Origin of the sequence: Mycobacterium sp., assembly GCF_046330795.1 — a bacterium.
Taxonomy (GTDB): domain Bacteria; phylum Actinomycetota; class Actinomycetes; order Mycobacteriales; family Mycobacteriaceae; genus Mycobacterium.
The window spans coordinates 226783-342125 of record NZ_JAXLSA010000002.1; the positions used below are offsets into that span (position 1 = coordinate 226783).

The 115343-nt window shown below is 66.4% G+C and carries 103 protein-coding genes, 1 tRNA gene and 1 pseudogene (2 of these 105 only partly in view); 45 read left to right on the plus strand and 60 right to left on the minus strand.

All coding sequences use genetic code 11. The features are described 5' to 3' along the window. The 14 genes from U0R18_RS08335 to U0R18_RS08400 form a co-directional block, all read right to left on the minus strand. Positions 1-2091, minus strand: partial view of an aminotransferase class I/II-fold pyridoxal phosphate-dependent enzyme gene (locus U0R18_RS08335; protein WP_526367742.1) — the 5' portion only. Its footprint begins 648 nt before the window's first position; 2091 of the gene's 2739 nt are visible here — the first part of the coding sequence; it begins with the start codon at positions 2089-2091; the stop codon falls past the left edge of the window. A gap of 114 nt (positions 2092-2205) precedes the next feature. After that, positions 2206-2892, minus strand: a complete 687-nt coding sequence (locus tag U0R18_RS08340) for a response regulator transcription factor (protein ID WP_526367743.1) — start codon at positions 2890-2892, stop codon at positions 2206-2208. Next, the gene (locus U0R18_RS08345) at positions 2889-5423 is read right to left on the minus strand and encodes a DUF4118 domain-containing protein (protein WP_526368258.1); all 2535 of its coding nucleotides are present in this window, start codon (positions 5421-5423) and stop codon (positions 2889-2891) included. Before U0R18_RS08345 ends, U0R18_RS08340 begins: the two co-directional genes overlap by 4 nt. A 73-nt stretch (positions 5424-5496) precedes the next feature. Continuing rightward, the gene (locus U0R18_RS08350) at positions 5497-6366 is read right to left on the minus strand and encodes a potassium-transporting ATPase subunit C (protein ID WP_526367744.1); all 870 of its coding nucleotides are present in this window, start codon (positions 6364-6366) and stop codon (positions 5497-5499) included. A 3-nt stretch (positions 6367-6369) separates the two neighbouring features. Further along, positions 6370-8505 carry a potassium-transporting ATPase subunit KdpB gene (gene kdpB / locus U0R18_RS08355; protein WP_526367745.1) on the minus strand — a complete coding sequence of 712 codons (2136 nt, stop codon included), beginning with the start codon at positions 8503-8505 and terminating at the stop codon, positions 6370-6372. Positions 8506-8507: 2 nt separating this feature from the next. Beyond that, entirely contained in the window at positions 8508-10178 is a 1671-nt protein-coding gene (gene kdpA / locus U0R18_RS08360) for a potassium-transporting ATPase subunit KdpA (protein WP_526367746.1), read from the minus strand. After that, positions 10179-10268 carry a potassium-transporting ATPase subunit F gene (locus tag U0R18_RS08365; RefSeq protein ID WP_526367747.1) on the minus strand — a complete coding sequence of 30 codons (90 nt, stop codon included), beginning with the start codon at positions 10266-10268 and terminating at the stop codon, positions 10179-10181. A gap of 265 nt (positions 10269-10533) precedes the next feature. Further along, a complete protein-coding gene (locus U0R18_RS08370; RefSeq protein WP_526367748.1) occupies positions 10534-11232 on the minus strand; it encodes a peptidoglycan endopeptidase in 699 nt (232 codons plus the stop codon). A 581-nt stretch (positions 11233-11813) separates the two neighbouring features. Further along, on the minus strand, positions 11814-13790 hold the full coding sequence (locus U0R18_RS08375) for an ATP-binding protein (protein ID WP_526367749.1): 1977 nt from the start codon (positions 13788-13790) through the stop codon (positions 11814-11816). Positions 13791-14043: 253 nt separating this feature from the next. Further along, positions 14044-16818 (minus strand): class I SAM-dependent DNA methyltransferase, encoded by a 2775-nt coding sequence (locus tag U0R18_RS08380; protein WP_526367750.1) that lies wholly within the window; start codon positions 16816-16818, stop codon positions 14044-14046. Next, positions 16815-20075: a helicase-related protein gene (locus U0R18_RS08385; protein WP_526367751.1), complete on the minus strand. Its 3261-nt coding sequence runs from the start codon at positions 20073-20075 to the stop codon at positions 16815-16817. The genes U0R18_RS08380 and U0R18_RS08385 overlap by 4 nt, the downstream gene beginning before the upstream one ends. 202 nt (positions 20076-20277) lie before the next feature. Next, positions 20278-20892: a hypothetical protein gene (locus U0R18_RS08390; protein WP_526367752.1), complete on the minus strand. Its 615-nt coding sequence runs from the start codon at positions 20890-20892 to the stop codon at positions 20278-20280. Between the two features lie 302 nt (positions 20893-21194). Further along, positions 21195-24317, minus strand: coding sequence for an MMPL/RND family transporter (locus tag U0R18_RS08395; protein ID WP_011856887.1), 3123 nt, complete (start codon positions 24315-24317; stop codon positions 21195-21197). A 330-nt stretch (positions 24318-24647) separates the two neighbouring features. Continuing rightward, positions 24648-25283, minus strand: coding sequence for a TetR/AcrR family transcriptional regulator (locus U0R18_RS08400; protein ID WP_011856886.1), 636 nt, complete (start codon positions 25281-25283; stop codon positions 24648-24650). A 104-nt stretch (positions 25284-25387) separates the two neighbouring features. Here U0R18_RS08400 and U0R18_RS08405 point away from each other — a divergent pair, with 104 nt between their 5' ends. Next, on the plus strand, positions 25388-26257 hold the full coding sequence (locus U0R18_RS08405) for a metal-dependent hydrolase (protein WP_011856885.1): 870 nt from the start codon (positions 25388-25390) through the stop codon (positions 26255-26257). A 133-nt stretch (positions 26258-26390) separates the two neighbouring features. Here the strand turns inward: U0R18_RS08405 and U0R18_RS08410 are convergent, their stop codons facing one another. From U0R18_RS08410 to U0R18_RS08425, 4 genes are read right to left on the minus strand one after another with little or no spacing between them, the layout of a single operon-like run. Further along, a complete protein-coding gene (locus U0R18_RS08410) occupies positions 26391-27281 on the minus strand; it encodes an alpha/beta fold hydrolase (protein WP_011856884.1) in 891 nt (296 codons plus the stop codon). 58 nt (positions 27282-27339) lie between these two features. Further along, the gene (locus tag U0R18_RS08415) at positions 27340-27792 is read right to left on the minus strand and encodes a PaaI family thioesterase (RefSeq protein WP_011856883.1); all 453 of its coding nucleotides are present in this window, start codon (positions 27790-27792) and stop codon (positions 27340-27342) included. Continuing rightward, complete coding sequence (locus U0R18_RS08420) at positions 27777-27938, minus strand: hypothetical protein (RefSeq protein WP_156442342.1); 162 nt, start codon at positions 27936-27938, stop codon at positions 27777-27779. Before U0R18_RS08420 ends, U0R18_RS08415 begins: the two co-directional genes overlap by 16 nt. A 28-nt stretch (positions 27939-27966) precedes the next feature. After that, positions 27967-29163: a cytochrome P450 gene (locus tag U0R18_RS08425; RefSeq protein WP_011856882.1), complete on the minus strand. Its 1197-nt coding sequence runs from the start codon at positions 29161-29163 to the stop codon at positions 27967-27969. Positions 29164-29236: 73 nt separating this feature from the next. Here U0R18_RS08425 and U0R18_RS08430 point away from each other — a divergent pair, with 73 nt between their 5' ends. Together U0R18_RS08430 and U0R18_RS08435 are read left to right on the plus strand one after the other, a co-directional pair. After that, the gene (locus U0R18_RS08430) at positions 29237-29833 is read left to right on the plus strand and encodes a TetR/AcrR family transcriptional regulator (protein ID WP_011856881.1); all 597 of its coding nucleotides are present in this window, start codon (positions 29237-29239) and stop codon (positions 29831-29833) included. Beyond that, positions 29830-30879: an LLM class flavin-dependent oxidoreductase gene (locus tag U0R18_RS08435; protein ID WP_011856880.1), complete on the plus strand. Its 1050-nt coding sequence runs from the start codon at positions 29830-29832 to the stop codon at positions 30877-30879. Before U0R18_RS08430 ends, U0R18_RS08435 begins: the two co-directional genes overlap by 4 nt. A 48-nt stretch (positions 30880-30927) precedes the next feature. Here the strand turns inward: U0R18_RS08435 and U0R18_RS08440 are convergent, their stop codons facing one another. From U0R18_RS08440 to U0R18_RS08450, 3 genes are all read right to left on the minus strand, one after another. After that, a complete protein-coding gene (locus U0R18_RS08440; RefSeq protein WP_024449209.1) occupies positions 30928-31392 on the minus strand; it encodes a DUF6188 family protein in 465 nt (154 codons plus the stop codon). A 78-nt stretch (positions 31393-31470) separates the two neighbouring features. After that, a complete protein-coding gene (locus U0R18_RS08445; RefSeq protein WP_011856878.1) occupies positions 31471-32142 on the minus strand; it encodes a TetR family transcriptional regulator in 672 nt (223 codons plus the stop codon). Next, positions 32139-32651: a PaaI family thioesterase gene (locus tag U0R18_RS08450; protein ID WP_011856877.1), complete on the minus strand. Its 513-nt coding sequence runs from the start codon at positions 32649-32651 to the stop codon at positions 32139-32141. The genes U0R18_RS08445 and U0R18_RS08450 overlap by 4 nt, the downstream gene beginning before the upstream one ends. Positions 32652-32753: 102 nt before the next feature. Here U0R18_RS08450 and U0R18_RS08455 point away from each other — a divergent pair, with 102 nt between their 5' ends. Continuing rightward, a complete protein-coding gene (locus tag U0R18_RS08455) occupies positions 32754-33446 on the plus strand; it encodes a TetR/AcrR family transcriptional regulator (protein WP_011856876.1) in 693 nt (230 codons plus the stop codon). 349 nt (positions 33447-33795) lie between these two features. Here U0R18_RS08455 and U0R18_RS08460 read toward each other — a convergent pair whose 3' ends face one another. From U0R18_RS08460 to U0R18_RS08475, 4 genes are all read right to left on the minus strand, one after another. Then, positions 33796-35130 carry a hypothetical protein gene (locus tag U0R18_RS08460; protein ID WP_011856875.1) on the minus strand — a complete coding sequence of 445 codons (1335 nt, stop codon included), beginning with the start codon at positions 35128-35130 and terminating at the stop codon, positions 33796-33798. A 128-nt stretch (positions 35131-35258) separates the two neighbouring features. After that, positions 35259-35591, minus strand: coding sequence for a helix-turn-helix domain-containing protein (locus U0R18_RS08465; RefSeq protein ID WP_024449211.1), 333 nt, complete (start codon positions 35589-35591; stop codon positions 35259-35261). Continuing rightward, a complete protein-coding gene (locus U0R18_RS08470) occupies positions 35581-36708 on the minus strand; it encodes a tyrosine-type recombinase/integrase (RefSeq protein ID WP_046363131.1) in 1128 nt (375 codons plus the stop codon). The genes U0R18_RS08465 and U0R18_RS08470 overlap by 11 nt, the downstream gene beginning before the upstream one ends. 207 nt (positions 36709-36915) lie before the next feature. Next, positions 36916-38081 (minus strand): IS3 family transposase gene (locus U0R18_RS08475; protein WP_526367753.1). Its coding sequence is split into 2 segments (ribosomal slippage): positions 36916-37794 and positions 37797-38081, totalling 1164 coding nucleotides; the frame shifts between segments, so codons are not numbered across the junction. Between the two features lie 279 nt (positions 38082-38360). Here U0R18_RS08475 and U0R18_RS08480 point away from each other — a divergent pair. Next, complete coding sequence (locus U0R18_RS08480) at positions 38361-38675, plus strand: hypothetical protein (protein ID WP_526367754.1); 315 nt, start codon at positions 38361-38363, stop codon at positions 38673-38675. Positions 38676-38811: 136 nt separating this feature from the next. Here U0R18_RS08480 and U0R18_RS08485 read toward each other — a convergent pair whose 3' ends face one another. Next, complete coding sequence (locus tag U0R18_RS08485) at positions 38812-39114, minus strand: hypothetical protein (RefSeq protein WP_526367755.1); 303 nt, start codon at positions 39112-39114, stop codon at positions 38812-38814. Positions 39115-39432: 318 nt separating this feature from the next. On the opposite strand from U0R18_RS08485, the gene U0R18_RS08490 reads away from it, so the two are divergent. Further along, on the plus strand, positions 39433-39666 hold the full coding sequence (locus U0R18_RS08490; RefSeq protein WP_526367756.1) for a hypothetical protein: 234 nt from the start codon (positions 39433-39435) through the stop codon (positions 39664-39666). A 4-nt stretch (positions 39667-39670) separates the two neighbouring features. On the opposite strand, the gene U0R18_RS08495 is transcribed toward U0R18_RS08490, so the two are convergent. Together U0R18_RS08495 and U0R18_RS08500 are read right to left on the minus strand one after the other, a co-directional pair. After that, positions 39671-40141 carry a transposase gene (locus tag U0R18_RS08495; RefSeq protein WP_526367757.1) on the minus strand — a complete coding sequence of 157 codons (471 nt, stop codon included), beginning with the start codon at positions 40139-40141 and terminating at the stop codon, positions 39671-39673. 81 nt (positions 40142-40222) lie between these two features. Beyond that, positions 40223-41311, minus strand: a complete 1089-nt coding sequence (locus U0R18_RS08500) for an AICE element replication initiation protein (protein ID WP_526367758.1) — start codon at positions 41309-41311, stop codon at positions 40223-40225. A 176-nt stretch (positions 41312-41487) separates the two neighbouring features. On the opposite strand from U0R18_RS08500, the gene U0R18_RS08505 reads away from it, so the two are divergent. Next, entirely contained in the window at positions 41488-42849 is a 1362-nt protein-coding gene (locus U0R18_RS08505) for an IS21/IS408/IS1162 family transposase (protein ID WP_526364690.1), read from the plus strand. Next, entirely contained in the window at positions 42846-43703 is an 858-nt protein-coding gene (istB, locus tag U0R18_RS08510) for an IS21-like element helper ATPase IstB (RefSeq protein ID WP_526364692.1), read from the plus strand. Before U0R18_RS08505 ends, istB begins: the two co-directional genes overlap by 4 nt. Here the strand turns inward: istB and U0R18_RS08515 are convergent. Further along, entirely contained in the window at positions 43695-44195 is a 501-nt protein-coding gene (locus U0R18_RS08515; protein ID WP_526367759.1) for a hypothetical protein, read from the minus strand. The two genes, istB and U0R18_RS08515, sit on opposite strands and share 9 nt — an antisense overlap. Before the next feature lie 133 nt (positions 44196-44328). Continuing rightward, positions 44329-44526, minus strand: coding sequence for a helix-turn-helix transcriptional regulator (locus U0R18_RS08520; protein WP_526367760.1), 198 nt, complete (start codon positions 44524-44526; stop codon positions 44329-44331). Positions 44527-44713: 187 nt separating this feature from the next. Here U0R18_RS08520 and U0R18_RS08525 point away from each other — a divergent pair, with 187 nt between their 5' ends. After that, the gene (locus U0R18_RS08525; protein ID WP_526367761.1) at positions 44714-45925 is read left to right on the plus strand and encodes a site-specific integrase; all 1212 of its coding nucleotides are present in this window, start codon (positions 44714-44716) and stop codon (positions 45923-45925) included. A gap of 20 nt (positions 45926-45945) precedes the next feature. Continuing rightward, positions 45946-46019: transfer RNA gene (locus tag U0R18_RS08530), tRNA-Leu, on the plus strand. 112 nt (positions 46020-46131) lie between these two features. On the opposite strand, the gene U0R18_RS08535 is transcribed toward U0R18_RS08530, so the two are convergent. Beyond that, positions 46132-46791 (minus strand): peptidoglycan endopeptidase, encoded by a 660-nt coding sequence (locus U0R18_RS08535; protein WP_526367762.1) that lies wholly within the window; start codon positions 46789-46791, stop codon positions 46132-46134. A 491-nt stretch (positions 46792-47282) separates the two neighbouring features. Here U0R18_RS08535 and U0R18_RS08540 point away from each other — a divergent pair, with 491 nt between their 5' ends. After that, positions 47283-47615: a hypothetical protein gene (locus tag U0R18_RS08540; RefSeq protein WP_526367763.1), complete on the plus strand. Its 333-nt coding sequence runs from the start codon at positions 47283-47285 to the stop codon at positions 47613-47615. Positions 47616-47652: 37 nt separating this feature from the next. Continuing rightward, on the plus strand, positions 47653-48768 hold the full coding sequence (locus U0R18_RS08545) for an alpha/beta hydrolase (RefSeq protein ID WP_526367764.1): 1116 nt from the start codon (positions 47653-47655) through the stop codon (positions 48766-48768). Between the two features lie 25 nt (positions 48769-48793). Here the strand turns inward: U0R18_RS08545 and U0R18_RS08550 are convergent, their stop codons facing one another. The 4 genes from U0R18_RS08550 to U0R18_RS08565 form a co-directional block, all read right to left on the minus strand. Next, positions 48794-51538, minus strand: coding sequence for a TIR domain-containing protein (locus U0R18_RS08550; RefSeq protein WP_526367765.1), 2745 nt, complete (start codon positions 51536-51538; stop codon positions 48794-48796). A gap of 25 nt (positions 51539-51563) precedes the next feature. Next, a complete protein-coding gene (locus tag U0R18_RS08555) occupies positions 51564-52067 on the minus strand; it encodes a hypothetical protein (protein ID WP_526367766.1) in 504 nt (167 codons plus the stop codon). A gap of 181 nt (positions 52068-52248) precedes the next feature. Beyond that, positions 52249-53619, minus strand: coding sequence for a phospholipase D-like domain-containing protein (locus U0R18_RS08560; protein ID WP_526367767.1), 1371 nt, complete (start codon positions 53617-53619; stop codon positions 52249-52251). Further along, complete coding sequence (locus U0R18_RS08565; RefSeq protein ID WP_526367768.1) at positions 53616-56468, minus strand: hypothetical protein; 2853 nt, start codon at positions 56466-56468, stop codon at positions 53616-53618. Before U0R18_RS08565 ends, U0R18_RS08560 begins: the two co-directional genes overlap by 4 nt. A 257-nt stretch (positions 56469-56725) precedes the next feature. Between U0R18_RS08565 and U0R18_RS08570 the strand changes: the two genes are divergently transcribed. Beyond that, on the plus strand, positions 56726-58108 hold the full coding sequence (locus tag U0R18_RS08570; protein ID WP_526367769.1) for a WS/DGAT/MGAT family O-acyltransferase: 1383 nt from the start codon (positions 56726-56728) through the stop codon (positions 58106-58108). A 6-nt stretch (positions 58109-58114) separates the two neighbouring features. Here the strand turns inward: U0R18_RS08570 and U0R18_RS08575 are convergent, their stop codons facing one another. From U0R18_RS08575 to U0R18_RS08590, 4 genes are all read right to left on the minus strand, one after another. After that, entirely contained in the window at positions 58115-59086 is a 972-nt protein-coding gene (locus tag U0R18_RS08575) for an LLM class flavin-dependent oxidoreductase (RefSeq protein ID WP_526367770.1), read from the minus strand. A gap of 106 nt (positions 59087-59192) precedes the next feature. Further along, positions 59193-59765, minus strand: coding sequence for a DUF3060 domain-containing protein (locus U0R18_RS08580; RefSeq protein ID WP_526367771.1), 573 nt, complete (start codon positions 59763-59765; stop codon positions 59193-59195). 5 nt (positions 59766-59770) lie between these two features. Next, positions 59771-60544 (minus strand): amino acid ABC transporter ATP-binding protein, encoded by a 774-nt coding sequence (locus tag U0R18_RS08585; protein ID WP_526367772.1) that lies wholly within the window; start codon positions 60542-60544, stop codon positions 59771-59773. Then, complete coding sequence (locus U0R18_RS08590; protein WP_526367773.1) at positions 60541-62007, minus strand: amino acid ABC transporter substrate-binding protein/permease; 1467 nt, start codon at positions 62005-62007, stop codon at positions 60541-60543. Before U0R18_RS08590 ends, U0R18_RS08585 begins: the two co-directional genes overlap by 4 nt. Positions 62008-62506: 499 nt before the next feature. On the opposite strand from U0R18_RS08590, the gene U0R18_RS08595 reads away from it, so the two are divergent. Beyond that, entirely contained in the window at positions 62507-63697 is a 1191-nt protein-coding gene (locus tag U0R18_RS08595) for a YncE family protein (protein ID WP_526367774.1), read from the plus strand. A gap of 16 nt (positions 63698-63713) precedes the next feature. Here the strand turns inward: U0R18_RS08595 and U0R18_RS08600 are convergent, their stop codons facing one another. Then, on the minus strand, positions 63714-64049 hold the full coding sequence (locus tag U0R18_RS08600) for a YnfA family protein (RefSeq protein WP_526367775.1): 336 nt from the start codon (positions 64047-64049) through the stop codon (positions 63714-63716). A gap of 51 nt (positions 64050-64100) precedes the next feature. Here U0R18_RS08600 and U0R18_RS08605 point away from each other — a divergent pair, with 51 nt between their 5' ends. Then, complete coding sequence (locus tag U0R18_RS08605; protein WP_526367776.1) at positions 64101-65732, plus strand: long-chain fatty acid--CoA ligase; 1632 nt, start codon at positions 64101-64103, stop codon at positions 65730-65732. Positions 65733-65904: 172 nt separating this feature from the next. Then, positions 65905-66255 carry a hypothetical protein gene (locus U0R18_RS08610; RefSeq protein WP_526367777.1) on the plus strand — a complete coding sequence of 117 codons (351 nt, stop codon included), beginning with the start codon at positions 65905-65907 and terminating at the stop codon, positions 66253-66255. Here the strand turns inward: U0R18_RS08610 and U0R18_RS08615 are convergent. The 3 genes and pseudogenes from U0R18_RS08615 to U0R18_RS08625 all read right to left on the minus strand — a co-directional run bounded on the left by U0R18_RS08615 (position 66234) and on the right by U0R18_RS08625 (position 70608). Next, entirely contained in the window at positions 66234-67433 is a 1200-nt protein-coding gene (locus U0R18_RS08615; protein ID WP_526367778.1) for a thiolase family protein, read from the minus strand. The two genes, U0R18_RS08610 and U0R18_RS08615, sit on opposite strands and share 22 nt — an antisense overlap. A 54-nt stretch (positions 67434-67487) precedes the next feature. Continuing rightward, positions 67488-68623 (minus strand): annotated as a pseudogene (locus U0R18_RS08620) (lipase family protein); the annotation flags it as partial. Positions 68624-68895: 272 nt separating this feature from the next. Further along, entirely contained in the window at positions 68896-70608 is a 1713-nt protein-coding gene (locus tag U0R18_RS08625) for a hypothetical protein (protein ID WP_526367779.1), read from the minus strand. A 906-nt stretch (positions 70609-71514) separates the two neighbouring features. On the opposite strand from U0R18_RS08625, the gene U0R18_RS08630 reads away from it, so the two are divergent. The 4 genes from U0R18_RS08630 to U0R18_RS08645 all read left to right on the plus strand — a co-directional run bounded on the left by U0R18_RS08630 (position 71515) and on the right by U0R18_RS08645 (position 74666). Next, positions 71515-72573 carry an NAD(P)H-dependent amine dehydrogenase family protein gene (locus tag U0R18_RS08630; protein ID WP_526367780.1) on the plus strand — a complete coding sequence of 353 codons (1059 nt, stop codon included), beginning with the start codon at positions 71515-71517 and terminating at the stop codon, positions 72571-72573. A 70-nt stretch (positions 72574-72643) separates the two neighbouring features. Then, complete coding sequence (locus tag U0R18_RS08635) at positions 72644-73123, plus strand: SRPBCC family protein (RefSeq protein WP_526367781.1); 480 nt, start codon at positions 72644-72646, stop codon at positions 73121-73123. Positions 73124-73128: 5 nt separating this feature from the next. Further along, positions 73129-73818, plus strand: a complete 690-nt coding sequence (locus tag U0R18_RS08640; RefSeq protein WP_526368259.1) for a dienelactone hydrolase family protein — start codon at positions 73129-73131, stop codon at positions 73816-73818. After that, on the plus strand, positions 73815-74666 hold the full coding sequence (locus tag U0R18_RS08645) for a patatin-like phospholipase family protein (RefSeq protein ID WP_526367782.1): 852 nt from the start codon (positions 73815-73817) through the stop codon (positions 74664-74666). Before U0R18_RS08640 ends, U0R18_RS08645 begins: the two co-directional genes overlap by 4 nt. Here U0R18_RS08645 and U0R18_RS08650 read toward each other — a convergent pair. After that, on the minus strand, positions 74655-75623 hold the full coding sequence (locus U0R18_RS08650; RefSeq protein ID WP_526367783.1) for a patatin-like phospholipase family protein: 969 nt from the start codon (positions 75621-75623) through the stop codon (positions 74655-74657). The two genes, U0R18_RS08645 and U0R18_RS08650, sit on opposite strands and share 12 nt — an antisense overlap. Positions 75624-75728: 105 nt before the next feature. On the opposite strand from U0R18_RS08650, the gene U0R18_RS08655 reads away from it, so the two are divergent. Then, positions 75729-76517: an ArsR/SmtB family transcription factor gene (locus U0R18_RS08655; RefSeq protein WP_526367784.1), complete on the plus strand. Its 789-nt coding sequence runs from the start codon at positions 75729-75731 to the stop codon at positions 76515-76517. 10 nt (positions 76518-76527) lie between these two features. On the opposite strand, the gene lpqV is transcribed toward U0R18_RS08655, so the two are convergent. Further along, the gene (lpqV, locus tag U0R18_RS08660; protein ID WP_526367785.1) at positions 76528-76962 is read right to left on the minus strand and encodes a lipoprotein LpqV; all 435 of its coding nucleotides are present in this window, start codon (positions 76960-76962) and stop codon (positions 76528-76530) included. 184 nt (positions 76963-77146) lie between these two features. Here lpqV and U0R18_RS08665 point away from each other — a divergent pair, with 184 nt between their 5' ends. Together U0R18_RS08665 and U0R18_RS08670 are read left to right on the plus strand one after the other, a co-directional pair. After that, on the plus strand, positions 77147-77671 hold the full coding sequence (locus tag U0R18_RS08665; protein WP_526367786.1) for a cysteine dioxygenase: 525 nt from the start codon (positions 77147-77149) through the stop codon (positions 77669-77671). Further along, entirely contained in the window at positions 77664-78113 is a 450-nt protein-coding gene (locus tag U0R18_RS08670; protein WP_526367787.1) for a rhodanese-like domain-containing protein, read from the plus strand. The genes U0R18_RS08665 and U0R18_RS08670 overlap by 8 nt, the downstream gene beginning before the upstream one ends. Here the strand turns inward: U0R18_RS08670 and U0R18_RS08675 are convergent. From U0R18_RS08675 to U0R18_RS08685, 3 genes are read right to left on the minus strand one after another with little or no spacing between them, the layout of a single operon-like run. Beyond that, positions 78013-79689 carry an alpha/beta hydrolase gene (locus U0R18_RS08675; protein ID WP_526368260.1) on the minus strand — a complete coding sequence of 559 codons (1677 nt, stop codon included), beginning with the start codon at positions 79687-79689 and terminating at the stop codon, positions 78013-78015. The two genes, U0R18_RS08670 and U0R18_RS08675, sit on opposite strands and share 101 nt — an antisense overlap. A 60-nt stretch (positions 79690-79749) precedes the next feature. After that, a complete protein-coding gene (locus U0R18_RS08680; RefSeq protein ID WP_526367788.1) occupies positions 79750-80526 on the minus strand; it encodes an enoyl-CoA hydratase in 777 nt (258 codons plus the stop codon). 7 nt (positions 80527-80533) lie between these two features. Then, a complete protein-coding gene (locus U0R18_RS08685; protein ID WP_526367789.1) occupies positions 80534-81571 on the minus strand; it encodes a 3-hydroxyisobutyryl-CoA hydrolase in 1038 nt (345 codons plus the stop codon). Between the two features lie 191 nt (positions 81572-81762). Between U0R18_RS08685 and U0R18_RS08690 the strand changes: the two genes are divergently transcribed. Then, positions 81763-82611: a Bax inhibitor-1/YccA family protein gene (locus U0R18_RS08690; protein ID WP_526367790.1), complete on the plus strand. Its 849-nt coding sequence runs from the start codon at positions 81763-81765 to the stop codon at positions 82609-82611. Positions 82612-82698: 87 nt separating this feature from the next. On the opposite strand, the gene U0R18_RS08695 is transcribed toward U0R18_RS08690, so the two are convergent. Continuing rightward, entirely contained in the window at positions 82699-83916 is a 1218-nt protein-coding gene (locus U0R18_RS08695; RefSeq protein WP_526367791.1) for an acetyl-CoA C-acetyltransferase, read from the minus strand. Between the two features lie 48 nt (positions 83917-83964). Then, positions 83965-84912, minus strand: coding sequence for an SGNH/GDSL hydrolase family protein (locus U0R18_RS08700; RefSeq protein WP_526367792.1), 948 nt, complete (start codon positions 84910-84912; stop codon positions 83965-83967). A gap of 211 nt (positions 84913-85123) precedes the next feature. On the opposite strand from U0R18_RS08700, the gene U0R18_RS08705 reads away from it, so the two are divergent. The 4 genes from U0R18_RS08705 (at position 85124) to U0R18_RS08720 (ending at position 90036) form a co-directional block, all read left to right on the plus strand. Next, positions 85124-86182 carry an alpha/beta hydrolase gene (locus U0R18_RS08705; RefSeq protein ID WP_526367793.1) on the plus strand — a complete coding sequence of 353 codons (1059 nt, stop codon included), beginning with the start codon at positions 85124-85126 and terminating at the stop codon, positions 86180-86182. A gap of 35 nt (positions 86183-86217) precedes the next feature. After that, positions 86218-87612: a cystathionine beta-synthase gene (locus U0R18_RS08710; protein WP_526367794.1), complete on the plus strand. Its 1395-nt coding sequence runs from the start codon at positions 86218-86220 to the stop codon at positions 87610-87612. Between the two features lie 76 nt (positions 87613-87688). Then, positions 87689-88687: a DUF2189 domain-containing protein gene (locus tag U0R18_RS08715; RefSeq protein ID WP_526367795.1), complete on the plus strand. Its 999-nt coding sequence runs from the start codon at positions 87689-87691 to the stop codon at positions 88685-88687. Between the two features lie 173 nt (positions 88688-88860). After that, positions 88861-90036: a cystathionine gamma-synthase gene (locus U0R18_RS08720; RefSeq protein WP_526367796.1), complete on the plus strand. Its 1176-nt coding sequence runs from the start codon at positions 88861-88863 to the stop codon at positions 90034-90036. A gap of 189 nt (positions 90037-90225) precedes the next feature. On the opposite strand, the gene greA is transcribed toward U0R18_RS08720, so the two are convergent. Then, entirely contained in the window at positions 90226-90720 is a 495-nt protein-coding gene (greA, locus tag U0R18_RS08725) for a transcription elongation factor GreA (protein WP_526367797.1), read from the minus strand. 246 nt (positions 90721-90966) lie between these two features. Continuing rightward, positions 90967-91413 carry a DUF4307 domain-containing protein gene (locus tag U0R18_RS08730; RefSeq protein ID WP_526367798.1) on the minus strand — a complete coding sequence of 149 codons (447 nt, stop codon included), beginning with the start codon at positions 91411-91413 and terminating at the stop codon, positions 90967-90969. A 96-nt stretch (positions 91414-91509) separates the two neighbouring features. Between U0R18_RS08730 and mca the strand changes: the two genes are divergently transcribed. From mca to U0R18_RS08745, 3 genes are read left to right on the plus strand one after another with little or no spacing between them, the layout of a single operon-like run. Then, positions 91510-92376: a mycothiol conjugate amidase Mca gene (gene mca / locus U0R18_RS08735; protein WP_526368261.1), complete on the plus strand. Its 867-nt coding sequence runs from the start codon at positions 91510-91512 to the stop codon at positions 92374-92376. Further along, positions 92373-92633 (plus strand): hypothetical protein, encoded by a 261-nt coding sequence (locus tag U0R18_RS08740; RefSeq protein ID WP_526367799.1) that lies wholly within the window; start codon positions 92373-92375, stop codon positions 92631-92633. Before mca ends, U0R18_RS08740 begins: the two co-directional genes overlap by 4 nt. Positions 92634-92685: 52 nt before the next feature. Beyond that, entirely contained in the window at positions 92686-93045 is a 360-nt protein-coding gene (locus U0R18_RS08745; RefSeq protein ID WP_526367800.1) for a nuclear transport factor 2 family protein, read from the plus strand. Here U0R18_RS08745 and trhA read toward each other — a convergent pair. Further along, positions 93042-93797 (minus strand): PAQR family membrane homeostasis protein TrhA, encoded by a 756-nt coding sequence (gene trhA / locus U0R18_RS08750; RefSeq protein WP_526367801.1) that lies wholly within the window; start codon positions 93795-93797, stop codon positions 93042-93044. The genes U0R18_RS08745 and trhA overlap by 4 nt on opposite strands. A gap of 73 nt (positions 93798-93870) precedes the next feature. On the opposite strand from trhA, the gene U0R18_RS08755 reads away from it, so the two are divergent. The 4 genes from U0R18_RS08755 to U0R18_RS08770 all read left to right on the plus strand — a co-directional run bounded on the left by U0R18_RS08755 (position 93871) and on the right by U0R18_RS08770 (position 98044). Then, positions 93871-94680, plus strand: a complete 810-nt coding sequence (locus tag U0R18_RS08755; RefSeq protein ID WP_526367802.1) for a (2Z,6E)-farnesyl diphosphate synthase — start codon at positions 93871-93873, stop codon at positions 94678-94680. Further along, positions 94681-96159: an AMP-binding protein gene (locus U0R18_RS08760; RefSeq protein WP_526367803.1), complete on the plus strand. Its 1479-nt coding sequence runs from the start codon at positions 94681-94683 to the stop codon at positions 96157-96159. It abuts the gene before it with no gap. A gap of 4 nt (positions 96160-96163) precedes the next feature. Continuing rightward, positions 96164-97522: a hypothetical protein gene (locus tag U0R18_RS08765; protein ID WP_526367804.1), complete on the plus strand. Its 1359-nt coding sequence runs from the start codon at positions 96164-96166 to the stop codon at positions 97520-97522. Between the two features lie 108 nt (positions 97523-97630). Continuing rightward, positions 97631-98044, plus strand: a complete 414-nt coding sequence (locus tag U0R18_RS08770; protein ID WP_526367805.1) for a hypothetical protein — start codon at positions 97631-97633, stop codon at positions 98042-98044. Positions 98045-98211: 167 nt separating this feature from the next. Here the strand turns inward: U0R18_RS08770 and coaA are convergent, their stop codons facing one another. Beyond that, the gene (gene coaA / locus U0R18_RS08775; protein ID WP_526367806.1) at positions 98212-99150 is read right to left on the minus strand and encodes a type I pantothenate kinase; all 939 of its coding nucleotides are present in this window, start codon (positions 99148-99150) and stop codon (positions 98212-98214) included. A gap of 32 nt (positions 99151-99182) precedes the next feature. Between coaA and U0R18_RS08780 the strand changes: the two genes are divergently transcribed. From U0R18_RS08780 to U0R18_RS08800, 5 genes are all read left to right on the plus strand, one after another. After that, the gene (locus U0R18_RS08780) at positions 99183-100385 is read left to right on the plus strand and encodes a DUF885 domain-containing protein (protein ID WP_526367807.1); all 1203 of its coding nucleotides are present in this window, start codon (positions 99183-99185) and stop codon (positions 100383-100385) included. Between the two features lie 64 nt (positions 100386-100449). Then, a complete protein-coding gene (locus U0R18_RS08785; RefSeq protein ID WP_526367808.1) occupies positions 100450-101913 on the plus strand; it encodes a glycine hydroxymethyltransferase in 1464 nt (487 codons plus the stop codon). Between the two features lie 151 nt (positions 101914-102064). Further along, entirely contained in the window at positions 102065-102895 is an 831-nt protein-coding gene (locus U0R18_RS08790; RefSeq protein WP_526367809.1) for an acyl-ACP desaturase, read from the plus strand. 264 nt (positions 102896-103159) lie between these two features. Then, positions 103160-104503 (plus strand): RNA 5'-3' helicase PhoH2, encoded by a 1344-nt coding sequence (phoH2, locus tag U0R18_RS08795; RefSeq protein ID WP_526367810.1) that lies wholly within the window; start codon positions 103160-103162, stop codon positions 104501-104503. A 93-nt stretch (positions 104504-104596) separates the two neighbouring features. Beyond that, on the plus strand, positions 104597-105439 hold the full coding sequence (locus tag U0R18_RS08800; protein ID WP_526367811.1) for a polysaccharide deacetylase family protein: 843 nt from the start codon (positions 104597-104599) through the stop codon (positions 105437-105439). A 12-nt stretch (positions 105440-105451) separates the two neighbouring features. Here U0R18_RS08800 and U0R18_RS08805 read toward each other — a convergent pair whose 3' ends face one another. Further along, positions 105452-105697, minus strand: coding sequence for a hypothetical protein (locus tag U0R18_RS08805; protein ID WP_526367812.1), 246 nt, complete (start codon positions 105695-105697; stop codon positions 105452-105454). A gap of 234 nt (positions 105698-105931) precedes the next feature. Between U0R18_RS08805 and U0R18_RS08810 the strand changes: the two genes are divergently transcribed. Then, entirely contained in the window at positions 105932-106081 is a 150-nt protein-coding gene (locus tag U0R18_RS08810) for a hypothetical protein (RefSeq protein WP_526367813.1), read from the plus strand. 56 nt (positions 106082-106137) lie between these two features. Beyond that, complete coding sequence (locus tag U0R18_RS08815) at positions 106138-106494, plus strand: DUF732 domain-containing protein (protein ID WP_526367814.1); 357 nt, start codon at positions 106138-106140, stop codon at positions 106492-106494. A gap of 5 nt (positions 106495-106499) precedes the next feature. Here U0R18_RS08815 and U0R18_RS08820 read toward each other — a convergent pair whose 3' ends face one another. Continuing rightward, a complete protein-coding gene (locus U0R18_RS08820) occupies positions 106500-107906 on the minus strand; it encodes a class II fumarate hydratase (protein WP_526367815.1) in 1407 nt (468 codons plus the stop codon). A gap of 39 nt (positions 107907-107945) precedes the next feature. Beyond that, positions 107946-108986 (minus strand): class II fructose-bisphosphatase, encoded by a 1041-nt coding sequence (glpX, locus tag U0R18_RS08825; RefSeq protein WP_526367816.1) that lies wholly within the window; start codon positions 108984-108986, stop codon positions 107946-107948. Positions 108987-109039: 53 nt separating this feature from the next. On the opposite strand from glpX, the gene U0R18_RS08830 reads away from it, so the two are divergent. Together U0R18_RS08830 and U0R18_RS08835 are read left to right on the plus strand one after the other, a co-directional pair. Further along, positions 109040-109684 carry a DUF4245 family protein gene (locus U0R18_RS08830; protein ID WP_526367817.1) on the plus strand — a complete coding sequence of 215 codons (645 nt, stop codon included), beginning with the start codon at positions 109040-109042 and terminating at the stop codon, positions 109682-109684. A 9-nt stretch (positions 109685-109693) separates the two neighbouring features. Beyond that, positions 109694-110506, plus strand: coding sequence for a dienelactone hydrolase family protein (locus U0R18_RS08835; RefSeq protein ID WP_526367818.1), 813 nt, complete (start codon positions 109694-109696; stop codon positions 110504-110506). Here U0R18_RS08835 and U0R18_RS08840 read toward each other — a convergent pair. Both U0R18_RS08840 and U0R18_RS08845 read right to left on the minus strand, forming a co-directional pair. Beyond that, a complete protein-coding gene (locus U0R18_RS08840) occupies positions 110484-111683 on the minus strand; it encodes an AI-2E family transporter (RefSeq protein ID WP_526367819.1) in 1200 nt (399 codons plus the stop codon). The two genes, U0R18_RS08835 and U0R18_RS08840, sit on opposite strands and share 23 nt — an antisense overlap. Before the next feature lie 11 nt (positions 111684-111694). Continuing rightward, positions 111695-112768: an NAD-dependent epimerase/dehydratase family protein gene (locus U0R18_RS08845; RefSeq protein WP_526367820.1), complete on the minus strand. Its 1074-nt coding sequence runs from the start codon at positions 112766-112768 to the stop codon at positions 111695-111697. A 288-nt stretch (positions 112769-113056) separates the two neighbouring features. On the opposite strand from U0R18_RS08845, the gene U0R18_RS08850 reads away from it, so the two are divergent. Then, positions 113057-114721, plus strand: a complete 1665-nt coding sequence (locus U0R18_RS08850; RefSeq protein WP_526367821.1) for a SulP family inorganic anion transporter — start codon at positions 113057-113059, stop codon at positions 114719-114721. A gap of 88 nt (positions 114722-114809) precedes the next feature. On the opposite strand, the gene U0R18_RS08855 is transcribed toward U0R18_RS08850, so the two are convergent. After that, positions 114810-115343 carry the 3' end of an arylsulfatase gene (locus U0R18_RS08855; protein ID WP_526367822.1) on the minus strand. It continues 1809 nt past the right edge of the window, so only the last 534 of its 2343 coding nucleotides appear in the window; its start codon lies off the right edge, out of view; the stop codon is at positions 114810-114812.

Consider the following 115343-nt stretch of genomic DNA (forward strand, 5'->3'; position numbering starts at 1 on the left):
CACGAATTCGTCGACGTCCCAGGCGTCCATCATCCGGTGCGACCGCAACGGCTGATCGATGTGGGAGGCCCGGTATTCGCCGGGGATCAGATCGGATGTCCGCAGGCAGCGCACGTAGCGGCTCAGCAGCGGGTTGTTGTCGATCGCATCGCGCAGCTGCATGGCGTTCTCGATCTGGCGCTGCACCAGTTCGGCACCTTCGAGTGCGACCTGCCGGCGGCCCAGATCCAGCGACGCCAGGATCTGATAGTTCGGCGAGGTCGACGTGTGGGCCATGTAGGCCTCGTGGAACGGCTCGGCCACCTTCTGCTCGAAATCCTGGTCGAAGACGTGGATCATCGAGCCCTGGCGCAGCGCGGTCAGGGTCTTGTGGGTGGACTGGGTGGCGTACACGCGCACCCGGGCCCGCGCCGGATCCGGTGACAGCCGCCGCTCCAACAGCTCGTCGTCCGACGGCCGGTCCTCGCCGGTCAGGTCGGCGGCGAGTTGTTGTTCGTAGCCCCGGGCATATTCGGGATCACGGAGTTTGTCGCGCAGCTTGCGGGCGGCGGCCATCGCGGTCCGGGCGCGGTACACCGGATGGAACCGGGCGAACGCGAACCACGCTTCGTCCCAGAGGAACACCAGATCGGGTTTGATCGCCAGGCATTCCTCCATGACCCGCTGCACGTCGTAGACGATCCCGTCGAAGGTGCAGTTGGTCAGCGAGATCATCTTGACGCGGTCCAGATTGCCGTTTCGCTTCAGCGCCAACAGTTTTGACTTGATCTCGTGCAACGGGACCGCGCCGTACATGGAAAATGCGGGTAGCGCATACGCTTCTAGGTAGATGACCTCGGCCCCGGCCAGCATCATGCCGTAGTGGTGGGACTGGTGGCAGTTGCGGTCCAGCAGCACGATATCGCCGGGGGCCACCAGCGATTGGGTGACGATCTTGTTGGCCGTCGAGGTGCCGTTGGTGACGAAGTAGCTGCGCCGGCTGCCGTAGGTTTCCGCGGCCAGCTCCTGTGCATCCCGCAGTGGGCCGGTGGGTTCCAGCAGGGAATCCAGGCCGCCGCAGGTTGCCGAGGTCTCCGCCATGAAGACGTCCAGGCCGTAGAAGCTGAGCATGTCCTTGATCCAGTGCGAGTGCACGATCGACTTGCCCTGCGAGATCGGCAGCGCGTGGAACACTCCGGTGGGGCGGTGGCTGTACTGCTTGAGCGCGCTGAAGAACGGTGTGCGATACCGGGCGGCGACGCCGGCCAGGATCGACAGGTGCAGCTCCAGGAATCCCTCGCGGGCATGGAAGACCCGGCGGAAGTATTGCCCCAGCCGGCCCGCGATGGACTCCACCTGGATCTCGGTCATCAGGTACAGGTCGAGTTCGGGACGCAGCTCGGTGAGCGCCCGGGCCAGCGTCTCGGCCCGCTGGTCGGGTGACTCCTGCTGGTGCAGCAGGTCCGGGATGCTGTGCTCGACGAACCGGTCGAACGGAGCCAGCTCCCGCGCCGCGCGGGGCGAGAACCGGCTGCGCACCACCACGGCCTGCAGATTGACGTTGAACGCGGCGGCGATCAGTGCCTCTTCGCCGCTGGGGACCACCACCAGGTCGTAGACGAACTCGTCGTCGGGCCGCCGCCAGCCGCGCACCTCCTTGCGCAGGGCCCGCTGCTCGTCCTCGGTCATCGACTCCACGACCAGTACCTCGAAGTAGGGTCGGTCGGTGCCCGTGGCGGGTTGACGCGGGGTCAGCGAGTCGGTGGTCGGCAGATCCGACTCATCGGCTGCGGCGTGGTCGACGTCGCCGGTGCGGTAGGACTCGGTGATCAGCGCGCGGTTGACCCGGGTGACCGCGCGGGCGAACTTGTCATAGCTACCGGCGGCGAAAAGCCTTTGTGCCCGGGCGAATTCGTCCGGGCCGGGGAAAGCCCAGTACGGTTCGATGCGCGCCAGGGTGCTGAGCAGATCACGGCACGCGGCGACGATGCCGGATTTGTCCACGGTGTCGGAGCTCGACTGCCGCAGTTGCTCGGCGGCGTCCTCGAGGCGGCACCACGAGTCGCTGCGCAGCTGCCAGACACTGTTGTAGACCTCCGCTGCGGCGGCCATGCGCGGACCCCTTTCACACGGCATCGTTGTCGTGCTCGAGCCTGTCACCACGCGGAGGCCGGCCGGGCGAACGGCGTGCGTCGATCGGATGACATCACGGCGTCGGCGGCAGTGCTACTGCCGAAAACGGTAGCCCATGCCGGACTCGGTCAGCAGGTGTTTCGGATGCGAGGGATCGTCCTCGAGCTTGCGACGCAATTGCGCCAGGTACACCCGCAGATAGTGGGTCTCCTTGGCGTACGCGGGCCCCCAGACCTCGCGCAGCAGTTCTTCCTTGCCGACCAGCTTGCCCCGGTTGCGGACCAGCATCTCCAACATGCCCCACTCGGTGGGCGTCAGGTGTACCTCGGCGCCATTGCGGGTGACCTTCTTGGCGGCCAGATCGACGGTGAACGAGGATGTTTCGACGACGGGCTGGTCGGTCTCGGAGGCGGCGGCATTGCGGCGGACCGCGGCGCGCAGCCGGGCGAGGAACTCGTCCATCCCGAACGGTTTGGTGACGTAGTCGTCGGCGCCGGCGTCCAGGGCCTCGACCTTGTCCGAGGAGTCGGTCCGTGCCGACAGCACGATGACGGGGGCGGTCAGCCAGCCGCGCAGGCCGGCCAGCACTTCGATCCCGGACATATCGGGCAGGCCGAGGTCCAGGATCACCACATCCGGTTTGTGTTCGGCCGCGGCGTGCAGCGCGCCGGCACCGGTGGATGCCGTGGTCACCTCGTAACCGCGGACCGACAAGTTGATCCGCAGGGCGCGCAGGATCTGCGGCTCGTCGTCGATCACCAGCACGCGGGTCTTGGTCATGGTGCGTTCGCCAATTCCACCACCATGGTCAGACCGCCGCCGGGGGTGTCGGTGGCCGTCACGGTTCCACCCATCGCCGCCACGAAGCCGCGGGCCACCGAGAGGCCCAGGCCGACGCCGGTGGTGTTGTCCTGATCGCCGAGGCGCTGGAACGGCTCGAACATGCGCTCCCCGGTGTCGCCGGGCACGCCGGGTCCCGCGTCCACCACATTGATCAGCACCCGATCGGCCACCTGGCCGGCATTCACCCGGACCACCGTGCCGCCCGCATGGCGCAGGGCGTTGTCGATCAGGTTCACCAGCACGCGTTCGAGCAGTCCGGGGTCGGCCAGGGCTACAGCGTCGCCGACGTCCACCCGCACACGCTCGGGCTGGCCATCACCGAGTCCTGTTGCGGCCCGGGGAATCCCGAGCAGGGCCCGCTGCACCACCTCTTCGAGGTACACCCGGCGCAGGTCCGGGTGCACCACGCCGGCGGCCAACCGGGACGAGTCCAGCAGGTTGCCCACCAGCGCGGTCAGTTGATCCACGGACTCCTCGACGGTGGCCAGCAGCTCGGCGGTGTCCTCGGGGGAGAAGCCCACATCGTCGCTGCGCAGACTGGACACCGCGGCCTTGGCGCCGGCCAGCGGGGTGCGCAGATCGTGGCTGACCGCCGACAGCAACGAGCGACGCAGCTCGTCGGCCCGGGCGATCGCCTCGGCCCGGCCGGCTTCCTCCGTCAACTCGCGCTGCCGCACCAGCCCGGCTGCCTGCGCAGCCACTGCGGCCAGGACCCGGCGATCACGGGCCGGCAGTTGTCGTCCGGACAGCAGCAGCCAGAATTCGTCATCGCCGACCTCGATCGCAGTATCTGCCGATTCCGGTTCAGTACAAGGGTTTACACCCACTGTCGCCACTACATCGGCGTTACCGCGCACCAGGCTGACCGCCCGTTGGGAGTAGGTTTCACGGACCCGTTCCAGCAGGCCGGGCAGATCGGCGCCGCGCAGCACCGAACCGGCGAACAGGGTCAGCAGTTCGGCCTCCCGGGAGGCTCGGCGGGCCTCGCGCGCCCGGCTGGCGGCGCCGTCGACCAGGGCGGCCACCGCCACCGCCACCGCCAACAGAACCACGATGGTGATGGCGCTGTCCGGTTCGGCGATGGTGAACGTATGTCGCGGGGTCACCAGGAAGTAGTTGAGCAGCAATCCCGACAGGACGGCCGAGAGGGCGGCCGGTGCCACACCGCCGAGCAGTGCGACCACCAGCACTCCGATGAAGAACAGCGCGCTCTCGCCGCCGATGCCGAGGAACGGGTCGAGCAGCAGCACCGTCAGGGCGCAGATGGCCGAGGGCACCACGGCGGCGGCCACCCAGGACAGCCGGTGGCGCACGGTCGGTGTCACAAGTTCACGGCGCGATCCGGAGCGGGCCTGGTCGTGGGTCACCATGTGGACGTCGATCCGGCCGGACTGCTGGACCACGGCCGCGCCGATGCCTTCGTCGAACACCCTGGCCCAGCGGGAGCGCCGCGATGTGCCGAGTACCAATTGGGTGGCGTTCATCTGGCGCGCGAAATCCAGGAGCGCGCCGGGAATTCCACCGGCACTGTCGCCCACCACGGTGTGCAGGGTGCCGCCCAGGCTGGCGGCCAGTTCGCGGATGCGGCCCATCTGCGGGGCCGCGACACCCGAGAGCCCGTCGCCGCGGACCACGTGCACGATCATCAGTTCGGCACTGGACTTCTGCGCAATGCGGGAGGCGCGGCGTACCAGCGTCTCGGATTCGGCGCCGCCGGTGACCGCCACGACAACACGTTCGCGGGCCTCCCAGGTGGTGGTGATCTTGTTGTCGGCCCGGTACTTCACCAGCGCTGCGTCCACCTGGTCGGCCAGCCAGAGCAGCGCCAGTTCGCGCAGTGCGGTCAGGTTGCCGCGCCGGAAGTAGTTCGACAGCGCGGCGTCCACCTTCTCCGGTGCGTACACATTTCCGTGGGACAGTCGGCGCCGCAACGCTTCCGGTGTGATGTCCACCAGCTCGAGCTGGGCCGCCCGACGGACCACCTCGTCGGGCACGGTCTCACGCTGCTCGACGCCGGTGATCTGGGCGACGACATCGTTGAGGCTCTCCAGATGTTGCACGTTGACCGTGGAGATCACCGAGATGCCGGCGTCGAGCAGCTCTTCGACGTCCTGCCATCGTTTGGGATTGCGGCTGCCCGGCGTGTTGGTGTGCGCCAGTTCGTCGACCAGGACCACCTGCGGCCGGCGTGCGAGTACCGCGGGGACGTCGAGTTCGGCGAACTCGACACCGCGGTAGGGCACCAGCCGGGGCGGCACGATCTCGATGCCGGCGAGCTGTTCGGCCGTCTTGGCCCGGCCGTGCGTCTCCACCACCGCGGCGACCAGATCCGTGCCGCGTTCGAGCCGGCGATGCGCCTCGCCCAGCATGGCGAACGTCTTACCGACGCCGGGCGCGGCACCCAGGTAGATCCGCAGCTCACCGCGTTTGCGCGGATCACCCACCTCGGTGTCGTTCGCCGCGGAGATGTCCGGTGGCGCTTGACCACCGGAGGTCACCCGCGGCGGCTGAACGGAGTCCACCGGTCCATCATTCACCCGCTCACGGCTTCAGTGGATACGTCTGGTCGAGGGCCAGGTTCAGCTCGACCACGTTGACGGTCGGTTCGCCCAGGAATCCCAGTGCGCGGCCGGTGGTGTGCTGGGCCAGCAGGGCACCGATCTGGTCGACGGTGGTCCCGCGAACCCGGGCGATCCGCGCGACCTGCAGGTCGGCGTATGCCGGTGAAATGTGCGGATCCAGACCGCTGCCGCTGGCGGTGACGGCATCCGCGGGTACCGCGGGCTGGGTGTCGGTGGCACCGCGCACCGGCACGATCAACCCGGTCGCGTAGTCCGCACCCGGCTGCGCGCACTCGATGTTCACACCCTGATAGCTGTCGACGAAGGGCCGAGCGGTGGTGGCGCAGGGTTCGTTGACGCTGACGACCCGGCTGGGGTGGGGCACGGTGCCGTCGGCGTTCCGCGGGCCGAACACCGCGAGCACTGCGCCCACCCCGTTGCCCGTGCAGAATGGCCGCGCACCGTTGACGCCGTCGAGCGCCGCGACGGTCGCGCTGCGGCTGCAGACCTGGGTCAACAGGCTGGGCTTCCCGTCGGTGTCGATCATGCTCTCCGGCCCCAGGTTCGACGCACCGCTGCCCAGCGGATCGTAGTCGCCGGCCGAGGGTCGGCTCTGGAAGTACTGCGCGAGGGGCCGGCCGTCGGCATCGGTGAACGATTGGCCGATCAGGCTGCTGCCCATGGCTTTTCCGTCTATCCGCAGGATCGATCCGTCGGCGTTGGTCTTCAGGCCGGGTATCTGGGCGAGCAGCCAGATCGCTAGCGGGTAGGTCAGCCCGAGCAGGACGGTCAGGACGGCGAGCGCCCGCAGGGCGGCCCAGTGCTGGCGGATGATGCTGGACAGGTTCATTTCTCAGGCCATTCCGGGAAGCAGTGCGACCATCAGGTCGATCAGTTTGATGCCGATGAACGGGGCGATGATGCCGCCCAGTCCGTATACGCAGAGGTTGCGGGACAACAGCTTCGACGCGCTGGCCGGTGTATACCGCACACCGCGCAGCGACAGCGGGATCAGCGCCACGATGATGGCGGCGTTGAAGATCACCGCCGACAGGATGGCCGACTGTGGGCTGTGCAGCCGCATCACGTTGAGCACATCCAGGCCGGGGAACAGCGTGACGAACAGTGCCGGGATGATCGCGAAGTACTTGGCGATGTCATTGGCGATGGAGAAGGTGGTCAACGCGCCACGAGTGATCAGTAGCTGCTTGCCGATCCCGACGATCTCGATCAGCTTGGTCGGGTCGGAGTCGAGGTCGACCATATTGCCGGCCTCCTTGGCCGCCGACGTGCCGGTGTTCATCGCGACGCCGACATCGGCCTGTGCCAGCGCCGGGGCGTCGTTGGTGCCGTCGCCGGTCATCGCGACCAGCTTGCCACCGGCCTGCTCCTTGCGGATCAGCGCGAGCTTGTCCTCGGGGGTGGCCTCGGCCAGAAAATCATCGACACCGGCCTCATCGGCAATTGCCTTGGCGGTCAAGGGGTTATCGCCGGTGATCATGACGGTGCGGATGCCCATCCGGCGCATCTCGTCGAACCGTGCCCGCATGCCCTCTTTGACCACATCCTTGAGGTGGATCACGCCCAGCAGTTCGGCGGCGCCGTCGACCGCGCTGGCGACCACCAGTGGTGTCCCGCCGGCGGCGGAGATCCCGTCGACCAGCTGGCCCAGTTCGGCCGGCACTCGCCCGCCCTGCGCACGGACCCATTCGGCGACGCTGCTGGCCGCGCCCTTGCGCAGCTGGTGGCCGTCGGCCAGATCGACACCCGACATCCGGGTGGTGGCGGAGAACTCGACCCAGTGTGCGTTGGCCAGCTCACCGGGTGTGCGGGCGCGCAGCCCGTGATTGTCCTTGGCGAACACCACGATCGAGCGACCCTCGGGTGTCTCATCGGACAGGCTGGACAACTGCGCGGCACCAGCCAATTGCTCGATACTCACCCCGGCCAGCGGGATGAAATCGGATGCCTGCCGGTTGCCCAGCGTGATGGTGCCGGTCTTGTCCAGCAGCAGGGTATTGACGTCACCGGCGGCTTCGACGGCGCGGCCCGACATGGCCAGGACGTTGCGCTGTACCAGTCGGTCCATCCCGGCGATGCCGATGGCGCTGAGCAGCGCACCGATGGTGGTGGGGATCAGGCATACCAGCAGGGCCACCAGGACGATGCCGCTGATTCCGTCGCCGGTCAGCGAAAGCGATTCAGGTACACCGGGATTGTTGGCCTTGGAGTAGATGGCCAGCGGCTGCAGCGTGGCCACGGCGAACACGAAGATGATGCTCAACGCCGCCAGCAGGATGTTCAGCGCGATCTCGTTGGGGGTCTTCTGCCGATTGGCGCCCTCCACCAGTGCGATCATCCGGTCGACGAAACTCTCGCCGGGTTTCTGGGTGATCTGCACGGTGATGCGGTCCGACAGCACGGTGGTGCCGCCGGTGACGGCCGACCGGTCGCCGCCGGATTCCCGGACCACCGGCGCGGACTCGCCGGTGATGGCCGATTCGTCGACGGCGGCAATACCGTCCACCACGTCGCCGTCGCCGGGAATGACCTCGCCGGCCTCGACCACCACGATGTCGCCCTGCGCCAGCAGCGGGGCGGCCACCACATCCTCGGTGCCGGGGCGGCCAGGTGCCCACCCGGTGAGTCGGCGGGCCATGGTGTCGGCCTTGGTCTTTCGCAGCGACTCGGCCTGCGCCTTGCCCCGGCCCTCGGCCACGGCCTCGGCGAGGTTGGCGAACAGCACGGTGAGCCACAGCCACACCACGATCAGCCAGGCGAACCAGCTGGGCCGCAATACCGCGAGCAGGGTGGACCACACCGCGCCGATCTCGACGATGAACATCACCGGATTGCGCCACAGGGTGCGCGGATCGAGTTTGCGCAGCGCGTCGGGGAGCGAGGTCCAGAGGAACGTGGGGTCGAACAGGCCGGCCTTTGTCCGGTGCTGGGTGGGGCTCCGTGTTGGAAGTGCTTCGGTAACAGTCATTGTCAGTGGATTCCCTCGGCGAGTGGGCCCAGCGCGAGCATGGGCAGGAAGGTCAACGCGACCAGGATCAGGGTCACTCCGGCAACCATCCCGACGAACTGCGGTCGATGGGTCGGTAGCGTGCCGATCGATTCCGGGGTACGGCCCTGGGCGGCAAGAGATCCCGCCAGCGCGAGCACCAGGATGATGGGCACGAACCGGCCCAGCACCATCGCGAGGCCCAGTGCGGTGTTGTACCAGGTGGTGTTGACCGACAGCCCGGCGAACGCCGAGCCGTTGTTGTTGGCGGCCGAGGTGAAGGCGTAGAGCACCTCGGACAGCCCGTGCGGCCCGGTGTTGAGCATGCCGGCCCGTTGACCGGGCAGCGCCATGGCCACCGCGGTTCCGGTCAACGCGATCAACGGGGTGGCCAGGAAATAGCCAGCGGCGAACTTGATCTCGCGGGGCGTGATCTTCTTGCCCAGATATTCCGGTGTGCGTCCGACCATCAGCCCGGCCACGAACACGGTGATGACGGCCAGGATCAACATGCCGTACAAACCGGAACCCGCTCCGCCCGGCGCGATCTCACCGAGCTGCATGTTGAACATGGTCATCATGCCGCCCAGGCTGGTGTAGGAATCGTGGAACGAGTCCACCGCGCCCGTGGACGTCAACGTGGTGGCGCCGGCGAAGATGGCCGAATCCGCGACGCCGAAACGCTGTTCGACACCTTCAGTGGCCGCGCCGACGGCCGTCGGGACCGTGCCATGGGCCTGCAACTGGAACCGCAGCACCAACGTGACGCTCAGGATCGCCAGCACGGCCATTACCGCGGCGATGGCCCGGCCCTGTTTCGGGCTGTCGACCATCCGGCCGAACGTGCGCGGCAGCGAGAAGGCGATCAGCAGCAGCAGGAAGATCTCGACCCAGTTGGTCCACGCCGTCGGGTTCTCGAAAGGGTGCGCCGAATTGGCGTTGAAGAAGCCACCGCCGTTGGTGCCCAGTTCCTTGATGGCCTCCTGGCTGGCGACCGGGCCGCCGGTGATGGTCTGCTGCGCACCGGCCAGGGTGCTCACCACCTGGTCGTGCAGGTGGAAGTTCTGGATCACGCCGCCAGTGACCAACACGACGGCCGCCACGGTTGCGATGGGCAGCAGGATGCGGATGCTGCCGCGCACCAGGTCGACCCAGAAGTTCCCGAGGTCGCCGGTATCGCGCCGCGCGAAGCCCCGGACCAAGGCGACCGCCACGGCCATGCCCACTGCGGCCGAGACGAAGTTCTGTACGGCCAACCCGGCCATCTGGACCAGATGACCCTGCGTGGTCTCGCCCGAATAGGCCTGCCAGTTGGTGTTGGTGACGAAGCTGATTGCGGTGTTCCAGGCCAGGTCGGGTGTCATGGCGGTGGCGGGATCGTTGAGGTGCAACGGCAGGCGGCCCTGCACCAGTTGGAAGAAGAACAGACCCAGGACACTGACCGCGGAGAACGCCAGCACGCTGCGGGCGTAGGCGCCCCAGTTCTGCTCGGCGCGCGGATCGGCGCCGATGACGCGGTAGATCGCCCGCTCGACGCGGGAATCGCGGGCGCTGGTGTAGACGCGGAACATGTAGTCACCGAGCGGGACGTGCACCGCGATCAGGGCGACGATCAGCGACGCCAGGAAGCAGATCCCGGCGGTGGTGGAGGTCATCTAGAACCTCTCTGGAAACAGCAGGGCGGCAACGAGAAACAGCGCCACGGCGATAGCGAGTACCAGGCCGATGGAGTTGGTGGGGCTCACCGCTCGACCATGCGCTGCAGGTAGCCCAGCAGCGCGAAGACCGCCAGGGTGAAGAAGACGAACGCCAGAACTGTCATGGCTCGACGCTATGACCGCCGCAGTGGGCCGGCCGCTTCCTTGACGGTTTCTTTACGCCGACGGCGCTGTCCCTTACGGCTTTCCCTCGTGATCTGGACCTCGCTCTGAGCGCAGAACAGATGGCCCGGAAAGCAACGATCCCGCCGGACCGGAGCCGGGCGGGATCATTGCGATCGTATTGGGTTCGTCAGATAGGGGTATTCACCGGTGCATCGCCGGGCGCCGGTGCCGGCGGGGGTACCTGGACATTGTCGGCCGGCACGATGACCGGTCCGTCCGGCGGCGGCGGGAGCTCACCGTCGGCGGGCGGCGGGGGCATGGTGGCCAGATCGGCGGCCACCACGGCGGCCTGATCGCCCATCGGCGGGGCGTCCAGCGGAAGCGGCGGGGCCGGATCGGCCGGCGGCGGGGGTGCAATGTCGGCGACATTGATGATGGCCGGGGCGTTCGGATCCACGGGGGCGTTGGGATCGATGGGTGCCATCGGATCGATCGGGGCGTCGGGCGCCGCGACATCCATCGGCAGATACATATGGTGGGTGAACTGAGGCTGGTAGGCACCGCCACCGCCGACCCGGACGCCACCGCCGCGCTCACCGCTGGAAACCGGGGTGCCGTCGGGCAGCGTGACGGCCGTGTGGCCGCCGTTCCAACCGATCACCAGGGCGTTGGGCGCGGTGCCGTACTTGAAGCCGCGAGCCAGCAGAGCGGCCTCTTCATTGCCCGTGTGGAAGCGATCTCCGAAGGTCGGACGTCCGGTGGCGGTGTTGGCAACCCACGAGGCCAGTCCTGAGCAGTCGGTGCCTGCAGGCGAATCGCCGCCGGGGATGTAGGGGGTTCCTGAGACCTGATTGATGAGTCCCATCAGGGTGACAAGAGCGAACATAATGAAGCACGGTAAACACACATTTCGGGGTTCGCCAATTCTGTGAACTGGGTCACCATGTCCTGAATGGACCCTCGTTGACAGCTCATAATAATGGCTAAAAATCGCCCTGAACAGCCATTTTAAGAAATATCACGCAAACCATAAGAGAAAAGTAAGACCAGTTCAGAATGGCGCGTGCGAATAGATTCCGAAGTTTGTGAGATCTATCCGTGTTGCTTCTGTTGCTGTTGTTACCCGTTCGTGATCGACGAGAGAATGGTCTGTGATCGCGAAGGCAGTGTGGGGCGCTGCTGGGCCCGCCGGGACCGTCGCGGCGAGGGTGAGTCCATGAACCGCGCGGCGTGGCACTGGCACTAACGTCATGGGCGTGTAGCGACTCCCGGGCTCGGGACCTACGCGCCCCTATAGCCCAATTGGCAGAGGCAGCGGACTTAAAATCTTCTGAACTGGGCGTTTGTTGCGTTTGCTGGCCGCGGTCGTGGCCGGAAGAGTCGTCTCCAACTGGGGTTACGGCGTTGGTTGCCTTGGCGGGTGTAGGGGCCGAACGAAAGTGCTGCGGTATCTACTGCGGTATCGCATTAAGCCGATTGAACCGCTCGGCTGGAGGATTCTTCGGACTCCGCGGGCAGGAATTGTGAATACTTTTCCCGGAGGTATGCCAGGCCGGAATCGTGGGACGTCTCGTACTCCAGCGAGTTCTGTACGAACTTGAGCCGGTGTTCGGCGTCGGAGATCAACTCGCTCCACTGTTTCACGACTATCCGGTAAGGGGTTTCCTGCACGACGCCGAACGGCAGATGCATCTGCCGCCTCTGTTCGTCGACTGTGCGGGTTGTCTCGTTGCCCACAAGCCAGAAGTCCCATTTCACGTTCGGCTGCGCGAATGACTCGTCGTTGACGATGGCACTGGCGTAGGAGCGCAGCTGACTTACGTCGTCGTCATCGAGCTTGTGCTTCGGACGCTTTAGCTCGACCACGAGGTGCTCGAAGGAGTCGGCGTTGGTCTGCAACCGGCGCCCGAGCACCAGGTCCGGAATCGCATCGGAGCCGTCCTCCAACCGCACCTCCTTGAGGTCGGCTAGCTCGACCTCCGTCCCCAGCTTCCTAAGGAACTTCTTGAGCACTTTTGTCAGGCGTTCATCGTCACCGGTGAGGCTCCACTCCTCACCGAAGATCCAAGTCTCGTGCGCGAGGATACGGTGGAGCTGCCGGCGCTCTAGAAGCCGTCGCTTGATCTGTCGGTCGAACAGGATGGTGCTCAACCCGCTGAGGAAGTCCATGCGGGTACCGATTGCCCGGCCCGTCTGGATCAGCTGCGTGAGGGTGGTGTGTTTCAGCAGCTGCGCGAGTTCGTCGACCCGTGACTTCGGGAGCCGCGCCAGATCGGACAGTATCGGCAGGAGTGCTTCGGGGTCGGTCTCGAAAGTCTCTTTGAGGAGCCGCAACGCCATTGCCTTCGGCCCGCCGCTCTTGCTCTCGTCGATGGTTCGGGAGGCCGCGAGGGCCACGACCTTGAACGCGTCCCGGGTCGCCTCTTCGACGGGCGTCTTCGGTTCGTCCTTGTAGGGCCATACACCTTCGTCGTTCCACCGCTTGACCGTTGCGGCTTCCCGGAGTCGTTGCCGCTCAGCGAGATGGTCGCGCAACGCGTCACGGCCCGCTGCGATCAGACGCCCCCGCGGTGTGTCGGTGTCGTCTTCCAACCCGACCGGGTCGTCGCTGACGAATCCCTTCCACGTCAGGTAGGCAGTGAATTCCGAGCCGGGTGACTGGATTCTGGCTTCTACCTCGTCAAGGACGCGAGCGTCCGCATCGCAGAGGAAGATGGACCGCCGCACGTTCTGCAGGTTCCACTCGATCACCGTAAGGGTGGCTTCGCCCTTCCAGCGATCTGCGTCGATCAACGGGATGTCTTGACGATGAATCTCGACCGACGCTGGGTCTATATCCTCGCCGAGGAAACGGATGTGAAAGTCCTTGTAGCGCTCAAGGTTCAGTGCAAACTCGGTCAAAATTGCCTGCCGGAGGTCGTCAGGAGCGCCAAAACTAGCCACTGCTGCCGGAGCCAGCTGATGGATGGTGACAATCGTCCCGGAATCGGTGACATCGGCTTCCACGTCGAACGCTTCGATGTCGAAGGTGTCGAGCGACGATCTGTTGCCGGTCACCTGCACAACGCCGAGGCCGCCCCTCACTCGCTCCGAAGTAGAAACCCAGCGAACCACGTTACCCAGCGCGAACGCTGCGTACCGGCCACGGCCATGGCGACCATGTACGACGCGCTCCCCGCTCTTGCTTCGAGTACCTGCCATGAGCTTCCAGCTGTCGCCGACGCGGGAGAACGCGTGCTCGGCCTTCTCCCGGTTCATGCCGTGGCCGTCGTCGGTCACGGCGATCTGCTCAACCCCGCCGAGCTCGTTGTATTCGCACGTCACCGAGACCTTGTGCGCGTCTTCGTCGAAGGCGTTCCAGATGAGTTCAGTCAGCCCGGCGGAGGGTTTTTTGACGTACCCCTCCAGGATGGACTGACCTGCCTGGACTTTGACCGTGGTCATGTACGCATAGTTTCACGCAGGTACGACGGCGACGTGGTGGTTGCAGCAAAGCCCCACGTCATTGGGTCGGCCCACCCTGCCAGTAGTCCACCGCGGCGTCTGACTCGTACAGAGCCGTAGTGTCCGTTCCGGCCCGCGCAAGTACCGATACTGGCCTTGGAGTATGGAGGACGCACTCCGACGAGTGAACGCTGACGAGCCGCAATTGGGAAAGTCGCCGTGACGAAACCGGTCAGGGAACTTCGGTGTCGGTTCACGGACAATCAAGTCGATTCACTGGTCCTGCTGATTGCGGTTGGGCCATCTCCCGATATCGCTGGAATAGAACGCGCTGCCGACGCAGCTCCGAGTGGTCCGCGGGATCAAGCCCAAACAGGCTATCGACGGCGCGATCGAGAGAATCATGCGCTGCGATCACTTCCCCTGGGATTGCAGCCGGGGTATACAGATCCGCCAGCGATAATTCTGGCCGCAATTCGCGTGCGGCGAGCACTTCGGCACCGGCCCGGATGACGCGGTCACGTTCCTTTGCCCCCGTGTCCGGCAACGGGAACGTATTCCACGACAGCAACTTATTGAAGCGCAAGTCTGACTTTATCCGTCCCCCTACGGTTTTCTGCCACGTAATGAACATGGTCGACGAGATGATCGCGAAGACGAACCCATCCGGATCGGGCGACAGAAAGTTCGCGTCGCTGCAAATCACATCTGCGGCGTAGTGGTTGCTGAGGAAGTAGGGCCGCGTCTCGCTCACGTGTCTCGGGATGCACAGATAGGCAACCTTCGGTTGTGCAATTTGACGGAAAAGATGCGGGGTCGAGGCGGCGTCTCTGGTTGATGCAGCTGTACTGCTCGCCCGGAACTCTCGGACGCCTTCCACTCTGGCGTTGAGCACCGGGCTGCGCGATATGTCCCCCGGATGCGCATCGACCAACCACAGGCAGTAGCGAACGCTGTTGTGAAGCAGTTCGCGAGCGCCGACGAACCTGCGGAGGTACTGCTTCGCGACCGGGTCCGCGGCTACGGTCTCGTAGTCTTCTCGTTCAACGATCAGACACCCCCCATCGGTGGGCTTGTTGCCATAGGCGACTTCTCCCAGTTGAGGATTGATCGGCCGCGTCGCGGAATGCACGATCACGGTAGGACCGTCGGTCAGGTAGGGCGTGATGTTGCTGACACCGACAACCTCCGAAGGGGCCGAATCGGGTGTGTCGTAGGCAAATAGGCGCGGCTTGAAGTCACCCTTTCCGAAGCCAACAATCACGCAGTGAACCGCCGCGCCGCCAGTAGCCTCTGTGGTCCAGCGGAACGTTCGATGTGCGAAAGAAACCCGCCATCCCTCTTCGAATATCGGTCCGAACAAGGGCGCTACCACCTCGCCCTGAGTGATGGAATTAGTGGTCACAAACCCCCATCGCCCAGACTTCTCTCGAAAATAGCCGAGTGCTTTCGCGTGCCACCCAGTGACGAAGTCGAGTGTGCCGTGATACCTATCGCCCCACACATGCTGGAGGTCGGCGGTCTGTTCGGCGGATCGCAGTGAGATGCCGAGGAAAGGCGGGTTGCCGAGGATCACAACGTGCTCTGACGGGGGTACAACCGAGGTCCAATCGGTGTGTAACGCGTTGCCATGGACGATAGTCGGTGCGATGGCTATCGGCAGACGGTCCGGAGCCTCGCCAAACTCTTCGGCCATCTGTTGATTGGCTAGGTGATCAACGAGCAGCATCGCGGTCTCGGCGATACGGGCCGGCCACTCCTCGATCTCGATTCCGAAGAAGTGGTCGAGCGTGATTTTGATGTTCGCGGTGACGTCGAGCGAGAGCTGGGCGCGCTCGACCTTCTTACCCGCGGCGATTGCCTCCATGTCGAGGTCGCGGCGACGTTTGAGGAGGTCCAGCTCAAGAGCACGTAGTTCCCGATAGGCGACGATGAGGAAGTTGCCGCACCCGCATGCAGGGTCGAGGAAGCGAAGCTGCCCAAGTTCATTGTGCAACTTACTGAGTTGGCCCTTGTCGTTCCACGCCCGGTCGAGTCGATCGCGGTAATCGTCAAGGAACAGGGGTTGGATCGTTTTGAGGATATTCTCCTCGGTGGTGTAGTGCTCACCACCGTGACGCCTCGCCTCTCTACTTTTTACCGTCTGGAACATGGAGCCGAAGACCGCCGGGGAGATCACCGACCAGTTGAAACTGCACGCCTCCAGCAGCGCACCGCGAAACTCCGCTGGCAACGGCGGTAACCGCAGTGGGTCCTCGAACAGCCCGCCGTTGATGTAGCGGAAGAAGCTGAGCGGGCCGCCCGCCTCCACATTCCGGCGATCGACCGGGGTGTTGAGCACCTCGAACAGTTCGACCAGATCGGTATGGAGAGTCTCCGCGCTGGTGTGGTTGCGGAGGTGATTCTCGAACAGTGCTGGCGGCTTCCACATATCCGCGTCGTCTCCGAAGAGCAGGAACAGCAGTCGCGCGAGTAGCAGGGTGGCGTCGTGTTCGCCGACGCCGGCGGATTCGAGGTGGGTGTACAGCGTGCCCATGAGGCGCGCGGCCGCGACGGACGCCGTCTCGGCTTCTCGATCAAACGCATCACGCATCCGATCCAGCAGCGTGACGAGCGGGAGATCTTCGTCGAAGTCCAGCTCGATCGCTTGCAGACGATCAGAGAGATGAGTGGTTCGGTCACCGTTGTGATATTGATGCACAACGAGTTTCGAGTTGGTAGACCCGAGTTGCTTCCGGCGCGGCCATCGCCATTCCTGCCGGTGCTCATCGGTGAAGATAACGAGCCGCTCCAGGTTGTCCTTGCCTACAAGGACGTCGATCTGCCGCTGCACGGGGCGCGGTGGCAACACCGGGCAGTGCCAGATGCGCAGGCCCTTGTACCCAGCCACCTGATTGAGGGTGTAGTCGGCTCCGTCGACCTCGAGTGTCAGCGCCGGCCGGTCGGGGTTGTCCCAACCGAGTTCGTCGATGAATAGAGTGCGGAACTCATGCGCGTCGACGAGGTCGAGGAGCCGGTTGTCAGTCATTCTGAAATTCCCATGCTGGAGACGATCCGGATCGGGTCCTTGCCACTGCGGGCGGTGACGGTGAGATCCCCGTCTCGATGTAGTGCGGCGACAAGCGTGGCGAGTTCGTCGTTGCTCGCCTGATTGCGGACGGCCCGACGGAGCCGGTTCTCGGCGTCTTTGGTGAGTGGATGCTGATACAGGTCGTCGAGAGCCGCCGAGGTGTCAGCATTGTGGTTGTGCAGCGTGGCGCCCAAGCGGTTCCAGAGGGTTCGACGGACACCCCTGAGCCGGCCAGCGGCGAGGGTCGGCGTGGCCAGTGGGCCGCGAACCAGGGTCTCAATCAGCTTGTCGTGGTCCCCAGCCGGCTCCAGACCGGGTTCTTCAGGAACCGCTTCGAAGGTCTTGAGCACCTCGTGGCCGGTGAGTAGCGATGTGGTGCCGTCCGAGGTGGCGCGTCCGAACCCATCTACACCGGAGTCGGTACGGACGTAGCACACCACCCCAGTGTCGTTGTCGGTCATACGCTTTCGGCGTGTAGCCGAGATCATGTCAGGCAGACCTGCGATCTTCGCTGCGAGGTCCGGGTCGTCATCGGTTGCCTGTGTCCAGTGCTGGTAGGCGAGGCTCGACGCGTCGACGTCGTCTCCGGAATCGTTGTCGTCAAGGTTCCCGTTGTATAGGTCCGTGATGGTTTGGGTCTCGCCGGCGGAGCCGAAGAACAGCTCGTCGGAGCCGAAGGCCTCGGCGTTGGCGTGTAGGCGGGCGCTGATGCGGCGCCGCAGGTCGATCACGTTGTCCACCGACTCGTGGAAGAAGGAATACAGCAGGACTGTGTCAGCTTGTTGCCCGACACGGTCGACACGGCCAGCGCGCTGGATGAGTCGGATGATGGCCCACGGCAAGTCGTAGTTGACGACGATGTGCGCGTCCTGCAGGTTCTGCCCCTCGCTGAGTACGTCGGTGGCGATGAGGACTCGCAGCTCCTCGTCGGGAGTGACGTCGGGTTCGTGGCCGGGCAGGGTGTTCGAGTGCGGGGAGAACCGCTGCGCGAGGCGGGTCGGGTTCTCGCTGTCTCCTGTGGCGACGCCGACCTTGTCGGTTCCCGCAGCTTTCAGCGCAGCCCCAATGTACTCAGCGGTGTCCTTGTACTCGGTGAACACCAGAACCTTCTCGTCCGGGTGGTCGGACTGAAGCAGGTGGATGAGGGCGTCCAGCTTGGAGTCGGTCTCCGGCTTCCAGTCGCCGTAGAGGGTGAGCAGCCCCCGCAGCGCCGTCGTGTCCTCGAGCAGAGCGACCCGCAGCGCGGGGGTGAACAGCTCTGGGCGGATCCAGGTGAGGCCGGCGGGGTTGGTCTCCTGCAGCTGCGTGTAGCGGGCGTCCGCGGTGGCCGCCGTATCTTCGTCGTCCTCATTGTTCGGGTCGGTGTCCTCACCGAACTGGTTCTCGGTGATCGTCCCGGCGGGGATCGCCAACCCGTTGTCGATCGCGTACAAGAACAGCTCGTTGCGGGCGACGTGCCGTTTCAGCGACAAGGTGAACGAGTGTCCGCAGGATGAGAGTCGCTTGTAGAAGGTCGTGCGGACGAACCCGGCGACGTGCCCCCGACCGCGGGCCAGGTTGTCGATGAATTCTTGCTCGGTCTCGGTTGGCGCCGCAGTGTCTGAGAGGTAGTTGCCGAGCTCGTAGCGGGGCAGGCGCAACGCTGTGATGGTGTCCAGGGTGACGTCGCCGGCCATGAGTGCCGCGGGATCGTCTTTGCCGAAGGAATGGTCTACGGGTTTCGGGATGCGTTGCGGGAAGCGGAATCTGCTGCCGTCGGCGAATTCGAGGTACTGGCCTTCGGCGTCGGTCTGCGCGAAGTTGTTCTTGATGAAGGTGCGGGTCCGACGCACCAGGTGCTCGCTCATAAGACGCTTCCAGTCGTCTGGATCCTCGGACCGCCGGAAAGCCGCCATCGTGGTTGTCTTCCCATCAACCTTGTCGACGAGCTGAGGATCGGCAGCGATCGCATTGACCGGGGCAATGCCTAAGTCATCGTCGTCGTCGATGTAGAGGCCGAGCTGGTTAGCCACGTCCTGGAACCGGATGTTGTACGGGGTGGCCGTCAGCAGCAGGGCTTTGCTGTCGTTCGCGTCGATGTAATTCCGGATCGCCTGGTAGTCGCGGCGGGCGTCGTTGCGCAACGTATGGGATTCGTCGACGACCACCAGCTGGTATCGGCGCAGCGTGGGCAGCACCGCGTGGGCCATTGAATACGGAACCACGCAGCCGTGTAGGTCGTAGGCCTCGAAGTGCTCTTTCCACATCTTCACGAGATTCTTCGGGCATACCACCAGTGGCATGTAGCCGTGCTCATCGCGCAACATCAGCGCGACCGCGATCGCCGTCAGCGTCTTGCCGAGCCCGACCACGTCTCCGAGCATGGTCCCGCTGCGTGTCATGATCCGTCGCGCCAGAGTTTGCACCGCGGTGGCCTGATACCCCAGCAGCTGCTCGCGGATACCACTCGGCACCGAGTACTCGGCCAAGCCTTCGCGGACGTCGCGGGACAGGTCGTAGCAGACCTTCAGGAACACCTCGTAGGGCCTGCGCGGGTCCCGTCGCGCCCAGGACTCGTCGAGCAGGTCGAGTAGGTCAGCGGTGATCGGGCGGCTGAACTTGTCGTCCCACCTGTCGGTGAACCACTCCGCGAGATCCTTCGCCGCTGTCGTGTCGAGGACGTCGACGTTCAGCTCGAAGTTCACGGTGAGACCGGGGCGGGTGAGGTTCGAGGAGCCGACGAAACCGGTGATCGGGTTGTTGAGATCCTCGCGGTGGCAGATGTACGTCTTGCCGTGCAGTGGGCGGCGTGTGTGCACCTTGATCTCGATCGCGCCGGACCCCAAGAGGTCGCGCAGCGACTGCAGAACTACCCGGTCCGCGGCGGTGGGCAACCCCCGCATCAGCTGAAGGCGGAGCTGTTCGATCAGGATCGCCTTACGCTCCCGCGCGGTATTCGCGTCCGCGTCGGATTTGTCGGTGCCTTCCAGGTCCGCTTGCAGTGCGTCGAGCGTCTCCTGCTGCACGCCGGCGGTGACCATGCCGATGAGGATCCGGACGATCGGTGGATCGCCCTCGCTCCAGCCCGCGGCCTTCTCTTTGACCAGCTGATCGAAGACGGCCCATCCGCGCAGATTGAAATAGCCGACGGCAACGTCCATCGTGTTCGACACTTGGAGCGTCTTCTCCAGGTGTGAGCCCAGGTCCAGCTTGATGTTGTCGAAGATCCGCGTCACCGCTTGCGCCCGCTTCCTGCCTTGAGGTCGGAGCCCTTATTACAGCACCGCGCCGACTGTCGCCTCGTTAACGACGGTCTGCACCGCAACTGTTCGCCGACAATCAGCCGGAGGGCGGAGCCTCTCGGGCTGAGACCGACGCGATTTCCCGGATGGCCGCCACACAGGGCGGTGCCTGCTCTCCGCTTTGTATCGTCTGCTTTCAGCGGGCTGCTTTGGCGCCGCTGATCCCATGGCGTTTCACCCGGCGGCGCTTCGCCGAGTCCCTGAACTCGAGATTCGCGAACGGGAGCGGAAGGTCAGGGTCGAGCGCGTTCTCCCTCGCCATCGGCGTCAACGCTGACATGAAGGTTTCCAGCATTCTGAGCTCGGCAGCCTTTACCTCGGTGCACTGCCCGAAGTGCACCCAGACCGTACTCAAATCGCTGATGCACTTGAGGGGCCACCCTCCGGCGTGCGGAGACCTCGCGCCGAGGCGTGTCCGGTAGAACTGGCTCACACGATTCCGCAGGGACGTGCCAGCCAGCCCAACGTAGATCACTGGTTCGTCTGATAGCCACATCGACTTGAGCCGGTCGGACAGCGCTTCTGGCGAGGGTCGCTGCCCATCTAGCGTCAACTCCTTGCGGGTCTCCAACAGCTGTTTGATCGCGGATGGGGCGATCTCCGCGTCGCCTGAAACCTGCCCGGCGGGGTCGCGGACTCTGGCCACCACGTAGACGCCTGGGTGCACGTTCGGCACGGCTGTCCGCCATTGAACAGCCCCGAGCCTTTGAACACCGGCGGCGGCGAACAGCGCGTCGACAGTCGATGCCACAATCGCACGGTATCGCGGTCCGCCTTTGCATTGGTCGTGCCCGTCGAACCGCGTTCCGCAGTTCTCTTGGCCCACGCTTTCGAAATGCAATCTGTGGCTGTGTTGCGAGCGTCGCCTGCGGCAGACGTCCGACGTTCTCGAGCCTCGCCATCCTCGCGGCACCGGGGCCCGATCGGCAGCCGTTCCCATTTTCGTCCGTCGACAAGTGGTCCGCTGTACCGGCGCAGGGGTCGTATTCATTCGGGGTGAATACGCCTTCACGCTGGTCGGCATGTAGCGCCGGGTATTGCTCTGTTCGCTTTTCACCTCTCCTGGACCAGCACGTGAGGTGCGTCCTTAATGCCTCCTGGGTTGGTCTGACCGGGTCGCGGGTTTGTTGCTTTGGTGGGCCACCAGCTGGCTTCGCGTAGGAGTGTGGCGATGGCGGGCACGGTGAGGGTGCGCACGAGGAAGGTGTCGAGCAGCAGCCCGAAGCCGATGATGAGGCCGGCTTGGATCATGATGGCGACTGAGCCGACCATGAGGCCGAACATGCTGGCGGCGAATATGAGGCCAGCGGAGGTGATGACGGCTCCGGTGTTTGCCACGGTGCGCAGGACGCCGACGCGGATGTTGGTTCCGGATTCTTCGCGGAGCCGTGAGACGAGCAGCATGTTGTAGTCGGCGCCGACGGCGACGAGGATGATGAACGCCAGCAGCGGTACGGGCCAGGCGATTTCGTGGCCCAGTCCCCATTGGAAGACTACGACGCCGATGCCGAGTGATGCGAGGTAGTTGAGCACGACGGTGCCTAGTAGGTAGAGCGGTGCTAGGAGTGCGCGCAGTAGTAGGACCAGGATGACGCCGACGATGATGATGGTGGCGATGGCTAGTTGTGCGAAGTCGGCCCAGAGGAGTCGTTGGATATCGGAGTTGACGGCGGGGAAGCCGGCTACGGACACGGTGGCGTCGGCGAGTGACGTGTTGGGTCGTGCGGTGTTGGCGGTGTCGGTGATGCGGCTGGCGAGGTCCATGGCTTCAACGCTGTATGGGTCGTGGCTGCTTTCGATCATGAACCGCGCTGTTTTGCCGTCCGGTGAGAGGAATTGTTCGGCGACGTCGGTGAATTGCCGGTTCTCGAATGCGTTGGCGGGCAGGTAGAAACCGCTCGAGGAGTCGGAGTCGGCCGCTGCGCGCGAGGAGTTCTGTAGTTGGGTGGCGATCTGGCTCATGCCGGACAGCATTTCGATGTTGCTGTCGGCGAGGGTGCGGACGCCGGTGGCGAGTGCTTGGGCGCCGGAGGCCAGCTGTCCGATTCCGTCCTGCAATCGGCGGAGATTTGTGGTCAGGTCGGCGGGGTCACCCAGGGCTCCGAATGCCTTGTCCAGTGAGGCGACTGCGTTCTGGACGTTGGCGAGGGTGCCACCAACGGTGGCATTGGTGGCGGGATCGTAGCGGTCCCCGAGGTCGGCGATTTGGTTGAAGAATCCGTTGTCGCGCAGAGTGACCAGGATCTGGACCTGGTTGCGGATTTGGGCGCATTGTGGGGTGGTGGCGCACCAGGGTGAGGTGTTGAGGGCGCCGACGAGTGGGTCGAGTTGAGTGATTGCGTTTTGGGCTTGGTTGGCCAGCGGTCGTAGTCCTGGGCCGGATTGGATGGCTTGGTCGACGGCGGGGGCAGTGGCGGAAAGTTGTTGCAGCAGCGGCCGGAATTGGTTGACCTGAGTTCCTGCGGATTGGGCTTGGGTGAGGATTCCGGCTAGTGGTGTGAAGGCGGTGCGCACGGTGCTGTCGAGTTGGGCGAGGCCGTCGGCGAGCTGGTCGGCGCCGTCGGTGAGTTTGGTGAGGTCGTCCTTGCGGGAGTTGCCCTCGGCGACGGCGCCGGCCATTTTGTCGCCGATCTGGCCGTTCTGCCAGGCCAGTTCTGCTTGGTCGAGGCGCTCTCCGGTGGGGCGGGTGACTCCGGAAACCTTGGTGACGCCGGGGATCTGGGAGACGCGGGAGGCCATCTCGTCAAGATCGGCCAGTCCTTTGCCGGTCCGCATGTCGGTCGGATTTTCCACGACGAGGAATTCGCTGATGACGACGTCTTTGCGGAAGTGGCGGTCCAGCAGGTGGTAGCCCAGGTTGCTGGCCGTGGTGTCTGGTTGGCCCTTGCGGTCGTCGTAGCTGATTTTGATGGTTGCTGCCGCTGCCGACAGGGCGAGCAAGATGACCAGGCTGACGATGAGTAGTGGCACGGGACGGCGGACCACGGCGACGGCGACGCTGTTCCAGTAGCGGCGGGTGCGATCGGGTTTGGGTTCACCGATGCCGCGTTTGGCGGCTAGCGACAGCACCGGTGGCAGCAGGGTTACGGTGGCCAGAAATCCGAACAGTACGGCGATGGCACACGCGGGGCCAAGGGCGGCGAAGACGCTGAGCCGCGCGAAGACCATGGCCAGGAACGCGAGTGCGACGGTGGCGGCGGAGGCGAGGATGACGCGCCCGATGCTGGCGGTGGCGTGGATGACGGCCTGATCGGCGGGTACTTGGGCGCGGCGCTGTTCGTGGTATCGGCTGATCAGAAATACGGTGTAGTCGGTTCCCGCGCCGAGCAGGATCGCAGTCATGAAGGCGACGGTGAACTGGGAGACGGGCATGCCCATCTCGCCGAGGGCGGACAGCACGCCGCGCCCGACTGCCAGGCTCAACCCGATTACTAGCAGCGGTAACAGCGCGGTGAACACCGACCGGTAGACGATCAGCAGGATCAGGGCGATCACGCCCGCGGTAGCGATTGAGATCAGCAGCAGGTCGTGCTCGGCGGATGCGATCATGTCGCTGAAGGTTGCCGGTGGTCCCGTCACTTGCACAGTCGTGGTCGAGCCGGTGAAGACCTCGGCGGCGATGTTGCGCACCGCGTTTACCGATTCGGCGGCCGTGGGGTCTCCGAGGGTGCCGGTGACACCTACGGGCAGGTACCAAGCTTTGCGGTCGGCGCTGACTGCCTGGGCTTCGGTAATCGGATCGGACAGTAGGTCCTGCACCAGCAGGACGTGGTTGCCTTCGCCCTGCAACCGGCGCACGAGTTCGCCGTAGCGCTGCCGTGCAGTCGGAGTCAAGCCATTGGGGTCTTCCATGGCGACGAACACCATGGTTTTTGAGCCTTCTTCGCCGAAAGCGGCGCTCATGCGGTCAACCGTCTGCAAGGACGGCGCATCGCGAGGGATGAGGTCCACCGACTGTTGGCGCACCACGGTTTCTAGCTGGGGGAACAGCAACGCGAGGACGACCGCGGCGCCTAGCCATACCCCGATGACCAGCGCTTTGTGTCGGAGGGTGAATCGGGCTAGCGCTGCCAACCGTTCGCTGTACTCGCGGGTTTCGGCCGGGTTGGGGGATCCGTTGTCCCGCTGGCCACGGCGCGTGGCCTGGCCTGGGGAATCTGCAGTGCCGTCGGTCACTGGGCCTCCACTAGTAGCGAATCGTAGCGATACTATCGGTATCGCTACGCTACCGCATGTAGTGCAAGTGGTGGCGGGGCCGTCGTCGCCAGGCCGCGCAAAGCGCGCGGCTGGCGAAGGGGCCGGCGACCGCTATCGAGTCGGGACCGGGCCGACGGTCGCAGTGGGCAGAGGAATGATCGAACACTCAGTGGGTTTCTGGAAGCCAGGGCTGACGCTGTAAGTCGACGACACTGGCCTTGGATGCCGTTCAGGGTCTTGCTGTTGCTGTTCTCGGACGTTGGTCGTCGGGCGCACGCACGGCCACATCGCGTAGCGGGGCCGCTAGCTCTAGGTTTGCGCTTCGGTTGTGGCCGACTGGCCCGTGTTCTGCAGCAGCACGTAATTGCCTAGGCTGCCCAGGAAACCTGCGCAGTGCTGAACGAGTTCATCTGTGGTGAATTCCAGTTCTCCGTCGAGTCGGCGGCGCAAGACTTCGAATAGCCCTCCCACGCCCAAGGTCGAAGCCAAATGGGCAACCCCCACGGCAGAGTCGGCGATGTCGAGGTGAAGTCTGGCTTCGCGCAAGACAAGGTCGGTGAAACCTGCCATTAGTTCGCTGCGTAGCTCTCGGAGCAGCGGCTCGGTTGCAGATTCCACGAACAGGATCCGACCCAGCCGCGGGTCGTTGTCGATCATGCCGACCAGCCTGCGGATTGGCGCGTACGCCAATACCTCCGGTGGCTCGCCGGCATCGGGGATCGCGTCGACTATCACCTCCTGGAAGGTGGCATAGAGCTGCTGGTAGACAGCCCGCAGGAGTGCGTCTCGGTCGGAGAAGTGCTGGTAGAAGTACCGTGACGTGACACCCGATTCAGCGCAGACGGCAGTCACAGTGGCGGCGGCAACGCCGCGCGTGCCGATCAACTCCGTTGCGGCCTCGATGAGACGGGTGCGCCGGTTCCGGTGACGCTCCTCGGCGGACATTCCGCTATACACCCGCGCCGAAACCACGTGGATAGCTTGCCATCTAATTCTGACAAGGCTTAGAGTCAGATTGACAGCGCGTCCTTGGCGAATGGGAGAACAACATGAGCGACGATTCGTCCACACGGCCCACCGCACGGGTCGTCCCGAAGCCCCGCCGTGTTCGATTCGATATGCCTGCTGGGACCAGTCGGCAGCACTTCGTTGATGGCGACTTGGTGATGAGCCACTTTGTGTCCACCTTGTCGGCCACGTTCCCCGAAGGCGAAGACTTCTTTATCCGGTCAGTCCGCGAGTACCGGGACCACATCAGCGACGCTGACCTCAAGGAGGCGGTCAAGGGGTTTATCGCACAAGAGGCCACCCACCGACACCAGCATCGGCTGCTCAACGATCGGCTTCAAGCAATGGGCTATCCCACCGAGGGGATCGATCGGCATGTCAAGAAGCTGGTTGGCCGACTTGAGAAGCGTTTTTCTCCCAAGATGCGCCTGGCTGTGACGGCCGCCCTCGAGCACTACACGGCGACATTCGCCGAGATCATTCTCACCAGCGACGAAGCTCAAGAACTGATCGGCGACACCGAAGTGCGGCCTATTCTGCTCTGGCACGCACTGGAAGAATGCGAGCATAAGGCCGTTGCTTTCGATGTCTACGAGACGGTCGGTGGAAGCGAACGCACCAGGGTCTGGGGGATGCGGATCGCCAGCCTCCTCTTGTTCAGCGAGTTGGTCATCCAGACCACCCGCTCTCTGGCTGGTGACCGTTCCGCCTACAACCCGGTGCGCTTGCTGCGCAGCCTTCGAGCCTTCCGTCATAACCCGCTATTCAGCCCAGCAGCAATTGCGCGCTTTCGCTCCTACACCCGCGCCGGATTTCATCCCGACGACTGGGACAGCGCAGAAATCCTCGAACGCTGGACCAAGGAACTCTTCGACGCCGATGGTGGCCAGCAAGTGCGTAGTGGCGTCTAGCTCGACCAGAGCCCGGCACAGTTCAAAGTCGGCCTTAACCGAAGAACACTTCATGGGCTCCGCTTCGCGCGCTGTGAAGTCAAGATCGGTTCTGACTACTGGCCGATCGATGGTGCTCGACCAACGTCGCGACCTACAGGAGGTTCCGGCCGAGGAACTCGGTGACGGCGCAGCCGAAGGCGTCGTTGTCGTCGCCGGCGATCATGTGTCCGGTGCCGGATACGTCGACGGTCTCGGCGTGGGGAACCAGTTGCTTGAACTCGTCGACGGTGGCTTGGGAGACCACGTCGGACAAGAGGCCCCTTACGAGAAGTGTTGGGGCATTGACCCGTCGGGCTCCGTCGATCAGCAGGTGGCTGATTGCGTCGAATTGCTCCGTTCCCGTGGTCGATTCGTCGCGGAGAAAGTCGAAGTTGGAGTGAATGAATGCCGGGTCCCACCGCCAGATCCAGCGGCCGTCGTGACGCTGCCGTAGCACCTTGCGCAGGCCGTCGACGTTGGCCGGGCGCGAGCGATGGGGGTTGTACGCGGCGATCACCTCTGCGGCGTCAGAGAGGGTGCTAAAGCCATCGGGATGTGCGGCCATGAACGTCACCACGCGACGGGCGCCCTGGAATTCAAGTCGCGGGGTGACGTCGACCAGGACGACCGCCGCCCACGACGCCCCGGATGTCAACAGATGCGTGCCGAGCACGGTCATGCCCCCAAGGGATGCACCTACGACCGCAGGGGCGGTATAGGCGCTGAAGTGCTCGCGCACGGCGAGAAGATCGGTCGCGAGTCGCTCGATGTCGTACCTGCCGGCTGGGTCCCAGTCGCTGTCGCCGTGACCGCGGGTGTCGTAGGCGACGACTGTGTATCCGCATGCGTGGAGGCGACGCGCTGAAGTGCTCCACGCGTGCCGGTTCTGGCCGCCGCCGTGCAGGAGCAGCACGACGGGACGGGCGTCATCGTGGCCGTAGCAGTCCGCAGCCAGGGCGATCCCGTCCTGGGTTCGGACCCGATGCTGCACGGCGGAGGTCATGACACCTTCCTGGCGAGATCGTCGTCCGCCCGAAGCGTGGGCCCGGCAGCAAGCGCCTTCATAGTGCGTTGCCCGCGGCGTTCACGATCGTGACCGTGCCCTGGGCTACGCAGACGGCTTTGTCGCCGTTGCTAATGTCGATGCGCGCCACTCCACTGCGCTTGCCCAGCGACACGATGTCGGTGACGGCGACACACACACCGGTGGACACGGGTCGCAGCAGGTTTAGCTTGAATTCGGTGGTGGCGACCCATGATCCGGCCGGAATGACGGGGTAGAACACGACTCCGAGACAGTGGTCGACCATCGCCGATAGACATCCGCCGTGCAGGGTGCCGAAGGGTGTGAGCAGTTCGGCACGGGTTTCCATCTCTGCCACCAGCCGACCGGCGGCGAGTTCGGTGTGCCGAAAGCTCAGAAACCTCGACAGTCCACCTGCTGTGTTCGGCGATCTGAGCAGCTGGTCGGCGATCTGCTCATCGAAGTGCGCGAATGTCACTGCCACCACCATGCCCCTTTCTCCTGTCCGGTCATGGGTCGATCACCGTTCGAGCCCGCGAATCGTTTGAGCATGTCGCCGAATGCGCCGAGGTCGCCGTGCGCGGCGGAGTGCTCGATATCGACGGCGATGAAGAACCTGGCCGCGCGGTGATGCACACGACGCGTCGTCGAGGAGGGGCACGGGCTAGACCGGTGTGGTCCAAGTGATGGGCAGCGATGTGTAGCCGCGGATCGGTCCGGACCGCAGCCGCCGCGCCGATTCAAGATCGACCTCCCAGTCGGGCACCTTGTCCAACAGAGCATCCAGAGCGATGCGGGCCTCCATCCGCGCCAGTGCCGCGCCCAGACAGAAGTGGATGCCGCGACCGAAGGCGACCTGGTGCTCACTGGTGCGCTCGATGTCGAACACGTCAGGATCGGGGAAGGCGCGCTCGTCGCGGTTGGCCGACCCGAACAGCAGCAGCACCTTCTCACCTTGACGCATGGTCGTGTCGTGCAGTGTGACGTCGCGGGTCAGGGTTCGTGAAAGTCCCTGTGCCGGTGAGTCGTAGCGCAGCAACTCCTCAACTGCCGGCCCCAATAGTGTTCGATCGGCGGCCAGGCGTCGGCGGGTCTGCCGATGCTGGGCCAGCACGACCGCGGAGTTCCCCAGCAGATTGGTGGTGGTCTCGTAGCCCGCGACGAGCAGCAGCGCGCAGAAGCCGAGGACTTCCTCGTCGGTCAGTCTGATCCCGTCGACTGTGGCGTTCGCCAACGCCGACATCATGTCCTCGCGGGGGGTTTGGCGGCGGTCGGCGAGGAAGTCGGTGAAGTAGGCGTAGATCGAGGTGGCGGCGGTCAGTGCGTCGGTGGTTTGTCCGTGGTTGACGTCGACCTGGACCAGTTGGCTCGACCACAATCGGAACTGATCACGATCGGTGGCGGGAATGCCCAGTAGATCGGCGATCACCGCGGCGGGCAGGATCGCGGCGAAGTCGGTCACGAAGTCCGCCGAACCAGAGCCCTCGTCGAGGCGCTCGAACAACTCCGCGGCCATCTGTGTGATGGCGCCCTGCAGCCCGGCCACCCGCCGGGGAGTGAACGCCCGGCTCACCAGGGCACGCAACTGGTCGTGGCGCGGAGGGTCCATCACGATCATCATCGGCAGGAACGAGCCGATGAAGTCCGATCCCGGTGGGGTGGGGAAGATGCCGTCCACCGAGGAGTACGTGCCGTGATCCAGTGCTGCGGCCTGGACGTCGGCGTGCCGGCTCAACACCCAGGTATGGGATTCCTCGGCGCGGTACACCGGAGCCGTGTCACGCAACGACCGATACGTCGGATAGGGGTCGTTGAGAATCGAGGCGTCGAACGGGTCGTAACGAATTTGCACCGAGACCACCAAGACCTCCGACCACCAAAGTAACGACGGTTTAGACTCGCAGTCTAAACCGGCCGAACGGGACAGGGGGGCAATGCGCAAGATTCCACGTCAGATCTCTGACCGGCTTCCCGCCGCGGCGGACTTGTTCGCCGAGAAGGGGCTCAACGACTCCAAGATCGAAGACGTCGCCGCGGTGACCGGTGTGCCGAAAGCGACGCTGTACTACTACTTCGCCGGTAAAGAGGACATCCTTGCTTTCCTGCTCGAAGACCTCCTCAAGGACATCTTCGATGCTGTGACCGCGATCGTGCACACCGGCGGCACCGGTGCCGAACGCCTCGAACTCGTGATCCGCGCACAACTGCGGGCAATGGCGCAGCGGCCAGCGGTATGCCGTGCACTCATCGGCGAATTGGGACGAGCGGCCCGCATGCCGGCTATCGCCGAGATGATCAATACCGCCTACCAACAACCCGTCGAAACCCTGCTCATCGAAGGGGCCCGCGACGGATCCCTCGTCGCTCAGCCCGATGCGCGATCGACGTCGATTGCGCTGTTCGGCGCGGTCACCATCAATGCACTCATGTACCTGGTCACCGATAACCACCTCGACGAGACGGTGGTCGCCAGCACCCTCAGCGCCGTCATGTTCGACGGGCTGCGCCCGCGCACAGGAGACCAGTCATGAGCACCTACGGCCTGTCGGTTCTCGGCGCGGATCTGAAGTCACTGGCCCAGACCGCCCAGGCCGCTGATGCGGCCGGGTTCGACGCCGTATGGGCCTCGGAGTTCTATTCTCGGTCCGGATCGATCTCCATGGCCGCGATGGCCAACAGCACCCAGAACTGTCGGATCGGTTCCTCCATTCTCTACGGCGTCGGCCGAAGCCCCCTGGTGCTGGCCACCGAGGCGCGCGACCTCGACGAACTCTCCAACGGACGACTGGTACTCGGCATCGGCAACGGCACCAAACGGATGATGGGCGACTGGCACGGCGTGCCCGACACCTCCGCACCCGCCCTGCGGATGGAAGAACTCGTGATGCTGCTGCGCCGGATATGGAACCTGCATGAAGGCCCGATCCATCACGAGGGCCGTTTCTACAGAATGAATCTCACCCCGACCGGCGACGTGGGACCCTCCAGCAGGCCGATCCCGATCGTCACTGCCGGTGTCCGGCCCCGGATGTGCGAGGCGGCCGGGCGGGTGGCCGACGGCCTAGCCGGACATCCGCTGTTCACAACCACCTACGTCGAAGAGGTCGTCCGGCCCGCTATCGCCAGGGGCGCCGCGCACACCGGCCGCGACCCCAATGACGTGGAAATCATTTCCATGGTGATGTGCGCCATCCACGACGACGCCGAGGTCGCCAGGCGCGAACTGGCGCAGCAGATTGCGTTCTACTCCTCGGTCAAATCCTACGAGACGGTACTCGATGTGAACGGCTTCGCCAGCGAAGGCCGAGCCATCCGGCAAGCATTCGCCCAGCGCGATTTCCCGGCGATGTTCGCCGCTGTGTCCGAGGAGATGATCGACGCCATGGGTGTCGCCGGGACGGCGCACGAGGTCCGTGAACAATTGAGACGGTACAACGGCGTCCTCGACCACATCATGCTGTATTCACCATCGGTCGGCATCACTGCCGAACGCGTGCAACAAAACCTCGACAGCATCATCCGGGAATGCTCGCCCGCCTCGATGTCGCCAGGGCGGTCCTGTCCACGTTCAACCTGATCCACGTATTGCCGCCCAAGTCGACCCGTCGCAGTGTCCGCGGCCGGATTAGTGGGTCTGCCGCGCCGACCCCGCCGATGATTGCCTGACGCTGTTGACGATGTTGGCGTCGTCGGTGTCGGGGAGGTCATGGCGGACCACGCGTACCCGTCCTTGAGGTAGACAGGCCATGTAGCCGTGGCGCATGCCATAGAGCTCCCACGCTGTCTGTTCAGCGTCGGGATCGACATCGATGCGATGTCCGCGCGAGAAGCTCAGGTGTAGCCCTCCATCGTCGCTGGACCAGGCCTGGGTGCACAGTGCGCCGGCGAGGTTCAGCAGCGGGCGTTCGTGGGTCGCGATCCTGAGGGGGTCAATACGCACCGCCTCGATGGGGTAGGTGCCGACGGCAGGAAGCGTCAATAGTAGGGGGCAGGAGATGACGATTTCGTTGTAATCATCGAAATCCAGAACCAGGCCGCCGTGCAGCGAGAGGCGTTGTACGACAAGGTTTTCGATCCATTGGGTGTACATGGCAGTCTCTTTTCGACGCATCGTTGAGCCGTATCCCCAAAGAGTACGCCAAGTATCGCTGCGATACCAGCAGTATCGTTACCGGTAGACGGCTGGCCTAGCAGCGCTGGTCACGACGCGCCTGGTGGCTCGGTCAATGCGGTCGCGGGTGTCGGCGGCTGTCGCGCGGTGGCCGCTGAAGGCCACGAGGTTGGCCAGCCAGATGTCGGAGATGATCCCAGCCACGTGCAGATCGGTAGGAGTGGGCTCGCCGCCCCTGAGCGTGCGGGCCAGCAGGATCTGGATCTCATCGGCCGCGCGGTCGAGTTCCGCGGCGGCGCGGGTATCTGCGACTGCGAAGGCCCGTGTCATGGCCGTCGTCAGCCATGGGTCGCGCTGCCAGCGGTCATGCAGATGTGCGGTGAGCCGTTCGAGCCGTTCCAGCGGTGTGCCCTCACCACTCGCCCAGTCCCCGGCCGAGTCGAGTCGACGGAACTCGCGCGTCAGCGCTGCCACCAGCAAGTGGGTTTTCGCCGGGAAATAGCGGTAAAGCGTGCCGACGGCGATGCCGACCCGCTCGGCAACTGTCCGCATCTGAACCGCCTCGTAACCACCCGCCGCGGCCACGACCAAAGCTGCATCAAGAATGGTCTCCCGGCGCCGTGCGGACGCGCGTGAACGCGACGCGTTAGCGGCTCGCTTCTCTGCAGCGACCGAGTTCGCTTCCGAAGGCGGGGTTTTCCCGTGGCTGCGCGCCTGAGGGACAGTCATGACGGCTCCGGGTCGAGGCCGCCGCGGCGCGAGAACTGCTCCAGAAGATCGCCGAAAGCGCTGACATCGCCGTGTGCGGCGAAGTGCTCAGGGCTGACGACAATGAACACTGCACTGGCGGTGAAGCGGGCGATCCCACCCTCACCCGTGCCTGTCGCCGTGACATGCAGCGCCCGCCCTTCACGAGAGACGATGTGGGCAGTAATCCGGTGGGTCTGATGCAGCGGCACCGGCCGCAAATATTCGACCGTCAGGGTGCGGGTCACCGCCGGGGTTCCGGCGATCCACAACGTGAAGCCCAGGACGTCATCACATGCCGCGGCCACTGCCCCGCCATGGGCCAGGCCCGGGGCCCCGATATGGCGCTCATCGAACGTCACATCGGTGTACACCGCGTCGCCGCTACGATGCACCACCAACCGCAGTCCGTGGGGGTTGTCCGGGCCGCAACCCATGCATGTCGTGGTGTGCGAGGGCAGCCGCTCGGGCGGCAACAGGCTTTCGGGCACCGTCACCCTCCAATACGATCGGTTTCGCTGCGCTACCGTTAGTACCACACTGCTAGACTGCCGTGACAGCATCGCGTGAAGATCGACCGCCGAGGTGAACGAGTGAGCGACAGTCAGGCAGTGCCCGTCCCTGACGACGACGTGGACCCTCGGCTCATCCGGTCACGCACCCGGCTGCTGGATGCTGCGGCAACGCTACTGAGCACCGGTGGGGTGGAAGCGGTCACTATCGATGCCGTCACCAAAGCATCCAAAGTGGCCCGAACCACGCTGTACCGCCACTTCCACAGTTCGTCGCATTTACTGGCAGCCACGTTCGAACGCCTACTTCCACAAGTGACCACTCCGGCACCGACCAGCGGACCCCTCCGTGAGCAGCTGATCGAATTGCTCAGCCGCCAAGCCGCCCTTTTCAACGACGCACCGCTGCATGTCACGACACTCGCGTGGCTCTCATTGGGGCCCACCGGCTCCAATGCCCAAGCGGAAGACCGCCACACATCCGGGGCGCTACGGACCCGAGTTGTCGATCAATATCGTCAACCATTTGACGCCGTACTCACCAGCCCAAAAGCTCAAGCCGAACTCAACGACTTCGACCAGGAACTGGCGCTTTGCCAACTCGTCGGACCACTCGCCTTCGCCCGAATGACCGGGCTTCGCACTATCACTCACAATGACTGCGCGAACATCGTCGATGACTTTCTCGCCGCCCACCGCAACACCGACAGCGACGCCATAAAATCGAACATCGCCACCAAGAAGACGGGCCGCCCGGCGCGCTCAGCTCGCTAGGCACAACGAAATCACAATGTCGAGCCGGCTGGTCTTCGGGCCCTTTTCGCCTCTCGCAAATCGCGTCGGTGATGGCATCGAAGGACCATTCGTCGCCATCATCGGCGAGGCCGTACGCTGGTTTCCGTTCCACAGCGAGGTGCGGAGACTCGCAGCAGGGTAGTGAGCTACCCGAAGTGCAGGTCACCCGCGGTTCGGCGTCTCAGACGCTTGAGGGCGCGCAACTGCTTGAACCCGTTTCTCGATTGCTTGACTTGTGGCGAGGAGGATTGACAAAGAACAACTTTGACGAGAGCAGGCGAATCGTGGCCTCGGCGGCATGGAGTGGTTACGACATCGCTGTTGCGAGTTAGCTCCGCCTTCGATGCGGCATTGATCTGCCGCGTTCGGTGACGTAATCGGTCCAGTCGCGGGCGGCGAGTTTGGCCCAGGCGGCTGCGTTCTTGGTGGTGATCGCGAGCAGTTCGGCCAGCACGGGTGCGGGCATGTCGCTGGCGAGCTGGAAGAGGGCGGCTTTGCGATGTTCGTAGGGTTTCACCCCGACCGCGACGAGCTGGGTGCGGATGTTCTCGGTGGACAGGTGGGTGCCGGGAAGTCGGCCGGGGAACAGCCAGCCCGTATGGGATGGGGTGTAGCGGCTTTCGCATTGCTGCTCCAGATGCTCGCGGATGAGGTCGTCGAGTAGGGGAGGCATTTGGATGGGGATGGCGGCGAAGACGACATGCACGGCGTGATCGTCGGAGATCGAGATTTGGCTTGATCGCAGGGCGACGATGCGCGAAAGAGGTTGGGCGAACAACAATGTGAGCAGTCCCGCGATGCGGGTTTTGCGGCGGATTGTGTCGTCGTGCAGCAGCCGCCCGACGGCGGCCCACCGCTGGGAATCCGAGACGGTTACCGAGGGAGGTGACCGTGGCGGATCGGTGACCCTCAGTGTGGTGTTGATGCGGGATTGGCGTAGCCAGACGAGGAAGGCGTACTCGGCAGTGAGCGGCCTCCGGTGGAGCGCCTGGTAGCGCTCCAGCATCTCCTGTGTCGCTGTCGCCGGAGTGGCGTCGTGGGTGTGCAGAAACGCCATGAACTGAATCGCCACGCGGACGCGACGACGGCAGGCATCGGTCATCGATCTCGTCAGCCGGTTCTCGTGGGAGGCCTTGCGCATCTGGCGCAGTACATGCCAATGCGCGAATCGGCGAACGATGGCGGCGTCTTCGGCCGGAAGCTCGGCTACAACGTCCTCGATCCAGGGCAGCATCCGTTCGACGCGGATGTCGATCGGGCCCAGAACGCCGACCGCGACCAGGAGGCTGCGCAAGTAATCGTGGGCTCGGTCCGAGGGAAGATCGCTGAAGGTGTCGTGGCTGATTTCACGCGTTCCGCAGGCCATGTCGCGAAGGAGCTGCGGGCCGGTACCGGGCTTCTTTCGCAGCCACCAGAGCACCGTCTGTGGGCGGTCGGCGTTGATCAGTTCGTCGAACACGGGCCGTAGTCGGTGATGAATCGTGCCGCTGATCGGGTCGGTGAGCAGCTCGGTGAGGCGCTCGCGTAGGAAGCAGCGGGCGCATCGGTAGAACCCGTAGGGGTGTTCTTCGCGGCCGCATTCGCTGCAGGTGAAGATCGATGCGACACCGGCGCAGGAGGCGCACACGATGGCATCGTCGAGCTGCCACGCCAGTGGCCGCACGGTCTCACACCGCGGGCATTTCTCGGGGTGATAGTGCCGTCTGCGACGGCATGCGACACAGATGCGACGCCCGTGCGTCAGTGGGGTTAGCCGGATGGTGCTTGCACACTCCCAGCAGGCCCGCTGAGTCACTGGTTGTCGTGGGGGCGGCGGATGGTGGCGCGGATGGGTCGCAGGTCGCCGATGCCGGGTCCGCTGTCGTTGACCGCGGGCGCCTCACGGACTTGTTCGGCGACGAGCTCGAGCAGGTCGTTGGGCGTGCACGACAAGATGTCGCAGAGGGCGGCGAGCAGGTCGAGATTGATGCGCTGCGGGGGCTTGGTCGCGATCCGGTGCACCATCTGTCGGGAGATCTCCACGCCACGCTCGTGCAGCGGTGCGACAAGGTCGGTGGTGGCGAACATTCCGTTCTGGGCCATCAGCTGACGCAGGTTCCACCGCAGCACGGTCCTAGTGCTCATCTCCGCCTTCACCTGTCGTCGTGGATGATCCGTAGACGCGGCGCAGCGCCGCCTGCAGTGTTTTGGTCTTGAAGTCGTCGGACACCGAGGTATAGATCGCGGTGGTCGAGGCATACGAGTGCCCCACCTGTTCGGTGACGAACCGCTCCGGATAACCGAACTCGATCAGATGGGTGACATAGGAGTGCCGCAGGCAGTGCAAGGTGAGCTCGGCAGGCAGTCCCGCTTGCACCCGTGCGACGGCGAATCGCCTATCCATGGTCTTGGTCGCCACGCGCCGTCGACGCTCGGTCAGCCAGAGCTCTTGACGGTTCCCGGGGCTGAGGAGTGGGCGGCCGTGGTCGACCCATTGGCGCAGTCCGTCGATCACCCAGTCGAACTCCGGAACGGCGAGCACGGTGCGACGCCTGGGAGAGCTGCCGCGACGTGATTTGGCGTAGCGAACGTGGACGGCGCCGAACGTGCCCCAGGCCGGCATCCGCGAGTTCGGACGCAGGTCGGCGAGATCGAGATAGCACAGCTCGCGGCGGCGTAAACCGAAGGCGTAGGCCGTCTTGATCATCTGTGCGTCGCGCAGCGCCGCGAACGCGCCTTTGTTCCTGGACCGAGCGAGAACATCGACGCGATCATCGAGGAAATCGAACAATGTTTCCAGTTCGTCGTAGGTGAACGGGCGACGCGCGGGCTTGCCCTCGTAGTCGACCAGATGCGCGGCGGTGTTGTAGTCGTGACAGACCTGCGATGGGATCCGTCCGAACCTGTTCTCGCATTGCGCGATCCAACCGTAGCGGCTATCGAGTAGGTAGTCGCAGAACATCCGCAACGACATGTGATAGCCGCGAATGGTCGACGGTGCTTTGCGTTCCGGGCCCGACATCAAAGCGGCCGTGAAGTCTTCGACATCGCCGGCAGTCCAGTCCCACGGAGGCGCCCCGGCGAACTCTGCGAACCGCCGCACCAACGCCAGCCGCGGCTCGATCGTGGCCTCAGCAGCGAGTAGCCGAGACGCCTGTTGACGACCCCACCCAGACAGCATCGCTTCGAAGACTGCGCTGGCCTCGTCCAGGTGAACCACGCCCGAGGCAAGAACCAAGTGCGCCGACCCCGGAACGCTCACAAGAGAACCTCCATCTATCGTCAACTTAGAGTTGTCAATGACAACCGCAAGTTACCACACCTGCGAGCGAAATCCGTCTACCAGGAGGAACACGAAAGTGGTTCAATGAAGCGCATCCGGCGCTGGTCCCATGCGCCAGATATACGCGTCAACTTCAGGTTGATTCGCGACCTTCGGGTCTGCTGCACGATCAGGTGACAGTTTCGGTCACGCGGCCTGACTGGCCGGTGTGGTCATGATGGCTTCGAATTCGACCGGGGTCAATCGGCCGAGGCCGGCCTGGCGGCGCCGGCGGTGGTAGGTCCGTTCGATCCAGGTAACGATCGCGATCCGAAGCTGCTCTCGGGTGTCCCAGCGGCGGCGGTCCAAGACGTTCTTCTGCAGCAGGCTGAAGAAGCTCTCCATGGCCGCGTTGTCACCGGCCGCCCCGACCCGGCCCATGGATCCGACCATGTCGTAGCGGCCCAGCGCATGCACGAATTTCCTTGACCTGAACTGAGATCCGCGATCCGAATGCAGTATGCAGCCCGCGACCTCACCACGACGGGCCACCGCGCTGGCCAACGCGGTGGTGGCCAGCCGGGACTTCATCCGGGAGTCGATCGAGTAGCCCACGATGCGGTTGGAGAACACGTCCTTGATGGCGCACAGGTACAGCTTTCCTTCGCCGGTGCGGTGCTCGGTTATATCGCTGAGCCACAGCTGATTTGGTGCATCGGCGGTAAAGTCACGGCCGACCAGATCGTCATGCACCGGTGGACCGGTCTTGCCGTTCTTGCCGCGTTTGCGCTTGCCGAACGCACTCCACCAGCCGTTGCCCGAGCAGATCCGCCACGCAGTGCGCTGCGCCATCGGCTGACCGGCATCGCCGGCCTCATCGACCAGGAAGCGGTAGCCGAACTCCGGATCGTCGCGGTGTGCGTCGAACAGGGCGTTGGCCCGGTACGCCTCGATCAGTTCGGCCTCGGTGATGGGGTTGGCCAGCCAGCGGTAGTAGGGCTGGCGGGCGAGCTTGAGAACCCGGCACGTCACCGCCACGGGGATTCCGTCGGCGGCGAGCTCCTTCACGAGCGGGTAGAGCCTTTTCCCGGCAGGTTGGCCTGCGACAAGTAGGCCGCAGCCCGACGCAGGACCTCGTTCTCCTGCTCCAACAGCCGGATCCGACGCCGCGCCTCCCGCAGCTCCCCGGACTCGCCGGTACTCTTGCCCGGCTTGGCGCCCTCATCGATATCGGCCTGGCGCATCCACTTGTGCAGCGTCATCGGATGAACACCGAAATCAGTGGCGACCTGCTCGATCGTCACACCGTCTTCACGATTGCGAGCGACTCGGACGACATCGTCACGAAACTCACGGGGATAGGGCCTGGGCACACTGACATCCTTCCAGCCTGCCCACACCGGGCAAGCCAACTCAGATGTCACCTATTCGTGCAGCAGACCCTTCCGACCCGTAGTGCAAGAGGTGTGTCGGTGGCTGGTGCTGAAGCTTGTCGGGGCAACGCTGAGAATTCTTGTAGAGCGAAGGGGATCTCGATCGGGATCGAGTACGCGGGAACAGAAATAAGGCCGGCGTGTCGGCGTCTCGTGAGCGAGATTCGAATGTGGCCGTGGTGGTGGCCGCGAACGGGGTCGTAGTCCTATCGTTCGACCATGGATCAAGAGGAGGCCGACAATGCCGCCGCCGAGCGGGAGGTGGACAACATGATCGATAGCGTGATTCTCACGCGTGCACTGGCGAAACTCGCCGAGGTGGAAGTGTGGAGACACGTGTCTCGTTCCGGAGTTGGCGACGACATTCATGAGCGGGAACGCGTTGAGGCTCTGGCGGAACTCACCGTGTCTCTGTGCAGGTACGGAACGCAGGTCGGGCGGATGCTTGATTGTGGCGTTTTGTTACAGGACATCGCCGAGCTGACGGATGTGGATGTCGATGAGCTTCGGCTGGCTGCGTCATATGCACCCTGACCGATGGTTCCAGAGGCTTTCGGGTCGCGCCTACCGGTGAGCGCGCGAGATTCTCGGATGTAGGCGAATGCGGCTGTGTTGGTGGACGATTCCGCCCGGCGATTCGTAGGTTGCAGGCATGGGAGCGAACGAGAAGCTAAAGGCCCGGTACCGCGTGGTTGAACGGCAGCGCAAGAAGAGCGAGGACGTGGCTCGGCGTGATCTCGCCAATGCCGCTGATGCCGAGTCGATCCGAGCAACGCTGCACAGGGTCGGAGCTGTCGATGCATGGGAGCGTAAGCGCCTCGACCAGGCTGCGCAGAACATATGCGCTGATGCCGTAAGACGCCGGGCCGGTCACTTTCGCGGGCTGCACGCGTTGGTCGAGCAAATGCGTGGTCGTGGACTCACGGTCGCGCAGGTCGCTGACCTCGTCGGTGTCGATCGGCGTGAGATCCAAGCTGAGCTACGTCGGGCCCGGGAGGGGGACAAAGGGACGCGGCGAACGAAGTCTCCGTGTGCAGCGCATTCGAGGTCTGCGGATGTCGAACCCGAAGGCACTGCGGTCACCGTTGATCCGATTTCCTACGGTGTTGAACGCGATGCGAGGGACGGCGCGCCTTACGATCCGACTCGGTGTGTGCGCTGCGATGCGGTGATGCTAGATGCGGAAGCTGCGCCTAGGCGTGGCCGGCGCCGACTGTATTGCTCGGATACCTGTCGTCGGGATGCATCGGCGGCCCGCATGGCGGCGGAGCGATTCGGGAAGCCTATTCGCGTGGTCGAGGTCCCGAAAGCCGCTGCACCGCAGAAACAACCCGAAGAAACGCCCGAGCCACACCGGCCCGACGCACCGATGGATACCGCCAGTGGCGTCATGGAAGACGGTGAGGCGCTGCGCAGGGTGCTCGCCCGTTTGGCAGATCAGGCCCGGCTCAAGAAGCTGGATCGTGCCACACTGACAGCCGCGCGAGAACTGTCCAATGCCGTTCATCAGCACCGTGATTGGTGAGAAGTCACCCGATTCTTCGAGACCTGCGAGTCGTCCGTCTATGGGAACGTTGTGGGGCGGGGCTGCATCCGGTCATGCTCGCGGCGCTGCGGCCTGCTGTGTGGATCGCCAGTTGGGCGACTTCATCTTGCAGATACTGGATGCTGGACAGTAACTCGTAGACTGCGCTCGTTCGTGCGGCGGAGATCATCTCTGCTGCATCTTCATGATGCGGCAGGTAGCCGTACTGTCGGCCGAAGCCGTCGATCACGGTGTCGATGGCGTCGTCGAATCGGGTGGCCAGCTGTGTCGTGTCGGTATCCGCGTGTTCCTCGATGAATACTTCGCGCTCGTCGGGGGTCCAAGACACTGGGAACGACAGATGCGTCCGATAGAGGTCGCGGATCGCCGCATTGAATTGGCCGGAGAAGCTAATCTCGGGCCAGTCGTTGACCGCTTCGGTAGCCAGTTTCTCCAGATCATCGTTGAGAGTCATCGCAGCTGCTCCCTCCAGGCATGTCTTGATACTGCCCGTAGGTACCGACAACCCGTCGAAGCCGTGACTTCGAAAGTGCCGTTATGTGGAGATGTCGTCGCGGCACTCATCGTCAGGGCGAACCGATGGACGCTCAAGGGGTGGGCTTGCGGTGGGGCTGGGCCGCAGTAGCGAGGGTTGCGAGGCTCGTTGGGCCGCGACATCTTCGGACGGTGGATAGATCGTCCACAGCAGAACGTTGCGATGGTTGCGGGCCGCGTCGTCTTCGATAGCCCACCCCAATCTGCGTAGTGCTGGTGCGTGCCTACGGAGCAGACTCGTCACTTCGCGGCCGTTGCGGGGCCAATCCTTGGGGCGATGCAAATGATCGCCAGTCGGCGTGACGAGGGTGAGTAAGTCCGTGCCGGACTGACTGCGCAACGGCTCGCGGACGCGGTGGCGCAATTGCTCGACGAACGGATTGCCGGACAGGCTGTCCTCCGACAGCTGGTCGGAACGTGAGGCGTAGCGCCTTAAGCCATCAGACGACAAAACCCCGTCGACGCACGCCAGCACGCGACCGAAGTCCGCCATCCGGGGCGCATAGTCGACCACGGTGGTCTCCAGGCGGTGGTGCACGGTCGCCGCCAAATTCAGTAGCCCGGCCAAGATGCCTGGTAGAGCCGTGCGCCACAGTTGTCGCATTGTGGCCTCCGGCTGTCGCATATGGCGCTCTATGCGTCGCAGGTCGACCATCGCCATTCGTTCGGCGAGGTCGGGTCGCACTGCGCCGACGTCGATACCGTTGATGATGACGCAACGCCGGAACTTGACCACGGCGAGGTCGGCATCGGTGTAAAGAGCGCGTTTGACGTTGCCGTCGCCGGTGGCGGCGCGGCACAGCGAGTCCGACAGCCAGGGCGGGATCGCCGACAGGTTGTCGAGGGCGACCACCCAGGAGCCGGAGGCTGCCGTCACCCAGGAGTCGGCGTCGCGAGGCGGCTGGCGCAGCGCAACGGGGGAGGGGTCGATGAGGTCGACCAGCATCCGCGTTGTTGTGCTCTTGGCGCTGCCTTGCTCGGCGAAGAGCGCCAGGACCGGGTGCGGTACATCGGGTTGGATCAAGGCGGCGATGAGCGCTGCAAGCAGTACCGGACGGTCTTCGACGGTGATGTTGATGAAGTCCCACAACGCGTTCACATCGCCGGTCGGGGGCGGTAGAGGCATCGCTGACCGCGCTCGCTGAAATTCCCCACTGACGCTCATCGAAATTCCCCACCCGTGTGGCTCCGCCGAGAAGGGCGGGCCTCCCTCGAAGCTGCTGGTGTCTGACGCCAGTTGCTCCACCGAAGGAGGCCCGCTTTCTCATGCTCACATGGGAGGACGATGTGGAAGTACATGCCCTACGCAAACGTGGTTGGTCGATCTCGGCGATCGCCCGCCACACCGGTCGCGATCGCAAGACGGTCCGCAAGTATCTGGCCGGTGACGGCAAGCCCGGGGTCCGGGCCCGGCCCGACCCTGATCCGTTCGATCCGTTCGTCGACTACGTCACCGCGCGACTGACCGAGGATCCGCACCTGTGGGCCCGCACCCTGTTCGACGAACTCGAGGACCTGGGGTTTCCGTTGTCGTATCAAAGCCTGACTCGCAACATCCGCACCCGCAATCTACGCCCGGTCTGTGAGGCGTGCCGGACGGCGACCCAGCGTCCGAACGCGGTGATCCCGCACCCGCCGGGTGATGAAACCCAATGGGACTGGCTGGAATTGCCCGATCCACCGGCATCATGGGGGTGGGGCAAGACCGCGCACCTGCTGGTCGGGTCGCTGGCCCATTCCGGAAAGTGGCGCGGCTATTTGGCGGCGTCGGAGGATCAGCCGCACCTGGTCGCCGGCTTGGACCGCGTCACCCGCGGCCTGGGCGGCTGCACACGGGTGTGGCGCTTCGATCGGATGGCCACTGTGTGCGACCCCGGCAGTGGCCGGGTGACCGCATCGTTCGCCGGGGTGGCCAAGCACTACGGCGTCTCGGTGGCGATCTGCCCGCCGCGGCGCGGCAACCGCAAGGGCGTGGTGGAGAAAGTCAACCACACCGCCGCCCAACGCTGGTGGCGCACCCTGGCCGACGACATGACCGTCGAGGCGGCCCAGGCCAACCTGGATCGCTTCGCCCGCGTCCGCGGTGACACTCGTTTGCGGGCCACCACCGACGGCCGCTCCTCGGTCGCAGTGGTGGCCAAGGCCGAACCGCTACAGCCGGTGCCGGCGACCCCGTATCCCGTCATCGTCTCCGAGCGCCGGACCGCGTCACGGCAGGCATTGGTGCCCTACCGCGGCAACCGCTACTCCGTACCCCCGGAACTCGCCGCCGCACAGGTCGTGGTGTCACATCCGGTCGGGGCCGACTTCTGCGATATCGCCACCATGAGCGGGATCGTGATCGCCCGGCACCGGATGGCCGCCGACGGGCTCGGGGTGATGGTGCGCGACAGCGGTCATGTCATCGCCTTGGACACCGCCGCGATGGCCACCGCGGCCACTGGGCGTCCACACCGTCGCAAGGAACGCATCCCACCCGGACCCGCGGCCAAAGCTGCTGCCGCACAACTGATCCAGATCAAACAGGCCGATAGTTCTGCTGATCAATCTTGCACTCCGTCAACCGATTCCACCGTCATCGACCTGTCCGCATATGAGCGGGCCGCCCAGAACAGGACCATCCAATGACCCCCACCCCACGCACCCCGAAAACCACCACTACGACCACCGCCGAGGAATCGCCGTCAGCGGCGGCAAGTCGTTATCAGCAGCTGCGCTCGCACCTGGCCGAACTCAAACTCACCGCGGCCGCCGAAGCGCTCCCCGCGGTGCTCGATCAGGCCGCCGCCGAGGGGTTGTCGCTGACCGTCGCGTTGGAGCGGCTGCTGGCCGTCGAGGTCGATGCCAGCACTGCCCGCCGATTGGCAGGCCGACTGCGGTTCGCCTGCTTGCCCACCCCGGCCACCCTCGATGACTTCGACGTCGACTCCGCCGCCGGGATCGACCGCAAGCTGATCGACGAGCTGGGCACCTGCCGCTACCTGGAGTCGGCGACCAACATCCTGCTCATCGGGCCGCCGGGAACAGGAAAGACGCACTTGTCGGTCGGATTGGCAAGGGCTGCAGCACATGCCGGCTACCGGACCTACTTCACCACCGCCGCCGATCTGGCCGCTCGGTGCCACCGCGCCGCGATCGAGGGACGCTGGGCCACCACTATGCGGTTCTTCGCCGGCCCGACCCTGCTCGTGATCGACGAACTGGGGTACTTGCCGTTGCCCGCCGAAGCCGCTTCGGCGTTGTTTCAGGTTGTCTCCCAACGGTATTTGAAGACCAGCATCGTCATCACCACCAACCGCGGGGTGGGAGCCTGGGGTGAGATCCTCGGCGACACCACCGTGGCCGCCGCCATGCTCGACCGCCTGCTGCACCGCTCCGTGGTCATCAACCTCGACGGCGAGTCCTACCGGTTACGCGACCACCAGGCCGCCGCGGAAACCCTACGCCGAACAACCACCGGCACCCGCCGACAACTACACTGACCGCTGCTCACAGGTGAGGAATTTCGGCGAGCACACCTGAGGATTTTCGATGAGCGCGATCATCGCAGCTGTCAGCTTGGTGCGCAGAAATCTCACCGGAGCTGCATCGGTGACCGACCAGGTGCCTGCTCGGATGCAAATGATCGTTCCGTCGGTTCGTCCGGTGTCGACGTAACTCGTTCCTCGGTGCTCAGCGACGCGCAGATGCAGCCTCTCTGGTGTCCGGGTGGCGGCCAGGCCTTCCAAGACCAGGGTGGCGTCGGTGAGAGCCTGGCCGCCGGCGACGGTGCCTGTCTCGGCGAAATAGCGTGAGGCGAGTTCGGCGCGCAGGCCGGCCTTTCCCGCACGCAGCAGAATCGCCAAATGAGGGCGGGCCCGGTCAGCGCCAAAGGGCTCGCCGTCTTCGGAGACGCCGAGTAGGTACCGCTCTTGAGCCATGGCTACCAGTCGCGCGGCGACTGACTTCTTCTCGCTGTCATTGTTGGTGCTCACGGGTTTTCCTGGCTGCGGTGCTTCTGCAGGCGGGTATGACGGGCTATTCTCATGGGGAACTTCCGGTTGAGCGATCGGTTGGTTCGAACGAAAGGCCTCGGCTAGACCCCGAGGTCTTTCTCATTAGTGGCCATCACGCGGCATCGCCGCCTCCGCGTCGGGTTGCAGTCTCCCGCTGGGAGATCCATCGCAGAACCTCGTCGCGTCGATACACCACCCGGCGGCCCAGTGTGAAGCTCGCCGGACCGATATCGGAATGTCGCCAGTATCGCAGCGTCCCAACTGGCACGCCGGTTAGATCCGAGACTTCCCTAGCTCCGAGCAGTTCCATGAGATTCCTCCTGAATCACGATTGATTTGGCTGAGCCAACAGTGACCGGGAACGAGGTGACGTGTCCACCACCGCAGGCACATTCGTAGAAAAATCGTCCAGACTAGGCGGGCCCCGGTCGAAGGGGACACCTGGCTGCGGTTGCAAAGCGGATCTTCAATACGGATCACTGCGGTACGGTTGATTCGTGATTACCAGGAACGAACGGGCAGGAATCGATGACCGCTGGCACAAGCGTGTCAAAGGCCAGGATGGCGCCATGCGCACGGAGCGGTCTGCGGTGTACGGCAAGGTCTCGCGATGGCGTGTCAGATGGGTCGACAGCACAGGTGCTGAACGCACCAAGAGTTTTCAGCGCAAGCCGGATGCGCAGGCGTACCTCAACGGCCTGACCGCTGATCTTCAGCGCGGTGAGTATGTCGACCCGAGGAAGAGCGCGGAGACATTCGGGTCGGTGGCCGAGCAGTGGTTCGCCACCAAACAGCACCGCAAGCCGAAAACCGTTGCAGGATATCGCTCGTTGCTCGACACCGTGGTGCTGCCGAAGTGGGAAGGTGTTCCGCTGAAAAGGCTTGACTACGAGTCCTATTCGACGTGGCTGGGGTCGCTGTCGGTCGATGGTGGGCAACGTGGAGCCGGCTTATCGGCAAGTCGGATCACCCAAGCGCATCAGCTGGTAGGTGCTGTCCTCAAGTACGCCCAACGGACTGGCAAGGTGGCGAAGAACGTCGCGTTGGAGATCAAGCGGGACGAGGATCTTCCCGAGCAAGCCGAGCGTGAGCGGCGATACCTGAGCCATACCGAGTTGTTGATGCTGGCCAATGCTGCCGATCGGTTCGAGACCCTGACGCTGGTCCTGGGCTACTGCGGGCTGAGATTCGGCGAAGCTGTTGCGTTGAGACGCCGGCATGTGGGGGATCGGGTACTGACGGTGCGTTCGTCTGCAACGGCGGTCACCGGCAAGGGCATCGTGGAGTCGACGACCAAGACGAAGCGGGATCGCCACGTGCCTGTGCCCGAACCTGTCTGGAAGAAACTCAAGGCTGAGCTGCCCGCCGACCCGAATGCGCTGGTGTTTCCCAGTCGGAAGGGCGGGTTCCTGCCGCTCGGTGAGTACCGCTGGGCATTCGACAATGCGTGTGAAGACGTCGGCATCGAAGGGCTGGTACCTCACGGCCTCAGGCACACCACGGCGTCACTGGCGATCAGTGCAGGCGCTAACGTCAAGGTCGTGCAGAGACTCCTGGGGCATGCAACGGCGGCCATGACGCTCGATCGCTACGGGCACCTGCTCAACGACGATTTGAGCGGTGTGGCTGATGCGCTGGGCAAGGCCATCGACAGCACTGCGGTATCACTGCGGTATTCAGGACGCCGGAGAAGGGCTGAAACGGCCTAAAGTATCCTCTGAGCTGCAAAGCCCCCATAGCCCAATTGGCAGAGGCAGCGGACTTAAAATCCGCACAGTGTCGGTTCGAGTCCGACTGGGGGCACAACCGACATGAGGACCGGCCACCATCGTTCTGATCGACGTCGACCGGCACATGCGTCGTGAAAAGGATCGTCCCGCCAGCTGGAGCTGGCGGGACGATGTGGTCGAAGTTGTCAGATCGCAGCCGGGGCCGGGGCGTCCGCCGGTGGCGGTGGCAGCTCGGCAATGGCGGGCTCCACGATCACGGGCTGGCCCACAGGTGGCGGCGGCAGTTCGGCAACCGGGGGCGGGGCGAACGGGTCCGACGGCGGGAGTTCGGCCACCGCGGGTTCCACCGGGGGCGGCGCGACCGGCGCCGGCGGTGGCGGGGGTGCGAACGGGTCCAGCGGGGGCGGCGCGTCGGTGTTGCCGACGGTGACGATCGTGGGATCGCCCGCCGGAGCGGGGCCCGGTGCGGCGAGTTCGGCCGGCAGATACATGTGGTGGGTGAACTGCTTCTGGTAGGCGCCGCCGCCGCCCACCTTCACGCCGCGGCCACCCTCACCACTGGAGACGGGTGTGCCGTCGGGCAGGGTGACGGCGGTGTGGCCACGGTTCCAACCAATGACCAGTGCATTGGGCGCGGTGCCGTACTTGAAGCCACGGGCCAGCAGGGCGGCCTCTTCGTTGCCAGTGTGGAATCGGCCCGAATAGGGGTCCCGACCCACGGCAGCATTGGCGACCCAGGACGCGAGTCCCGAGCAGTCGGTGCCGGCGGACGTGTTGCCGCCCGGGATATACGGAGTTCCAGAAACCTGATTGATTAGCGACATCAAGGTGACAAGAGCAAACATGACGTCGACGCTAAACATGGAACTTGAATTGTCCAAAATCTGTGAAACGGATCACGCTCGGCCTTCGGGATGGTCCATCTAACAATCCTTGCTGGCATCACTATTCAGCAAAAAACCACCCTGAGCTGCTGCTATAACGAATTCTAGACAAATTTAATTGGTCTCAGATTGCCGTATTAATTGGCATGTCGTGCAAGCAGCATCACTTTTGAGACGTTTCTGTATCGGTTCTGTGGGGTGTTCTTTCCGCTTCGCGTTCGATATCAGCAGAATTCGCGGACCACTCGGACGCAATTCCCGGACCTTGACGGCAGTCGTCGCACCTGCCTGGCCGCAGCGCGACGCCTGTCACGTCGAGCCTCAGGTTGTATGCACTTCGATGGCCGTTGAGGGCGTGAAGGACGCCGATGAGCGCGATCGGCCGATGACACCACGACCCGGATGCCAAACCGCTGCCTTCGAGCACGCACTCCTATAGATAGGTAGGTGTGTTGAGGGCGACCCTGGGCGTGCTGTGCGCCGCTGCGGCGTTGTGGCTGGCCATCAGGACGTCCATGGACGTCTCGATGGCCGGCTTTCCCGACGGGTACATCACCGATTACGGGAAGGCCGTGGCCACACCCCTGCGCATCGTCACCTGGGTGGCACTGGGGCTTGCGGCGATAGCGCTGGGCATCGCCGTCGCGCCGATGCGATCACGGCTGCGCATCACTGGACTACTCGTCACCCTGGTGGCGGTGGCCGCATTGGCGTTCATCACATGGGTCGGGGTGCCCTGGTACTTCGGCACCCACCTCGGGCTCGACAACGGCGTGGGTGGCTAGCTGCGCCATGCACGCCTCGGATCATTAGGGTGGCCGCATGGTGATGGCTGACCGCCCCGAGGTCGACACCGCGTCGGCCCCGGTGACGGCGTTGACCGTGGTAGGGCTCGCGGAGTCGATGCTCAATGGGCTGGCCCGGGTTCCGTTCCGGCGTCCGTGGCAGGGCGCCGGCGGCATGCTCGGCAATCTCGGGCAATCGGTCACCCGGCAGGCGGTCCGCTCGTTCATGGGGTATTCGATGGGCCTGCCCATCGAGGAGTTCCGGTCGATGGAGAAGATCCTCGACGATCTGTGCCGCGTCGTGATGCCGCCCTTCGTCGGCTTCGCCGATGGCGTCGAGATCAAGTCCGACACCATCAACGGTGTGCCCGGTATCTGGTGCCGGGCCAAGGCCAGCTCCGATGCCTACCTCGACGAGGACGACCGGCCTCGGGGGATCAGGGCCACCGTGCTCTACCTGCACGGCGGCGGCTACATCGGGACGTCGCCGAGCATGTACTCGGCCTTCGCTTCGTCACTGGTCCGGATCACCGGCTGCGAGGTGTTCATTGCCGATTATCGGATGGCTCCCGAATTTCCTTTCCCCGCAGGGGTTCTCGACGCAGCCGATGTCTACCGCGGGCTTCTCGACCGCGGTGTGGAGGCATCCCATCTGATTGTGGCCGGTGATTCGGGCGGCGGGGGACTGGCCACCTCACTGATCGGATACCTGCACGACCAGGACATCGCAATGCCCGCCGCCCTGGCTTTGTTCTCACCCGAGATCGACCTGGACCTCAATCATCGGTCGGTCACCGAGAATGCCGCGCACGACATCCTGCCGTGGAGCGTGCCGGTGACCCCGTACCTGCATGGCGTGCAACCCGACGACGCCCGGGTGTCGTCGGTCTACGCCGAGCCGGACCCGGCGTGGCACCCGCCGACGTTCGTGTGTTGGGGCGCCGACGAGATGTTCCGCGATGGAATTCGGGAATATGTCGAGGGATTGGAGAAGGCCGGGGTCCGGGTTCGCGCGATGGAGGAGCCGGGAATGTTCCACGTGTTCCCGATCCTGATGCCGTGGGCCGCGGCGTCCAAGCGGGTCTTCAGCGCGCTCGAGGATCTCGCGCGCCGTGAAGCCACCCCTGATCCGACCGCCGAACAGACGCACTGAGGCTGCGCTCGACCAACTGGCATGGTCAGGTCCCGGCGATCGGCAGGCCGGGGCATCCTTCGATGTAGTCGATGTCCGGGCTGACCCATTCGTCCCACTGTTCGTGGCTCATGTTCTCGGTCAGCTTGGCGCACAGATCCGCGGGGCTTGCGACCGCCGGCCACACCCAGACCTCATTGTCTGCGGTGCCGATCGCCATCTGGGTGCCGTCGCCACTGAACACCGAGTTGATGACCGATGCCCGCGGACCGGTGATCGGGCGCCCGATGGCAGTACCGGCTCCGGCGTCCCAGAGTCGAACGTCGTTGTTCCGGCTGCCGGTGGCCACGCGGTTGCCCTGGGGACTGTATACCGCTGTCATCACGGCGTCGGTGTGGCCAACAGCCTTGTGCTGCAGCGGTTCCTGTGCAGTGAAATCCACGAAGGCGACCGTGCCCTCGAGCCCACCCAGCACCATCGTCGTGTCGGAGCCGAAGGCGCCGGTGAAGGCGACGCCCATGTCGTCGGAGTACACGGGCTCGTCGGAGTCGTCGTCCCAGATCGTCAGGTTGGCCCCACGGGTCGGATTGACGGTCAGGGATGCCACCCTCGTTCCGTCGCTGCCCAGGAAGACCGCCATCGCTGTGCCCGCGGTGACCTTCGTGGACCGCAATGGACCGGTGAGCGGTTTTCGCGTCTCGATGTCCCAGATCTGCGCGGTGCCGTCGAGGCTGCCGGTCGCGAAGCGCCTGCCCTGTGGGTCCAGTGCCAGCGAGATGACGCCCGAATCGCTGACGCGGATCGGTTCACCAACGGGCCGGCCCGACCGCGGGTCCCAGAGCCGGACGGTCCCTTCATCTCCCGACGAGATGAGGGCCTGTCCGTTCCGGCTGGCCACCAATCGCGCAATGCCCTTGGCGTGACCGGTAACGGGTGGCCCCAGCGGCTCATGGGTGACCGGATCCCAGCGCCGCACTGCACCGGCACTGTCGCCGGTGACGATCGCACCGTCGGGTCCATAGGCGACCGCAGTACCGGTCACGGTGCGTGCCGCACCGACATCGAAGATTCGCAACGTGCTGTCGGTACTGCCGACGGCAAGCGACCTGCCATCGGGACTGAACGCGAGACCCGTCAACAGTCCGTCGGAGGCTGGTATCGGAGCCCCCACCGGATGGCCGGTGGCGACGTCCCACAACCGAACCGTGTGGTCGAGCGAACCGGACGCGATCAGGGTGCCGTCGGGGCTCACTTCAACCAATGTGACTTCTGCCTGGTGCCCGGTGAGCGGCTCGCCGATCGGCAGGCCGGTGGCTGAATCCCACACCCGCAGTGTCTTGTCGTGACTGCCCGACACCAGACGTGCCCCATCCGGAGTGAACGCCAGGCTGGCGACGATGTCGGTGTGCGCTTCGCTCGGCGGTCCGACCTGCGCGCCGGTCGAGATCTTCGAGATGTGTACGGTCTTGCCCCGGGCCACCGCCAACCGGTCGGCCTTGTTCGAACCGAGTGCCACCTTGTCGACCGGTTCGGGATGGGTGGCCAGTACTTTTCCGGATGCGGCGTCGAGGATGTGCAGCCGGTGCCCGACGACGACCGCCAGCTTCTTGTCCTGGTCCCCGAACGTCACCCAGGTCGCGGGTTCGTCGAGGTTGAACGTCTTTCCGATCTGGTCGCCGCTGGCCACGTCCCAACGGCGTATGGTGTGGTCCGTTGACGCCGAAACCAACTGTGTGCCATCAGAATTGAACGAAACGAACGCGGTGTTGTCCTGATGTCCGGTCAGTGGCTCACCGTGCGGAGTGCCGGTGGCGGCGTCCCACAACCGGATGGCGCCGCCCTCCGTCCCGGTCGCGATCAAGGTGCCGTCGGGACTGTACGCAGGCCGGTAGACGAAACCCGCTGCGTTCGCGATCTTCCTGAGGGCATGCTGCTGCACCGCCGCGTCGTAGACCGCATCCCGATCGGGCTTGCCGGTCAGCGCCGCGGCGATCACCAGTTCCTGCAGGGCCCTGCTATCGCCGCCGGTGCGCGAATCGGCCAGCATGGCCTGCGCTTCGGACACCAGGCGAACGCCGGTCGCCTGATGGAAGTTCGCGATCGCAACGGAGCGTTGCCAGAAGGCAACCCCGGCCAGCACCAATGAAATCACCAGTGCGACAGCCACGGCCGAGAGCATCTTGCGGGTTCGGTTGCGGGACTCGCGTTGGCTGCGCAGGACGAACTCGGCGTGGCTGGCCGTCGGCGCCGGCGTCTTGCCGGCTTGCCCGGACAGCCAGGTCTCGGCGTCGCGGAGCTCCTGGCCGCGCAATAGGGCACCGCGGTCCTGCCCGCCACGTCGCCAACCCTCGGCTCGCTGCCCCCACTTGGTGTGCCCGCGCACCCAGTCGACATCGGTGTCCAGGGCGCGGATGAGCTCGTCGACGCTCGCGTCGAAATCGTCGTCGAACAAACCCTCCTGGGGGATCCAACTGTGCGAGGCAAGGGGTTCCGGTGGCGTCTCGGCCAGCCTGCGGTGGGCGATCGGGATCATGCGCTTGTTGCGCTCCAGGGCATAGTCGAGTTCGCGACGGCAATATTCGGATTCCAGGGCGCGCGGACTCAGGACGAAACAGAAGGCATCACTGCCGCCGATACCGTCCCTGAGGTCTTGCATGAACTCGCTGGCCGGCGGGATGTCCTCCAGGTCAACCCAACAATCGCGACCACGTGCTTCGAGAGCTGCCGCAAGACGAGCGACGAATTCCTTGCTCTCTTGTCGGGAGTAGGAGAGAAACGCGTCGTTGGCCATGACACCCACCGAGTCCGGTTGTTCCTCACACGCCCGCTAGCTTTGCCGCCTGCTGGTTGAAGACCTGCATCGCGACATCGGTGTGTTCAGGATTGAAGTCGGCGCGGAAGAACACACCTCGGTAGGAACCCATGACGTAAATGCTGTCGTTCATGTTGGCCGCTGCCGCCCAGGGCGGTACCCCGGGGACGTCGGTCGGCGTCATGATGAATGGTCGGTTGCCGGGCTTGTCCATGAGGTACCTCTCGGAGACCGAACCGCATTTGGGCACCAGCTCCTTCGCATCCGGTGGATCCGGGGTGACGTAGAGCCAGAAATTGATGACCGGCATCGACAGGACCTCGATCGGCATCATCCGAATCGATACCCGCTGGGTGTGGTCGACATCGCCCACCAGTGGCGCGCACTCGGCCGGGACGTACTTGTCCGCGCGCGGCGGCGAATCTTCGGACCGGATCTTCCCGACCTGCCACTCGCCGCCCTCGACCTTCGGCAGCGACGAGGGCTCGACCAGCATGGCCTTGGTCAATTTGCTGATGGGTGATGCAGGATCGTCGGAGTGAGTCGCGCTGCATGATGCGAGGATCAGCAGGCCGCATGCCGCCCCCGCGCGGATCAACCGCTTCAACGATCGTCGTGGTGCCACTGGTCGCGCCCCCATGTCGCTACCATAACCCGCGATAAGGGCGGCACAGGCCGGATCTCCCGGCCTATTCCACCACTTCGAATGGATTGCCTCCGCCGATCGGCTTGCGCAGCTCCTTGATCTCATCGTCCAGCGTCGCCGACGCATCCCGGGGCCACTTGTAGTTCGGATCGCGGTCCTGCAGCAGCCGCTCCCACAGTTTGATCCGCAGCGCTCGCGCGAAGGAGACCTTCGGGAAGCCGAGTGAGTCACCTTTGACCTTGCTGGTGAACCCGACCCCGAACTCGCCCTCCGCCCAGGCGGCCACACTCGTCAGGGACGGCTGCCAGAAGTTGGCCGAACCGATGATGACGAACGGATCGTCGGAGTTGTCGTCGAAGATCCACGTCTTGGAGTGCACGAACTTCTTGTCGTTCGGGACCTGCAGCAGCACTGCGCCTTTGAGCATCTGGACCAGGGTGTCGCGCCCGGCCGGATCGGGCGGACCGACCGATCTCTTGTTGGTTATCACCACCAATTTCACGCCGCGGCTGATGGCATCCTGCAGCAGGTGTTCCAACGTGTCGGGAAGGTCGGGTACATCCGCGCGCGATCTGGGTGACGAGCCACCGGCCGGATTGGTCCGCTTGGGTGCCGGACCCATGATCTGGAAGAACTGCTCCTCGATGTAGATGGATTCCCTGGCCGTCGCGATCGCCCGGCTCAGCAGGGCGTAATAGGTGTGCTCGCCATCCTTGGCGTAGGTGCGTTTCCAGTTGGTGGTGTCCGTCGGGAACGGTGGATACGTTCGGACGAACTGCACCCGGTGGGCGTCCCCCGACGCCGACGGCAGCGACTTCTGCGTCGCGCTCACCCCGCCCAGCGGCGGCTTGATCGACTCCCACCGCTCCTCGAGCGTCTTGCGGCCCAAATGCGCTCCCAGACCGATGATCTCGGCGTGCACGTCGAACCAACCAGGATCGGTGCGGCGGCCGAGGGTAACGTCCATACCGCCCACGAACAGGTTGGTGCTCGACTCGAGCTTGAGGAACGCGGCCTTCTGGTGCTGCGACGTATCGGGATGCAGCTGATCGTCGATGACGGATTCATCGAGCTTCTTGTCCTTGGCCTCCTGCACCTCGGCGGCGTTGTCGCTCCAGGTGTGCGAGCGCGTCAACATCAATCGCACCCGCGCCCCGCGTCCGCGCGCCGACTGCATGAATGTGATCGGCTGCGAGACATCGCCGAATTTCTGCGTCAGAACCATGAACACGCTGAAAGCCCAACCGGCCAGGAAGATCTCATGGTTGGCTCCAGCCTGCGACATCAGTCCGGCCAGCCGGTCGTAGTAGGACTGATAGTCGGTGTAGACGCGGATCTCGGCGGTCTGGACCGTCTGGAAGCACCATTCGTCGGGTGCGCCGGGAGCCGCGGCCGGAAGGAACCAATCGGTCAAATCTGCCGTCCGGTCTTGGGATCGTAGGTGACCTCCACCGGAACCACCTGATCGGTCGGGAGCACCTCCACCCACTGGTCGAACACCTGGAAGTCCTCGGTGCCCGGTGTGGCGCGGAACCCGCCGTCCAGCGGATAGAACCCGTGCTCGTACACCTTGTCGATGGGCGTGGCCGAGACCCGGTTGTCGTCGTCGATCTCCTCGCTCGGATAGCGACCCACCTTCAGGGATTCGTCATGCTTCTCGGCCACCACATCGCACAGATGGTTGATCGCGTCGCGCACCGTGACGGACGGTCCGGTATGGGGAATCCCGGCCAGCTCATCGGCCGGCGCAACGTACACATCGTCCAGTCCTTCGGTGCCCTCGATGTGCAGGCGCTGCAACCAATTCATCGCCGCGCGTTCCTTTCCGGGGCGGATCGGGATCACCGCCTTGACCCACGGCGCGTTGAGGAACGAGTTGCGCAGATCGTCACCGTCGAGCTGCAGCAGCCAGCCCAGCGATGAGCCCAGCTTCGCCGGATGCGACTCCTCGGTGATGTAGTAGTCATCCACCCGGTTGTCGGCCCCGCCCCACGACACGGTGTCCATGGCGGCGATCTGGCTGTTCTTCACCGCCTTGGCGCTGCCGGCGCTGGTGATGACGTTCTTCACGGCGTCGGCCTGCAGCTCGCCGAACACCGACGTGGCCACCGTGGTCTGTAGCGCCGGTGAGGCGGCAACGTCCGACGGTGTGCGCAGGCCGCCGAGTGACTGATGGCTGTGGTGCAGGCGGGGGCGCCACCATTCCGGAGCCACGAAGTACAACATCTTGTCGACATCGAAGATCGTGTTGAGCAACTCGGACACCACGTGCCGGGTGCGGTCATCCGGCATGGGCAGGTCCTTGGTCAGCATCTCCTGGACCAGGCTGCGGTAGACCACAATTCGCTCTTCCTCGCGCAGATCCTCGAACGGGCGCGGCTCGATATTGCTGGCCTTGTTGATCCGGTCGCGGGCCGCCTCGACGAACGCCTTCTCGAATTCGCGGCGGGTCTGCTCGTTGAACTTGTCCGTGGCCGCGGTGTTCTTGGCGGTGACGTCGTCGCGGGTGGCCTGCGTCGGCTGCCAGGTGACCTTGGCGGTGACGCGCAGCGGTGAGACGTTGCGGAAATTGACGTGCTCGAGGTGGATGCCGAACGAGATGTGGCCGGGTGAACTCTCCACCAGGCCGCGGACCGAGATCTCGATGTCGTTGCCGCCGTGGTCGAAATCGATGATCCCCTTGTCGATCTCGCCGTCCGGACCGAACTCGAAACCGGGTTGATCGCACACCGCGATGAAGCCGTCGAAATCAGCCTTGATGCGCTCGGGGTCGCCCTCGGACGTGTCGAGGTTGACCTCCTTGCCATCCTCGTACGCCTCGTCCATATCGTCCTCGGGGATGGTGTCCTCGGTCATCGGCACGAACGGGATGTCGATCGGATGCTCGGTGATGAACGGTGTGGGCATCGGGATGGCCTCCGGCGGCGGCACGCTGCCCAGCTCCGGATCCTTGGCCAGATGTACCAGTTTGGAGACGCCGAGCTGACGGCCGGGATCGTCGACGTAGGTCTGCCAGCAGAGGTAGGTCCCGATGTCCTGGACCTGGACGCCCACCTGCCGCATCTTGCGGCGCATCTCGTAGTTGATCAGCTTGTCCGTGGTGTTGGCCAGGACGTAGCGGCGGCTCGAGGTGTCGGTGGTCTCGGTGACCGTCCGGAACGTCGTCTTGTAGTTCTTGCGGATCTCGGTCGACAGCTTCTCGGTCTGCTCCCGCATCTTCTTATGGGTGACCTCGCGTGCCGTCGACTGGGTCTTGGCCAGATCGATCTTGGCCGACGCGCTGGCGCTGCCCCCGATCCAGCTCTGGTTCGCGGTGGTGTCGACGCCGAACTTCGTATCGGACTTGTTCTCGTCCTTGACCGCATCGGACAGCTCGTCGCGCTCGGTGCTCGACTTCTCGGACTTGACGACGGTTTCGGTGGAACTCTCTGTGGTCCGTTCCTCGAGCGTCTTGCGCGTACTGATCTCGACCAGTTCGACCGTCGCACCGGGGCTCATCCACACGTGACCCACGGGCGGGCCGAGGAACGTGTCGAACTCGAAGAAGTACTGGCGGAACAGGTGCACGATCCCCAGTGGTGACAGGCTCACTCGATCCAGGTCGCGAAAAGGGTCCATGTAGTCGAGCGGGTCGCGGAACTTCAGCAGCGCCGAGAGTCGGGCCAGGTTCCGGTCCGGCCGGTAGAACAGGTCCCGCAGTTCGTCGAAGTGCTGGTTGTCCTTGAGGTACATGAGGAAGCCGGCGACGGCGGACTCGCGCTGCAACTGCTCGGCGACCATGCCCGTGACCGCCTCGGGCCCCCGAACGGCCCCGTCATCTGTGGTCTTGCGGCCCGTCGCCGCCGTGTGCCACTGCTGCGTTCGCGGAATCACCACGCCGTCCAGGGTCTTCTTGATCGCGGCCGGTTTGATCGCGCGGTCCCACACCGATTCGTCGTACTCGCTCAGTGGCGGCAACGAGCCGGCGATGCTCTCCATCACGAAGCTGCCCCCGAACCGCGTCTCGGCGTCTCGCAACTGTGCCGGTTCGAGTTCGGTGATGCGGGCCAACGACTTTCGTGGATCGAGTTTGATCTCGAATTGGCTCTTGAATTTCTTGTACAGCGCCTCGAAGGCAGCCGCCTTGTCGACCGCGAAGCCGCGGTCCCAGCGGCGGGTCATGCGTTTGGCGCGCCAGCCCAGCATCGGCTGATAGACGCCGAAGATCTCGCTGTCGTAAGGAAGAATGTTCGCGTAGGACGTGAAATCCGTGATCCTCTTCATGAGCGAATCGTAGTGATGGCCGGCCGCTCACAGTAGACTTTCAGGAACCGAAGATGCCGCTGTGGGCGGTCCAGGGCCCCTTCTCCACGTATGGAATCATGTTCTAGAACAACACTTTTCGTGATGACAGCGGCTGGGCACGCGCATGTTTGCCCACCGGGGCGCTGGGTTCCCGCGGAGCCATCCGCGGTGGGGACCCCCGTCGCAATCTCCCGAAGTCCGCCAGAAGCCGCTCGCGGTCTCTATACACTGACCACGTGAACCGGCTCTCCAGCGTCGACGCCGCCTTCTGGTTCGCCGAAACCCCCAGCTGGCACATGCACGGCGGCGGTCTGGCGATCTGCGACCCCTCCAACGCACCCGACTTCTCCTTCGAAGCGGTCCGTGACATCGTCGCGGCGCGACTGCCCGAGATCCCGCAATTGCGCTACCGCGTGACCGGTTCGCGGCTGGGTCTGGATCGGCCGTGGTTCGTCGAGGACTCCGAACTCGACCTCGATCACCACATCCGCCACATCAAGCTGCCCCGCCCGGGCGGCCGGGCTCAACTCGACGAGCTGGTGGAGCGGCTGCTGGCGCGAAAGCTGGACCGCAGCAGGGCGCTGTGGCAGTTGTTCTACATCGACGGCCTCGAGGACGGGCGCGTCGCGATCCTGACCAAACTGCACCACACCGTCGTCGACGGCATGTCCGGGGCGGGGCTCAGCGAGATCCTCTTCGACATCACGCCGCAGCCCCGGCCGCCCGTCGTCGAGGTCGACCGCTCACTCGTGGGCATCACCATCCCGCGGATCGAACGGCGGGCGCTGGGATCGATCGTCAACGTCGCGGTGATGACACCCATCCGCCTGACCCGCATCGCGCAGCAGACGGTCACCCAGCAATTGGCCACTTGGCGGATGCCGAACAAGCCGCCGCGGTATTTCGAGGCCCCGCACACCCGCTTCAACGCGCCGCTGTCGCCGCAGCGACGGATCACGAGCACGGTGGTGGACCTGGGCCGGGTCAAGGCGGTCAAGAACGCCTTTGGGGTGAAGCTGAATGACGTTGTGCTGGCGCTGATCTCGGGAGCCATGCGCTACTACCTGGATGCGCACAACGAGCTTCCGGAGCGCCCGCTGGTGGCCCAGGTGCCGGTGTCGACCCGCGGCGACAGCAATGAGGTCGGCAATCAGGTCAGTTCGATGACGGTCGGGCTGGCCACCGACATCGTCGACCCGGGCAAGCGGATCCGGGCGATCTATGCCAGTTCCCAGGGCGCCAAGGAGATGGCCACTGCGCTGACGGCGCACCAGATCATGGGCCTGACGGAGACCACGCCGCCCGGGCTGCTCGGTCTGGCGGCCCGGGCCTACACCGCGAGCAGCCTCGGCGGCAACATCGCGCCCATCAACGTCGTCGTCTCCAATGTGCCCGGTGCGGACTTCCCGCTCTACCTGGCCGGCGCGGAGGTCGAGTACTTCGTGCCGCTGGGTCCGCTGGTGATGGACGTCGGCCTGAACATCACCTGCCTGAGCTACCGTGGACTGCTCACGTTCGGCTTCGTCACCACACCGCAGATCGCCGACGACATCGACGAATTGGCCGACCGGATGGTACCGGCGCTGGAAGAACTCGAGAAAGCCGCCGCCAAGCTGTAGGACGCCTCACGCGGCCGGGATGAGCGCGCATTGCGCGACCATCTCGCCCAGTGCCGCGTCCTCGGCGCCGTCGGAGGGAACCGACAGCACCATTCCGGCGCACACCCCGGAATACCACTCGGCCAGTACTGCGGGCATGTCGCCGTAGACACCTTGGGGGACAAGCAGATCCACGAGTCCGGGATCATCGGCGGACATCCCGAGCACCTCCAGCTGCCGCTGGTAGGCCGGCGTGCTGTAGAGGAAGGCCAGCTCGGAGCGGCGGTCCTCCCGCCGGATCGCCAGTTCGGTGGCCGAATCAGCCAGCAGTGGTTGCGGATTGGTGATGACAGAGGGTCCGGTGTCGGTGCGTCCGGCGGCCGAGGCGCCCTCGGCGAGGGCGGGCAGGATGTTCGCCGCGAGAATGCGCGGGTGCGAACTGGTCGGATGGCACACGAAGCCATCGGCCTTCGCGCCCGCCATGACGCACATGCGCCGGTTGACGCCGCCGGTCCAGATGTGTGGTGCCGGCAGGCCCAGTGGGCCCGGATTGAAGTACTGCTGCAACCGGGTGAAACGGTAATGCGGTCCTTCATGATTCAACGCTTCGCCGGTCTCGAAGGATCTGAAGATGGCCCGCAGCGAGTCGATGTAGTCGCCCAGCCGGCCGACGGGGTCGGACCATTCGGTGGAGAACCGTCCGACGATGTTCCCGCGGACCTGCGACGCGATGCCCAGTTCGAATCGCCCGCCGGAGAGCCCGGCCAGATCCCATGCCCCGTATGCGGTGACCATCGGGCTGCGCGGAAAGGCGACCACCATGCTGGTTCGCACGACGAGCCGGTCGGTGGCGCCCAGCGCGAGTGCGGCAACCACGAACGGGTCGTGGATGGTCTCCGGGACGTGCAGCACGTCGAAGCCGAGGCGTTCGACCCGGGCGGCCCACCCGGCAACGTCGCGCAGTGCGGTACGTCCCGGCAGCGATGCGATCATCTGCATTCTAGTTGCCCGACAACCAGTCTCGGGCCGGCGAGCGGCCACTTTCGTACACGCGCACCGGCGTGTCCCCGTACAGACCCGGCCGCTCGCGGGAAGGACAATGGGGTCAGCCCTGCGTGACGGTGACGTCCGAGCCGGAGGAGTCGATCCGCGGATCGCCGGAGTGGTACGTCACGCGGTTGCTGATGCCGGAGGCCTCGATGACGTCCGCCGACTCCAGGGTGACGATGTTCTCGATGCCCGACACCCCGACGCGGTCACAGTGCCCGGTGATCTCGACGGTGTTGTTGATGCCCGAGATCTCCACGGCGCCGCCCGTGCAGGTGACGCTTCGATGCTCGGCGATGCCGCTCAGGGAGATGGAGCCGCCGCCGGCCACCGTGGTGGGTCCGGTGGGTTCCACCTGGGGCGGCATCGGGATCACCGGCACGGCGGGGGTGGTGCGGGGTGCGGTGGTGCGCGACGGCGCCGGTGTGCGCGTGTGGGTGGGCCGGTCGGTGGCGGCAACCGGTGTGCCACTGGTGGTTTCGCGACCGAACAACGCGTAGGCGGCGGCGCAGAGGATGACGATCAACAGGCCGAGGCCGAAGAGCAGGCGCGAGATCGCCCGGTTGTCGGTGCCTGCCGGAGACTCCGTGGTGTACGGAGTGGTGGTGCCGAGTTCCTCCGGTTGGGTCATCGGCGTCAGAGCACCTTAGACAGGAAGTCCTGCAGCCGCCGGCTCTGCGGGTTGTCGAACACCTCGGTGGGGGTGCCGTCCTCGACGATGTTCCCGCCGGACATGAAGATCACCCGCGAGGCGACCTCCCGCGCGAAACCCATCTCGTGGGTCACCACCACCATCGTCATGCCGCCCCGCGCCAGGTCGCGCAGCACCTCCAGGACGTCGCCGACCATCTCCGGGTCCAGCGCACTGGTGGCCTCGTCGAACAACATGATGTCGGGGTTCATCGCCAGCGCCCGGGCGATAGCCACGCGTTGCTTCTGGCCGCCCGACAGCGTCGCCGGTTTGACGTTCGCCTTCTCGGCCAGCCCCACCTGGTCCAGCAGTTCGAGCGCGCGCTTCTCGGCGGCCGCCTTGTCCATCTTCTTGGTCAGCAGCGGCGCCAGGGTGACGTTGTCGATCACCGTCATGTGCGGGAACAGGTTGAAGTGCTGGAACACCATGCCGATGTGCTGACGCACCTTGTCCAGGTCGACCTTCGGGTCGGTCATGTCGAATCCGTCGACGACGACCGTGCCCGCCGTGATGTCCTCGAGCTTGTTGAGACAGCGCAAGAAGGTCGACTTGCCGGACCCGGACGGCCCGATCACGCAGACCACCTCACCCTTGCGGATGGTGGTGGTGATGCCGTCGAGCACCACCAGGTCCCCGAACGCCTTCTTCAGCCCCTCGATCCTGACCTTGACGGTGTCGTCGGGTGCGGCGGTTACGGAATCCGTTGCGACCTCGGTCATTTCACGAGCCTCCGTTCCAGTCGGTCCGAGAGTTTGGTCAGCGCCATGATGACGATGAAGTAGATGACGCCGATGATCAGCCACATGGTGAACGACTGGTAGTTGCGGGCGATGATCAGCCGGCCGGTCTGGGTGAGTTCGGCAATGCCGATCACCGACAGGATGGACGTGTCCTTCAGCGTGATGACGAACTGGTTCACATAGGACGGAATCATGGTTCGGATTGCCTGCGGCAGAATCACTTTCCGCATCGTGGGCAGGTACCCGATGCCGAGACTTCGGGCCGCCTCCATCTGGCCCTTGTCGACGGCCTGGATGCCACCGCGGACGATCTCGGTCATGTAGGCGCCCGCGTTGAGCGACAGCGTGATGATGCCGGCGGTCAGCGCGCTCATCTGGAAGTGCAGGGCCGACGGGATGCCGAAGTAGATGAAGAACGCCTGCACCAGCAGCGGTGTGCCGCGAAAAATGTCGACGTAGGCGGTTCCGATTCCGCGCAACCACACCGACCGCGATACGCGCAGCAACCCGAAGACGATGCCGAGCACCAGCGCGATCGCGATCGAGATCACCGTGAGCAGCAGCGTCATCTTCAAGCCGGTCATCAGGACCGGGAAGGTGCTCTTCAGCAGTCCGAGGAACGAATTGTCCGTCTGGGCGGCGCCCTCGCCGAGGTAGCTCTCGACAATCTGGTCGTAGCGGCCCGATGCCTTCAGGTTCTTCAGGCCGGCGTTGAACTTCGCCAGCAGGTCGGCGTTGCGGCCCTTGTTGACGGCGAACCCGTAGCTGGACCCCTTCTCCTTCGGGGTGACGGTCTTGAAACCGTTGCCCTGCTGGATGCCGTAGGCCAGCACCGGGTAGTCCTCGAAGACGGCGACCGAGTTGCCGGTCTTGACCTCTTCGAACATCGAGGCGGAATCGGCGAACGAGACGACCTGGAAGCCGTACTTGTCCTTGATGGAGTCGGCGAACCCGGCGCCCTCGGTGCCGTTCTTGACCGCAACCCGCTTGCCCTTCAGATCCTCGTAGGACTTGACGGTGTCGTTGCCGGCCAGCACCGCCATCTGCACGCCGGACTCGAAGTACGGGTCGGAGAAGTCGAAGACCTTCTTGCGGGCGTCGGTGATCGACATGCCGGCGATGACGCCCGCGGCCTGATTGGCCTGGACCGCCTGCAGCGCCGCGTCGAATCCGAGCGGTTTGATGTCGACGTTGAAGTGCTGATCCTTGGCGATCTCCCGGATCAGGTCCATGTCGATGCCGACGTAATTCCCCTTGTCGTCCTGGAACTCGAACGGGGCGAACGTGGTGTCGGTGGCGATGACATACGTCTCGCCGTCGGCGACCGCGGGCGCGGGGATCGCCAGGGCGAGGCCGAGCAGTCCGGCCAGCATCGCCACCAGCAGGGCGGCCGGCCCGCGCGGTGACCGTCCGTGGAATTGGGGTGGGCGTTCGGCCTGCATGTGGTGCCTTCCGTCCGGGCCTGCTGGGACGGGATCACGCTAACGCGGACGGCTCCGGCATGCGCGGCTTCCCGATGACCCGGGCGCGGCGGCCCGGGGTGTCCCGCGGAGGTAACACGCACGAAAGGTTGCTGTGATTTAGGACTCATCGGGCGGCCAAGCCTCTGAGAATTCCTTATTAAGAGAGTTCGAAGAAACGGTGAACAACGGTTAGCCAAGAGTGCGTACCGGCTGGTGAAAGGCGTGGTGACGGTTGCCCGCAGCAAACAACACGATTGGATAACGTTTCGGCCTGAGTGTCGGCTGAGGCGAATGTTCAACGTGCGCCCAAATCCGTCGTCGGCCATAATTTTCCGCTCGTTCCCGCCGCTAGAATCTGTGCAGGGTCCGCGCCGACGTGGCGCTTTGGACGACGGGAACCGGCCAGCAGGGCAGGCGCCGGACAGCCACCCGGTCGTCCCTCAGGGGGACCGCCCAAGGAAGGTTCGAAGAGGTTCTGATGAGCATGGCAAACAACGTGAAGACTTTGAGCGACATGACCACCGGCGTCGTCGTGGCCAACCGTGCCGGCCGGCACGCCGAACTGGCGCACGACCTCCCGACCCGCTCGCTGCGCGCTCACCTGAGTCGTTTGCCCGAGCCCGCGCCGGCCGTCGTCGAACCGCCGCTGATCGAAACCGACACCGCGCCGGGCTTTTCGGCACTGCGCCAGATTCCGGTACGCCGCGGGCCCATCGCCGGCATCGCCGTCGACCCCCGCGACGGACTCGTCTACACCACCAACCCGACCGACAACAGTGTCTCGGTCCTGGATCCGGTTGCGCTGCACGTACGCACCACCATCCTCGGCTTCGATGAGGCGTCGGCCGTTGCCGCCGCCAACGGCCGGGCCTTCGTCGCCACCGTGAGCCTCTCGCACGATGCGGTCACCACCGTCGATCCCGCCGCGGTCGAGGCGGGCGCCGATCACCCGCTGGCGTCGTCGGTCGCCGGTGTTGCCGTCGACGCCGCCGGGCGCTACGTCTACGTCGCCCGCAGTGGGCGGGACGGCGCCGACGTCGCGATCATCGACACCGCCGACGGCCGGGTGCGCACTCTGGAACTGGGCACCCGCGCGGGTGCGGCCGCGACCGCCCTGACCCTCAGTCCCGACGGCGCGCGTGTCTACGTCGTCACCGTCGACGATCTGGGCGGCGAGCTCGTCGCCATCGACACCGCGACGCGCCGCATCGTCGGTGGCCTGGCCTTCCCCGCGCCGTTGCGTGCCGTGGCCGCCGGCCCCGACGGCGTCGTCTACGTCGCCACCTGCGACCTGTCCTTCGGAGGCGTGATCGACGTCGTCGACGCCCGCACCATGCGGGTGGTGTCGAGCATCGACGTCGGCGGCCTGGTCACCGACCTGGTCGCCGGTGCCGCCGGGGACCGGCTGTACGTCGCCGGTGTCGACCGGGTCTCGGTGGTGTGTGTGGCCACCCAGGAGATCATCGACACCGTGACGATCGTCGACCAGCCGTCCTGCCTGGCCGAGAGCGCCGACGGCAAGAAGCTGTTCATCGCCGACTACGACGGTGCGGTGACGGCCCTGACCATCGCGTCGAGCACCGAGTCGCTCCTGGCCAGGATGATGACGGCCGACAGCGACGCGGTACTGGACATCCCGATGCTCGAACTGGAATCCGCCGGCATCTGAGCCCGGTTCCCTCTGTTCAGCCCCCGCGCGGCGCGTACATCAGCACCGCGACGCCCAGGAGGCAGATCAGCGCGCCCGTGATGTCCCAGCGATCGGGGCGGAAGCCGTCGGCGACCATCGCCCAGACCAACGACCCTGCGACGAACACGCCGCCGTAGGCGGCCAGGATCCGGCCGAAGTTCGCATCCGGTTGCAGGGTGGCCACCAGCCCGTAGGCGCCCAGCGCAAGCATTCCGGCACCCACCCACGGCCAGCCGCGGTGCGCGCGGACACCCTGCCAGACCAGCCAGGCGCCGCCGATCTCGAAAACCGCCGCCAGGACAAAGAGCAAAACGGACTTCAGCACCGTCACCGGCACTAGCGTAGGGCCTGATCACGTACCGATCGGAAGGCACTCACCACCATGCTCAGCACGATGCAGGACTTTCCCCTGACGATCTCGGCGATCCTGCGGTACGCCACTACGGTGCACGGTGACCGTACCGTCCGCACCGCCGCCGGTGACGGCGTATACCGGGAGGCCAGCTATACCGAGATCGGCAAGCGCGCCGCCCGACTGGCAAACGCGTTGCGCCGCTTGGGTGTCGGGGGGGACGAGCGCGTCGCCACATTCATGTGGAACAACCAGGAGCACCTCGAGGCCTACGTCGCCATCCCCGCGATGGGCGCGGTGCTGCACACATTGAACATCCGGCTGTTCCCGGAGCAGATCGAGTTCGTGGCCTACGAGGCCGAGGACCGTGTGGTCATCGTCGACTCCTGTCTGGCCGGGCTGTTGGCTCCGGTGATCCGGGCACTCGAGACGGTGCACACCGTGATCGTCGTCGGCGACGAGGATGCGTCGGCGCTGGACGTGCCGGGCAAGCAATTCCTGCGCTACGAAGAACTGCTGGCCGCCGAGTCCGATGAGTTCGACTGGCCGGTTCTCGACGAGAACTCCGCTGCGGCAATGTGTTACACCAGCGGGACGACGGGACACCCCAAGGGCGTGGTGTACAGCCACCGGTCGAGTTACCTGCATTCGATGGCGGTCTGCAGCGGCAACGGCATGGGTCTCGGGTTCGCCGACCGGGCGCTGCCGATCGTTCCGATGTTCCACGCCAATGCCTGGGGGCTGCCGTACGCGGCACTGATGGCCGGCGCGGACCTGGTGCTGCCGGACCGGTTCATGGACGCGGCCTCGATGGTGAACCTGATCGAGACGCAGCGTCCCACGGTTGCCGGTGCGGTGCCGACCATCTGGAACGATGTGATGAACTACCTGGAAAGCAATGGCGGACATGACATTTCGTCGTTAAGGCTGGTGGCGTGCGGCGGCTCGGCCGTCCCGGTGTCGCTGATGCAGACCTTCGAGGACCGCCACGGCGTGCAGATCCGGCAGTTGTGGGGCATGACCGAGACGTCGCCGATGGCCACCTTGGCCTGGCCGCCGCCGGGAACCCCGGAGGACCGGTATTGGGTGCTGCGCGCGTCGCAGGGCCGACCGATGTGCGGCGTCGAGGCGCGCATCGTCGACGACGAGGGTGCGGCGCTGCCCAACGACGGCGAGTCGGTGGGGGAGCTCGAAGTACGCGGGCCGTGGATCACCGGGTCCTACTACCGCAACACCGACGACTCGAAGTTCGAATCCGGCTGGCTGCGCACCGGCGACGTCGGACACATCGACGCGCAGGGATACGTCACCCTGACCGACCGGGCCAAGGACGTGATCAAGTCCGGCGGCGAGTGGATCTCGTCGGTCGAACTGGAGAACGAGCTCATCGCCCATCCGGCCGTGCTGGAGGCCGCCGTCGTCGGCGTGCCCGACGACCGCTGGCAGGAGCGGCCGCTGGCCGCGGTGGTGCTCAAGTCCGGCGGCCGGGCCACGCCGAACGAACTGCGAGAATTCCTGTCGGACAAGGTGGCTCGCTGGTGGTTGCCCGAACGCTGGGTCTTCATCGACCAGGTTCCACGCACCAGCGTGGGCAAGTACGACAAGAAGACCATCCGGGCCCGCTATGCCGAAGGCCAGTACGAGGTCGTCACCGTCGGCTGAGCGCGCCCCCTTCCGTTGAGGCACCCAGATCGGTTGTCCCCCGATCGGGGGACAGCGGGATCCTCCGGTAGTGGGGCCGATCAGCGGACAGACCGCCGGCCCGAACTCGGGCACCGTGGAGAGCGTCCACAACGACGCGCCGTAGATCCGGTGTCCGACAACGAGGTTGACCGTGTCCGTCTCTGCCTACCTGGTGTTCGTCGAGGCTCTGCTGTTCCTGACCCTGTGGCTGTTCGCGTGCGCGTACGGCACGGTGGTGTCCACCGCGCTGGCATCGGGTTGCGGAACCGACCTGCGCGGAGCCGTTGCCCGCATCGTGCCGCTGGCCGTCGCGACCGTCTCGACATCAGCCGTGTTCGCCGCACCCGCGTTCTCGGTGCTGACACACTCGTCGGACACAGCGTCGGATGTCGTGCGGGGCGTGTTCCTGGCCGCCTGGCTGGCGCAGGTGATCCTGGCCGTGCACCTGACGCACTCGGCGGCGCGGGTGCTGACCGCCTATCAGCGCTCAGCGCGCTGGTAAGCGGTGACGACGGCCGCCCCGCCCAGCCCGATGTTGTGCTGCAGGGCTGCCGTGACGTTGTCGACCTGGCGCTTGTCGGCGGTGCCGCGCAGCTGCCAGGTGAGTTCGCTGCACTGGGCCAGACCGGTTGCCCCCAGCGGATGACCCTTCGAGATCAGCCCGCCCGACGGGTTGACCACCCAGCGGCCGCCGTAGGTGGTGTCGTCCTCGTCGATCAAGGCCGGGGCCTCGCCCGGACCGCACAGCCCCAGCGCCTCGTACAGCAGCAGCTCGTTGGCCGAGAAGCAGTCGTGCAGCTCGATCACCTGGAAGTCCTCCGGGCCCAGGCCGGACTGCTGGTAAACCTGTTGGGCCGCTTTGACATTCATGTCATGGCCGATGATGTTGGCGGCACTGCCGTCGAAGGTGGAGGCGAAGTCGGTGGTCATCGCCTGCCCGACGATCTCGACGGCCTGGCCGGCCAGGTCGTGCTGTGCCACGTAGTCCTCGCTGGCCAGCACCACCGCGGCCGATCCGTCGGAGGTCGGCGAGCACTGCAACTTGGTCAGCGGGTCGGAGATCATCTTGGCGGCCAGGATGTCGTCGAGGGTGTACTCATCCTGGAACTGCGCGTAGGGGTTGTTCACCGAGTGCTTGTGGTTCTTGTAGCCGATCTTGGCGAAATGCTCGGCGGTGGTGCCGTACTTCTTCATGTGCTCGCGTCCGGCTGCGCCGAACATCCACGGCGCCACCGGGAACTGCATGGCGTCGGTCTCGTTGAGCGCCAGGATGTGTCGCTTCAGCGGTGACTCGCGGTCCTCGGCCCCGCCGCCCAGCGATCCGGGCTGCATCTTCTCGAAGCCCAGCGCCAGCACGCAGTCGGCCAGGCCGCCGCGGATCGCCTGCGCACCCAGGTACAGCGCCGTCGACCCGGTGGAACAGTTGTTGTTGACGTTGACGATCGGGATGCCGGTCATCCCCAGTTCGTAGAGTGCACGCTGACCGGAGGTCGAGTCGCCGGCGCAGTAGCCGACGTAACCCTGCTCGATGTCGGTGTAGGCGACGCCGGCGTCCTCGAGTGCCTTGGTGCCCGACTCCTTGGCCATCTGCGGGTAATCCCAGCCCTCGCGGCGACCGGGCTTCTCGAACTTCGTCATCCCGACCCCGATGACGAAGACCTTGTTCGCGACTCTGGCCATGTGTGATCCCCTTCGATCAGTGCATCATCCGATCCTGCGAATGTAGGCGACCGCTCAGAACTGCCCGCAGTTCGGGGTGGTGGGCAGGCCGTTGAACTGATCGGAGATCCACTGCATGCTGCGCTCGCCGTCGACGAACAGCGCGAGCCCGTGGTTGACCGCCAACTTGTTGAGGAACGGCGGCTGTTCGTTGGTCCAGAACTGGACGTCGGCGCCCAGTGCGCACCAGTCCCGGCCCAGCTGATTGGCGCCGGTCCACGGCACCAGCGGGTCGAAGCGGTTCGAATCGATGAACACCGGCGCCTGCGGGCGCAGCCGGCCGATGCGTTGCAGGTCCAGCAGGCCCCGGAACGGTTCCTTCGACATGGCCTGCGTCGGGTCCTCGTTGAAGTACTCGCTGAGATGGTGGAACCCGAAGGTCAGCGCTGTCTCGACGACGCACTGGTCCTTGGCGCGATTCAGCCAGTCCTCGCCGACCGGGGACATCATGGCGTGGATCGCTTCGCCGGCTTCGGGATACGCGGCGATGGCGCCATTGATCATGTACGCAGCGGCGCCCACCAGGATCGAGCCGTCGATAGAGGGCAGCAGCTCGGGAATGTTCGCCGGCGGCGCGCCGACATACGCGCCGACGAGGTCGATGTCGGGCGCATACTGCGGGGCCAGCTCGACCGCGGCGGCGCTGGCGCCCCCGCCCTGTGAATAGCCCCACAGCGCAACCGGACCGTCGGGCGTCAGCGACGTTCCGCCGAGACGCTTGGCCGCCCGTACCGCGTCGAGCAGCGCGTGGGCCGATGAGAGGCGATTGACGTAGGTGTGCACCCCGGGCGTTCCGAGGCCCTCGTAGTCGGTGACCACGACGGCGAACCCGCGGGCCACCAGGGTCGCGGCCATCAGCTCCTCGTAACCCATGGTGATGTCGAGGCCGCTGGAGAAGTGGATGCTCTGGCCGAACACCCGCGACGGCGCGCACTGGTCACCCTGGCCCTGGGTGCCCGGTGCCAGGGCGATCAGCGGTCGCGGTCCACGGCCCGGCCATGGGTTGTCGGGCTCGAAGTAGGTGCCGGTGACCGCGTTCGGATTGCCGCGGGTGTCGGTGCTGCGGTACATCGGGTCGCGGTCGCGACCCAACTGCCCAGCTGGCCGGACGGTTCGTAGACCAGCCGCATCGGTTCGTGGCGGATCACGTCCGACCCCGTCGCGATGAACGTACCGGTCGCACGCGGAGATCACCCACCCATCAGGCACCGGCCGGGTTCGTGTCGAAACCGGCCGGTGCCTGCGAGGGGTGTCTGGTGAGCGCTCCTCCTCCGCCGCGTTCCGCGGCGGTATCGGTCGACTCGACTAGAGGTACTGTCTCGCTCCTCCTCCGCCGCGTTTCGCGGCGGTATCGGTCGACTCGACTAGAGGTACTGTCTCGCTCCTCCTCCGCCGCGTTTCGCGGCGGTATCGGTCGACTCGACTAGGCGACGCCCTGCGGTCCGCCGGCCCCGTTGGAGCCGGCCAGACCACCCTTACCGCCGGCGCCACCGGTGCCGGGGGTACGGGTGGAGCCGGACGTCGCGTCCCCGCCCGCGCCGCCGGCGCCACCCTTCCCCGAAATGGGACCGGCGTTGCCACCGTTGCCACCGTTTCCGCCGGTCGACGAGGACCCGTCGCTGGAGTCGGCACTCACCGCGGCGAGGCCACTGGTGCGGGTGCCGGCACTCGAAGTGCCGCCGCGACCGCCGGTGCCGCCGCTGTCGTCGCCGGTGCCGCCGTCGCCGCCGCGGCCGCCGCGGCTGGTGTACCCGTCGGAGTCGCCACCCGCGCCGCCGTCGCCGCCGCGGGCCTTGATGCCGCCGTTGCCGCCCTTGCCGCCGGCGCCACCGGTTGCGGTATCACCGTCAGCTTCGCCGCCGTCGCCGCCCTTCCCGCCGGCGCCGCCGCCGATGCCGCCGTCACCGCCGGCGCCGCCCGCTCCGCCGGTGCCGGTGACTCCACCGCTGCCGCTGCCGCCCGCGCCGCCGTCGCCGCCCTTGTCGCTGACCATTCCGCCGGCCCCGCCAACGCCGCCCTTGCCGCCCGTTCCGCTGACGGCGCCGACCGCATCGCCACCGTCGCCGCCGTTGGCGGCCGTTCCCGTGGTGGACACGAATCCGCCGGCGCCGCCGTTACCGCCGACCGCATCGCCCGCGGTCGAGTACGCCGATCCGCCGTTGCCACCGTTGCCGGCGGAGCCCTGCCAGCCGCCGCCGCCTTCACCGCCGTTGCCGCCGATGGCGGTACCGCTGGCCTGGGCGTTGCCGCCGTTGCCGCCGGCGAGCGCGCCGTCCCATTTTCCGTGGCCGCCGTAGCCGCCGTTCCCGGCGGTGGCGTTGCCGTTCGCGGCCCAGGCGTCACCTCCGTTGCCGCCGCCGCCCGAGTCGCCGGTGGGGTTGGTGTCGGCGACCCGCCACTGCTCGTTGCCGCTGCTGCCACCGTTGCCGCCGGTGGCGTTACCTGTTGTGGCGTAAGCGTTTCCGCCGTTTCCGCCCTTCCCGAGGTTGCCGCTGAACAGGCCGCCGAACGATCCCGTCCCGCCGTCGGCCGCGGTGGCGTTCGCGCCTACCGCGTTCCCGCCGTTACCACCGTCCCCGCCGTTGCCGTTGAACAGTCCCCCGTGGCCGCCGTCGCCGCCCTTGGTCGCGGCCTGGAGCAGCTTGCCGTCGGCGGAATAGACGGCGTCCAGGCCATCTCCACCCCGGCCACCGTTGCCGTTGATGCTGGCGCTGCCGCCGACGCCCCCGTAGGCGCCGTTGCCGCCGTTGCCGCCCCAGAGTCCGCCGTCCTCGCCGTTGCACATCGATTTGCAGTTCGGGTTGAGTTCCAGGGCGTCGCGACCGTCGCCCAGGAGCCAGCCGCCGCGGCCGAACATCGGCCGGATCGTCACCTTCACCGTGATGGTGCCGGCCTTCGGGTTGTTCGATGCTTTCACCAACCACCATGGCAGGTTGGTGCCCGACCACGGGATGACGGATTCCGTCGAGGCGAGTTGTATGTCGAAGCTTCGCGTCGGCACGTTGTCGGCGGCCGTGGGCAGGACACCCATGCCGACGACGGCCGCGCCCGCGGCGACGCCGGAGGTGAGGAAGGCGGCCACGGACCGCGTGCTCCGACGTCCCTTGCGGGAGTTGGAATTTGAGTTCTTGTTCATCATGAAACCTCTGTCTGCTCGCCCCCGATAGGCAACGGCCCACGAGTGTCACGGACATCTTCGAGTGATGTCCGATGGATTACGGATCAATCAGCGCGCGCTGAGCTGAACGTACGCCCGTTGCCACTGTCGCGCAAAGTTTTCAACGCACTTCAGCAAACTTTGATTTGACCGTCTTCCTGTCGCCTGACCAGCCGAAATACCGGCCATGACCACAGAATCTGTTGCTATTCAGCTTGTCTCAGCCTGTTTCGCGTGGCCTGGACCGTCAGGGCTGGTATGTGACGTTTGCTGAAGCTACGATGGGGTGATGAAAAGACTGTTCCTGCAAGTTATTTCGCGATCCAACCGGTTGCCGAATTGATCGCTGAGCGTCCGCTCAGCTTCCTGATCGCGGCGGCCGAATGGATCCTTTAGCAAACCATCTTGCAAACCGATTTGACCGTCCAGAACCACGCGTGAGTTCTCCGGAACTGTTGCCATCCAGCTGGTCCGGTCCCATTTCGCGTGGTGCAGTGAACATACTTCAAAGTCAGTTATTTGCTGAAAATGCTCCGTTGGGATCAAAATTCCCCGTTAGCAAGACATTTGGCGACGTTCGAGCGCGCAAAATCCGTCGCTGAGGAGCGCCTGTTCAGGCGGGCCCGGGAGCCGCGTACCAAGTTTCGCGCATTGCTGAATACTGTGCCGGTGCGACAAAGTAATGGTGGAACAACACATCTCTCGTGGAAAAGCATTTGCTATCTGGCCGACCGTGAATTGTCTGGTCCTGCAAGATATTTCATGGCAGCAACTTCCAGGTTCGAACCTGAAATAGAAGTGCGTTCCAGAAGCCGCCTCTGATACGCCCGCGGAATCGGCATCCCGCGTGCGACGCGGGGCGAACGCCCGAGGAAGATTGCCGCTATGGCATTGAAAGTCGTGCAGTGGGCCACCGGTGGACTGGGTGTGGCGGCCATCCGGGGCATCGCCGAGCATCCCGACCTCGAGCTCGCCGGATGCTGGGTGCATTCCCCGGCCAAGGCCGGCCGTGACGCCGGCGAGATCGCGGGTATCGGGAAGCTGGGTGTGACCGCCACCAACAGCATCGACGACATCCTGGCCCTCGATGCCGACGCGGTGATCTATGCGCCGCTGGCCGCCGATCCCGACGAGGTCGCCGCCCTGCTGCGGTCCGGGAAGAACGTGGTCACCCCAGTGGGGTGGGTGTACCCCAGCGAGCGCACCGCGGCGCCCGTGCGCGAGGCCGCGCTGGCCGGGAACGTGACGCTGCACGGCACAGGCATCGCCCCGGGCGGTATCAGCGAGAAGTTCCCGTTACTGTTCTCGGTGATGTCCACCGGCGTGACTTTTGTTCGCGCCGAAGAGTTTTCGGATCTTCGCACGTATGGAGCACCCGATGTGCTGCGGCATGTCATGGGCTTCGGGGGCCCTCCGGAGGCGGCCATGAGCGGGCCGATGCAGAAGATCCTCGACAGTGGTTTCATCCAGGCGGTCCGAATGGTGGTGGATCGAATGGGTTTCGCCGCCGATCCGCGTGTCCGGGCCACCCAGGAGGTTGCGGTGGCCACCGCTCCCATCGATTCCCCGATCGGGGTGATCGAGCCGGGCCAGGTCGCGGCACGCAAGTTCCGCTGGGAAGCGATGGTCGGCGATCAACCCGTGGTGCGGGTGACCGTCAACTGGTTCATGGGCCATGAGAACTTCGACCCCGCGTGGAGCTTCGGCCCGGCGGGTGAACGGTACGAGATGGAGGTCAAGGGCAATCCCGACTTCCAGGTCGTGATCAAGGGGTTCCAGCCGGAGACGGTCGAGCAGGGTCTCGAGAGCAACAACGGCATCGTCGCGACCGCCGCGCACTGCGTGAACTCGGTGCCCGCCGTCTGTGCGGCGGCTCCGGGTATCGCGACCTACCTCGACCTGCCCCTGATCTCCGGCAGGGCCGCACCCGCGCTGCACCGCTGACGGGTTCGGCGAGCGGTGCCGTTCCGCGAGCGAGAGGCCCGGCAACAACGGGCTGACTACGATCGGGCTCATGCCGAAACCGCACGGGATGGCGTGCTCGCGGGCGATACCGGTGGATCCGGGCACCGCGATGCGCCGCACGTTGGTGCTGCCCCTGCCCGCCCTGTTCAGCCGGAGGTACGGGCCGATGGGTCCGATCCGGGCGGTGCACGAATACGACTCCGAGCCCTGGGGCCGGCCAGGGCAGGTCCGGTCGATCGTGCAGGCCGGCGGCACCACACTTCGTGAGGAACTCACTCAGGTCGACGACCCCACGATGTTCGCCTACACGCTGACCAGGATCACCGGCCCGCTCGCCCCGCTGGTCGACCACATCGACGGTCAGTGGATGTTCACCCCGGTGGGCACCGGAACGAAGGTGATGTGGTTCTGGACCGTGCACCCCAGGTCCGAGTTGGCCGGTCGGCTGATGCCGGTGTTCGCGCGCATCTGGCAGGGCTTCGCCGGCCGGGCACTCGAGCAACTGTCCGAGGAGCTGCTGCGCCCATGACCGACATCCAGCGCATCTCCATCCCGGTGGCCGACACCGCACTGCCCGCCGAGCTGGCGGTGCCCGACGGCGCGGGATCCTGGCCCGGCGTGGTGGTGGTACACGACGCCTTCGGCCTCACCGACGACAACCGCGCCAACCTGCGCCGGTTCGCCGACAACGGCTATCTGGGGCTCATGCCGGACCTGTTCGCCCGGGGCGGTGTGCGCTGCGTGGTCAGGACCATCATGGCCGTGCAGCGTCGTCGCGGCGTCGCGGTCGACGATCTGCTGGCCGCCCGCGATCTGCTGGCCGCCCGGCCCGACTGCACCGGCGCGGTCGGCATCGCCGGGTTCTGCATGGGCGGCGGCTTCGCACTGGTCATGGCATCCAAGGGATTCGGGGCGTCGGCCCCGTTCTACCCGTCCATGGCACCTTTGTACGATTCGGTGGCCCAGAGCGCCTGTCCCGTCGTCGCCAGTTTCGGTCGCCGCGATCCGGTCAATCCGGGCAATGGGGCGCGGCTGGAGCGGGCGCTGAACCGTCACCACATCCCGAACGACGTGAAAACTTATGCGGGCGTTGGTCATTCGTTCGCCAATGACCTCCCGGGCCAGGCCTTCATGCGCATCGCCGGGTTCGGCTACGACGAGGAGGTCACCGCGGACGCCTACCGGCGGGTGTTCGCGTTCTTCGGCGAACACCTCGGTTCGTGAGACGCGCTCTGGTCCTGGCCGGCGGGGGACTGGCCGGGATCGCTTGGGAGACCGGCGTCCTGCGAGGCGTCGCCGACGAGGATCCGGCGCTGGCCGCCGCCCTGGTCTCGTCGGACGTGCTGCTGGGGACCTCGGCGGGGTCGGCGGTCGCGGCTCAGGTCGGTAGCGGCGTGTCGCTGGACCGGCTGTTCGAGCGTCAGGTGCGGGTCGACTCGGGAGAGCTGCACCCCGGCAACTCGATGGACCGGGTGGTCGAGCTGTTCCTGTCGGCGCTGCTGCTGCCGGACGCCACCAAGAAACAGAAGCTGCAACACATCGGATCGATCGCGACCGGTGTCGAGACGGTGCCCGAGGCGGTGCGCCGCGACGTCATCGCCAACCGGCTGCCCACGCCGGACTGGCCGGACCGGGATCTCCGCATCACGGCCATCGACGTCGCCACCGGTGAACTCGTCGTGTTCACCCGGGACAGCGGCGTCGAACTGGTGGATGCGGTGGCGGCCAGCTGCGCGGTCCCCGGGGCCTGGCCGCCGGTGACGATCGACGACCGGCGCTACATGGACGGCGGTGTCGGCAGCACCGTCAACATGGGCGTCGTCGACGACTGCGGTCTGGCCGTCGTGCTGGTGCCGGCCGCCGAGGACGCACCCAGCCCGTGGGAGGTGGGCGCCGCCGCCGAGATCGCGGCGTTCGCCGGAATCGCGGAGGCGGTGTTCGCGGACGCACCCGCGCGGGCCGCATTCGGTCCCAACCCGCTCGATCCGGACTGCCGGCCGCCATCGGCAGAGGCCGGCCGTGCGCAGGGCCGACGGGAAGCCGGCCGGATCGCCGCGGCGCTAGGACTCTGACGTCCCGAGGGTGTCGAGGGCGGCGGCACCGAGTTCGCGGCCGATCTCGATGACCTCGTTGGCCCGGTGGAACTCCAGGCTCCGGCACACATTCCGGGGGACCTCGATGAACAGGTCGGGCGGATAGGCGGCCAGCGTGTGCCGGGCCAGCGCACTCTGGGCGATGTCGATGGTCCGGTTCATCACCTCGAAGCTGCCCAGCTTGGGTGCCCGGAACTCGGCGTCCGCGGATTCGGCGGACGTGGTCTCGAAGTCCCCGGCCGTACCGAACCGGTCGAGCCACGCCCGCGCCGACGGCGTCTCCAACAGTGAGCGGGCGGCCTTGGTATCCAGGATCGAGGCAGACGTGTTGCGCCACAACTTGTTCCAGCGTTCGGCGGTCGGTCGGCTCTCGATCTCCGCAGGGCCCGTGGGGTCGTCGCCGTTGAGGCTGATGGCGATTGTCAGCTCGGCGTTCACCCCGGCGATCGGGGCCATCGGGATGGGATCGAGAATCCCGCCGTCAGCCAGCAGGCGGCCGTCGAGCACGTGGGGCGTGATGATGCCGGGAATCGCGATGGAGGCGCGGATCGCGTCATCGACGGGGCCGCGCTGCAGCCAGACCGACTTGCCGGTGATCAGGTCGGTGGCCACCGAGGTGAACGGTATCGGCAACTGTTCGATGGTGACGTCGCCGAGGATCTCGCGAACCGCTTCGAGGACCTTCTCGGCGCGCAGCACACCCGCCGACGTCAACGACGGATCCAGCAGGCGCAGGATGGCCCGCTGCGTCAGCGAACTGGCCCAGGCGGTGTATTGGTCGAGCCTGCCGGCCGCCTCCAGGCCGCCGACCAGGGCGCCCATCGAGGATCCAGCGATACCTACGATCTCGTGACCGCGTTCGTGGAGCTCCTCGATGACGCCGATGTGGGCGTAGCCGCGGGCTCCGCCGCTGCCGAGTGCAAGTGCGACCCGCATTCGGCCAATCTAGTCATCGCGCGCTCGAACCTTGACATGCAGCCATATGGCTGCCTAACCTACAAAAGGTAGCCAAGAGGCTGCATATGTGGAAGAACAGAACCCGTGGATGAGGTGTTCAGGGCGCTGGCCGACCCGAGTCGGCGCCAGTTGCTCGACCGTCTCAACGCCCGCAACGGGCAGACGCTGACGGAACTGTGCGGCGGGCTCGACATGGCCCGGCAATCGGTGAGCAAGCACCTGCGAGTGCTCGAGGACGCCAACCTCGTCACCGTCGTCTGGCGCGGACGCGAGAAGCTGCACTACCTCAACGCCGCGCCCATCAACGCCATCGCGGACCGCTGGATCAACCACTACGACCGGGCGCGGGCGCAGACGCTCGCCGATCTGAAGACAGTATTGGAGCGAGACACCATGAGCGACAACGACTTCGTGTACACCACCTACATCCGGACCACCCCGGAGCGGCTGTGGCAGGCCCTCACCGACCCGGCGTTCTCCCAGCGCTATATGGGCCACGGCCTGGCCGGTGACGGAAAGGTCGGTTCCACCTACAGCTGGCGCGACGGCGACCTGGACATCGTCGACCCCGGCCAGGTGATCCTGGAGTCCGATCCGTACCGGCGGTTCGCGTTCACGTTCCACTCCTTCGTCCCCGAACTCGCGACCATCGGTCTGGCCACCGATGTCATCGATCGGGCGGCCGCCGAGCCGCGCTCGACCGTCGCCATGGACATCGAGCCGGTCGACGACGGCAGCGGCCGGGTCAAGCTCACGGTCATCCACTCCGGATTCCCGGTGGGAAGTATTGTGCGCGAGCTGGTTTCAGGCGGTTGGCCGGCCAAGCTGTCGGACCTCAAGTCGAATCTCGAGCAACAGCCCGTATCGGCCTGACGGAACCCGCTCAATCACATTGGCCGTCGGCCGCGGCATTGGCGGCCATGATCACCCCGGCCTGCTGTGGCGGGGTCAGCTGCACCCACGGTGCGTCGAAGGTGGCCGGGCCGACGAAGGCCGGGTCCTGCAACGTCTTCAGGTATGGCTCGACGAGCGTCTTGGGATCCTCCTGGCGCTCGTCGAGCCAGACCCGGGCGGCGTGGCAGGCCTGGCCGTACTGGGATTCGGTGGCCTCCGACGGAACGTCGACGCTGGTGGTGACGCCACCGGGCGAAATGCCGGTGGCACCGGCGGGCGCCTGTTCGCTGGGTGCGGCCGCGGCCTGCGGCGGGGTGCTCGGCGCTGCGTTGTCGGTGGCCGCCGAGCACGCGGCGACGGAGAGCGCCGCACCCACCGTCACCGTCGCGCAGCACAGGAACGATGTCGTGGAGTACCGGCGCATGGACCCAATCTAACGCCCGGCCGCCCGGGGCCAGATTCACGCTGATCGGAACCGGTGCGGCAATGGCGGGCCGGCTGCCATTCTCGGGTGGTGCTGCAGCCTGTCGTCGGTCGGGAGAGCTATCGGGGGTGCTGTCGGGTCCGCTGACCCGCCCCCCCCGCGTCCGACCACCCAGGAGTGACTCTTGTCCGCCGTGCTGTCCCTGCCACCGATTCCCGCTGTCTCCGGCCCGACCCGGCTCCGGTTACCCGATCTGCTCTACGAGACCGACCGGGCCGCCGCCGACGTCCTGGACGGGCTGCACGACCACCTGTTGCCCCGGGCCGGCCTGCCCGCCGACGGCCGGTGGTTCACTCGGCTGCACGGCGACGACGATCTCGACGTGTGGCTGATCAGCTGGGTGCCCGGGCATGCCACCGAGCTGCACGACCACGGCGGGTCGTTGGGCGCCCTCACGGTACTGTCCGGAGCGCTCGACGAATTCCGTTGGGACGGTGGTGGATTACGTCGCCGCCGACTGGAAGCCGGTGACCAGGCGGCATTCCCGCTGGGTTGGGTGCACGATGTCGTCTGGGCCCGATCGAAGGTGCCGAGTCCGACCCTGAGTGTGCACGCGTACTCACCGCCGCTGGCGGCGATGTCCTACTACGAGGTCACCGAGCGGGCCACGCTGCGCCGGGACCGGGTCGAGCTGACCGAGCATGAGTAGCCGGATCGACCGCTTGCTGGCGGATGCGCGGGCGCGCCTGCAGCGGCTGTCTCCCGAGGATCTGCCGGCGGCGCTGGGCCGCGGCGCCGTACTCGTCGACATCCGGCCCGCGGCGCAGCGGGCCGTCGAGGGCCAGGCGCCGGGAGCGCTGGTGATCGAACGCAACGTGCTGGAGTGGCGTTGCGACCCCACCAGCGATGCCCGGATCCCGCAGGCCGTCGACGACGACGTCGAGTGGGTGATCCTCTGCTCGGAGGGCTATACCTCCAGCCTGGCCGCCGCCGCCCTGCAGGACCTCGGTCTGCACCGGGCCACCGATGTGGCCGGCGGCTACCTGGCACTCACTCGCTCGAGTGCATCAGCGGGCGCAGGCGCTCGGTCTTCTCCGGCGTCCAGCCCGGCGGCTGGAGCACGTGGGCCCAGGCGTTCACCACGTCCTTGACGTAGACGTGGCCGTGGCCGTCGGGGACGTCGATGGCCACCGCCATGTCCGCGGACACCTGCAGGAAGGTCACCACCGGGATCCAGTTCATCCGGGGCGACACGTCGTAGCCGCGCGGCTCCCGCAGCCAATCCGGTTCGCGGAACAGCAGATCCGGTGTCCACCACGCGATCGGGTCCGACGCGTGCTGGAGGTACGCGACGCGCACGCCGTCCCACGGCTTCGCCGGCCGATCCAGATTCTCCGGGCGTGCCACGAAGCGGGCGTTGTAACCCTCGTCGTAGATCGGGAGCCACATCGGCGAGCCGGTGTCCCGGTTGCGGGTCAGGTCCGTCCAGATGGTGTTGTTGAACGTCGGGCCGGAGAACAGAGCCCCATTGGTGCGGGCCACCAGGTTGTTCAGCGATAGGAACGGCGCCTCGCCGCCGAAGGATCCGAGGCTCTCGCCGAACACGACCAGCTTGGGCCGCTTGGCCTCGGGCAGCGCGCGCACCCGCTCGTCGATGGCCTCGAACAGCGCCTGGCCGGCCTCGCGCGCGTTCTCCTTGTCGACCAGGAAGGAGATCCAGCTGGGCAGGAACGAATATTGCATCGAGACGATCGCGGTGTCCCCGTTGTACATGTACTCCAGGGCCGACGACTCCGCCTCGTTGATCCATCCCGTGCCCGTGGTGGTCCCGACCGCGACCACCTTGCGGTTCAGCCCGCCGGTGCGCTCGAGTTCCCGGGCGGCCATCTCGGCCGACTGCCGGATGTCGTCCGCCGCGCCCAGCCCCGCGTACGCCCGGATCGGCTCCTTGGCCGGGGCGCCGTTGAAGGTCGTCAACTGCTCGACGGTGGGCCCGCCCGAGATGAAGATGCGGCCCTGGTGCCCCAGCGAGGCCCAGCTCACCAGGGATTCGGGACCGCCGGAGCGCAACGGTGTGGTCGGCGGGGCGTTGTTTGGTGAATCCTCGTCGTTGACCGCCGCGAACGTCCGGTTCAACCAGTCCATCGCGCCCTTGAGCACCACACCGTTGAGCAACGCGATGGACAGCGCCAACACCAGCCCGACCGCGACCACACCCGAAACCCGGGGCGGCGCAACGTGTTCGAGCTGGCGGACCAGGAACAGCACGAGCCGGCGGAACCACTGTCCGATCTCGACGAACAGGAACAGCACGACGATCGCGATCACCGCCGCCTGCGGGTAGTTGTACCAGCGCAGGTGTGCCACGCCCATCAGGTCGCGGACCTCGTCCTGCCAGCGATGGAACGCGAACTGCATGAGCACCATGCCGACGAGCCCGACGACCAGCAGTGTCAGCCAGGCCCAGCGCGGCGCGGTGGGGCTGGTGTCGTGGCCGCGCATGTAGCGCACCAGCCACACCACGAAGACCCCGATCAGGTAGCCGATCGCGCCGGCGGCGCCGCTCACCAGGCCCTGGAACAGCGGTCCGCGCGGCAGCAGCGACGGGGTCAGGGACAGGAAGACGAACAGCAGGCCGACCGCGGTCCCGGTGAACGTGAAGTGGTTGGCCCACCACGGCTGCCCGCGATCGGCGGGTGGCGTGTCGAACACCGGGTCGACGGTGATGTCACCGTCCTTGTACGGACCGAACGTGGGCCCTGCCTCCACAGCTGTCACGCAAGCACCTTAGCGGTGCTTGAAATCGGCGGGCCGCTTCTCGGTGAAGGCGGCCATGCCTTCCTTCTGGTCCTCGGTCGCGAATGCGGAGTGGAACAGTCGGCGTTCGTAGAGCAGGCCCTCGGCCAGGGTCGATTCGTAGGCGCGGTTGACGGCCTCCTTGGCCATCCGGGCCGCCGACAGCGACATGCCCGCGATGGTGGCGGCGACGCCCTTGGCCTCCTCGAGCAGGTCGGCGGCCGGCACCACCCGCGCCACCAAGCCGGCCCGCTCCGCCTCCTCGGCGTCCATGTTGCGTCCGGTCAGGATCAGGTCCATGGCCTTGGCCTTGCCGATCGCGCGGGTCAGCCGCTGGCTGCCGCCCATGCCGGGCAGCACGCCGAGCTTGATCTCCGGCTGACCGAACTTGGCGCTGTCGGAGGCGATCAGGATGTCGCACATCATCGCCAGTTCGCAGCCGCCGCCCAGCGCGTAGCCGGACACGGCGGCGATGGTCGGGGTGCGGGTGGCGGCGAATTCGCCCCAGGTGGCGAAGAAGTCGGAACCGAATACGTCGGCGAACGACAGGTCGGCCATCTCCTTGATGTCGGCGCCGGCGGCGAAAGCCTTCTCGCTGCCGGTCAGCACGATGGCGCCGATTCCCGGATCGGCGTCGAATTCCTTTGCAGCGGCGACGACTTCGTGCATCACCTGACTGTTCAGGGCATTCAACGCCTTGGGCCGGTTCAGTGTGATGAGTCCGACGCGGCCGTCGCGCTCGACGATGATGGTCTGAAACTCGGTCATGGTTCTCCTAGAACGTGAGGTCGGGATCGGCTGGGGCGAAATAGTTCTCGACGTCGGCGGCGGTGACGGCGGACAGTGCGGCCGGTGACCAGGTGGGGTTACGGTCCTTGTCCACCAGCTGCGCGCGGATGCCTTCGACGAAGTCATGGGAGCGCGCCGATGCGCAGGACACCCGGTACTCCTGGACCAGGACGTCTTCGAGGGTGTCGAGCTGCCCGGCCCGGCGCACCGCCTCGAGGGTGACCGACAGCGCGATGGGCGATCGGCCGGCGATGACGTCGGCGGCGGCGTTGGCCGGTGCCGCGTCGTGCCCGCGCAGTGCGTCCACGATGTCGGTCATGGTGGCCCCGGTGTAGCATTCGTCCACCCAATGTCGTTGTGCGGCAAGCTCACTGGCCGGTGGCTCGACCGCATGCCGGCCGATGACGGTGTCGACGTCGTCGTTGGCGACCAAGTCCGCGGTCAGGTCCGCCAGCTTGTCGTGCGGGACGAAGTGGTCGGCGAATCCCAGCGCGATCGCGTCCGCGCCGGAAATCGGCGCGCCGGTCAGCGCGGCGTGCAGACCCAGTGCGCCGGGCGCGCGGGACAGCAGGTAGGTGCCGCCGACGTCGGGGATGAACCCGATGCCGACCTCCGGCATCGCCAGTTTGGTCTTGTCGGTCACCACCCGGACGCTGCCGTGGGCGCCGACCCCGACGCCGCCGCCCATCACGATGCCGTCCATCAGCGAGACATACGGCTTGGGGTAGCGGCCGATTGCCGAATTCAGCCGGTATTCGTCGAACCAGAACTTGCGTGCCTCGGCGCCCCCGGCGCGGGCGCTGTGATAGAGCGCCACCACGTCGCCGCCGGCGCACAGCCCGCGCTCCCCGGCGCCGTCGAGGATGACCGCGCGCACGGAGTCGTCGGCGGCCCAGTCGGCCAGCACCGCGGCCATGATGTCGACCATCGTCTGGGTCAGGGAGTTGATGGCCTTCGGCCGGTTGAGCGTCAGCCGCCCCACGCCGTTGTCGATGCGGGTCAGGACCTCGGGTTCATCCGTCACAGGGTTGCCGTCCTCATGCAAGGGTTCCGAACGCGAAAGTTGGATATGCAAGTAATTATCGCCATGGCGATCGCGCCCGCGCGGACGGGTCCGGGAAACATCACAGAACGGGAACTGGCGGACTCAACTGTTCGTTGGACGAGTGTTCCGTGCAAGACTTTCAGGGACCTCACAGGGAAAGGACTCAGACGGTGCGGGAAACCTCCAACCCCGTATTCCGCTCGCTGCCCAAACAGCAGGGCGGGTACGCCACGTTCGGGTCGGGTGTCGCGGGTGCGGCAACGGCGCAGGTACACCAGGGCTATGAGCCCTACATCGACCAGCAGCAGCGGGGTGTCTCTCGGCCGCTGACCATCGACGACGTCGTCACCAAGACCGGTATCACCCTGGGTGTGTTGTCGGTGGTCGCCGTCATCTCCTACTTCATGGTGTCCTCGAACCTCGCCCTGGCGATGCCACTGGCGCTCGTCGGCGGCCTGGGCGGCATGGTGCTGGTGCTGATCGCCACCTTCGGCCGCAAGCAGGACAACCCGGCCATCGTGCTCAGCTACGCCGCGCTCGAGGGTCTGTTCCTGGGCGCGATCTCGTTCCTGCTGGCCAACTTCACCGTTGGCGGTCAGCAGGGCGCCAATGCCGGCGGCCTGATCGCCCAGGCCATCCTCGGCACCGTCGGCGTCTTCGCCGGCATGTTGATCGTCTACAAGACCGGCGCCATCCGCGTCACGCCCAAGTTCACCCGCATGCTGGTCGCGGGCATGGTCGGCGTGCTGGTGCTGATGATCGGCAACCTGATCATGGGCTTGTTCACGCACGCGGCCGGCCCGCTGCGCGACGGCGGCCCGATCGCCATCATCTTCTCGCTGGTGTGTATCGGCCTGGCGGCGTTCAGCTTCCTGATCGACTTCGACGCCGCCGATCAGATGATCCGCGCCGGGGCGCCGGAGAAGGCCGCCTGGGGCATCGCCCTCGGCCTGACCGTCACTCTGGTGTGGCTGTACCTGGAGATCCTGCGGTTGCTCAGTTACTTCCAGAACGACTAGCGCCTTCGCTTTCCGCTGAGACTGCGCTCAGAGCGAGCTTCCTTCGGGATGATCGCACTGGGCGCAGTCTCAGCGCCAAAAGAAGAACTACGACAGCCGCTCGACCACCATCGCCATGCCCTGGCCGCCGCCGACGCACATCGACTCGATGCCGAACGTCTTGTCATGCGTCGCGAGGTTGTTCAGCAGCGTCGCGGTGATCCGCGCGCCGGTCATGCCGAACGGGTGCCCCAGCGCGATGGCGCCGCCGGAGACGTTCAGCTTGTCCTCGTCCATGCCCAGCGCGCGCGCCGAACCCAGCACCTGCACCGCGAACGCCTCGTTGATCTCGAACAGGTCGATGTCGCCGATCGACATCTTCGCGTTCGCCAGCGCCTTCTTGATGGCCTCGATGGGACCCAGGCCCATGATCTCCGGGGACAACCCCGACACCCCGGTCGACACGATGCGAGCCAGCGGGGTCAGGCCCAGCTCCTTGGCCTTCACGTCGCTCATGATGACCACCGCGGCGCCGCCGTCGTTGAGCGGACAGGCGTTGCCGGCCGTGATGGTGCCGTTGGGCCGGAAGACGGGCTTCAGCTGGGAGACGGCTTCGTAGGTGGTGCCGGCGCGTGGGCCGTCGTCGGTGGTGACGACGGTGCCGTCGGGCAGCGTCACCGGGGCGATCTCCCGCTCGAAGAAGCCGCTCTTGATGGCCTCCTCGGCGCGGTTCTGGCTGCGCACACCCCAGTGATCCTGGTCCTCCCGGCTGATGCCGGTGTGCAGCACCACGTTCTCGGCCGTCTGGCCCATCGCGATGTAGACGTCCGGGATGTGGCCGTCCTCGCGCGGGTCATGCCACTCGTCGGCGCCCTCGCCTTGTCGGGCTGTGCGGGCCTGCGCCTCGTCGAACAGCGCGTTCTTGGAGTTCGGCGCGCCGTCGGCGGCACCGACGCCGAACCGGGACACCGTCTCCACACCCGCCGAGATGAACGCGTTGCCCTCGCCGGCCTTGATCGCGTGGAACGCCATCCGCGTGGTCTGCAACGACGACGAGCAGTACCGGTTGACGGTGGTGCCGGGCAGGAAGTCGTAGCCCAGTTCGACGGCGACGGCGCGGGCGATGTTGTAGCCGGCCTCACCGGCGGGCTGCGCGCAGCCCATCATCAGGTCGTCGATGTCCCGGGGGTCCAGTGCCGGCACCTTGTCGAGGGCGGCGCGCACCATCTGCGCGACCAGGTCGTCCGGGCGCATCGACGCGAGGGAACCTTTGACGGCCCGGCCGATGGGGGAGCGGGCGGTGGAGACGATGACGGCTTCGGGCATGGTGAGCTCCTATTCGAGAACGCTGTGCAGATCGGAGATGGCTAAACGCTAGCCCGCCGGGATGACCAGCGGCGCGGGCACCCCGGTTGTCCGGCGGGGCCAGATCCGGGCCAGCATCCGCAGCCGGGTGGCCAGGGACCGGCTCTCGGCGGCCTTCGAGAGCCAGGGCAGCGTGTCACTGGTCTCGCCCAGGGCGTGGGACAGCGCCGGGAGCAACTGCTGGGTGGCCAGGGCGTAACCGGCGCCCGACGGGTGGTAGCCGTCGGCGGAGAACAGTTCGGTGGGGGCCTTGCGGAACTCCGGGGTCAGCAGGTCGGCCAGGGGCACCGGCACCCCACCGGCCGCCCGGACCGCGCGGGCCTGCGCGCGGGCCAGCCGCAGCCCGCGGCTGCGGGCCACCCAGCGCAGCGGCTGGGGGATGGCGGTGATGATGCCGAAGTCGGGGCACGTGCCCACGACGACGACGGCGCCGCTGGCCCGCAGTCGCTTGACGGCGTCGCCGAGGCGACGGGCCGACTGCGGAATGCCGTTGAGCAGCGTGACGTCGTTGGCGCCGATCATGATCACCGCCGCATCCGGCGGCGGTCCCGCCACGAACATCGCGTCCACCTGGCCGGACAATCCCTTGGAGGTGGCGCCCACAATTGCCTTGGTGCTCAAGCGGATTCGCCGTCCGGATAGCTCGGCCAGCTCGCGGCTGAGTCGCGCTCCCGGGGTCTCGGCGGCGTCGGTACTGCCATAACCGGTGGCGGTGGAGTCGCCGAACACCATCAGGTGGATGTCCACCGGCACGTCGCGCTGCCAGCGTTGCACCGGTCCGCCGCCGGGTGCGTAGACGCCGTCGGCCCGCGGCGGGATGTCCCAGGACTTCGGGATCACCTCGCGGGCCTTGAGCGCCTGGCCGCTGAGCAGGTTGCGGGTGCCGACGGCGGTGGAGGCGATGGCACCGGCGGCCAACACCGCGAGGGCCGACCGGCGAGGCGCGAAGATCCGCACGGGGCCCAGTTTAGGCTGTCCGTCGGCCACCGACGCGGCGAGCGCACGGGCGCTCGATCACGGTCGGGTATCAGATTGGCCGTAAATCCGAATCCGATATTGATGAAACTCTGAGAAGTGACAAGCTAAGTTTCCGGCATTGGCTGCGAACCGGAAGGCCGACGGAAACGTCGACTGGGACAGACCACTACAACGATGTAGGGGAGTTGACATGACCGCACCGAGCAAAGTCCATCCGTCCGCGCCCTCGGGCGCGGGACCGTTCCGGTCCGCTGGCCGCCGCCGCAAGTTCCCGGTCAGCGACGGCGCGCCCGTCGAGATCGTCGAGACCGGCGTCAGCCTGATGGCGCGACTGGCGTCGCTGGGGTGCCGGGTCACCATCCGGCCCGCGCTCGGGGTCTGCAGCTACGTCCCGCATTTGCCGTGGCCGTTCGGTCTGCTCGACTTCGTGTCGCGGGCCTTCGTGCCCACCGCGGACATCGTGCGCGCCACCATCGCTCTACCCAACGCCGATGCCCAGCTGGTGCGTGCGCCGGGCGTGCTGCCGGCCGACGGCAAGCGGCGCGTCGTGCTCTACATGCACGGCGGCGCATTCCTCACCTGCGGGGTCAACTCGCACAGCCGGATCTCCGCGGCGCTGTCGAAGTTCGCCGATTCACCGGTGCTGGTGGTCAATTACCGGCTGATCCCGAAACATTCGGTGGGCATGGCGGTCGACGACTGCTACGACGCCTACCGGTGGCTGCGGCTGCGCGGATACGAACCCGATCAGATCGTGCTGGCCGGCGACTCGGCCGGCGGCTACCTGGCGCTGACACTCGCGCAGCGCCTCCAGGACGAGGGGGAGAAGCCCGCCGCACTGGTGGCGATCTCGCCGCTGCTGCAGCTGGCCAAGGAGCCCAAGCAGGCGCATCCGAACATCCACACCGACGCGATGTTCGGGCCGAGGGCGTTCGACGCGCTGCTGGGACTGGTCGCGCGAGCGGCCGCACGCAACGTCACGGCAGACGGCGAACCCGAGCAGATCTACGAACCACTGGACCACATCGAACCCGGCCTGCCGCGCACACTCATCCATGTGTCGGGCTCGGAGGTGCTGTTGCACGACGCCCGGCTGGCGGCCCGACGGCTCGCCGCTGCCGGGGTACCCGCCGAGGTCCGGGTGTGGCGCGGCCAGATCCACGACTTCCAGCTCGCCGCGCCCATCGTGCCCGAGGCCAACCGTTCGTTGCGGCAGATCGGCGAGTACATCCGCGACGCCACCGGCTAGTTGGGGCCGCGCCCGCACACATAAGGTATGTAGACATGCGGATCGCGCAGCATGTCAGCGAGCTCATCGGCAATACCCCTCTGGTTCAGCTGAACTCGGTGGTGCCACCGGGCGCTGGCCGGGTGGTGGCCAAGATCGAGTACCTCAACCCCGGCGGCAGCAGCAAGGACCGCATCGCGATCAAGATGATCGACGCGGCCGAGGCGGCCGGGTTGCTGAAACCGGGCGGCACCATCGTCGAGCCAACCTCCGGCAATACCGGCGTCGGACTGGCGCTGGTGGCCCAGCAGCGCGGTTACCGGTGCGTCTTCGTCTGTCCCGACAAGGTCAGCGAGGACAAACAGAATGTGTTGCGCGCGTACGGGGCCGAGGTGGTGGTGTGCCCGACGGCAGTGGCGCCCGACGACCCCGATTCGTACTACAGCGTGTCCAACCGCCTGGTCGAGGAGATCGACGGCGCCTGGAAGCCCGATCAGTACTCGAACCCGAACGGGCCCGACAGTCACTACGAGACCACTGGCCCGGAGATCTGGGCCGACACCGACGGCCAGGTGACCCATTTCGTCGCCGGCGTCGGCACCGGCGGAACCATCACCGGCGCCGGGCGGTACCTCAAGGAGGTCTCCGGCGGGGCCGTGCAGGTGGTCGGCGCCGACCCGGAGGGCTCGGTGTATTCCGGTGGCACCGGGCGGCCCTACCTCGTCGAGGGCGTGGGGGAGGACTTCTGGCCCAGTGCCTACGACCCGACCGTGCCCGATCAGATCATCGCGGTCAGCGACGCCGATTCCTTCGACATGACCCGCCGCCTGGCCCGTGAGGAAGCCCTGCTGGTCGGGGGTTCGTGCGGCATGGCGGTGGTGGCAGCCATTGAAGCAGCGGTGGCGGGCGGACCCGATTCGCTGGTGGTGGTGCTGCTGCCGGACGGCGGCCGAGGCTACCTGTCCAAGATCTTCAACGACGGGTGGATGTCGTCCTACGGCTTCCTGCGCAGCCGCCTCGACGGGTCCGTCGACGAGCCCACGGTCGGAGATGTGTTGCGGCGCAAGTCCGGTGAGATCCCGGCGCTGGTGCATACGCATCCGTCGGAGACCGTGCGCGACGCGGTCGGCATCCTGCGCGAGTACGGCGTCTCGCAGATGCCCGTCGTCGGCGCCGAACCCCCGGTGATGGCCGGCGAGGTCGCCGGCAGCGTGTCCGAACGCGAACTGCTCTCGGCGGTCTTCGAGGGCCGCGCGAAGCTGGCCGACGCGGTGTCGCAGCACATGAGCGCCCCGCTGCCGCTGATCGGGTCCGGTGAGCTGGTCAGCGCGGCCGCGGCCACGTTCCGCGAGTCGGACGCCGCCATGGTGGTCGAGGGCGGTAAGCCGGTCGGCGTCATCACCCGCTCGGATCTGCTCGGCTTCCTGTCCGACGGCCCGCGGCGGAAATGAGTCGTAACCGGGCGCGGGTCGCTTTCTCGGCTATTGTGAGTTCGCTTCGCGTCTGATGATCCCCGGGGAGGGCGACATGACCGATCAACCACCGCCTGAGGGCTATCCGCCGCCACCCGGTGGCAGTTACCCGCCACCGCCGCCGCCCGGCGGATTTCCGCCCCCGGGCGGGTTTCCGCCACCGCAGCCGCCCGGCGGATTTCCACCCCCGCCGCCGCCCGGCGCCGTGGCTCCGCCACCGCCACCCGGGGCCGGCTATCCGCCGCCCCCGCCCGGTGCGGTGCCTCCGCCTCCTCCGCCCGGTTACGGCGGGGGTTGGGCGCCGGCGCCCCCGGGATATCCCGGGGCTCCCGCCCAGTTCGGTGCGCCGCCGTTCAGTGTCGGCGACGGTCTGTCGTGGGCGTGGAACAAGTTCAGCAAGAACGCCGTCCCGCTGATCGTCGCGTCGCTGATCTTCGGACTGATCATCGGCGTGCTGATCGTCGGCCTGCAGCTCGTGATCGGCTCGATGTCGTCCACCACCGCGACCACCTACTCCGACGGGGACAGCTTCGGCTACTCGGCATGGTCGACCGAACTCGGCTTCGGCGGCCTCGTCGTGGCGTTCCTCGGCGGGCTGGTCGTGCTGGCGGTCGCCGGCGCCATCGCATCGGCGTACCTGGGCGGGCTGCTCGACATCGCCGACGGCCGGCCGGTGACGGTCGGTTCGTTCTTCCGGCCGCGCAACATCGGGCCCGTGGTGATCACGGCGCTGCTCGTCGGCATCATCACCGAGATCGGCTACGCGCTGTGCTTCGTGCCCGGTCTGATCGCCAGCGTCATGCTGATGTTCGCGATCATCGCGGTGGTCGATCGCAACCTGTCACCCGTCGACGCCATCAAGACCAGCTTCGACATCGCCAAGAACAACATCGGCCCGGTGATCCTGGTGTGGCTGCTCACCGCGCTCATCGTGTTCGTCGGTGCGCTGCTGTTCGGCGTTGGCCTGCTGGTCGCGATGCCGGTGGCGGCGCTGTTGCACGTCTACGCCTTCCGGCGGCTCAGCGGCGGTCAGGTGGCTCCCGCCACTCCGTAGGTCATCCGCCGAGAAGGACCGCGCGCCGGCCCGTTGACTCCTGTCGCGGGCCGGCGTCGCCTTTTGTTCCCATTGTTCGCGGGCGTCCGCGTCTGTACGGCTGGCCACGGCGTGTCACGTACCAACGCGGACGCTCGACGTGAGGGATGGTGCGCCGATTAGGCTCGGCGTTCATGAGCGAGCAGCGCAGTCGCGCCGATGCACACCGCGCCCTGGGATTGGCGACCAAGGCGATTCACGCCGGCTTCCGGCCCGACCCGGCCACCGGAGCGGTCAACGCGCCGATCTACGCCAGTTCGACGTTCGCCCAGGACGGCGTCGGCGGGCTGCGGGGCGGCTTCGAGTACGCGCGGACCGGCAACCCGACCCGCGCTGCGCTCGAGGCGTCGCTCGCCGCGGTCGAGGACGGTTCCTACGGGCGGGCGTTCAGTTCCGGCATGGCGGCCAGTGACTGCGCACTGCGCGCGCTGCTGCGGCCCGGGGATCATGTCGTGATTCCCGACGACGCCTACGGTGGCACGTTCCGGTTGATCGACAAGGTGTTCACGCAGTGGGGTGTGCAGCACACCCCGGTGGCGCTGGCCGACCTCGACGCGGTGCGCGCGGCGTTGACCGACCGCACCCGGTTGATCTGGGTCGAGACGCCGACCAACCCGATGCTGTCGATCGCCGACATTGCCGCGATCGCCGAACTGGGTGCCGCGCACGGCGCGAAAGTGTTGGTGGACAATACCTTTGCCTCACCTGCACTGCAGCAGCCGCTGACGCTGGGTGCCGACATCGTGCTGCATTCCACCACCAAATACATCGGTGGGCACTCCGACGTGGTCGGCGGCGCTCTGGTGACCAACGACGAGGAACTGGACGCGGCGTTCGGGTTCCTGCAGAACGGCGCCGGGGCGGTACCCGGGCCCTTCGACGCGTACCTGACCATGCGGGGGCTCAAGACCCTGCCGCTGCGGATGCAGCGGCACAGCGAGAACGCTTCGGCCGTGGCCGAATTCCTGTCCGGACACCCCGCGGTCACCACGGTGCTGTACCCGGGGCTACCCGATCATCCGGGTCATCAGGTGGCGGCCCGGCAGATGCGTGGATTCGGCGGGATGATCTCGATCCGGATGGCCGGAGGCATCGAAGCGGCCCGCCGATTGTGCGCCCGCACAGGCATTTTCATTCTCGCGGAGTCACTGGGCGGGGTGGAATCACTGATCGAGCACCCCGGTGCGATGACGCACGCGTCGACGGCGGGCTCGCAGCTCGAGGTGCCGGCCGATCTGGTTCGTCTGTCGGTGGGCATCGAGGACGTCGCCGATCTGGTCAGCGATCTCGAGCAGGCGCTCGACGGTTAGGTCCGCCCGGGCGAGCTGGTCGAGTCGACGATGCCGCCGCGGAAGGCGGCAGAGGAGGAGCGAGACGGTTGAGCTGGTCGAGTCGACGATGCTGCCGCGGAAGGCGGCAGAGGAGGAGCGAGACGGTTGAGCTGGTCGAGTCGACGATGCTGCCGCGGAAGGCGGCAGAGGAGGAGCGAGACGGTTGAGCTAAGAGTGGTAGGGCTCCGCGCTGACCAGCGTGACCTCGACGGTGTTGCCGTTGGGAACGGTGTAGGTGCGAGTGTCGCCGACCTTGGCGTCCAGCAGCGCACCGCCCAGCGGTGAGCTGGGGGAGTACACCTCGAGGTCACCGCCGTTCACGCCCTGCTCGCGGGTGCCGATCAGGAACGTCTCGGTGTCGCTCTTGTCGCCGTCGTAGTACACCTTGACCACCGAGCCGGGCAGCGCCACGCCGGACTGCTTGGGGGCCTCGCCGACCTTGGCATTGTTCAGCAGCTCCTGCAGCTGGCGGATCCGGGCCTCCTGCTGACCCTGCTCCTCGCGGGCAGCGTGGTAGCCGCCGTTCTCGCGCAGGTCGCCCTCTTCGCGACGGTCGTTGATCTCCGCGGCGATCACCGGGCGGTTGGCGATCAGTTGGTCGAGTTCGGCCTTCAGGCGGTCGTAGGACTCCTGAGTCAGCCAGGTGACCTGAGTGTCGGGCATGTCGCGCTCCTCGATGTTCGTTGGTCTGCGCAGTGTGTGCGTCGGGCAGTCTTCGGGGCTCGGCCGGGGACATGGCGAGGATCGCCGCGTGTATTGCCATCCGAAGCGGCGGTGGGACGCGCTAGAGACGCAAGACACGGCCCCAGCAGGAACCGTGTATGTGTGATCCAGCATACCATCGCCGCGGAACGCGGATTTCATGCGCGAGACGCGTCCCGTTCGCCGGCCGGATACGACGGGGGACGGTCACCCCGGCGCGACGAGGTAGGGCGGGACGTCATTTCCGCAGCCGTAAATATCACCGTTCACCGGTGGCCTACTGGTCTTGACCTGGGCGGTCACCTGAACCGTTGACTGATCCGACGGTCCGACCAGGACCTCGCGGCGGCCCGTCTCGCTGCCGTCCTTGGACCGGGCCCGCACGATGCACACCGCGGGCCGAGACGGGTCCGAACGGGTGACGCTGATGGTGACGTCCACCGTCTCGCCGTCGACCAACCGGTAGCCGCTCAGTTGTCCGGAGACCTCGGAGGTGCCCAGGCGCTGGTACCCGACCACCGCGACGAAGACGCCGACCGCCAGCGCGACCACACCGAGTGCGATGGCGATCCGCCGTCGCGACCGGGGGTCGCGCCCGTGGCGGCCGTAACGGGCCTCGGGACGGTGGAATGGCTCGGGTTGTTGGACTGGCACTGTGGGCTATGTCTCCGCTCGGGGATCGGGTTGCGGGCGCCGGCGCCGGGGATGGAACTATTGGGACAAGGCTGAACTCTATGCGAGAGGCGGATGGTGACCGAGTTTCGGTTGATGGCGGTGCACGCCCACCCGGACGACGAGTCCAGTAAGGGAGCGGCGACCACGGCGCGGTACGCCGCAGAGGGCGCCCGCGTCCTCGTGGTCACCCTGACCGGCGGTGAGCTCGGCGACATTCTCAACCCGGCGATGGACCTGCCCGAGGTGCACGGCCGGATCGCTGATGTCCGTCGTGACGAGATGGCCAAGGCCGCCGAGATCCTCGGCGTCGAGCATTCCTGGCTGGGTTACCACGACTCGGGCCTGCCCCAGGGCGATCCGCTGCCGCCATTGCCGGAGGGCTGTTTCGCGCTCGAGCCGCTCGACGGGCCCACCGAGCGACTGGTCCGGGTGATCCGCGAATTCCGTCCGCACGTAATGACCACCTATGACGAGAACGGCGGCTATCCGCACCCGGATCACATTCGCTGCCATGAGGTTTCGGTTGCGGCGTACGAAGCGGCCGGCGATTACCGGCGCTACCCGGATGCCGGGCACCCGTGGAACGTCAGCAAGCTGTACTACAACCACGGTTTCCTGCGCCGCCGGTTCAAACTGCTGCAGGACGAGTTCGCCAAGCACGGCCGCACCGGCCCGTTCGAGAAGTGGCTGCAGCACTGGGACACCGAGCTCGACGTGTTCGAATCCCGGGTCACCACCCGGATCCAGTGCTCGGACTACTTCCCGCAGCGCGACGACGCCCTGCGCTCTCACGCCACCCAGATCGACCCGAACGGGGACTTCTTCACCGCGCCCATCGAGTGGCAGCAGCGGCTGTGGCCCACCGAGGAATTCGAGCTGGCCCGTTCGCGCGTGCCGGTGTCCCTGCCCGAGACCGATCTGTTCGACGGGGTGCAACCGTGACAAGCCTGACGCTGCTGACGATCTCCGTGCTCGCCGACGACACCCCCCGCAACACCGGACCGGATTTCGGCAAGGCCAGTCCCGTCGGGTTGCTGGTGATCGTCCTGCTCCTGATCGGCACGTTCCTCCTGGTGTTCTCGATGAACCGGCACCTGAAGAAGCTGCCGAAGACGTTCGACACGGACGCCGGCGCTGCGCAACCCAACGGGGACCCCGACGCGGTCGTCGAACCGGAGGACCGGCCACAGGGTGGCTGACGCCTGTGTCGGACGTCACGTCGTCACGTCGTCGCGTGTACCGTGACCTGCCATGAGCCTTGATCTGAGAGCCCTCGTCGAGCGGTACCTGGACACCGTCGCCAGCGGCAGCGCCGCGGACATCGCGGCCCTGTACGCCGAGGACGCCACCCTGGAGGATCCGGTGGGCTGCGGCGAGGTGCACATCGGCCGGCAGGCGATCGAGGGCTTCTACAAGAACACCGAGGGCGCCGAGCTGAAGACCGAGCTGCTGACCTTCCGCTCCGGCGGACATGAGGCGGCGTTCGTGTTCGCGATCAACGTGTCCGGCGCCATGCGCATCGAGCCCTTCGAGGTCATGTCCTTCAACCCGGACGGGCAGATCGCCGCGATGAAGGCCTACTGGGGCCCGGAGAACATCACCCAGCTCTAGAAAACGGCGAACCACATCGCGATGTAGTGGCAGATCGCCGCGACCGCGGTGCAGGCGTGGAAGAACTCATGATGGCCGAACGTCGTCGGCCACGGGTTGGGCCACTTGAGCGCATACAGCACGCCGCCGATCGAATAGAGCGCGCCACCGACGATCAGCAGCACCACCGCCGCCACGCCGGCGCCGTGCATGATCGGCCCGATGAACCACGCCGCCACCCATCCCAACAGGATGTACAGCGGCACACCCAGCCAGCGCGGCGCCGACGGCCACAGCATCTTCAGGGCCACCCCGGCCAGCGCGCCGCCCCAGACGATCCAGAACAGCACCATGCCCTTCTGCGACGGCAGTGCCAGCAGGGCGAACGGCGTGTAGCTGCCGGCGATGAAGATGAAGATCATCGAATGGTCAAGGCGCTTCATCCATTTGCGCGCCGTCGGTGACTTCCAGTTCACCCGGTGGTAGGTGCCCGAGACGGCGAACATCGCCACGATGGTCAGCGTGTAGATGAGTGTCGCGATCCCGGCCCGGGTCGATTCGACCGACCAGGACACCGCCACCAGAGCGGCCCCGGCGACGGCGGCGATGAACGCGGAGTAGACGTGGATCCAGCCGCGGGCACGCGGCTTGCCGAGGAACTCGGCGACCCCGTCGGCCAGCGCGTCGGGAAATGTCTCGTCGAGGTCGAGCTGGGTCAGGGGCCGCTGCTCGCGGGATTCCCGCGAGCCTTCCGTGTTCATGGGAGCCGTCATGTCATCTCCGTGTGCGACCGGATCCGGGCGGATCGCAGGGGGCATTCCGGGCATCACAGTAGTCTGACTTGTTGTGGAGTTCATTCCCCCGCGTCTCAAGGAGCCCATGTATCGGCTCTACGAGATGCGGCTGCGGCAGGAGCTCGTCCGATCCAAACCCGAGCTGCCACGCCACATCGCAGTGCTGTGCGACGGCAACCGCCGCTGGGCCCGTGACGCGGGATACGACGACGTCAGTGTCGGCTACCGCAAGGGCGCGGCCAAGATCGCCGAGATGCTGCGCTGGTGCCAGGACGCCGGCATCGAGATGGCCACGGTGTATCTGCTGTCCACCGAGAACCTGCGCCGCGACCCCGACGAGCTGAGTGCGTTGATCGAGATCATCACCGACGTGGTGGAGGAGATCTGCGCACCCGCCAAGCGCTGGAGCGTGCGCACCGTCGGCGACCTGTCGTTGCTGGGCGACGAGCCGGCCCGCCGACTCCGTCAGGCCGTGGAAAGGACGGTCTCCGCCCAACAGACCGCCGCCTCACCGCCGGTGTTCCACGTCAACGTCGCGGTGGCCTACGGCGGGCGGCAGGAGATCGTCGACGCCGTTCGTGCGCTGTTGAACAAGGAGCTCGCCAACGGCGCAACCGCCGAGCAGCTCGTCGAGGCCGTCACCGTGGACGCCATCTCGGAGAACCTCTACACCTCCGGGCAGCCCGATCCGGATCTGGTGATCCGCACCTCGGGTGAGCAGCGGCTGTCGGGATTCCTGTTGTGGCAGAGCGCATATTCGGAGATGTGGTACACCGAGGCGCACTGGCCGGCGTTCCGCCGCGTCGACTTCCTGCGTGCGCTGCGCGACTACAGCCAGCGTCATCGCCGATTCGGGACGTAGGTGCTGCATCACCTGATCGCGGCGGCCGTCGATACGATCCCAGAGCACCCCGCGCTGATCGACGACCACGGTGGCACGCTCACCTTCGCCGAACTCGACCGGTACAGCGCTGCGTTGGCGGGGTGGGTTGCCGCACATACCGATCCGGGTGACCGGGTGGCCGTGGTCGCCGACAACAGCGTGGCCTACGGCCTGCTGTACTACGCCGTCCCGCGCGCCGGGCGCATCCTGGCACTGATCAATCAGCGCCTGGACGCCGCCGAGCAGGCCGGCCAGATCGCCGTGAGCGATCCGCGAATCCTGCTGGGGGACCGCGCATATCTGGATGCGCTGAACGTTTCGGTTCCCGTGTTCGGGTTCGGCTCCACCGAATGGCAACGGGCGCTGGATCATTCGCTGTTCTCGGGACCGGCGTCGACCGAGGATGACCCGGCGTGGCTGGTGTTCACCAGCGGCTCGACGGGTGCGCCCAAGGGGGCCTTACACACCCACCGGTCGCTGGCGGCCGCGGTCCGGGGCACCGTGGAGGGACGGTCGGTGCCGGCCGGTGACGTCTACCTCTTCCCGTTCCCGATGTGTCATATCGCCGGATACAACGTGCTGGTCCGGCACGCCACGGGCTCTACGGTGCTGCTGGCCAGGCAGTTTCGGGCCGCCGAGTTCGTCGCGACGGTCAACGCCTACCGGGTGGCGTCCTGCTCGCTGGCCCCGACCATGCTGCACGCGCTGCTGGGCCATCTGGGCCGGACCGCGGACGCGATGCCCACGCTGCGGGAGATCGCGTACGGCTCGGCGGCCATCTCGGCGGATCTGATCGACCGTGCCGGTGCGCTGGGTGTCGATTTCCACCAGGGCTACGGCATGACCGAGACCGGTGGCAACGTCACTTTCCTCGGCCCCGCCGATCACCGGGCGGGTGCGGCGGGCGCCGCCGATCTGCTGCGCAGCGCCGGATTCCCGCACAGTGGCGTCGAGGTCGCGATCGACGGGACGGGCACCACCGGCGAGGTGCTGATCCGCGGGCCCCAGGTGATGGCCGGCTACTGGCCGGACGTGGTGGCTCCGGCCGATGGTTGGTTGCGCACCGGGGACATCGGGCGGCTCGACCTGACGGGTCGGCTGTGGATCGTCGATCGGGCCAAGGACGTCATCATCACCGGCGGGGAGAACGTCAGCTCACGCGAGGTCGAGGACGTCCTGTCCACGCACCCCGACGTCGACGCGGTCGCCGTGGTGGGCGTGCCCGACGAGTACTGGGGTGAGGCGATCTGCGCGGTGGTGGTCGCGCGAGCCGGTGCCCGGCCATCCCCACAGGATCTGGAAGAATATGTCCGCGAACATATTTCGCCGTTCAAGCGGCCACGGCACGTGCTGTTCGTCGACGTGATGCCCACCACCGCGAATGGCAAGGTGGCCAAGGACCGGGTTCGGGCATTCGCCCGGCGCGCCGTGACCGGTGCCGGGGTCGTGTCAGACTGAGCACATGGCCGCGCTCTCGGCAGTGACCTTCGCGCTGAGCTGGTGGCTGGGGCTGTATCTGGTGGCTCGCGATCCCCGCAAACCGGTGCTGGCGCTGGCCGCCCTCGGACTGTGCGGGTATGCCGTCGTCATGGCGCTGGACACGGTGCGGCTGGCCGCACCGGCGCACGCCGAGATGCTGGGCCGCATCGAGATCTACCTGGTGGCCGTGCCCGGGGTGGCGTGGCTCGCGGTGCTGCTCGAGCTGGCCCGGCCCGACGGGTGGCGCCCCGCAGGGAAGGCCGCCGTGGTACTGGTCGCGATCGTCGCGCTGATCGGTGCGGCGCTGTCCGGCGGGGTGACGGGGCCGTTGCGGCCCGGGCACTGGCTGATGTTCGCGGCGATCTCGGGGTCGACGCTGGTCGCGATGGTGCTGGCGGTCCGGCGCGCCCCCCGGCCCCGATCGATCGTCGGGGTGGTGGTGGTCGCGACATTGTTCTTCGCGCTGGCGAACGCGATCCTGTTGATCCCACTGGGGCTGCTGCCCAGCTGGGTGGCCCTGGGCTCGATGGGGACCGGCGCCGACGTCATGCTGCTCGGTCTGGCCGTGGCGGTGTGGGACGCCTTCGACGAGGGCCACGCGCTGCGCGCTGATATGCGGCGTTCGTTCATCGGCAACATGGCCGTCGCCGTCGTGTTCGGCGTCCAGGCCCTGCTGGCGCTCGCGGTGGCCGGCCCGGGTGCCCGTCCGGTACTGACCGTGCTGATGTTCAGCATCCTCGCCGTGGCCATCGCGATCACGGTGCTGGCCGATCCGCTGGCCGGACTGCTCGACCGGCTGGCGTTCGCCCGTTCACCGGAACTGCGCGCCGATCGCGCGGTGCTGCGCGAGACCGAGACCGCGTTGCCGCTGCGGGCCACCAACCCGCTCGATGCGCTGGACGACGACACCTTCGCCCGGCTGACCCGCCGCGCCCTCGGCCACTACGGCAATCTGTCGAAACTTGTGGCGTCACCGCTGACCGCGCTGCCGGTGATCGACGACCGGCTGGTTGCCCGGGGCGCACCCGATCAGCCGCTGGAACGGGCCATCGAACTCAAGGCGGTGCTGGCCGATCGGATCGCTGCGCTCAAACCGCGCGACGGCGGCGAATTCGGTGTCACCGAAGAGTGGCGGCACTACAACGCGCTGTACTTCCCCTACGTCGTGGGCGTGCGGGCCTACGCCCAGAACGCGACGGCGGCGGGTCTGGATCCGGTGGCGCGGCAGGCCTGGCACTGGCTGGTGACCGACGTGCCGCAGCGCTCGCTGCACAACTGGCAGAACGCGGCCGCCCGGGTGATCGCCGCCGATCTGCGCGGCCGGGCGCTGTCCCTCTCCTGATCCACCTGACCTGCGGTTGGCGGTACTTGGCAGGAAATCGCGTCGATCTGGCAGCGGTTCGTGCGCATCGTCGGAGGTGTCCCACTAGTCCCGACCTAGGAGCATCCCGTGACCACCGCCGCCACCACCGTCACTTCGAAGGACTCGACCACTGATGCCCTGCTGCGATTCGCACTCCGGCTCGACGCCACCCTGACCGGGCTGTGTGGTCTGGCCCATGTGGCCTTCGCCGACGCCATGGCCTCGCTGACCGGACTGACCGCCACCCAGGCGTTCGTGCTCGGTGCCGGGTTCGTGCTCTACGGCGTGTTGGTGTTCCGGTTGGCCGGTGTGCGCCGGGTCCGCAGCGCCGGGCGCGCTGTGATTGCCGCGAACCTGGCGTGCACCGCCGTTGCGATTGCGGTGGTGCTCGCCGGCGTCCTGCCGTTGACCGGCGCGGGTGTGGCCGTGCTCCTGGCGATGGGCGCCTACACCGCGTTCTTCGCGCTGCTGCAATACCTTGGGCTGCGCCGTCTGGCGTGAAGGCCCGTCCGCCCGGTGCGGGGTGTGTTGCCGCCGTTGGAGGTGACGGCAGGCGCCCCCGCACCGGTTTCTGCGTCGATCCCTACCTGCGCGAGCGTTCACCCATATGCATATTTCGGGCCTTGAAATACATGAGGCTGCACCTTCGCGGACCGAACGATGAGCTCCTACAGCTTGCGCAGGCGCAGGCGGTTGATGGAGTGGTCGGCGTCCTTGCGCAGCACCAATGTCGCCCGCGGGCGGGTGGGCAGGATGTTCTCGATCAGGTTCGGCAGGTTGATCGAGCGCCAGATGTCGCGGGCGGCGAAGACGGCCTGCTCGTCGGTCAGCGTCGAGTAGTGGTGGAAGTGCGACGCCGGGTTGGCGAATGCGCCGGCACGCATGGCCAGGAACCGCGACACGTACCACTGCTCGATATCCTCGATCCGCGCGTCGACGTACACGGAGAAGTCGAACAGATCCGAGACCATCAGCGTCGGGCCGGTCTGCAGGACGTTGAGGCCCTCCAGGATGAGGATGTCCGGATGTCGCACGATGTGCTTCTCGCCGGGCACGATGTCGTAGAGCAGGTGCGAATACACCGGCGCGCAAGCGGATTCGGCGCCCGACTTGACGGTGGTGACGAATCGCATCAGCGCACGCCGGTCGTAGCTCTCGGGAAAGCCCTTGCGGTGCATCAGGTTTCGCCGGGTGAGCTCGTGATTCGGGTACAGGAAGCCGTCGGTGGTGACCAGGTCGACCCGCGGGTGGTCGCCGAAGCGGGCCAGCAGCGCCTGCAGAACGCGGGCGGTGGTCGACTTGCCCACGGCCACGCTGCCGGCCACCCCGATGACGAACGGCACCGGCCGGTCCGGATTCTGCTGCGGCTCACCGAGGAACTCCGCCGTGGAGGCGTACAGCCGTTGCCGGGCCGCCACCTGCAGGTGGATCAACCGTGCCAGCGGCAGGTAGACCTCTTCGACCTCGAGCAGGTCGAGCTGTTCGCCGAGGCCGCGCAGGCCCACGACTTCCTCTTGGTTGAGTTTCAGCGGGGTCGACATCCGGAGCGCGCGCCATTGCCCCCGGTCGAATTCCACATAGGGACTCGGCTCGCTCAGCCTCGCCATGGCCGTAAGTGTGACAGGTAGCGTTGGTCGGCATGGAGCCAGCCGCCCTGATCCGTGAGTATCTGATGCTCGGGTTGCGGTTCGACCGCATCGAGGAGGGTTACGTCGACTCCTTCACCGGTGACCCGGCGCTGCGCCGCGCGGTGGCCGACGAACCCGCCCCGGACCCGGCCGATCTGACCCGGCAGGCGAACCGGCTGCTCGACGCGCTGCCCGCGGTGCCGCGCTCGCAGGACTTCGGGGACGTCCGGGCGGCCTTCATCGCCGCGCACCTGCGTGCGCTGGCCTGTGCCGGCCGCAAGTTCGCCGGCGAGGACGTCGGGTTCGTCGACGAGGTCCGCGAGTACTTCGACGTGACCATCGCCAAGGGCGACGAGGACCGCTACCGCGAGGCGCACCGCCAACTGGCCGCCGTGCTGCCCGGCACCGGTGCGTTGGCCGACCGGGTGGAGGCCGACCGCGTCGCGGACGAGATCCCGCCGGAGCGCCTGGCCGAATGCATCGAGGCGTTCTCCAGCGCGCTGCGCGACAAGGTCCGCGCCGAGTACCCGCTGCCGGACCGCGAGACCATCAAGTACGAGATCGTCACCGACAAGCCCTGGTCGGGCTTCAACTACTACGAGGGCGACTACAGCTCCACCGTCGCCGTCAACGCGGACCTCAAGCAGCAGATGTCCAACCTGCCGCGGCTGGTCGCCCACGAGTCCTACCCCGGGCACCACACCGAGCACTGCCGCAAGGAGGAGCGGTTGGTGGCGGGTCAGGACCAGCAGGAGCACACGCTGTTCCTGGTGAACACCCCGCAGTGCCTGATGGCCGAAGGCCTGGCCGATCTCGCGCTGTACGCGGTGGTCGGCGAGAGCTGGGGAGAGTGGGCCCAGGAGATCTACGCCGACCTCGGGCTGCGGTTCGACGGTGAGCATGCCCAGGCGGTGTCGGTGGCGCGGGCGACGCTGGCCGACGTCCGGCAGGACGCCGCCCTGATGTTGCATGACGAGCATCGTGACGTCGACGATGTCGTCGCATTCCTGCGACGCTGGCTGATGGTCGACGACGCCCGGGCCCGGCAGATGCTGCGGTTCCTGTCCTCGCCGCTGTGGCGGGCCTACACCAGCACCTACGTCGAGGGCTACCGGTTGTTGCGCGGCTGGCTCGACGAACGACCAGCGGATCAGTCGCTGACGGCCCGGTTCGGCCGGTTGCTGGACGAGCCGCTGATCCCGTCGACCCTCTAGCTGCCGGACCCACACGCGCGACGCGAAATTTCCCGGTGGCCGTGGGCACATTAGGCTGACGCCCATGTCTGCAGACTCCACCGTGACCAGTACCGCCGGCCTGGGCGCCGAATATGCCGACACCGCGAGCGCCGCATACCGGGCCGCGTTGGAGGTCATCGAGTCCGTCGAGCCGCGCATCGCCGCGGCCACCCGCAAAGAGCTTGCCGACCAACGGGATTCGCTGAAGCTGATCGCCAGCGAGAACTACGCGTCGCCGGCGGTGCTGCTGACCATGGGCACCTGGTTCTCCGACAAGTACGCCGAGGGCACCGTCGGGCACCGGTTCTACGCCGCCTGCCAGAACGTCGACACCGTCGAGGCGCTGGCCGCCGAGCACGCCCGCGAGCTGTTCGGGGCGCCCTACGCCTACGCCCAGCCGCACTCGGGCATCGACGCCAACCTGGTGGCCTACTGGGCCATCCTGGCCACCCGGATCGAGGCCCCGGGCCTGGCCGAACTCGGCGCCAAACACGTGAACGACCTGTCCGAGGCCGACTGGGAGAAGCTGCGGGCCAAGCTGGGCAATCAGCGGTTGATGGGAATGTCACTGGATACCGGCGGTCACCTGACGCACGGTTTCCGGCCCAACATCTCCGGCAAGATGTTCCACCAGCGCAGCTACGGCACCGATCCGCAGACCGGGTTGATCGACTACGACGCGGTCGCTGCGGCGGCCCGTGAGTTCAAGCCGCTGGTCCTGGTTGCGGGCTACTCGGCGTACCCGCGCCGGGTGAACTTCGCCAAGATGCGTGAGATCGCCGACGAGGTGGGCGCCACCTTCATGGTCGACATGGCACACTTCGCCGGCCTGGTGGCGGGCAACGTGTTCACCGGCGACGAGGACCCGGTGCCCCACGCGCACGTCACCACCACCACGACGCACAAGTCGCTGCGCGGCCCCCGCGGCGGTCTGGTGCTGGCCACCGAGGAATACGCGCCGGCCGTCGACAAGGGCTGCCCGATGGTGCTCGGCGGTCCGCTGTCGCATGTGATGGCGGCCAAGGCCGTCGCGCTGGCCGAGGCGCGCCAGCCCGCGTTCCGGTCGTATGCGCAGTCCATCGCCGACAACGCGCACGCGCTGGCCGACGGGTTCCTGAAGCGGGATGCCACGCTGGTCACCGGCGGAACCGACAACCACCTGGTGCTGCTGGACGTGACGTCGTTCGGGCTGACCGGACGTCAGGCGGAGTCGGCGCTGCTGGATGCGGGCGTCGTCACCAACCGCAACGCGGTTCCGGCCGATCCCAACGGGGCCTGGTACACCAGCGGTGTGCGGTTGGGCACCCCGGCGCTGACCACCCGCGGCTTCGGCGCGGACGACTTCGACCGGGTCGCCGAGCTGATCATCGAGGTGCTCGCCAACACGCAGGCCGAGGGCACCTCCAAGGCGAAATACAGCGTGGCCGACGGCGTCGCCGACCGGGTGCGTGCCGCCTCGGCCGAACTGCTGGCCGCCAACCCGCTGTACCCGGGCCTGACGCTCTGAGATACGCCGAAACGTCCGTTTCGGCGGCGACGCGCCGCGTTTTCGCGCCGAGACGGACGTTTCGGCGTATTGGTGGGACCTTCGTCAGCGCTTCGGCAACACGACCATCACGATTTCTAAGAACATGTGAACTCGGGTTACAGTTACTTCCATGGCTGAGTTTCCCGTTGCGAACACGCTGACCATCGAGCTGGAGCCGGTGGTCGCCGAGAACCTGCAGCGTCACCTCGACACCGCGCAAGAATGGTTCGCCCACGACTTCGTGCCGTTCGACCAGGGCGAGAACTTCGCCTTCCTGGGCGGCAAGGACTGGGAACCGGGCCAGCAGACGCTGCCCCAGCCGATCGTCGACGCCCTCGAGATCCTGCTGATCACCAAGGACAACCTGGCCGGCTACCACCGGGAGCTCGTCGAGCACTTCATCCTGGAGTGGAAGTGGGGCCGCTTTCTGGGCCGCTGGACCGCCGAGGAGCACCTGCACGCGATCGCGCTGCGCAACTACCTGGTGGTCACCCGCAACTTCGACCCGACCGCCAACGAGGACGTGCGCGTCGACCACGTGATGAACAAGGGCTACCGGGCCAGCGAGTTCACCCAGATCGAGACCCTGGTGTTCATGGCGTTCTTCGAGCGCAGTCACGCGGTGTTCTGCCGGCGGCTGGCCGAGCAGATCGAGGAGCCGACCCTGAAGGCACTGGTCGAGCACATCGCCGCTGACGAGGAACGGCACGAACTGTTCTTCGCCAATCTGGTGCGCTGGTGCATCGGCTACGACGAGGAGGCCACCGTCGGGGCCGTGGCGCGGCGGGCGGCGGCGCTGCAGCCCGTCGGCGCGGACATCAACGCCTATCAGGGCAAGGTCGCCAACATCGACGCGGCCGGCATCTTCGGCCCGGAGCAGCTGCGGCAGGTGATCTCCGAGGAGATCGTCGCGCTGGGCCTCGACGCGCGTCCCGAACTCCAGAAGTTCATCTCGGCGTAATGCGGGGGTAGCAGGGACGTTTCCGGGGCTGCCCAATTCTCGCGACCCTCAGCGGATTTCGCGGACTCCGCACGTGCAACACGACGGCGCGCCACCGCGCGACGGCGGGTTTGCGGGAGTAGCGTCCTATCCGATGGCTAGCGACACGCTCTGCTGTCCGGGCGGTATCTCCCGTAGTTGCTACGGCAGGACCGGCCCCGGTCCTGATGCCGCTGCGCCCGCCGAAAATTCCTTCGCGGGGCCGCGTGGGTCGAGGAGCGCCACGTGACTGATTCGCCGTCGGCTTCCCGGGATGGGGCAACCGAAGACATCCGGACATATGTGCTGGATACGTCGGTTCTGTTGTCCGATCCGTGGGCGTGCACCCGGTTCGCCGAGCACCAAGTCGTCGTTCCCCTGGTGGTGATCAGCGAGTTGGAGGCCAAACGCCACCACCACGAACTCGGCTGGTTCGCCCGCGAGGCGCTACGGCTGTTCGATGATCTCAGACTCGAACACGGCCGGCTGGATCAGCCGATTCCGGTTGGGACACAAGGCGGTACGCTGCACGTCGAGCTCAACCACAGTGATCCGACCATCCTGCCCGCGGGCTTCCGCACCGAGACCAACGACGCCCGGATCCTCACCTGCGCCGCCAATCTGGCGGCCGAGGGCAAGCGAGTCACGTTGGTGAGCAAGGACATTCCGCTGCGGGTCAAGGCCGGCGCCGTCGGTCTGAGCGCCGACGAGTATCACGCGCAGGACGTCGTGACATCGGGCTGGACCGGGATGGCCGAGCTCGACGTCTCCGCCGACGTCATCGACACGATGTTCGCCGACGGTGAGATCGACCTCGAAGAGGCCCGGGATATGCCGTGCCACACCGGAATTCGCCTCCTCGGCGGAAGTTCGCACGCGCTGGGGCGGGTCAATGCCGAGAAGCGGGTACAGCTGGTGCGCGGTGATCGCGAAGTGTTCGGCCTCCGGGGAAGGTCCGCCGAACAACGCGTCGCCCTCGATCTGCTGCTCGACGAATCCGTGGGCATCGTGTCACTCGGCGGCAAGGCCGGCACCGGCAAGTCGGCGCTGGCCCTGTGCGCCGGTCTCGAGGCCGTGCTGGAACGCCGGACGCAGCGCAAGGTCGTGGTGTTCCGGCCGCTGTACGCCGTCGGCGGTCAGGAGCTGGGCTACCTGCCCGGCAGCGAGAGCGACAAGATGGGGCCGTGGGCGCAGGCGGTGTTCGACACCCTCGAGGGACTGGCCAGTCCCGCGGTGCTCGACGAAGTGCTCTCCCGCGGCATGCTGGAAGTGTTGCCGCTGACCCACATTCGCGGCCGCTCGCTGCACGACTCGTTCGTCATCGTCGACGAGGCGCAGTCGCTGGAGCGCAACGTACTGCTGACAGTGCTGTCCCGATTGGGCACCGGGTCGCGGGTGGTGCTCACCCACGACGTCGCTCAGCGCGACAACCTGCGCGTCGGCCGGCACGACGGTGTCGCCGCGGTCATCGAGAAGCTCAAGGGGCATCCGCTGTTCGCCCACATCACCTTGATGCGCAGCGAGCGGTCACCGATCGCCGCACTGGTCACCGAGATGCTCGAGGAGATCAGCCCCGGCGCGCTGCCGTAGGTACTCCACATCCAGATGGCACTGAGGGCGACGAATCGGCCGGCAGATTCTCGCCCTCAGCGCTGTCTCGAGGTCGGCCGGTAGGCTGCCAGGGTGCATTTCCGGTTCGTCGCCCTGCTCGTGGCGGCCTTGGTGCTCGGTGGATGCACCGGCCAGGCGAAGCAGACGGATGACGCCGACGTCGACTGCGCGAAGGTCAAGTGCGTCGCGCTGACGTTCGACGACGGGCCCGGCCCGTACACGGACCGGCTGCTGAAGATCCTGCAGGACAACGACGCCAGGGCGACGTTCTTCCTGATCGGCAACAAGGTGGCGGCCAATCCCGCGGGTGCCCGCCGGATCGCCGAGGCCGGTATGGAGATCGGCAGCCACACCTGGGAACACCCCAACATGACGACGATCCCGCCGCAGGACGTGCCCGCCCAGCTGAGCCGGGCCAGTGCCGCGATCGAGTCGGCGACGGGGCATCGGCCGACGCTGCTGCGCACCGCCGGCGGTCTGGTGAACGACGACGTGCTCGCGGAGGCCCGCAGGCAGGGCCTGGCCGACATCAACTGGGACGTGATCCCGTTCGACTGGATCAACGACGCCAACACCGCGGCCACCCGGTACATGCTCATGACACAGATCAAGCCGAACTCGGTGGTGCTGATGCACGACGTCTACTCATCGACGGTGGATCTGGTGCAGCAGTTCATCCCGGTGCTGAAGGCCAATGACTACCACCTGGTCACGGTCAGCCAGATGCTCGGGCATCGCGAGCCCGGCACCAGCTACGGCAGCCGCGACAACGGCCCGCCCGCCAATGCGCTGCACGACATCCCCGCCGATCAGATCCCGTCGCTGCCCAACACCCCGTCGCCGGCGCCGATGCCCAACTTCCCGATCACCGACATCCCGGGGGCGAACTCGGGCGGTCCCAACAACGGGGTGTGACGGAACGTCGGTTCAGTCGCGGGTGGGCGCCAGATGTCCTTCCCGGCGGGCCCGCGCGAAGTTCAACATGACGCGGTCGAGCAGCAGTTCGAACTTGTCGCCGGTATCGGCCAGCCGGCTCTGACCGGTGTGGCGCAGGTAGGCCTCGAGTCGGCGATCGATCGGCCAATCGAGGTAGCGGGTGCCGGCGAATTCCGAACCGAGGAACGCCAGTGCACAGTCGTCGACGCTGGGGCTCGTGCCCGCACCAGATGTCATGTTCTCCCCTCCGGTGATGCACCCCAATGGTGTCAGGCGCCCGGCCGTACCGGGAGTGCCGAAAGTCACAAGTCGACCGCGCCGGACCGTTGACACGTTGACACAGGTTACTGATCCTTGTGTCAAACGATCGGAAGGCGACCGACTCGCCCGCCGAGCAGCACGCCGCCATCCTGAAAGCGGCCGTGGAGAAGATCGAACTCGTCGGCCTGGGCCGGGACGGCCGGCGCGCAGATGCCGGCCGAGGAGCTGTTGGCGATCGCCGAACTGAACATCGCGCTGGCCTGCTGGTCCGCGCAGGTTCCGACCGCGGTGCTCGACGTCGACGACCGCGACGCGGTCCGTGCCTACGCCCGGCGCCACCTGGCACCGCTGGTCCGGTAGGCCCCGATGTGCCGAGTTCGCCCTGCGGGCCGGGCGATCCTCTACGCTGACCTGCTATGAGGACCGGGTTGAAGGCAACGATCGTGAGCACCCTGGCCGGCGCGGCCCTGGCCGGTGGCCTCGCCACGCCGGCGGTCGCCAGTGCCGACCAGATCGGCTACATCATCAACGTCACGCTGCGCCCGACCTACAACTTCGCCAACGCCCAGGCCGCGCTGGATTACGGCTACGGGCTGTGCGACCGGATCAACGCGAAGACCAGCTACACGGACATGGCCCGGCAGATCAAGGCCGACTTCAACACCAACGACGAGCTCACGGTCTCGTACCTGCTCAGCCAGGCCGCGCAGGAACTCTGCCCCGCGCAGACCTGGCAGCTGCGGCAGTCCGCCGCCGGCTACCGCCCGGCCTAGATCGCCTAGTCGCCCGGCTTGACCTTCGCCATCGCCAGCACGTCGAGGCGCTTGTCCAGCTCGGCCTCGCTCAGCTTGTCGCCGATCAGCCCGCGGTCGATCACCGTTTGGCGGATGGTCTTCTTCTCGGCCAGCGCCTGCTTGGCCACCTTGGCCGCTTCCTCGTAGCCGATGGCCGAGTTCAGCGGCGTCACGATGGACGGCGACGACTCGGCCAGCGTGCGCAGCCGCGCCTCGTCGGCCACCAGGCCGTCGATGCACTTGGTGGCGAACAACTTCGACACGTTGGCCAGCAGCGTGAACGACTCGAGCACGTTGCGCGCCATCATCGGGATATAGACGTTGAGCTCGAAGGCGCCCGACAGGCCGCCCACGGTGACGGCGGCGTCGTTCCCGATCACCTGCGCGGCGACCTGCGTGACCGCCTCGGGGATGACGGGGTTGACCTTGCCCGGCATGATCGAGCTGCCCGGCTGCAGATCGGGCAGGTGCAGTTCGCCCAGGCCGGTCAGCGGGCCCGAGCCCATCCAGCGGATGTCGTTGGCGATCTTGGTCAGCGACGCCGCGATGGTCTTCAGCGCACCGGAGGCCTCGACCAGCCCGTCGCGGGCGGCCTGCGCCTCGAACGAGTCGATGGCCGGCCGCAGTTCGGCCACTCCGGTGGACGACTTCAGGACGTCGACCACCTTGGGGCCGAAGCCGTCCGGGGCGTTCAGGCCGGTACCGACGGCGGTGCCGCCGATGGCCAGCTCGCCGAGGCGGGGCAGCGTGGCCTTCACTCGTTCGATACCGGCCTCGACCTGGCGGGCGTAGCCGCCGAACTCCTGGCCCAGGGTCACCGGCACGGCGTCCATCAGGTGCGTGCGGCCGGACTTCACCGTGTTCTTCCATTGCCGGGCTTTGACGGCCAGCGACTCGTGCAGCACCTCGAGGGCCGGGATCAGTTGGCGCACAGCGGCTTCGGTTGCCGCGATGTGGGTGGCGGTGGGGAAGGTGTCGTTGGAACTCTGCGACATGTTGACGTCGTCGTTCGGGTGCACGGTCACGCCGTCGCGCGCGCAGATCGAGGCGATCACCTCGTTGGCGTTCATGTTGGAGCTGGTACCGGACCCGGTTTGGAACACGTCGATCGGGAACTGGTCGTCGTGCTTGCCGTCGGCGATCTCGGCGGCCGCGGCGATGATGGCGTCGGCCTTCTCGGCGGACAACAGGCCGAGGTCCTTGTTCACCTGCGCGCAGGCGCCCTTGAGCAGGCCGAGCGCGCGGATCTGGGTGCGCTCGAGGCCGCGGCCCGAGATCGGGAAGTTCTCCACCGCACGCTGCGTCTGGGCACGCCACAGCGCGGCGATCGGCACGCGCACCTCGCCCATGGTGTCGTGTTCGATGCGGTATTCAGCGTCATTGCCGGACATGGCTATTCGGGTCCTTCGGGTGTCGAATGGATGGGGATATCAGGGAAGGGGATGTGCGGCCGAGAGGTCCCCGGTGAAGTCGACCGCGGAGTACTCGTTGAGTTTGGACAGTCGGTGATAGGACTCGATCATCCGGACCGTGCCGGACTTGGACCGCATCACCATCGAATGCGTGGTGCAGCCGCCGCCGAAGTAACGGACCCCCTTGAGCAGGTCGCCGTCGGTGACGCCGGTGGCGGAGAAGAAGACGTTCTCGCCGGACACCAGGTCCGTGGTGGTCAGCACCCGGTCCAGGTCGTAGCCGCGGTCCAGCGCGCGCTGCCGCTCGGCGTCGTCCGTCGGGGCCAGCACAGCCTGGATCTCGCCGCCCATGCAGCGCAGCGCCGCGGCAGTGATGATGCCTTCGGGGGTGCCGCCGATGCCGACCAGCAGATCGGTGCCGGAGTCCGGCCGGCAGGCCGAGATGGCGCCGGCGACGTCGCCGTCGGAGATCAGCCGGATCCGCGCGCCGGCCTCGCGGACGTCGGCCATCAGCTTGGTGTGCCGGGGCCGGTCCAGGATGCAGACCGTGATGTCGGAGACCGAGGCCTTGCGGACCTTGGCGATGCGCTGGATGTTCGCCGCGATGGGCGATGTGATGTCGATGAAGTCGGCGACATCGGGACCGCCGGCGATCTTGTTCATGTAGAACACCGCCGACGGATCGAACATGGCGCCGCGCTCGGCCACCGCGAGCACCGAGATGGCGTTGGGCATGCCCTTGCTCATCAGCGTGGTGCCGTCGACGGGGTCGACGGCGAAGTCGCAGTCCGGCCCGTCGCCGTTGCCGACCTCTTCACCGTTGTAGAGCATCGGCGCGTTGTCCTTCTCGCCCTCGCCGATGACCACGACGCCGCGCATGGAGACCGAGTTGACCAGCTCGCGCATGGCGTCGACGGCGGCGCCGTCACCGCCTTCCTTGTCGCCGCGGCCGACCCAGCGGCCCGCGGCCATGGCGCCGGCCTCGGTGACGCGGACGAGCTCCATCGCCAGGTTCCGATCGGGGGCTTCGCGGCGTTTGGGTGCGGCGGCATCGCTCATGGCGTGATTGTCCCAGAAGCGGGTGGCGTGTTGGCGGCTGGGATACTGGTCCGGTGAGCACCCAACCCCAGCCGGCGCCGAAGCCCCCGAAGAATCGGTTGCTGCAGGACGGCCGGGACATGCTGTGGTCGCTGGGCCCGCTGGTGCTGGCCTGCCTGGTGCTGGCCGGGCTGGTGGGAATGTGCTCCTTCCAGGGCCGCGGGCCGAGCACCGGTTCGGTGCCCCACTACGACGCCCCTGCGGCGCTGAAGGCCGACGCGCAGACGCTGGGCTTCCCGATCCGGTTGCCGGCGCTGCCGGCGGGCTGGCAGGCAAACTCCGGTGCGCGCGACGGCATCGAGGCGGGGCGGACCAACCCCGACGGCCAGCAGGTCCGCGCCAAGGTGTCGACGGTCGGCTACATCGCCCCGTCGGGCAAGTACCTGAGCCTGACCCAGAGCAACGCCGACGAGAGCAAGCTGGTCGCGTTCCTCCATCCGGATCTGTACCCCTCGGGTGCCCAGGACGTCGCCGGCGTGCAGTGGGTGGTCTACGGGGATTCCGGTGACGACGCTCAGGGCGAGCCGGTGTGGACCACCCGACTGGGCGGCGCCGACGGCACCCAGATCGCCCTGACCGGGGCGGGGGACGCCGCGGACTTCCGCACCCTGGCCACCGCGACGCAGAATGCCGCGCCGCTGCCGGCCACCCGCCCGTAGGCTGAGCCGATGTCGAATGCACCGCGCGCGGATCTGACCGGTTGGACATGTGCACCGTTCACCGGTGGTGGCTATACCCATGACGTGTACCGGCGCGACCCCGATACCCCGGGACCCGGTGTCGTGCTGATCCCGGAGATGCCCGGCCTGACGCCCGAGGTCCTGGCGCTGGGAAATCATCTGGTGGACAACGGTTTCACCGTGGCCTCGCCGTCGTTGTACGGGACGCCGGGTGCGGCGTCGCAGCGCCCCGGCATGGTGCCGGTCATGGTGCGGGGTTGTGTGACAAAGGAATTCGCGGCGTTCGCCACCGACAAGAAGCGCCCGGTCACGTACTTCCTGCGGGCGCTGGCGCGCGATCTCAACGAATCGACCCCCGGCAAGGGGGTCGGCATCATCGGGCAGTGCTGGTCGGGCGGTTTCGCGCTGGCCGCGGCGGTCGACGACGTCGTGCTCGCGCCGGTGTTGTCGCAGCCGTCGCTGCCCATCGGATTGACCGCGGCGCAGCGCCGCGATCCGGGGTTGTCCGAGGACGAGCTGACGGTGGTGCAGCGCCGGGCCGCCGAGGAGGGTCTGTGTGCGCTCGGGTTGCGATTCTCCGAGGATCGGCTGTCCCCGGGCGAGCGGTTCCAGACGCTTCGTGACCGGCTCGGCGATGCCTTCGAGGTCATCGAGATCGATTCTCGCCCAGGCAATTCGGGGGGCTTCGGCAAGATGGCGCATTCGGTGCTCACGCTCGAGGTCCGCGACGTGGAGGGCCAGCAGGCCTACCGGGCCCGCGAGCGGGTGGTGCAGTTCCTCAAGGAGCGGCTGACGGTTTAGCCGCCGGTCGGTCGGCCGCGTCAGGTTCCTGGGTGACCGCCGACGGCTTGATCCGCTGCCACGGCCAGCGCCACTTGGGCCGCTCGTCCTTCTCGTCCGGGGGCAGCAACGTGTCCAGCGGCGCGTCCTTGTAGACCACCAGGTACACGCTGATGGTGGTGACGACGATGATCATCAGCACCGGGCCCAGCACGATGCCCCAGAAGCCGAACATCCCCAGCCCGGCGAACACCGACAGCAGCATGAGCGCGGGGTTCAGGTGTGCACTGCGGGGCACCAGGAACGGCCGCAGGATGTTGTCGATGGTAGTGACCACGATGATGTGGAAGAGCGCCACGAAGAGGCCGCCGACGACGTTGCCGAACAACGCCATTCCGATGCCCAGCGGGATGGTGACGATGCCGCTGCCCAGCGGGATGAACGACAGTGCGGTCAAGAAGATGACGAACATGAAGAAGCCGTCGTGGATGCCGGCGATGTAGATCGAGATCGCGCCGGCCACACCCTGACACGACGCGATGATGAACTGACCGCGCACGGTGGCCGTCACCATGGCGCCGATCTTGGCGAGGTAGATGTCGGAGACCTGCTGGCCCAGGGGATTCAGGTCGCGGAACAACCCGACCACCTTCGGTCCGTTGACCACCAGCGCCAGGAACACGTACAGGAAGATGATGGCCGAGGTCAGCAGACCGGCCAGGCTGCCGACCGAGTCGCGGGCGAAATGCAGGGCGAAGTCGCCGACGTTCTGGCCGACCCGGGCGATGGTGGTGCGCACCGTCTCGGTGGTCAGGTTGATGTTCATGAACGGGACGCGCGCCAGCATCTCGTTGACCGACGCCAGCAGGCGCTGACCCACCGCCGTGAGGTCGTTGTGCGACACCCAGTGGCCGATCCCGGTGACCATCTGCCCGATCTGCAGCACCGCCAGGAAGATCACGCCCGCCAGCGGTATGCCCACGACCAGGATGGCGGACAGCAGCGTCAGTGATGCCGAAAGGCCGACGTTCAGCCGGGTGCGCAGCCGCTGGTACACCGGGGTGAACAGGTAGGCGATCACGGCGGCCACGGCGATCAGGATCAGGTAGCGGCGCAGGAAGTAGGCGCCGAACAACAGACCGATGACCGTCAGGACGGCCAGCGCCCGTTTCTGGGTCGTCGTGAATTCGTCGAGCATCCCGACGAATTCTAGGTGTTGTCCGGACTCGGGTCGCCCCACTTTGCCGCCACCCGTCCCCACGGATCGGCGTAGGGCTCAGCGAAGTGGCGGTACGGCGAACGGAATTCGAGGATCCGGCGACTCAGCGGTGCCGCCAGGCGCAGCACCGGCCGCAGCGGGCCGGCCTTGTCAGCCGTCTCCATCAACATGTCCGGCCATGAATACCGTTGGAAATCAAGCACTTCCTGCGAGTGTGCGGTGTCCATCCAGTCGGTGGACATCCATGCCGAGTCGCTGTTCGGGTCGCCCTTCAGCCCGATCGGCAGCCCGCCGACCAGACCCATGGCGCCCGCCATGCCCGGGGCGATGTCGCCCTGGCGCAGCCGATGCGATTCGTCGCCGCCGATCAGGAACGTCTGACCGACCACCGCGCCCTTGTCGGAGTCCGGGCGCGTCGCGGCGGTGACGAACGCCCGGGCCACGTCACGCACGTCGACGGTGTTGATCCGGTTGTCGATCGGCAGCAGACCCTCGAAGTAGATGTTGTCGGCGTTCATCAGGCCCATCATGTCGACGGTCAGCACACCGCCGAGCCGCAGGATCACCCAGTCCAGGGCGGCGGCCCGGACCAGCGCCTCGGCCTCGACCTTGTGGGCGCCGTACAGCTCCGTCGGGTGCACCGGGGTGTCGGCGGTCAGCACGTCGCTGATCCGGTGCGGGTTGCGGGCGCCGTAGACGGCGATGCTGGAGGCCTGGACGAACCGCGGCGGCGTGGGTAGCTTCTCGGCCGCGCGCAGCAGGTTCGCGGTGGCGTCGACGTTGACCTTGCGGGCCAGGCCGCGCCGGGCGAAGCACAGGGGCGGGATGATGGCCGCCAGGTGGATCACCGCGCTGGGCGCGACCTGGCTCAGTAGTGCGTCCACCGCGGCCGCATCGGTCAGGTCCGCGTAGCGCACCGTGACGCCCGCCGGCAGTTTGGCGGCCTTCTTCTGGTTGTCCGGGATGTCGAGGTCGGAGGCCACCACCGCGGTCCCGCTCGCGGCCAGCTGCCGAACGGTCTCCGAGCCCACCAGGCCGAAGGCGCCCGTCACCAGAACTGTCATGCGTCTGCCTCCCCAGAACGAGAACACGTTCCGGGAATCATCGCGTATTCACCGGCCGGATGGGCGGCCGGGTATTAGCGGGCTCGTCTCACCAGTACTGGGCTTTGCAGCCGGCGGCCAGGTTGTGGCAGTGGTTGCCGCTCTTGCAGCCGTTGCACCCGCAGCGGCAGTCGTGGTCGCCCCGGCCGTTCTCCATACGTTGTTGCATGTTTCCAGCACAGCACAATCGCCACCGATGCGAGCCGGATTCCCCCGGCTTGCTGCCCGTGGGCGTGGCAGGGTTGACGTGTGACGGGCAAGCTGGGCAGGCCGACCGCGCGGGACGCCATCGCGGGCCTGGTCACCGGACTCTTCTCGATCCCCGAGGGGATGGCCTACGCCAGTATCGGTGGGTTCAACCCGGTGGCCGGTCTGTATTCGGGCGTCGTGTCGACCATCGTCGGATCGGTCCTGGCGCGCACCGTGCTGATGGTGACGACGCTGACCAGCGCGCTGGCGTTGTCGTCGCGCAGCGTGCTCACCGAGGCCGGCCTGGATCCCGCGGATCCCCGCAACGTCGCGGCACTGGCCGTCGTGGTCGGCGTGGTCATGCTGGCGTTCGGCCTGCTGAAGTTCGGTTCGATCATGAACTTCGTCTCCAACGCCGTGATGACGGGGTTCACCACCGGCATCGCTCTGCAGATCATCGCCGGGGTCATCAAGGATGCCACCGCGTACACGCCGCAGAGCCACAACACCATCGGGAAGTTCGTCGAAGCGTTCCGGCACATCGGGGACTGGCAGGCCACGCCCTGCGTCGTGGCGCTGGCGACCGTGCTCATCTGTATCGCGCTGAAGTTCGTCAAGCCGCTCGAGGCGTTCGCCACCCTGATCGCGCTGGTGGTCGTCACCGTCGGAGTGACCCTGCTGCGGCTGGACGTCGAGACGGTCGGCGATATCGCTTCGATCCCGAATGCTTTGCCGCCGTTCGTTGTTCCACATTTCGGGGCGATCCCCGAGCTGCTGGTCGGGGGATTGGCCGTGGCATTGGTGGGTCTGGCGCAGGCCGCCGGGATCTCGGCGGCCGTACCCAATCCCGACCGCAGCCGCCCCAGCACCTCCGGTGACTTCGTCGCCCAGGGGGCGGCCAACGTCGCGGGCGGGTTCTTCGGGGCGCTGCCGACCGGCGGATCGCTGTCGCGCACCGGAGTCGCGGTGTCGGCGGGCGCGCAGACCCGCTGGGCGGGGATCTTCGCCGGCATCTGGCTGGCCCTGCTGGTGCTGCTCGCGGGTTCGGTGGCGGAGCTGATCCCTATGCCGGTGATCGGCGGGCTGATCCTGGTGATCGGCGCGGAGTTGATCGCGGGCCGCTGGGCCGACATCACCCTGGTCCTGCGCACCGCGCCGCTGTCGGCGGTCGCGATGATCGTGACGTTCCTTGCCACCACGCAACTGCCGCTGCACACCGCGATCCTGATCGGCGCCATCACCTCGCTGGTGCTCTACTGCGTCAAGGCCGCCCAGTCCGCGTCCCTGGTGGCGTTGCGGCCGACCGACGACGGCGGTTGGGAACGCTGCGCGGTGCCCGAACGGGCGCCCAGCGGTGAGGTCACCGTGCTGCACTACAACGGCATCGGGTTGTTCGCCGAGGTACCGAGGATCGACGAGGAGTGGCCGACGGTGGACGACAGCCACCGCGCCGTGGTGGTCCTCAGCCTCGGCACGATTCCCGACGTGCCATCCTCCAAGGTGCTGAAGTCGTTGCGGCGGTGGGCTACTGACCTGCATGACAACGGCGGCCGGCTGATCATCGCCGGGGTCAGCCCGGCCACCGCCCGTGAACTGACCGCGGGCGGTGTGGCCGAACTGATCGGGCCCGATGCGATCGTGCCGGCGTCCACCCGCGTCTTCGGCGCGCTCGACGACGCCGTTGCGCGCGGCACGCAGTGGATCGCGGGCCAGAACGAGAGGTGACCCAGCTGTCGACCTGCTCAGCGGTGGCTGCGAAATCTTTCGAGTAGAACTCGCAGTGGGTTCTGAGCAGATCGAGAACCGGGATCTTTCAGTCGCGGGCGAACGCGGCCGCCGCTTCCGCTTCCAGATCGAGATACTGGTCGTCACCCACGTCGATCCCGACGCCCAGGATCGTGCCGCCGGTGAACGCGAATCCGACCGGGTAGTCTCGGCTGACCGGGTCCGCGCTGTCGAAGCCGACGCAGAGGCCGTCACCGCAGAGCGTGAACGTACCGATCTGCGCGCGCATGGGCCCCTGCGCCACCACCTGTTCTCCCACATACAGTTTCGTGGTCCCGAGGGATTCGCCGTGCTCGCCGGCGCCCTCCCGGGTGAACTCGACGCCGAGCACCAATTGGCCGGGTTCGAGTTCGTCGGGGGAGACGAACGTCTGCTCGGGTTTGATCCCGAGGAAGTTGTAGACATAGTGCAGTTTGCGGTCCTTGATGAACAAGGTGTGCCCGCCGAACCGCGCACCGTGCGCGAAGATCACCCCCTGGGATTCCGGTGTCACCTCGACGTCGGCGAGGATCTTGAAGGACCGGCCGCGAATGTTGACCGCAACGGCCTCCGGCACGGGCGT

Bases quoted from the DNA above. Each gene is read 5' to 3' on its own strand.
- U0R18_RS08680 (WP_526367788.1), bottom strand. From the start codon at position 80,526: ATGACCGAGTTTCAGACCATCATCGTCGAGCGCGACGGCCGCGTCGGA.
- U0R18_RS08715 (WP_526367795.1), top strand. From the start codon at position 87,689: ATGACCGATCAACCACCGCCTGAGGGCTATCCGCCGCCACCCGGTGGC.
- U0R18_RS08705 (WP_526367793.1), top strand. From the start codon at position 85,124: ATGACCGCACCGAGCAAAGTCCATCCGTCCGCGCCCTCGGGCGCGGGA.
- U0R18_RS08440 (WP_024449209.1), bottom strand. From the start codon at position 31,392: ATGTACACCCAATGGATCGAAAACCTTGTCGTACAACGCCTCTCGCTG.
- U0R18_RS08375 (WP_526367749.1), bottom strand. From the start codon at position 13,790: ATGACCACGGTCAAAGTCCAGGCAGGTCAGTCCATCCTGGAGGGGTAC.
- U0R18_RS08845 (WP_526367820.1), bottom strand. From the start codon at position 112,768: ATGACAGTTCTGGTGACGGGCGCCTTCGGCCTGGTGGGCTCGGAGACC.
- U0R18_RS08400 (WP_011856886.1), bottom strand. From the start codon at position 25,283: ATGTCCGCCGAGGAGCGTCACCGGAACCGGCGCACCCGTCTCATCGAG.
- U0R18_RS08625 (WP_526367779.1), bottom strand. From the start codon at position 70,608: ATGAACAAGAACTCAAATTCCAACTCCCGCAAGGGACGTCGGAGCACG.
- U0R18_RS08630 (WP_526367780.1), top strand. From the start codon at position 71,515: ATGGCATTGAAAGTCGTGCAGTGGGCCACCGGTGGACTGGGTGTGGCG.
- U0R18_RS08805 (WP_526367812.1), bottom strand. From the start codon at position 105,697: ATGACATCTGGTGCGGGCACGAGCCCCAGCGTCGACGACTGTGCACTG.
- U0R18_RS08545 (WP_526367764.1), top strand. From the start codon at position 47,653: ATGGTGATGGCTGACCGCCCCGAGGTCGACACCGCGTCGGCCCCGGTG.
- U0R18_RS08780 (WP_526367807.1), top strand. From the start codon at position 99,183: ATGGAGCCAGCCGCCCTGATCCGTGAGTATCTGATGCTCGGGTTGCGG.
- U0R18_RS08410 (WP_011856884.1), bottom strand. From the start codon at position 27,281: ATGACCTCCGCCGTGCAGCATCGGGTCCGAACCCAGGACGGGATCGCC.
- lpqV (WP_526367785.1), bottom strand. From the start codon at position 76,962: ATGCGCCGGTACTCCACGACATCGTTCCTGTGCTGCGCGACGGTGACG.
- U0R18_RS08635 (WP_526367781.1), top strand. From the start codon at position 72,644: ATGCCGAAACCGCACGGGATGGCGTGCTCGCGGGCGATACCGGTGGAT.
- U0R18_RS08615 (WP_526367778.1), bottom strand. From the start codon at position 67,433: ATGGCCAGAGTCGCGAACAAGGTCTTCGTCATCGGGGTCGGGATGACG.
- U0R18_RS08535 (WP_526367762.1), bottom strand. From the start codon at position 46,791: ATGTTTGCTCTTGTCACCTTGATGTCGCTAATCAATCAGGTTTCTGGA.
- U0R18_RS08595 (WP_526367774.1), top strand. From the start codon at position 62,507: ATGAGCATGGCAAACAACGTGAAGACTTTGAGCGACATGACCACCGGC.
- U0R18_RS08435 (WP_011856880.1), top strand. From the start codon at position 29,830: ATGAGCACCTACGGCCTGTCGGTTCTCGGCGCGGATCTGAAGTCACTG.
- U0R18_RS08340 (WP_526367743.1), bottom strand. From the start codon at position 2,892: ATGACCAAGACCCGCGTGCTGGTGATCGACGACGAGCCGCAGATCCTG.
- U0R18_RS08605 (WP_526367776.1), top strand. From the start codon at position 64,101: ATGCTCAGCACGATGCAGGACTTTCCCCTGACGATCTCGGCGATCCTG.
- U0R18_RS08840 (WP_526367819.1), bottom strand. From the start codon at position 111,683: ATGCTCGACGAATTCACGACGACCCAGAAACGGGCGCTGGCCGTCCTG.
- U0R18_RS08820 (WP_526367815.1), bottom strand. From the start codon at position 107,906: ATGTCCGGCAATGACGCTGAATACCGCATCGAACACGACACCATGGGC.
- U0R18_RS08405 (WP_011856885.1), top strand. From the start codon at position 25,388: ATGAGCGACGATTCGTCCACACGGCCCACCGCACGGGTCGTCCCGAAG.
- U0R18_RS08670 (WP_526367787.1), top strand. From the start codon at position 77,664: ATGAGTAGCCGGATCGACCGCTTGCTGGCGGATGCGCGGGCGCGCCTG.
- U0R18_RS08790 (WP_526367809.1), top strand. From the start codon at position 102,065: ATGGCTGAGTTTCCCGTTGCGAACACGCTGACCATCGAGCTGGAGCCG.
- U0R18_RS08415 (WP_011856883.1), bottom strand. From the start codon at position 27,792: ATGGTGGTGGCAGTGACATTCGCGCACTTCGATGAGCAGATCGCCGAC.
- U0R18_RS08495 (WP_526367757.1), bottom strand. From the start codon at position 40,141: ATGACTCTCAACGATGATCTGGAGAAACTGGCTACCGAAGCGGTCAAC.
- U0R18_RS08650 (WP_526367783.1), bottom strand. From the start codon at position 75,623: ATGCGGGTCGCACTTGCACTCGGCAGCGGCGGAGCCCGCGGCTACGCC.
- kdpB (WP_526367745.1), bottom strand. From the start codon at position 8,505: ATGACTGTTACCGAAGCACTTCCAACACGGAGCCCCACCCAGCACCGG.
- U0R18_RS08720 (WP_526367796.1), top strand. From the start codon at position 88,861: ATGAGCGAGCAGCGCAGTCGCGCCGATGCACACCGCGCCCTGGGATTG.
- U0R18_RS08815 (WP_526367814.1), top strand. From the start codon at position 106,138: ATGAGGACCGGGTTGAAGGCAACGATCGTGAGCACCCTGGCCGGCGCG.
- istB (WP_526364692.1), top strand. From the start codon at position 42,846: ATGACCCCCACCCCACGCACCCCGAAAACCACCACTACGACCACCGCC.
- U0R18_RS08445 (WP_011856878.1), bottom strand. From the start codon at position 32,142: ATGACTGTCCCTCAGGCGCGCAGCCACGGGAAAACCCCGCCTTCGGAA.
- U0R18_RS08765 (WP_526367804.1), top strand. From the start codon at position 96,164: ATGGCCGCGCTCTCGGCAGTGACCTTCGCGCTGAGCTGGTGGCTGGGG.
- U0R18_RS08575 (WP_526367770.1), bottom strand. From the start codon at position 59,086: ATGCAGATGATCGCATCGCTGCCGGGACGTACCGCACTGCGCGACGTT.
- U0R18_RS08710 (WP_526367794.1), top strand. From the start codon at position 86,218: ATGCGGATCGCGCAGCATGTCAGCGAGCTCATCGGCAATACCCCTCTG.
- coaA (WP_526367806.1), bottom strand. From the start codon at position 99,150: ATGGCGAGGCTGAGCGAGCCGAGTCCCTATGTGGAATTCGACCGGGGG.
- U0R18_RS08810 (WP_526367813.1), top strand. From the start codon at position 105,932: ATGCCGGCCGAGGAGCTGTTGGCGATCGCCGAACTGAACATCGCGCTG.
- U0R18_RS08350 (WP_526367744.1), bottom strand. From the start codon at position 6,366: ATGAACCTGTCCAGCATCATCCGCCAGCACTGGGCCGCCCTGCGGGCG.
- U0R18_RS08480 (WP_526367754.1), top strand. From the start codon at position 38,361: ATGGATCAAGAGGAGGCCGACAATGCCGCCGCCGAGCGGGAGGTGGAC.
- U0R18_RS08695 (WP_526367791.1), bottom strand. From the start codon at position 83,916: ATGCCCGAAGCCGTCATCGTCTCCACCGCCCGCTCCCCCATCGGCCGG.
- U0R18_RS08370 (WP_526367748.1), bottom strand. From the start codon at position 11,232: ATGTTCGCTCTTGTCACCCTGATGGGACTCATCAATCAGGTCTCAGGA.
- U0R18_RS08520 (WP_526367760.1), bottom strand. From the start codon at position 44,526: ATGGAACTGCTCGGAGCTAGGGAAGTCTCGGATCTAACCGGCGTGCCA.
- kdpA (WP_526367746.1), bottom strand. From the start codon at position 10,178: ATGACCTCCACCACCGCCGGGATCTGCTTCCTGGCGTCGCTGATCGTC.
- U0R18_RS08430 (WP_011856881.1), top strand. From the start codon at position 29,237: ATGCGCAAGATTCCACGTCAGATCTCTGACCGGCTTCCCGCCGCGGCG.
- U0R18_RS08590 (WP_526367773.1), bottom strand. From the start codon at position 62,007: ATGCAGGCCGAACGCCCACCCCAATTCCACGGACGGTCACCGCGCGGG.
- U0R18_RS08565 (WP_526367768.1), bottom strand. From the start codon at position 56,468: ATGAAGAGGATCACGGATTTCACGTCCTACGCGAACATTCTTCCTTAC.
- U0R18_RS08550 (WP_526367765.1), bottom strand. From the start codon at position 51,538: ATGGCCAACGACGCGTTTCTCTCCTACTCCCGACAAGAGAGCAAGGAA.
- U0R18_RS08465 (WP_024449211.1), bottom strand. From the start codon at position 35,591: ATGAGCACTAGGACCGTGCTGCGGTGGAACCTGCGTCAGCTGATGGCC.
- U0R18_RS08505 (WP_526364690.1), top strand. From the start codon at position 41,488: ATGCTCACATGGGAGGACGATGTGGAAGTACATGCCCTACGCAAACGT.
- glpX (WP_526367816.1), bottom strand. From the start codon at position 108,986: ATGAGCGATGCCGCCGCACCCAAACGCCGCGAAGCCCCCGATCGGAAC.
- trhA (WP_526367801.1), bottom strand. From the start codon at position 93,797: ATGACGGCTCCCATGAACACGGAAGGCTCGCGGGAATCCCGCGAGCAG.
- U0R18_RS08835 (WP_526367818.1), top strand. From the start codon at position 109,694: ATGTCGAATGCACCGCGCGCGGATCTGACCGGTTGGACATGTGCACCG.
- U0R18_RS08580 (WP_526367771.1), bottom strand. From the start codon at position 59,765: ATGACCCAACCGGAGGAACTCGGCACCACCACTCCGTACACCACGGAG.
- U0R18_RS08585 (WP_526367772.1), bottom strand. From the start codon at position 60,544: ATGACCGAGGTCGCAACGGATTCCGTAACCGCCGCACCCGACGACACC.
- greA (WP_526367797.1), bottom strand. From the start codon at position 90,720: ATGCCCGACACTCAGGTCACCTGGCTGACTCAGGAGTCCTACGACCGC.
- U0R18_RS08745 (WP_526367800.1), top strand. From the start codon at position 92,686: ATGAGCCTTGATCTGAGAGCCCTCGTCGAGCGGTACCTGGACACCGTC.
- U0R18_RS08785 (WP_526367808.1), top strand. From the start codon at position 100,450: ATGTCTGCAGACTCCACCGTGACCAGTACCGCCGGCCTGGGCGCCGAA.
- U0R18_RS08380 (WP_526367750.1), bottom strand. From the start codon at position 16,818: ATGACTGACAACCGGCTCCTCGACCTCGTCGACGCGCATGAGTTCCGC.